Origin of the sequence: Hydrogenophaga sp. UC242_50 (genome assembly GCF_042697355.1) — a bacterium.
GTDB lineage: Bacteria > Pseudomonadota > Gammaproteobacteria > Burkholderiales > Burkholderiaceae_C > Hydrogenophaga.
In genome coordinates this window covers 2,989,126-3,099,000 of record NZ_CP170553.1, presented here as the reverse complement: position 1 = coordinate 3,099,000, position 109,875 = coordinate 2,989,126, and the positions used below count along the sequence as shown (strand labels likewise).

The following is a 109,875-nucleotide window of genomic DNA, read 5'->3' as shown; positions in this document are numbered from 1 at the left end:
GGCACCAGCCGCGCCCGTGCCCACCGACGGCCTGTGGCGGCACACCTGCCTGGAGGCCTTCGTGGCCGCCGACGGCGAGGCCGCCTACCGCGAGTTCAATTTCTCGCCGTCGAGCGAGTGGGCCGCCTACCGGTTTTCATCCGAACGCCAGCGCGATGAGGCGGCCGAAGCCCGCGACCGCGCGTTGCTGCGCCCCCCCTGGCCCACACCACGCCGCGCGCCCTCACGCTCACCGCGCGCCTGCCGGCCGCCGCCCTGCCCCGCAGCCCTTCCGCGCTGTGCCTGGGCCTGTGCGCCGTGATCGAGGAGCGCAATCGCGATCTGAGCTACTGGGCGCTGCACCACCCGAACGAACGCCCCGACTTCCACCACCCCGACGGCCGCGCCCTGCGGCTGGCCGCACCCCTGCCCTGAACCAAGACCCCATGCAATTCGGCATCGAACGTTTCCTGCAAGACCCTGCCCTGCGCGCCCCCTTGAAAGACCGGCGCGTGGCCCTGCTCGCGCACCCGGCCTCGGTCACGCGCGACCTGACGCATTCGCTGGACGCCCTGGCCGCCCTGCCCGACGTCCGGCTCAGCGCCGCCTTCGGCCCGCAACACGGCCTGCGCGGCGACAAGCAGGACAACATGGTCGAGTCGCCCGACTTCAACGACCCCCGGCTGGGCATCCCGGTGTTCAGCCTCTACGGCACGGTGCGGCGGCCAACCGACGCCATGATGGACAACTTCGACGTGCTGCTGGTCGACCTGCAGGACCTCGGCTGCCGCATCTACACCTTCATCACCACGCTGCGCTATGTGCTGGAGGCCGCCGCGCGGCACGGCAAGGCGGTGTGGGTGCTCGACCGCCCCAACCCGGCGGGCCGCCCCATCGAAGGCCTCACGCTGCGCGAAGGCTGGGAAAGCTTCGTGGGCGCCGGTCCCATGCCCATGCGCCATGGCATGACCATGGGCGAGCTGGGCCACTGGTTCATCGCCACGCTCGGCCTGCAGCTGGAGTACCGCGTGATCACCATGGCCGGCTGGCAGCCCGAGGCGGCACCGGAGTTCGGCTGGCCCGAAGGCCGCACCTGGGTCAACCCCAGCCCGAACGCGGCCAACCTGTCGATGGCGCGCGCCTACGCCGGCACCGTGATGCTCGAGGGCACCACGCTCAGCGAGGGCCGGGGCACCACGCGGCCCCTGGAGCTCTTCGGTGCGCCCGGCATCGACACCCGCCGCCTGGTCTCCGACATGCAGGGCCTGGCTCCGCAGTGGATCAGGGGCTGCGTCTTGCGCGAGTGTTTCTTCGAGCCCACCTTCCACAAGCACGTGGGCCAGCTGTGCGCGGGCGTGCAGATCCATGTGGAGGACCCGACGCACTACGACCACGCGGCCTTCAAGCCCTGGCGCCTGCAGGCGCTGGCGTTCCGGGCTTTGCGGCTGCAGGCGCCGGACTACCCGCTGTGGCGGGATTTCGCCTACGAGTACGAGCACGACCGGCTGGCGATCGACCTCATCAACGGCGGGCCGCTGTTGCGCGAGTGGGTGGACGATGTGTCGGCAGCGCCCGATGTGCTGGACGCCACGGCGGCGGCCGACGAAGCCGCCTGGGCCGACGCGCGCCGGCCCCACCTGCTCTACTGAGCGCTCAGAGCCATTTCTGCAGGAACTGGGCGCTGCCCATGGCCGGGTCGAGCTGGTAACCGGCAAAACCGATGCGCTCGTAGAGGCGCATGGCGGGCTGGTTGCCGGACAGCACCTCCAGCGTGAGCTTCACCGCGCCGCGCTCGCGCGCGATCAACTCGGCCTGGGCCAGCATCTGCTCGGCAATGCCGCGACCCCGGTGGCTGGCCAGCACGGCCACGTCGTGCACGTTCACCAGCGGCTTGCAGGCGAAGGTGGAAAAGCCTTCGATGCAATTCACCAGGCCCACCGCTTGCCCGCCGTCAAAGGCCAGCACGCTGTAGGCCTGCGGCCGCGCCGCCAGGCTGGCCACCAGGTTCGCTTTGGCAAAGGCCGACAACCCCTGCCCACCACCCGCAGGATCGCTGGCGTAGGCATCGAGCAGCAGGACCAGCGCCGCCGCGTGCGCGGGGTTGGCGTAGTCGGCGCGCAGCGTGGTGATGTCGGCCGTGGTCACGCCGGCACCTGTGCCTGCACCGCGGCGGCCAGACGCTCCGCGCAGGCCTGGGCCTGCTTGGCGTCGCGCGCTTCCACCATCACGCGCAGCAGGGGCTCGGTGCCACTGGCGCGGATCAGCACGCGGCCGCTGTCGGCCAGTTCGGCCTCCACCGCGCGCGTCTCCTCGTCCAGGAAGGTGTTGGTCTTCCAGTCCTGACCGGGCTTGAGCCGCACGTTGATCAGGGTCTGCGGGAACAGCGTCACGTCGGCCAGCAACTGGGCCATGGTCTTGCCGCTGTCGACGCAGGCGTGCAGCACCTGCAGGGCCGACACCAGGCCGTCGCCGGTGGTGTGGCGGTCCAGCACCAGCAGGTGGCCGGATCCTTCGCCGCCCAGGATCCAGCCATGGCGCTCGAGTTCTTCCAGCACGTACCGGTCGCCCACCTTGGCGCGCACGAACTTCACGCCGCGCGACTTGAGCGCGACCTCCACCGCCATGTTGGTCATGAGCGTGCCCACCACACCCGGCACGTCTTGGTCGCGCGCGATGCGGTCCGCCACGATCAGGTACAGCAGCTCGTCGCCGTTGTAGAGGCGGCCCTGGGCATCGACCATCTGGATGCGGTCGGCATCGCCATCGAGCGCGATGCCGTAGTCGGCGCCGTGGGCCTTCACGGCCTCCAGCAAGGCCTGCGGGTGGGTGGCACCCACGTGGTGGTTGATGTTCAGGCCATCGGGAGAACAACCGATCTTGATGACCTCGGCACCCAGCTCGTGGAACACGGCGGGCGCGATCTGGTAAGCCGCCCCATTGGCGCCATCCACCACGATCTTTAGGCCCTTGAGCGTGAGGTGGTAGGCGCAGGTGCTCTTGCAGAATTCGATGTAGCGGCCGGCCGCGTCGTCCAGCCGGCGCGCCTTGCCCAGCAAGGCCGATTCCACCCACACAGGTGGCTCTTCCAGCGCGGCCTCGACCGCCAGCTCCCAGTCGTCCGGCAGCTTGGCGCCCTGGGCGCTGAAGAACTTGATGCCGTTGTCGGCAAACGGGTTGTGGCTGGCCGAAATGACCACCCCCAGGCTGGCGCGCTGCGCCCGCGTGAGGTAAGCCACCGCGGGCGTGGGCACCGGGCCGAGCAGCACCACGTCCACCCCCGCCGAGTTGAAACCCGATTCGAGCGCCGACTCCAGCATGTAGCCGGAAATGCGCGTGTCCTTGCCGATCAGCACGGTGGGGTGTGCCTCGGTGCGCCGCAACACGCGTCCCACGGCATGCGCCAGGCGCAACACAAAATCGGGGGTGATGGGGGCCTGCCCGACGGTGCCTCGGATGCCGTCGGTGCCAAAGTATTTGCGGGCCATGTTGCTCCTGTCCTCTCTCTTGTTGTGGGATTCGGGTCCCCGCATTATCGCGGGCGGCCCTGACGGTCAGCTGATTTGCAATGCCTGCCAGACCTTGAGCGCGTCCACCGTGTCACGCACGTCGTGCACACGCACCACGCGCGCACCGCGCTCCACCGCCAGCAAGGCCGCAGCCACACTGGCTGCCGCGCGGTCGGCGGGCCGCTCGTGGCCGGTGACCGCACCCAGTGTGGACTTGCGCGACCAGCCGGCCAGCAGGGCATAACCCAGGGGCAGCAACTCCGCCTGGCGGGCCAGCAGGCTCAGGTTCTGGGCCACGGTCTTGCCAAAACCGATGCCGGGGTCGAGCACGATGCGCTCGCGCGCCACGCCGTTCGCTATCAGCGCGCCGGCTCGTTCGGCCAGGAAGGCGAGCACGTCGGGCAACACGTCGCCGTCCATGGGGGCCACCTGCATGGTCTGGGGATCGCGGTGCATGTGCATCAGGCAAACGCCGCAGCGCGGGTGCGCCGCCACCGCCTGCAGCGCATCACCGCGCCGCAGGGCCCAGATGTCGTTGACGATGTCAGCCCCCGCGTCGAGCACCGCCCGCATCACCTCGGGCTTGTAGGTGTCCACCGAGACCGGCACGTCCAGGCGCACCGCCTCCCGGACCACGGGCAGCACGCGCGCCAGTTCCTCCTCCAGCGGCACCGCCGGGCTGCCCGGGCGCGTCGATTCACCGCCGATGTCCAGGATGTGGGCGCCCTCCTTCAGCAACTGCTCGCAATGCCGCAGCGCAGCGGCTGTGCCGGCATGCAGCCCGCCATCGGAAAACGAATCGGGCGTGACGTTGACGATGCCCATGACGCGCGGGCTCGTGAGGTCGATATCGAAACGGGTGGTTTGCCAGCGCATGGGAAAACAAAAGAACGGTAGAAACGACAACGGGGCCGAAGCCCCGTATGTGCATGAAGAATCCGCGCCGCTCAGGCGGCCGAGGGTGTGGGGTCGGTGGTCACCGCCGGGGTGCCTCCGCTGCCACCACCACCACCCACCGAGGGGTTGCGCGGCGTCCAGTCCTTCGGCGGGCGCGGTGGCTTGCCGGCCATGATGTCGTCGATCTGGTCGGCGTCGATGGTTTCCCATTCCAGCAGCGCGGTGGCGATGGCGTGCATCTTGTCGCTGTGCTGCTCGATCAGGTCGCGCGCCAGCTTGTACTGGGCGTCGATGATGCGGCGCACCTCGGCGTCCACCTTCTGCATGGTGGACTCGCTCATGTTGGTGGTCTTGGTCACCGAACGGCCCAGGAACACTTCGCCTTCGTTCTCGGCGTAGACCATCGGGCCCAGCGCGTCGGTCATGCCGTAGCGCATCACCATGTCGCGGGCGATGGTGGTCGCGCGCTCGAAGTCGTTCGAAGCGCCGGTGGTCATCTGGTTCATGAACACTTCTTCGGCGATGCGGCCACCGAACAGCATGCTGATCTGGTTCAGCATGTAGTCCTTGTCGTAGCTGTAGCGGTCCTGCGCGGGCAGGCTCATGGTCACGCCCAGCGCGCGGCCGCGCGGGATGATGGTGACCTTGTGCACCGGGTCGCACTTGGGCAGCAGCTTGCCGATCAGCGCGTGGCCCGACTCGTGGTACGCCGTGTTGCGGCGCTCTTCCTCGGGCATGACCATGCTCTTGCGCTCGGGGCCCATGAAGATCTTGTCCTTGGCCTTCTCGAAGTCCTGCATCTCCACCACGCGCGCGTTGCGGCGCGCGGCCATCAGGGCGGCTTCGTTGCAGAGATTGGCCAGATCGGCACCGCTCATGCCCGGCGTGCCACGCGCGATCACGCTGGCGTTCACGTCGGTGCCCAGCGGCACCTTGCGCATGTGCACGTTCAGGATCTGCTCGCGGCCGCGGATGTCGGGCAGCGTCACATAGACCTGGCGGTCGAAGCGGCCCGGGCGCAGCAAGGCGGCGTCCAGAATGTCCGGGCGGTTGGTCGCGGCGACCACGATCACGCCCAGGTTGGTCTCGAAACCGTCCATCTCCACCAGCATCTGGTTGAGGGTCTGTTCGCGTTCGTCGTTGCCACCGCCCAGGCCCGCGCCACGCTGGCGGCCCACGGCGTCGATTTCATCGATGAAGATGATGCAGGGCGCGTTCTTCTTGGCGTTCTCGAACATGTCGCGCACGCGGGCCGCGCCCACGCCGACGAACATTTCCACGAAGTCGGAACCCGAGATGCTGAAGAACGGCACCTTGGCTTCACCGGCAATGCCCTTGGCCAGCAGCGTCTTGCCGGTGCCCGGCGGGCCGACCAGCAACAGACCACGCGGAATGCGCCCACCCAGCTTCTGGAACTTGGCCGGGTCTTTCAGGAAGTCCACGACTTCCTTGACTTCTTCCTTGGCCTCGTCGCAACCCGCCACGTCGGCGAAGGTCACGGTGTTGTTGTTCTCGTCGAGCATGCGGGCCTTGCTCTTGCCGAAGCTGAACGCCCCGCCCTTGCCGCCGCCCTGCATCTGTCGCATGAAGTAGATCCAGACGCCGATCAGCAGCAGCATCGGTCCCCAGCTGACCAGCAGGGTCATGAGCAGCGAACTCTCTTCGCGCGGACGCACGTCGAACTTGACGTTGTTGTTGATCAGGTCGCCCACCAGGCCGCGGTCGAGGTAGGTGGCGGTGGTGCGCACGCGACGGTCGTCCTGCGTGATGGCCACGATTTCGGTGCCGCCCTGGCCTTCCTGGATGGTGGCGCTCTTGATGCGCTGGGCTTTGACCTCGTCGAGGAACTCGGAATACCCCATGTAACCCGAACCCGCCGCGGAGCGCGTGTCGAACTGCTTGAAGACGGTGAAAAGCACCATGGCGATGACCATCCACACGGCGATTTTCGAAAACCACTGGTTGTTCAAGTGCAGCTCCTGGAGACGATAGTGACTGACAAGCTCATATGTTTCCCATTCTAGGACTTTCAAGCCCCCATGCCCCTGGGGCATGACGTGGCAATGTCAATCAAAGGGTTGGCATTTTTCAATGGCGCCAGGGCGTCAAGCCCCTCAACCGACCTTTTTGAGACCCAGTCCCACCAGGAAGGTTTCCGAGGATTTGTCCCGGGAGGCCTTGGGTTTGACCGCCTTGACCGTGCGAAAGGTCTCGCGAAACAGCGCCACCATGGGGTCATAGGCCCCGCCATGGAACAGTTTGACCACCAGCGCACCGTCGGGTTTGAGGTGATGAACGGCAAAATCCACCGCGAGTTCGACCAGATCGGAGATCCGGGCGGCGTCGGTCATGCCGATGCCCGAGAGGTTGGGCGCCATGTCCGACACCACCAGATCGACCTGCTGCACACCCCGGTCCACCAGGGACTGCTCCAGCTCAGCCAGCACCGCCGCCTCGCGAAAATCGCCCTGGATGAAGTGCACGCCTTCCACCGCGTCCATGGGCAGCATGTCCAGCGCGACGATGGTGCCGTGCAATTCGCCCACGGCCGCCCCGTTCGGGCTGAGCCGGCGGCGCAGGTATTGGCTCCAGGCCCCGGGCGTGGAGCCCAGATCGACAACCGCCTGTCCGGGCCGCACCAGCCCCAGCGTTTCATCGATTTCCTGCAGCTTGTAGGCCGCCCGCGCACGGTAGCCATCCTTCTGCGCCAGGCGCACGTACGGGTCGTTAACGTGCTGGTTGAGCCAGGCCTTGTTGACCTTCTTGCTCTGTGTTTTGACTTTCATGCCCATGAGGGACGCCTGGGGTCTGTGTAAACGATAATTGTCCCATGCCCCAGATCACACTCACCCCCGCCCAGCGCAAAGTCCACCGAGCCGAGGCCCACCACCTCGATCCCGTCGTCCACATCGGGGGTGACGGTCTGAGCGCCTCGGTGAAGAAAGAAGCCGATGCCGCGCTCAAGGCCCACGGCCTGATCAAGATCCGGGTGCTCAACGACGACCGCACCGCCCGCGAAGCCATGCTCCAGACCCTGGCCGACGAGCTGGACGCTGCGCCGATCCAGCACATCGGCAAGCTGCTGGTGCTCTGGCGCCCCATGCCGGAAAAGGAAAAAGTCGTCGACGAGGACCGCAAGCCGGGCCCGCGCGACGTCAAGGTGCTGAAATTCAGCAAGCGCGGCGGCCAGCGCCCCGAGGTCAAGGTGGTGCGCGTGCTGGGCAACCAGCGCCTCACGCCCGGTGGCCAGGTCAAGCGCGCCAAGGTCATGAAAAAGAGCGTGAAGAAGAGCGCGCAATCCCAATAGGCGCGATAGCCTCTGGCTCCCCGTTCGTGCAGGGCCGCGCCTTGAACTTCCCTCATACCGCCACATCTGAGAACGCATGAACGACCGAACCGCCCCAGCCACCCTCAATCCCCTGCTCGACTTCAGCGACCTGCCCTGCTTCGATGCGATCACGCCCGCGGCGGTGGGGCCCGCGATGGACCTGCTGCTGCAGGCGGCGAGCACCGCGCTGGAAGAGGTCACGGCACCCAGTTTTCCCAACGATTGGGCCCGGATTTCCCTCACGCTGGACGTGCCTGCGGAGCGCCTGTCGCGCGCCTGGGGCGCGGTGAGCCACCTCAACAGCGTGGCCGACACCCCCGAGTTGCGAGCCGCCTACAACGAGGCGCTGCCCAAGGTCACCGAGTTCTGGACGCGGTTGGGTGCCGACGAGCGCCTGTACGCCAAGTACAAGGCCATGGACCCCGCCACCCTCAATGCCGAACAGGCCCAGGCCCACCACAACGCCATGCGCGGCTTCGTGCTGGGTGGCGCGGCCCTGGAAGGTGAGGCCAAGGCCCGCTTTGCCTGGCTGCAGGAACGCCAGGCCGAACTGGCCCAGAAGTTCAGCGAAAACGCATTGGACGCCACCGACGCCTTTTCGCTGATCGCCACGGCCGACGAGATGGCCGGCGTGCCCGACGACGTGCTCCAGGCCACCGCCGCGGCGGCCCAGGCCGACGGCAAGACCGGCCACAAGCTCACGCTGAAGATGCCCTGCTACCTGCCGGTGATGCAGTTCGCCCACAGCAGCCCGCTGCGCGAGAAGCTCTACCGCGCCTACGCCACCCGCGCCAGCGATCAGGCCGCTGGCGAGGCGACCAAGTTCGACAACACCGCGATCATGGGCGAGCTGCTCGCCTTGCGCCACGAAGAGGCCCGCCTGCTGGGCTACCGCCATTACGCCGACGTGTCGCTGGTGCCCAAGATGGCCGAATCGCCCGAGCAGGTGATCGCCTTCCTGCGCGACCTCGCCGCTAAGGCCCGGCCCCACGCCGAGAAAGACCTGGCCGACCTGCGCGAATTCGCGGCCACCGAACTCGGCCTGAACGATCCCCAGGCCTGGGACTGGCCCTACATCGGCGAGAAGCTCAAGGAAGCGCGCTACGCCTTCAGCGAGCAGGAAGTCAAACCCTATTTCACCGCCCCCAAGGTGCTGGCCGGTCTGTTCCAGATCGTCGAGACCCTGTTCGAGGTGGCGATCCGCCCCGACCAGGCACCCGTGTGGAACCCGGGCGTGGCGTTCTACCGCATCGAGCGCTCGGGGCCTCAGGGCACCGAGCTGGTCGGGCAGTTCTACCTGGACCCGGCCGCCCGCACCGGCAAGCGGGGCGGCGCCTGGATGGACGATGTGCGCGCGCGCTGGCTGCGACCCGACACGGGCGTGCTGCAAACGCCGGTGGCGCACCTGGTCTGCAACTTCGCCGAGGGGGTGAACGGCAAGCCCGCGCTGCTCACGCACGACGACGTCATCACCCTGTTCCACGAGTTCGGCCACGGCCTGCACCACATGCTCACGAAAGTGAACGAGCGCGATGTCTCCGGCATCAGCGGCGTTGAGTGGGACGCGGTCGAGCTGCCCAGCCAGTTCATGGAGAACTTCTGCTGGGAGTGGGATGTGCTCAAGCACATGACGGCCCACGTGGACACCGGCGAGCCGCTGCCGCGCGCGCTGTTCGACAAGATGCTGGCCGCCAAGAACTACCAGAGCGGCCTGCAGACGCTGCGCCAGGTGGAGTTCTCGCTGTTCGACATGCTGCTGCACAGCCTGCCCGAGCCCGCCGCCAGTGGTGCGGCCATTCTGGCGCTGCAGCAACAGGTGCGCGACGAAGTGGCCGTGCTGCAACCGCCGGCCTACAGCCGCACGCCGCACACCTTCAGCCACATCTTCGCCGGCGGTTACTCCGCAGGCTACTACAGCTACAAATGGGCCGAAGTGCTGTCGGCCGATGCCTACGCCGCCTTCGAGGAAGCGGCGCTGCAAAATGCGCCACAGCACGCTGGACGTCGCCACGGGGCGCCGCTATCGTCAGGCGATCCTGGAAGCCGGCGGCAGCCGCCCGGCCATGGAATCGTTCAAGGCCTTCCGAGGCCGCGAGCCGAGCATCGACGCCCTGCTGCGCCACCAGGGCATGGCTTGATTTGTCCCGTGGCCTGCCGATAGGAACCGCCATGAACGCCCGTTGCCCCGCGCCCCGACTGCTTGCCCTGGCCGTGCTGTACGGCCTGCTCGCCGCACCCGTGCTCGCGCAAGGCGTCTACCGGATCGTGGGGCCGGATGGCAAGGTCACCTACTCCGACCAACCACCGCCGGCGACCACCCCGGCACGGCCCGTGGGCGGCACGGCGGCGGGCGTCTCCGCCGGCGCAAGCGCCCAATTGCCCTTTGAACTGCGCCAGACCAGCAGCCGCTACCCGGTCACGCTCTACACCGGTCGCGACTGCGCACCGTGCAACAGCGGGCGCAACCTGCTCAATGCGCGTGGCATTCCCTACAGCGAGAAGACGGTCGAGACGCCACAGGATGCTGAAGCGCTCAAGCGGCTCAGCGGCGAGGCCTCTCTGCCGTTCCTGACCATCGGCAGCCAGCAGATCAAGGGCTATTCGGACACCGAGTGGTCGCAGTTCCTGGACGCCGCCGGTTACCCCAAGCAATCCGCCCTGCCCTCCAGCTACCGCCGCCCGGCCGCCACGCCTCTGGTGGCAACGGCGCGGCCTGCTGAAGCGGCAGGTGCGTCTTCTGCCACGCGCGAGCAACCCGCAGCGCCCTCCGCACCGGCCGAAGTGCCCGTGACGCCGCCCCCGCAGAACCCCGCCGGCATCCGTTTCTGATCACCGGGCCGCCTTCGGCGGCGGCCCACTCTCTCAGAACGTCAGCGTCTTCACGCCATCCGGCGTGCCCAGCAGGCACACGCCTGCCTTCTGGTGGGCGAACACCCCCACCGTCACCACGCCCGGCCATTGGTTGACCTGGCTCTCGAACGCCAGCGGGTCGGTGATCTGCAGGCCGGTCACATCCAGGATGTGCTGGCCGTTGTCGGTGACCAGGGGAGCGCCATCCTTCATCCGCACCTGGGCGGTACCGCTCATCTGCGCGAACTGGCGCACCACCCGGGCCGTCGCCATGGGAATCACCTCCACCGGCAAGGGGAAGCGGCCCAGCACCTTCACCAGCTTGGAGTCGTCGGCGATGCAGACGAAGCGGCGCGATTGCGCGGCCACGATCTTCTCCCGCGTGAGCGCGGCGCCGCCGCCTTTGACCATGTGGCCCTGGCCGTCGATCTCGTCCGCGCCGTCGATGTAGACCGAGAGTTCGCCCACGGCATTGGCCTCGAAGACCGGGATGCCCAGCGCCTTCAGGCGCGCGGTGGACGCCTCCGAGCTCGACACGGCGCCCGGGATCTGGTCCTTCATGCCGGCCAGCGCGTCGATGAACTTGTTGACGGTCGAGCCGGTGCCGACCCCCACGATGTCGCCCGGGGTCACGTATTGCAGGGCGGCCTGGCCCACCAGGGCTTTGAGTTCGTCTTGGGTCATTTGAGACAATCGGTTGGAACAACAAGTCGGATTATCCAATGTCGCTTCTTCCCTACGCTGTCGCACGCCCCTTTCTGTTCGGTCTGGACCCCGAAGCCGCCCACGAACTCACCCTGGGCTCCATCGCCCGGCTGCAGCATTCGCCGCTGACCTGCCTGTATGGCGAACCTCGGGTGCACGACCCGTACACGCTGGCAGGTCTGCAGTTCCCCAACCGCGTGGGACTGGCCGCCGGGCTGGACAAGAACGCGCGCTGCATCGACGGCCTGGCCGCCATGGGTTTCGGCTTCGTGGAGGTGGGCACCGTCACGCCCAAGGCCCAGGCCGGCAACCCCAAGCCCCGCATGTTCCGCCTGCCCAAGGCCCAGGCGCTGATCAACCGCCTGGGTTTCAACAACGAAGGCTTGGACGCGTTCATCGCCAACGTGAAACAGGCGCGCTTTCGCCAACAGAAGGGCGTGAGCCCCATGCTGCTGGGCCTGAACATCGGCAAGAACGCCAGCACGCCGATCGAGCGCGCGATCGACGACTACCTGATCTGCCTCGATGGGGTCTACCCCCACGCCGACTACGTCACCGTCAACATCTCCAGCCCCAACACGCAGAACCTGCGCAGCCTGCAGAGCGATGAGGCCCTGGACGCCCTGCTCGGCGCCGTCGCGGAGCGGCGCGAGCTGCTGGCACAGCGCCATGGACGCCGCATCCCGGTGTTCGTGAAGATCGCGCCGGACCTGGACGAAACGCAGGTCGAGATCATCGCCACCACGCTGATGCGCTACGGCGCCGACAGCGATGGCGTGGCCACCAGCGCCTTCGGCGTGATCGCGACCAACACCACATTGAGCCGCGAAGCGGTCGCGGGCCTGCCGCACGCCCAGGAAACCGGGGGCCTGTCGGGCGCCCCCGTGCTGCAGGCCAGCAACCGCGTGATCCGCCAGCTGCGCGCCTGCCTGGGCAAGAGCTTTCCCATCGTGGGCGTGGGCGGCGTGATGAGCGCGGACGATGCGGTGAGCAAGATCCAGTCGGGTGCCAACATCGTGCAGATCTACACCGGCCTGATCTACCAGGGCCCCTCCCTGGTCTGGGAATCGGCGCGGGCAATCCAGGCCCTGGCCGACAGCTGATCAGGCCAACGCAACCACCTGGTCCGCGATCGCCAGGCAACTGGTCAGGCCCGGGGACTCGATGCCGAACAGGTTGACCAGCCCCGGCACCCCATGCACCGCCGGCCCCTGGATCACGAAGTCGGCCGCCGGCTCATGCGGCCCGCTGATCTTGGGCCGCATGCCCGCATAGCCCGGCTGCAAGGCACCTTCGGGCAGGCCGGGCCAGTAGCGGCGGACCTCCGCATAGAACGCCTCACCCCGGGCCGGGTCCACCTGCAGGTCGTCGGCCCGATCGACCCACTGCACGTCCGGCCCGAACTTGGCCTGTCCACCCAGATCCAGCGTGAGGTGCACGCCCAGACCGGCCAGGTGCTTGTCCGGCTCGGGCGCGGGGTAGATCAGATGCTCAAAAGGGGATCGGCCCGACAAGGTGAAGTAGTTTCCCTTGGCGAACCAGGCCCTGGGCACGTGGTCGGCCGCCAGTCCGCGGACGCGCAGGGCCAGATCGCAGGCGCCGAGCCCGGCGGCATTGATCACCGTGCGCGCCCGCAGGCGCGTGCCGTCGCGGGTCTGCACGTCGATGCCGACATCGGTCGCGGCAAGGAGATCCACCTGCGCGTGGCACACCACCATGCCGCCCGCGTGCTCCAGATCGCCTTGCAGCGAGAGCATGAGGCCATGGCTGTCCACGATGCCCGTGGAAGGTGAATGCACCGCGCCCAGGCACTCCAGTTCTGGTTCGAGTTCACGCGCCTGCTCGCGGTTGAGCAGCCGCAGGTCGTGCACCCCGTTCGCGCGGGCCTTCTCGATGATCGATGGCAACGCCGCCAGCTGCGAAGCCGTGTTGGCGCACGATCAGCTTTCCGCAACGCTGATGGGCAATGCCCCGCTCCGCGCAATAGGCGTACAGGGCCTGCTTGCCCTGAACGCAGAGTTGCGCCTTGAGCGAGCCCGCCGGGTAGTAGATACCGGCGTGAATGACCTCGCTGTTGCGCGAACTCGTGCCCGTGCCGATGTCGGCCTCGCTCTCGAGCACCATCACCTCGCGCCCCGCCAGCGCCAGGGCACGCGCCACGGCGAGCCCCACCACACCGGCGCCCACCACCAGGGCATCGACCTGTTCGATCGCAGCGCTCATGGGAAGGCCTCAGCGGTGGCGATCCACCAGTTCCTGCACATAACGCGCGGGAATGGCATACGAGATGCCGGAGGGCTGGCTCAGCGCCGACTCGCGCGTGTTCTTGATGAGCACCATGTTCATCACCCCCATCACCTCGCCCGTGTCCGGATCGAACAAAGGCCCGCCGCTGTTGCCCGGGTAGGCCGTGGCGTCGAGCTGGAAGATGTCGAAAGTGCCATTGCGCAGGCTGCGGATGGCTTGCTCGCGCAGCCGCTCTGCCGACGGGCTGGGCAACGCCGCCGAGGTGATGGTGGACACGGTCGCGCGGTGCGTGACGTGCGAGAACCCCAATGAGCCTCCAATCGGAAAACCCATGAAGGCCAGGTCATCGCCCTCTCTCACGCGCCGGGAATCGCCGATCTTGAGCGCGGGCCCGGGCGCGCCCGACACGCGCAGCAGCGTCAGGTCGCGCGCCACATCGGTCTCCAGCACCGTGGCCGTGCGCATCTGCCAATCGCCTTGCCCCACGCGCACCTGGACCACCAGCGACGCCTCGTCGGCCTCCGACGGCAGCACATGGGCATTGGTCACCACCAGATCACCGCGCGCGACCAGAAAGCCCGCGCCCCGCAGTTGAAACCGCGGGTTGTCCGTGGTCCTGAACGTGCCGACCAGCACCACCGACGGCTTCACGCGCACCACCGTGTCGGCCAACCCCGCCCAGGCGCCGGCCCCGCCCAGGAGAGCGATCATCCCGAGGCCCAAAGCATGGAAAAGGCGTCGTTTCATTTCGCGTCCACGGGCTCGGCCCGCATCGATTTGACCAGCTTGCGCAACAGATGCCATATCAACATGACCGGCGGCATGCGCAGCCAATGACCGCGCAGGTACAGGACGAACCGGGCGGTGGGCGTCCATGCATCCGATGCCGACGCATGGGCGGGGCGCAAGGCGCGCAGGAAGAGCGCATCCATCATGCGCTGGCGCCAGGGCGCCATGCGCACACCGGGGCTGGCGCGCAGCGCCTCGGTCACCGCCGGGGGGATGGGCGCATCGAGCAGCAGGCCGACATAGCGCAAGGCCTGGTGCAGCGGCCATTCCAGTTGCAAGGCGCGAGCCCGCGCAAGCAATTCGGGCCAGAAGTCCGGATTCGCGGCGAACTCACGCAGCAACGCCTCCAGATCGACCAGACCCCGAAGACCCAGCTCCAGATCGCCCTCGTGGAACAGGTGCGCCGCGCTGTGCAGCACCATGTCGGCCGGGCACAGCACCTGGATCCGCGGATCGTCACCCACCGGCCGGGCACTGGCCAGCAGAAGGCCGGAGTCGGGCTTGAGCCGAGCCGTCAGCGGCATGATGGCGTGGTGGACATCGAGCACCGTGCCACGCTTCATGTGCTTGAGCGGCGGCAGCTCGTGCATCCAGGTGCGGTAGTAGCGCTGGTCGTAGGCGTCTCGGTTCATGGACACCCATCCACCCATCATCAGCGCCGACTCCACCTCCGCCAGGCGCTGCCTGGGCACCAGGATGTCCACGTCCGACACCATGCGGCCCCGCGAGGCATCCAGCCCGGCCATGGTGTAGGCCGCGCCCTTGAGCAGCACCGCCGGCAAACCCATGGGCTCCAGCGCGCGCGCAATCTCGACCACCTCGTAGCGCAGCTCGGTGTGCTGTCGGGCCGCCAGCGCCATGGCCGAGCCAAGATGCCGTCGGGGCGCCGCCGGCAAATCATCCCAGTCGCCCGAGGCCTGGGCACCGCTGCCGATGCGGGCGAGCACGTCGGCCTGACGGGCCTGACGAATGAGCAGATCCCAGGCGCCTGGGCCCAAGGCGCCCAGGCTGTCCGGCCGTTTCAGGGCCGCCACGAGGGTATCGATGCGGGGCAGCGTCATGCGGGTGTGGCGGCGAGGGCCTCGAACCAGGCGATGGCCTCGTCGAGGTGGCCGTATTGCAAGTCATGGCAGCCGCACTCGTCCACCAGCGCCGCCAAGGCTTGAAAGCCAGCACGCCCATGCACGTGGTGGTTGAAACTGTTGGACGCGAGCTCCACCAGCGCGCTGGGCTTGGGACGCGCTTCCACGGTCAGCGGGGCCTCTCGCTTGAACTGGGGGAAGATCACCCAGGCCGGCCGGGCCGGCTGGTCTGCGCGCGCGAGGCTGTCCGGTGAAATGCGCATGTGGGCCACCGTGCCCTTCATCGTGTCCCGGGCCACGGGGCCGAAGTTCGCATTGGGCGCCCGTTGCCGGATGACCTCGATCGACTCGTTCTTCAGGCTCACCGGGCGCGGCGACGGAGTCACCAGGCCCGACGCCGGATCGAGCAAGGCCATTTCGTCGGACAACAGACGCCAGCCACTCAGCATGAGGGCCGCGCACAGCGTGCTCTTGCCCGAGCCCGGTGGCGCTGGCAGGACGAGCACCCGCCCGCCCCGCTCCAGCACCGCCGAATGGATCGTGATCCAGGTGTGGCAATAACTGGTCACGCACCAGTTCATGCCCCACTCCAGAAACGCGAACGCCTCGCCGTACGCCAGGGGCGTGAACGGCTGGAAGCCGTCCATCTCGAACACACAGACCGTCTTGAGCAGGTGGCGCTTGGGCTTCACCTTCACGTGGAAGTCGGCAAAAACGTCTTCCCCCGTCAACACCTCATGGTCGGGATAGAGCGCCTGCAAGCCCTGCGCGACCACCGGAATGGGGCTGCGGATGTGCATGACAAAGGGGGGGACGCGCAGAAAGAGACCGTCGGAACACAGGCGGTGCGCCAGTTCCGCTGGAGGGAGTGCGGCCAGCGCCTGCGTGGACCTTACCCCTGCGTGCACTCGACCAGACCCATGGACTCGAATTGCACAAGCAAGGACTGCAGCATGTCCAGTTCCTCGGCCGCGGGCTCGACAAGGCCCATGGCTTGGGCGAGGCTTTGGGCATCGCGGGCCTGCCCAGCCTGGATCAGGCCAAACGCCTCGCCAGCGATGGGCGTCAGCGCGTGGAGACTGCCGCTGGCGTCGTCGTACACGACCACACCATCCGGCCAATGCTGAATCGCGAAATGATCGGCCCGGGCACAACCGAAGTTGACCTGAGCCTGAGCCAGGGTCACAGGAAGGCTGGACCGTAGATCATGTCAAAGTAGGCCATCGTCTGCGACAGCGTCCAGGTCGTCCCCGCAAAGGGCGACCACACACCTTGACCATTCCAGATCGCGCGGCACTGGCTCTTGGTCAAGAGCACGCGCGTCGAGTCGTTGTTGAATGCGGTGGCCGTCAGGAAAGCGGCCGCCACATGGCGCGCCAATGCCGCGTTGTTGCGGTTGCCGCCCTGGTCGAGCACTTCCTGGATCGTCATCTTGCCGTAGACGTTGCCGGGATCGCGCGTGAAGCCCGTGGTCGTGGACAGGAACTTCGTTTCCTTGAACTTCGTGGCCAGGCCCGCTTCGCTGTTCTTCCAGTAGCCATGCGACTTGCATTCGTAGTCGGTCTTGATCGCGCGCCCCTGGCTGACCTTCATGTGCGCAGCGGCCAGCGACGAGAACGACGACGGGCGGATGCAGGTATGGTCACCAGCCAGCACGCTGTTGCTCTTCAAGGCGGCCATCACAGGAGCAGCCGACAGGCCTGCGCGCACCAGACGGCGACGCGACACGCCAGAAGCGGGTTGCTGAGACGGAGTGGAAGAATCGATCATCTTGTTTACCTCTCTTGCAAGACAGGCCCAGGTGCGGATGGAAGCCCAATGGGTGCTTGAGCCTTTGGTAGCGTAAGTATAGACCACGCGCAACAAAAAGTAAGCAAATACGGGTCAAAAGCGGACATATTGCCGGTTTGGCGCTCCCTCAAAATGGGGAGAATTCTGTCAGACCCGTGTGACGATTTGACAGCACTTTCTCAACAAGCGCGCAAAGCGTTTTGATTTTCTTGGGATTCGGTTTTTCCGCAGGGACAAAAAACAGAAAAGCCCGGAATCTTTCGATTCCGGGCTTTCGTAAAAATGGTCGGCGTGGCGGGATTCGAACTCGCGACCCCTTGCACCCCATGCAAGTGCGCTACCAGGCTGCGCTACACGCCGACAAGCCTCAAATTATAGCGTCCAAATGAGGGCAAATCAGGCAGAGGGCCTCAGAAGCTCACGAATTTCAAGCAGTTCACGCCGAACGTCGTGCAGGAGGCCGCCTGAACCGGTGTGCACGGGGTACTCGGCTTCGATCAAGGGGATCACCACGTCACCATGAACGACTTCATCGAGGTCGATCACATCGATGGCTTCATCTTCCTCGTTGCGGCGCTTGTCGCGCTCGGCCTGAACGATTTCCTGCAGCTTGTTGCGTGCACCGCTGATGGTGAACCCCTGGTCGTACAGAAGCTCGCGGATGCGGCGGATCATCAACACCTCATGGTGCTGGTAATAACGGCGATTGCCGCGCCGCTTCATGGGTCTGAGCTGCGTGAACTCCTGCTCCCAGTACCGCAGCACGTGCGGCTTGACGCCACACAGCTCGCCCACTTCACCAATGGTGAAGTAGCGTTTGGCGGGAATGGGTGGAAGCGTTTTTTCCATGAAAATCAAGGCGGTACGGACCGAACCTTGAAATCTACTCTAACTGGTGCGTGTGTGCACGGCATGGTGAACATTTCCGTGTGAAATGTTGCAACGGCCCCGCCCGCCAACAAAAACGCCCCAAATCGGGGCGTTTTGTGTTGTGAAGACCGCAGTGGCGGCCGCTCGGCCGTTGCCGTCCCAGGGTGCGCTCAACCCCCAATGATGGCGGTCTGCACCTGTTCCTTGAGCTTGGGACTGGCGTGAAAGGTCACCACGCGGCGCGCTTCGATCGCCACGGGCTCACCCGTTCTCGGGTTGCGCCCGGGCCTGGGCGCCTTGGTGCGGATCTGGAAATTGCCGAAACCCGAAATCTTCACATCGGTGCCGTTCACCAGGCTGTCGGTGATCAGATCGAAGAAGGCATCGATCATATCCTTGGATTCGCGCTTGTTCAGGCCAATCTGGTCGAACAGCAGCTCCGCGAGCTGTGCCTTGGTCAGGGCGGGCGTTTCCAGGCTTTCCACAGCGAGTTCCATGCGGGCATTCTCCATTTTGTTCGTATCAAGCGCGCAACCGGCCAGCCACTCGCTTCGCCACCGCCTCAACAGCGGCGTTGACGGTCGCGTCGATGTCCTCTTCGGTCAGTGTAGCGTCGTCGCGGTTGAGCACCAGCCGCACCGCCAGGCTTTTTTCATCCGCGGCAAGCGACCCCGCGGGCGTGCTCTCGGTCGACGTTTGCTTCTTGGGCCGGTACACGTCGAACAGCACGACGTCGCGCAACCAGGGGCTCGCCGGCGCGCGGATCGCCTCCAGCACGGCGGCGTGGGTCACCGACTCCTTGACCACGATGGCCAGATCGCGCTCCACCGCCTGGTGGCGGCTCACCGCCTGGTAGGCCGGCACGGGGCGGTCCAGCACGGCATCGAGCTCCAGCTCGAACAGCACCGGAGCCTGCGCCACCTCGTAGCCCTGGCGCCAGCGGGGGTGCAGTTCACCGACATGGCCGATGCAGCGGTCGTCCAGCCAGACGCTGGCGCAGCGCCCCGGGTGCATCGCCGGGTGTTCGGCCACCTTGAACTCAGGCCGGCGCGGGGCCAGCAAGGCCTGCACATCGCCCTTCACGTCGAAGAAGTCCACGGCGCGTTCGGCGGTGCCCCATTGAAGCGTGTCGGTGGCACCGTAGGCCAGGCCAGCCACGCGCATGGGCTGGCGGAAGCCGGCCACGGTCGTGTCGCTCTCGACGATGGAGGCGTCCTTGAAGAACACACGCCCAACTTCGAACAGGCGCACGCGATCGGTCCGCCGATCCAGGTTGAATTTGAGGACCGACAGCAAGCTGCCGAGCAAAGACGAGCGCATCACGCTCATCTGGCTGGCGATCGGGTTCAGCAGGCGGATCGGATCGGCATTGCCGGCCAGTTCGCGCTCCCAACGCTCTTCCACGAAGCTGAAATTGATGGTTTCCTGATAGCCCAGCTGCGCCAGGCTGCGGCGAACCGCAAACGGACCGCGGCGCGCCTCGGTGCGGATCTTGGCCGTGATGGGCGCCAGCGGCGGCGTGTCGGGCAACTTCTCGTAGCCGACGATGCGGGCGACCTCTTCGATCAGGTCTTCTTCGATCTGCAGGTCGAAACGGTAGGCGGGCGGCATGACCGTGAGCACGCCATCGCCCTCTTCCACTGGCAAGCCCAGGCGGCGCAGGGCACCCGCGCACTGGGCCTGGTCGACCGGCATGCCGATGACCTTGGCCGCGCGCGCCACCCGCAGGCTCACGGGTTGCGGCGTGGGCAGTTGCACCACGTGGTCGTCCAGCACGGCGGCCTGACCACCGCAGATGTCCAGCACCAGCTGCGTGATGCGCTCCACGTGCTCGCGCGTGGTGGACGGGTCCACACCCCGCTCGAACCGGTGACCGGCGTCGGTGGAGAAGTTGTAGCGGCGTGACCGGCCCGCAATGGACTTGGGCCACCAGAAGGCGGCTTCGATGTAGATGTTCTGCGTGTCGTCCGACACCGCCGTGGAGTCGCCGCCCATGATGCCGGCCAGCGATTCAACGCTTTGATCGTCCGCGATCACACCAACCTGCGCGTCCACCGCGACCGTGTTGCCATTGAGCAGCTTGAGCGATTCGCCTTCCCGACCCCAACGCACCTGCAGCCCACCATGGATCTTGTCGAGATCGAAGATGTGGGACGGGCGGCCCAGTTCGAACATCACGTAGTTGGAGATGTCCACCAGCGGCGAGACGCTGCGCTGGCCGCAACGCGCCAGCCGCTCGACCATCCAGGCCGGCGTGGTGGCTCGGGTGTTCACGCCACGCACGATGCGCCCGGTGAAACGGCCACACAGGTCGGGGGCTTCCACGCGCACCGGCAGGCGATCCTGCAGCGGTGCCGCCACCGCCGGAAACGCCGGCTCGATCAGAGGCGAGCCGGTGAGCGCCGACACCTCGCGGGCAATGCCGTACACGCTCAGGCAATGCGCGAGGTTGGGCGTGAGCTTGAGCGTGAACAGCATGTCGTCCAGCGAGAGCTGTTCGCGGATGTCACGCCCCACGGGCGCGTCGGCCGGCAGCTCCAGCAGACCGCCATGGTCTTCGGACAGCTTGAGCTCGCGCGCCGAGCACAGCATGCCCTGGCTCTCCACGCCGCGCAGCTTGCCCAGCTTGATCTGGAACGGCTTGCCGTCTTCACCGGGTGGCAGCTCGGCCCCCACCAGCGCGCAGGGCACCTTGATGCCCACGCGGGCATTGGGTGCACCACAGACGATGTTGAGCAGACTGCCCTGCCCCACGTCCACCTGGCACACGCGCAGGCGATCGGCATTGGGGTGTTGCACGGCGTCCTTGATCTCGCCCACCACCACCTTGGTGAACGGTGGCGCCACCGGCTCCAGCTCTTCGACCTCCAGACCCGCCATGGTCAGGGTGTCGGCCAGTTGCTGGCTGGTCAGGGGTGGATTGCAGAAGGCACGCAGCCAGGATTCGGGAAATTGCATGTCGTGGTCTCAGCGGAACTGGGCGAGAAAACGGACGTCACCGTCGAAGAACAGACGCAGGTCGTTGACCCCGTAGCGCAGCATGGTCAGGCGGTCCGGCCCCATGCCGAAAGCGAAACCGATGTAGCGCTCAGGATCCAGGCCCATGTTGCGCACCACGTTCGGGTGCACCTGGCCCGAGCCCGCCACCTCCAGCCAGCGCCCCGCCAGGGGGCCGTGCTGGAATTGGATGTCGATCTCGGCGCTGGGCTCGGTGAACGGAAAGAAGCTGGGGCGGAAGCGCAGCACCAGATCATCGGACTCGAAGAAGGTGCGGCAGAAATCCGTGAAGACGTACTTCAGGTCCTTGAAGCTGACGTTCTCGCCCACCCACAGGCCTTCGCACTGGTGGAACATCGGCGAGTGCGTCGCGTCGCTGTCCACCCGGTAGGTGCGACCGGGCGCGATCACGCGGATCTCGGGCATCGGGCGCCCGGCATCCAGGTCGGCGCGGTGGCGCTTGACGTGCTGCACCGCGTGGCGGATCTGCATCGGGCTGGTGTGCGTGCGCAGGAGGTTGGGCGCCTTCTCGCTGCCCCCCTCCACGTAGAACGTGTCGTGCATCGAGCGCGCGGGATGGTCTTCCGGCGTGTTCAGGGCGGTGAAGTTGAACCAGTCGGATTCGATCTCGGGGCCATCGGCCACCTCGAAGCCCATGGAGCCGAAGATCGCTTCGATGCGCTCCAGCGTCAGGCTCACCGGGTGGAGGCCACCCTGGCCGCGCTGGCGACCGGGCAAGGTCACGTCCAGCGCCTCGGCCTTGAGTTGCGCCTGCAACTCGGCATCGGCCAAAGCCTGGCGCCGCTCGGTCAGCGCGCCTTCGATCGCCTGCTTGGCCTGGTTGATGGCCGCGCCACGGGTCTTCTTCTCTTCCACGGAGAGGGCGCCCAGGCCCTTCATCAGCTCGGTGATGCGGCCCGACTTGCCCAGGTACTGCGCCTTGGCGTTTTCCAGATCGGCCGGCGTGGCGGCTTGAACAAACCCGGCACGGGCGCTCTCGACCAATGCGTCCAACTCGTTCATGTGTGTGCTTGAATCGTTGGGAAATAAAAAAGGGGTTGAAGCCAGCGAGGGAATCCCTCAAGCCTCAACCCCTTTGAGCGACGGGGCGCGCCGCCGTGAGGCGGCGTGCTCCTGCCGTGAATCAAGCGGCCAGCTTGGCTTTGACTTGCTCCACGATGCTGCCAAAGGCAGCCGGATCGTTCACCGCCAGATCGGCCAGCACCTTGCGGTCGATTTCGATCTGGGCCTTCTTCAGGCCGTTGGCGAATTGGCTGTACGTCAGGCCGCAAGCACGGGCGCCAGCGTTGATACGGGCGATCCACAGTTGACGGAAGACGCGCTTTTTCGTGCGGCGATCGCGGTAGGCATATTGCCCAGCCTTCATCACCGCCTGTTTGGCGATGCGGAAGACGTTGCCGCGGCGGCCGCGGAAACCTTTGGCCAGAGCCAGAACCTTTTTGTGTCGGGCGCGAGCCGTTACACCACGTTTGACGCGAGGCATGTGTGTTCTCCTTGTTCGTCGTTGATCAAATGCCCGTGCCGGGCAGCATCTGTGCCATGTGACCCATGTTGGTCTCATGCACGGTGACTGCTCCACGCAGGTGGCGCTTGTTCTTGGTGGTCTTCTTGGTCAGGATGTGACGCTTGAAGGCTTGACCGCGCTTGACGGTGCCACCGGGACGAACGCGAAAACGCTTTTTCGCGCTGCTCTTGGTCTTCATTTTGGGCATCTTCATGCTCCTTTTCATTTGTGCTCGTGAGGCGCCGCGAACCTTCCGCGGACTTGTTGGCCCCGAGCCACTTTTATGGGCAGCCTTTCGGCTCCCCGATTCGGCGTCAGGCTTTTCAGCCAGCGCCTCGGACCGGCAGGAGACTACCCTGCCCGTCCAATGCTGTTCTTGGCCGCCAACCGCCCTCAGGCGGCCGACTGGCTTGCCGCAGGAGCCGCTGCAGCGGCCTCAGCGGGTTTGGCCGCTCCACCGGCCTTCTTGCGGCCGGGCGCAATCATCATGATCATCTGGCGCCCTTCGAGCTTGGGAAACTGTTCCACCACGATCGAATCGGCCAACTCATCGCGGATGCGGTTCAACAGGGCCAGCCCCAGATCCTGGTGGGTGATCTCACGGCCGCGGAACCGCAGCGTGATCTTGCACTTGTCACCATCGTCCAGAAAGCGCCGGATGTTGCGCATCTTGATGTTGTAGTCGCCGTCGTCGGTACCGGGCCGGAACTTGATTTCCTTGATCTCGATGACCGTCTGCTTGGCCTTGGCTTCCGCCGCCTTCTTCTGCTCCTGGTACTTGAACTTGCCGTAGTCCATCAGGCGACACACCGGAGGGACGGCAGTGGCCGCGATTTCGACCAGGTCCACATCCAGCTCACCGGCCATGCGCAGCGCTTCCTGCAAACTGACGATGCCCAAGGGCTCGTTCTCGGGGCCGTTGAGGCGAACCTCAGGGGCCATGATTTCCCGGTTCAGTCTGTGTGCGCGCTCTTCACGTTGGCGGCGGTCGCGAAAGTTGGTAGCTATGGTGAGTTCCTTTGTGTGGGCCGGTTCAGGCAAATTGGCGGCCACCCGGCCGCCTCACGCACACGAAGTGCGCCATGGCAGCAGGGGCATCCAGCCAGATGTTTGAAATCAAACTTTGGATGAAACGTCAGCCGCGATCAATTTGGAAAAGGCTTCCAGCGGCATGACACCGAGGTCTTTGTTCCCTCGCGCCCGCACAGCCACGGCACCAGCTTCTTTCTCTTTGTCGCCCACGACAAGGATAAAAGGCAGCTTTTGCAACGCGTGCTCCCGTATTTTATACGTAATTTTCTCGTTGCGCAGGTCCGTCGTCACCCTAAGCCCTTGATTCTGCAGAGTTTTCGCGATTTCCAGACAGTATTCGGCCTGGGAATCGGTGATGTTGAGCACCGCCACCTGCACCGGCGAGAGCCAGGTGGGCAAGGCCCCGGCGTGCTGCTCGATCAGAATGCCGATGAAACGCTCCAGGCTGCCCACGATGGCGCGGTGCAGCACGATGGGCGTGTGGCGCGAGCCATCTTCCCCCACGTATTCCGCGCCCAGGCGCTCCGGCAGGTTCGGATCGACCTGGATCGTTCCGCACTGCCAGGGGCGGCCCAGCGCGTCCTTGAGGGTGTATTCGATCTTCGGGCCGTAGAAGGCGCCTTCGCCCGGCAGGTACTCAAAATCGCAGCCCGAGGCGCGCAGGCCCTCGGCCAGCGCGTTCTCTGCCCGGTCCCAGCTCTCTTCCGTGCCAATGCGCTTTTCCGGGCGGGTGGAGAGCTTGTAGATGATGTCGTTGAAGCCGAAGTCCTTGTAGACCTTCTGCAGCAGCGTGGTGAAGGCCACCACCTCCGCCTGGATCTGGTCTTCCGTGCAGAAGATGTGGCCATCGTCCTGCGTGAAGGCGCGCACCCGCATGATGCCGTGCAGCCCGCCCGAAGGCTCGTTGCGGTGGCACTGGCCGAACTCACCAAAGCGCAGCGGCAGGTCGCGGTAGCTCTTGATGCCTTGCTTGAAGATCAGGATGTGCCCGGGACAGTTCATCGGCTTGAGCGCGTAGTCCCGCTTCTCCGACTCCGTCACGAACATGTTTTCGCGGTACTTGTCCCAGTGGCCGGTTTTCTCCCACAGGCCCTGGTCCAGGATCTGCGGGCCCTTCACCTCCTGGTAGCCGTTGTCGCGGTACACGCGGCGCATGTACTGCTCCACCTCCTGCCACACCGTCCAGCCCTTGGGGTGCCAGAACACGGTGCCGGGCGAGTGCTCGTCGATGTGGAACAGGTCCAGCTCGCGGCCCAGCTTGCGGTGGTCGCGCTTCTCGGCCTCTTCCAGCATCGTCAGGTACTGCTGCAGCTCTTCCTTGGTGGCCCAGGCCGTGCCGTAGATGCGCTGCAGCATCTCGTTGCGGTGGTCGCCGCGCCAGTAGGCGCCGGCCACCTTCATCAGCTTGAAATGCTTGAGCTTGCCGGTGCTGGGCACGTGCGGGCCTCGGCACAAGTCTTCAAAAGCGCCTTCGCGGTACAGCGACACGTCTTCATTGCTGGGGATGCTGGCGATGATTTCCGCCTTGTAGTGCTCGCCCAGGCCCTTGAAGTAGGCCACGGCCTCGTCGCGCGGCAGCACGCGGCGCACCACCGGCTCGTCCTTGGCGGCCAGCTGGGCCATGCGCTTTTCAATCGCCACCAGGTCTTCGGGCGTGAAGGGGCGCTTGTACGAAAAGTCGTAGAAGAAACCGTGCTCGATCACCGGGCCAATGGTCACCTGCGCATCGGGAAACAGCTCCTTGACGGCGTAGGCCAGCAAGTGCGCCGTGGAGTGGCGGATCACCTCCAGGCCGTCGGCGTCCTTGGCCGTGACGATGGACAACGGGCTGTCCTGCGTGATGAGGTAGCTGGTGTCCACCACCTTGTCGCCGATCTTGCCGGCCAGGGCGGCCTTGGCCAGGCCGGTGCCGATGGAGGCCGCCACGTCGGCGACCGTGACCGGGCCGGGGTATTCGCGTTGGGAGCCGTCGGGGAGCGTGATGTGCAACATGGGGAGGTCCAGAAAACAAAAAAGCGCGGCAGGGGCCGCGCTGGTGTGGGGAGAAAAGGCAATCAATCGGGCAGGCGCGAACTGCAGGCCTCAGAGGGCCGTGGAGGTGGTCTCCATAGTTCGCGGTGTCATAACCAGATTGCCTTTCTCGCTCTTGCTGATTCAGAAGAAGAACAGGCATTTTCCCACAAAACGCCGGCTAGGGTCTGCCCTCGCCCGCCAGAGCAGGCTTGCGGCGCAAGGCTCAGCGCTTGCAGTGCTGGTTCGCCACGGCTTGCAGCTCGCCGAGCGTCTCGCAAAGCGCCTCGAACCGCTGCTCCACCTCGTCGCGGAGCGCCTTCGGGCTCTCCGACCTGAACGCGAGCCCTTTCTCTTGATCCGTTTGGCGCTCCACCGAGACGGCAAACTGATTGAGCCGGTCGAGCGCCCGAGAGGCGAGGACGGACATGCGAACAGGAAAGTCTTTGCGGTTGCGCTGGCGCGTGAATGCGTTGCGGAGGAAAAGTTTGATGGCGATTCTGGAGGTCCCTTGCACTTTGGAAAAAACAAAGCCATAAAAATGTCACGTTTTTCGTGACGACAGAATATTACCAAGTTACGAGACTCGTGACATGGTTTCAGAGTCTGGTCACACCACAAATCTCGTCGGGCAGCGCATCCGCTCTCGACGAGAAGAATTGGGGTGGTCTCAAGAGAAGTTAGGTGTGCTGATAGGCATCGACGAGTCGTCGAGCCGGGCGCGGATCAGCCGCTATGAGCTGGGAAACCATGAGCCCCCGTTGGACACTGCACGCAATATCGCGAAGGCGCTCGGTGTGCCGCTGGCGTATCTCTACTGCGAGGAGAACGATGTAGCGAGCTTGCTGATGGCGCTCAAGAAAGTGCCCGTAAAGCAACGTGGGACACTGATCTCGACTTGGATGAATGAGCTCGCCTAGCCTGAGCCTCACAGCGCGAGCAGCCGAGTGGAACAAGATCAGGCATTCGGGCAGGCATTGCGCAGCCTGCGAACACGTCGTAAGTGGAGCCAGACCGAGCTCGCACTTCGCTCCGACGTGGACCGACGTCACATCTCGGAAATCGAGCTGGGGCGGAATAGTCCGAGCCTGCGTCTCATATTCAAGCTGTGTGACGCGCTCGACGTAGCGCCCTCGGACCTCGTGAAGGACATCGAGAGGCGCATGCGGGTGCAGGGCCCGCGCTAAGCACGACGTTGCAGGTCCTCCGGCCATCTCAAGTATGGCTACGACACTCTGTACGACCGCCTGGCCGGTAAGTTCACCAAGCGGATGGGCAGTTCTATACCCCGCCTTTTGCTTCGACGACCTCACGAAGAACACGGTGGGCATCGTTGCCGTCAAACGGGTACCACGACTCCAACGCTACGACTACAACCTGCGCTTGTAATGAGACGCTGAAGACACCCAGTGGCACGACGTCCCGGCAAAGGGCATAAGAAGCTCAACGTCAAGAACATCCAGAAAAGCTCGGCGACTACACCTGCGAAAACGGTGTCGTTTTCTTGCACACACGCCGGAAAGTGACTGCGTAGTTCTTGGGTTGCCCACGGCAAAGCAATCACTTTCCGGCGAGGTGCATAAGTCGTGACGGGACAATTGGGCGCATGAACTGGAGAAAGCACATGCCTAAGTTCGATTGGTCCAAGGAACCGCCGAAGTGGAAGCTCGCCGCTTGGGCAATCATGTTCTTGCCGACCACCCTACTCGCCGCAGCGGTGGTGCTGAAGGCTTTGAAGTAATGGACGCCGGAGGCGGTAGGGGAGGATTGCGCATGTGGGTCAGGGCGCAACGGGCCACTGGCGGGTGGCGGCCCCGGCGATGGCACGCGGTGCCCCAAGTTGGTCCGTGGTGACGCCGTTGGTACTCGGGGATAACCACCCCCATGGCTCGCGGCTGCGCGGCACCTGTGGCCAGTTCTTGGGCGTGGGATCTTGGTCTACGATCGAGAGACGCAAGCACCCTGCACGCCTACATGCTCTTCAAAGCCCGCCCCTGCCCGTCCTGCAGCGCCGACCATGGACACAGCCGCTGGGCCGTAGCCAACAGCTCATACATGAAGGGTCTACGGTGCGCGCGATGCCGGGAAATCTTCTACCAGGCCGGCATGGGCGTCTGGTTCTGGTCGTTCGTACTGCTGCCGATCACACCCTTCTTTCTGATCCATTGGGGTGTGGGCCTACTGGCCATGGCGGTGGAGGTCGGGCTGGTGATGCTCTACATCAACCGCCGAAAGCCGTTGGTGGCCGCGCATCGTCGATATCCGTAGCCCAGATCTACGCAGAGGAAGACAACGACCGCAGTCCGCTCGAATCAATCAAGTACCCAGATGAGCTTCCGTCAGGGTTGCGCGCAAGTACAAACTGGAGCAGCCCGGCAGGCTCTGTAGACATGCCGGATACGAATGGCACTGATCGAAATTTCCCAGCCGCGTAGCGCACAGGGGACGTAGTTCGCACGACCTTCAGGCCGACGAGAAGCTCAAGAATCTCTCCCGATCGCGCACCATCGTCAATCTTCCACAAGCCGTTGGCATCGGTGTAGCTGAGGTGGCAACTGCGCTCCTCGCCGCCCTTCACGTGCGCGCGGACCGTATCTTGTACTAGGTCTGTATTCAGCAGGCGACGCACGAAAGCGTCCATAGACATTGGGCCAAGGCGGGTGGGAACAATGTCCGTCGCAGGAATAGGCAGTTGCTCCTTTGTGCCGCACGAAAACTGACACACAGCAGCGACGTCAAAGTTCATCGTTACTACATCGAACACTCCCGACCCTTCTAGAGCAGCGATCATGGGCCAGTCGGCGCCGCAAGCCTCTTCAACCGTAAGGGTTTCGATGCCAAGGAACTCGGCCTTTCGGAGAGCCGGCTTTGAGAAGCCACTTTCAGACACAAGGATCAGCTTGTCTGTTGCGAGGTTCTGGTGCTTCGCATACATCTTCTCGATCCAAGGTGTGTCCGCAGGCCGGCTCCAAGCAACCACTTCCAAGCTCAAGTGAACTTGATAGCTCGCGGTGTTGGAAATGATAATGACATCGACCTCACGCGACTCGCCCGTCACACGATCAAGCAACATGGCGGATTCAGCAACCTTCGCTTGTCCGGCCAGTGTTGCTGTGAGAAGTACGACCAAGCGCTGGAATGCATTTGTGCGAGCAGGCATTGGGCGTAGACGGAGAGTGAATAGGGATGCGGTCAGCAGCCGCGATACGAAGTCACTATTACGGCAGGTTCACCTACTGACCTTCGTTTGAACGGATGTACTGAAGCCACCTCTTGGCAACGCTGCGCACAAAAGACTCTGCCTCTCCTTTGGACATAGGGTTGCCCAACTTGGCTGCCTCTCCATGCGCATGCCTCGCCCAGTCACCAGACACTGAATCAAGATGCACCGCCTCCGCAAATCGATGGTACTGATTGTCAGAAATGCCGAACTGCTGACCGAAGGCCTTGGCGTTTGAGTTCGGCCCGCGCATCAGCTCATAAATTTTGAACAGCGTTACGCCTGTCTGCGCCTCGATGGCAAGCAACTCCAAGACCTTCGCAGCCTTGGGGTTGAAGTAGGCGGGTACGAGTTGAGACAGTTGCGAATCCAATTTCGCTTGGTACTCGGCCTCGGCCCTCTCCTCATGCCACGCCCTCAGTTCATCTTCTGACAACCCGGTCCGAGGGCTTACCGTCAGCGTGGCGTCGAAAAAGGTTGTGTGGGTATGAAGTACATCCTGAACTTCCAGGAACGCGTGGCGGGTTGCGGGATTTCTGGAGTAGTCGATGACGGAACCCAGTGCGAAGGAGGCGTCGATCCCGCCGACAAAGGAACTGCGCACCTTTTTGCCGATGTCGTAGACCTCAGTTGCTGTGGAACAGTCATTGATCCCAGGCGATGAGAAAGCAACATGTGGTGCCTCGTCTACGAGTTCGAAGCCAAGCTCATTGAGCAGATCCGCGAGATTCCTGCGTTCAAGCTGTGTGCCCTGCACTTCTATCGCCCACTTCAGTCGAAGTGCACCACCAGTGGCGGTAGAGAGTACTGACGTCACGAGCTTTTCCTTGACCATGCAAGCGCCACCGCCGCAGCCGCGCACACAAACAGCCCCACTACGAACAGGGCGGATCCGGTGGGATGCTTGTCCATCGTGGCGATGAGTGCCGCCAAGTTTTGAAAATCAATGCTCATGGTTGTTCTCTGTCCTGGCCTTAACAGCGACCAGATGAAGAAATGCTAGCCGGCAGACCAACGTACTCAATCACCCGCCGACCGGCACACCCATTTAGGCGACATGTGGTGTCGATGAAACATGCAAAAAAAACATTTAGACACATTTTGCAATGTGCAAGAGCGACCACCCCCTAGCCACAACCGCACACACCCGCGCTCGCTTCCTCCTGGTGCGACACGAAGGTGTAGCCCTTGGCTACGGGCCGAGCCTCAGACTCAAAACCGCATCAGCCGCAATTTGTTGACTGAAGCCCCCGCAGCCACCCAATGAGAGGGAAACACCTGCTCAGTATCTGAGCGACGCCCCTCACGCCGTCCGTCGCTTTCCCAAATATTTGGGATGGCTGCAATTGCCCGGGAGGATCATTGTCATGAAGGTAACAAGCCGTGTCGTCATTGTCTGGCGGCCGTGCATCTCTTTGCGCCTCAAGGAGCACCCATGAAGAACTGGTGTTTGGTTTTTGTAGCCGTGGCGCTAACCGGATGTCAGAGCATGACGAACCTGCCGTACGGTAAGCCTCTCTTAAACGGCGGCCGCCCGGGAGAGACAGGCATCGGCTACGGCTACTACCCACTCGACCCGCTTCCTTTGCAGGTTGATTCCAGCATGGACAAAGCCAAAATTCTGAAAGCCTTACCTGATGAGACCATCAGAATGGCAATAGGCGAGGTGAAGTCCGATGGTGGTATCTCGTTTGGTGCGACACGAGTTGGCGCGGCATCGAGAAGTTACGTGGTGATCGTCGACTACATGAAGTACACGACACAGATACTTCCAGCAAAAATTTCTGCACCTGACAAGGATGGTGCGAGAACGGCTTCAGTCGTTCAGGATGGCACCGCCGCCAACGCGATTATTCCGCTCTACGTTGGCATCGGCCTGCGAATGACAGCAAGCATTTATGTGGTGAGCGGCGAGGTCGATCTCGGCAGTCTGTTTGGTCTCGGAGCCGCAGCGAAGGCCAATCAAATTACCGGCACGTTGATAGTGCAAAACATGGGAATTGGCTCGAAAGAGGCGACAGACTTGCTTCCGATGCCCAACGCCATCAGCGATGCGTCTATCCAACAAGCCATCATTTCACTCGCATCCATCAAGACCAAAGTCTATGACGCGGCTGAACCAACACCACGCGTTTTGGGAATCTACAACACACTCGGGGGCAATCAAGAAACCATCAACGGGGTGATTGGGGGCATCTTGTCACATCCCATCGATTTCCCTCCAAAGGCACCTGTTGCGAAGACGAGTAGTGCAACTGTCGGTAGAGCAGGCGGGGCGGGGCAAGTCAACGCGGATAAGTAGCCCCATACCTGCCTCGCGTATTCGTGATTGGGCTGAGATCTTCCTGCCCTCTTCCACCACACCAACAAAAAAGCCGCCCCGAAGGGCGGCCTGTCTCCTCGGATCCGGGGAGTCAGCTCAGTGGAACTGCTCTTCCTCGGTGGACCCCGTCAGCGCCTTCACGCTAGAAGAACCACCCTGAATAACCGTGGTCACGTCGTCGAAGTAACCCGCGCCCACTTCCTGCTGGTGCGACACGAAGGTGTAGCCCTTGTCGCGTGCGGCGAATTCGGGTTCCTGCACCATTTCCGTGTAGTGCTTCATGCCTTCGCCGCGGGCGTACGCATGGGCGAACTGGAAGGTGTTGAACCAGTTGATGTGGATGCCGGCCAGCGTGATGAACTGGTACTTGTAGCCCAGCGCGGCCAGGTCTTCCTGGAACGAGGCGATCTGCTTGTCGTTGAGGTTCTTCTTCCAGTTGAACGAGGGCGAGCAGTTGTACGACAGCAGCTTGCCGGGGCAGGCGGCTTGCACGGCTTGCGCGAATTCGCGGGCGAAGCCGATGTCGGGCACGCCGGTTTCGCACCACACGAGGTCGGCGTACGGGGCGTAGGCCACGCCACGGCTGATGGCTTGCTCCAGGCCGTTCTTCACGCGGTAGAAGCCTTCCTGCGTGCGCTCGCCGGTGAGGAAGGGCTTGTCGTTGGCGTCGTGGTCGCTGGTGATCAGGTTGGCGGCTTCGGCATCGGTTCGGGCCAGCACGATGGTGGACACACCCATCACGTCGGCGGCGAAGCGCGCGGCGATCAGCTTCTCGCAAGCCTCTTGCGTGGGCACGAGCACTTTGCCGCCCATGTGGCCGCATTTCTTCACGGCGGCCAGCTGGTCTTCGAAGTGCACGCCCGCAGCACCGGCGGCGATCATGTTCTTCATGAGTTCGAAGGCGTTGAGCACGCCGCCGAAGCCGGCTTCCGCATCGGCCACGATGGGCAGGAAGTAGTCGATGAACTCAGGGCTGCCCGGCTCGATGCCACGGCCCCACTGGATTTCGTCGGCGCGCTTGAAGGTGTTGTTGATGCGGCGGACCATGGTGGGCACCGAGTCGTAGGCGTAGAGCGACTGGTCGGGGTACATGGTTTCCGAGGTGTTGCCGTCGGCGGCGACTTGCCAGCCCGAGAGGTACACGGCTTCCAGGCCGGCCTTGGCCTGTTGCATGGCCTGGCCGGCGGAGATGGCGCCGAAGGCGTTCACGTAGCCCTTCTTGGCGCCACCGTTGACCTTGTCCCAAAGTTTCTCGGCGCCGCGCTTGGCCAGCGTGTGCTCGATCTGCATGCTGCCGCGCAGGCGCACGACGTCGGCGGCGCTGTAGCCGCGCTTCACACCCTTCCAGCGCGGGTTGGTCGCCCAGTCTTTCTCCAGGGCTTCGATCTGTTGGGCGCGGCTCAGTTGCTCGGTCAGGGATTGCGGCATTTGAATACTCCGTGAGGTTGATGGATCGGGGCGGCTGGCTTGCATGCAAACGCGGTGCCGTTGAGAAGACTTTAAGTCTTATAGAAGAGTTTTGGAAGCTCTTATGTCTTATATAAGATAAAAAATTTCTTGTTGTTTTTCAAAGAACTATTTCTCAAATTTCTCGATGTAGAAATCCGTTTCTTGCATTGAGAAATTTTCTTGCGCCGCAACATTTTATGTTTTCATATTGCAAAACAAACATCTCTCATCCCGGAATACCCTGAAACGCTTCAGGCATGATGCGACCCACTTTCGTGCACACCCGTCAAAAACCGTGACTTCCCCGAACCGTTGGTGGGCCTATGCGTGCCTGGCCTTGAGCATGTCGCTGGTGGGCAGCTATGTGGCCCTCTCCAAGCCCCTGGTGCTGGTGTTCCCTGTGTTCCTGCTGGCCTGGCTGCGCTTTGGCATCGGCGGCCTGGCGATGTGGAACTGGTTGAAGAGGCCGGCCGACGAACCGCCGATGTCGCCACGCACGCGCGGCCTGCTGTTCCTCGAATCGTTCCTGGGCAACTTCCTGTTCTCCATCTGCATGCTGTTCGGCGTGAGCCTGACCACCGCTGTGGCCGCGGGCGTGGTGATGTCGTCCATCCCGGCCGTGGTGGCCTTGCTGAGCTGGCTGTTCCTGCGCGAGCGCATCGGCTGGCGCAGCGCGGCCGGCATTGCCTGCGCGGCGCTGGGCATCGGCCTGTTCTCGCTGCAGAAGGTGGACGCCGGCGCGGTGGTGGCCGACACCAGCGGCCCGTTCGGCATCAGCAAGGCGCTGCTGGGCAACCTGCTGGTGTTCGCCGCCGTGGTGTGCGAGGCCTCTTATGTGGTGATCGGCAAGCACCTCACCGAGGGCCTGGGGCCCAAGCGCATCTCGGCCATCATCAACCTCTGGGGTTTCGCGCTGGTCACGCCGTTCGGCCTGTGGGCGGCGTGGACGTTCGACTTCTCCACCGTCGCCCTGCCCGTCTGGGGCCTGCTGGTGTTCTACGCGCTGGCCGCGAGCGTGTGGACGGTGTGGCTGTGGATGACCGGGCTCAAGACGGTGCCCGCTTCGCAGGCTGGTGTGTTCACCGTGATGCTGCCGATCAGCGCGGCGGCCATCGGCGTGTTGTTCATGGGCGAGCGGTTGTCGCTCCTGCAGGGCGTGGCGTTCGGCATCGCCCTGCTCGGCCTGGTGCTGGCGCACCCCTGCCCGGCCGCGCCGCGCCCAAGGCCTGAGCGTTTTTCAGAGACACCAGAGGCCGGTGGGCTGGGTGATGCCCATCCACAGCGCCCAGCCCGAAGTGACGGCCAGGGCCAGCCCGGCCAGGCGGATGCCCCAGCCACCCGAACGCGCGCCGCGCAGGCGCAGCAGCAGCCACGGCCCGGCGGTGAGCGAGACCGAGGTTCCGATGGAGAACAGGGCCATGATGGCCGCGCCTTCCAGCGCGTTGGCCGAGAGCGAGGCCACCAGCAGCGCCGAGTACAGCAGGCCACAAGGCATGAGCGCCCAGGCCACGCCCAGCACCACCGGCGCGCGCGGCCCCAGTTTCACCATGGCGGGCCGGGCGCGGCGCCACACCTGCTGCCCGAGGTTCTCGATCCAGGCCGGTTGGCGCGCGCGCCAGAGCAGCGCCGCGCCCAGGAGCAGCGCGGCCACATGGAACATGGTCCACACCGGCCGCAGCACCGCGGTGTTCGTGCCCAGCCAGGCCAGGCCTTGCACCGAGCCGGCCGCGAAGGCGCCGAACAGCGCGTAACCCAGCATACGGCTCGCCTGAAAACCCAGCAGGGCCTGCGTGCTGCGCGCGCCGGCCGCGCGACCGATGCCGGCGCAGGCCGCGCCGCACATCGCCACGCAGTGCGGGCCGCCCACCAGGCCCATGAAGAGCGCCGTGATCGCCATGGAGGTTTGCATGGTGGGCGCCCGCGCCGGCCTCAGATGATGCGCGAGAAGCGCGCTCGGTCGAGGTCGACCTGCAGGTTCTTGTCGAACACCATGGCGATGGCGCGCACCAGGAACCAGCCGGCCTCGGTGACCTGGATGCCGGTCGGGCTCAGGCACACCAGGCCCTCTGCGGCCAGGCCTTCGAGCACCTCGAGTTCGCGCGCGAAGTGGCTCTTGAAGCTGATCAGGTGGCCGAGTTCGATCGACTCGAACTGCACCTCGCCCTGGCACATGAGCGCCATGATCACCGCGCGGCGCAAGAGGTCGTCGCGCGTGAGCGCGAGCCCGCGCACGATGGGCAGGCGGCCCTGGTCGAGCAGGTCGCGGTATTCCTCCAGCGTCTTGGCGTTCTGGCTGTAGGTGGCACCGATGCGCCCGATGGCGGACACGCCGAGCGCGATCAGGTCGCAGTCGGGCTGCGTGCTGTAGCCCTGGAAGTTGCGGTGCAGGCGCCCCTGGCGCTTGGCGACCGCGAGCGCGTCGTTGGGCAGCGCGAAGTGGTCCATGCCCACGTAGACATAGCCGGCGTCGATCAGCGCATCGAGCGACATCGACAACATGCCGAGCTTGTCGCCCGCGCTGGGCAGCTCGGCCGCCGAGATGCGCCGCTGCGGTTTGAAGCGCGACGGCAGGTGGGCGTAGGCGTAGAGCGCGATGCGGTCGGGCCGCAGCTCGTTCACCTGCGCCAGCGTGCGCGCGAAGGACGCGGGGGTCTGCAGCGGCAGGCCGTAGATCAGGTCCACGTTGACCGACTCGAAGCCGATGCGGCGCGCCGCGGCCACCAGCGCGAACACCTGCTCGGCGGGCTGCACGCGGTGCACGGCCTTCTGCACCGCGGGGTCGAAGTCCTGCACGCCGAAGCTCAGGCGGTTGAAGCCCAGGCGGGCCAGGGTCCTCAGGCGGTCCTCGGTCACGGTGCGCGGGTCCACCTCCACCGAGTACTCGCCGCCGGGCGCGAGCGTGAAGTGGCGCCGCAGCATGGCGATAAGTTCTTCGAGCTCGGCATCGGAGAGGAAGGTGGGCGTGCCGCCGCCCAGGTGCAGTTGCGACACGCTGTGGCCCTGGCCCAGGTGCGCCACCTGCAGCTCCACCTCGCGCGCCAGGTAGCGCAGGTACTCGGCCGCGCGCGAATGGTGTTTGGTGATGACCTTGTTGCAGGCGCAGTAGTAGCAGACCGATTCGCAGAACGGGATGTGCACGTACAGGGACAGCGGCAGGGCCATCGAGCCCGCGCGGCGCTGTTGCAGCGCCTGGATGTAGTCGTTTTCGGTGAACGCCTCCACGAACCGGTCGGCGGTGGGGTAAGAGGTGTAGCGCGGCCCCGGCACGTCAAAACGCTTCAGCAGCTCCTCGGAAATGGCGTGGCTCAAGATCGAATCTCCATCAAGGCCCTCACTGTGCGACAGAGTGTCTGGAATTCCCTTGATCCTGGTCAAAAGGTGGTGAACTGATCCGATGCCGGGGCGTGAAGTCGACACCGTGGGGGGTATGCTGTAACCTTTTGCGAATCCGGACTTTTCTAATGGACGCTCAAAGCATCAAAGTCGCCTGCTCGAGCTGCAACCTGCGCGAGCTGTGCTTGCCCATGGGCTTGAACCCCGACGAGATGGACAAGCTGGACAAGGTGATCTCCAAGCGCCGCCGCATCAAGCGCGGCACGGCGTTGTTCAGCGTGGGGGGACAAGTTCACGTCGCTGTACGCCGTGCGCTCGGGCTTCTTCAAGACCTGCGTGACCACGGCGGACGGCCGCGATCAGGTGACCGGCTTCCAGATGACGGGCGAGATCATCGGCCTGGACGGCATCGTGAGCGACCACCATTCCTGCAACGCGGTGGCGCTGGAAGATGCCGAGGTCTGCGTGATGCCGTTCGACCAGGTCGAAGAGCTGTCGCGCGAATTCACCACCCTGCAGCACCACGTGCACAAGATCATGAGCCGCGAGATCGTGCGCGACCACGGCGTGATGCTGCTGCTGGGCAGCATGCGCGCCGAAGAGCGCCTGGCGGCCTTCCTGCTCAACCTGGTGCAGCGCCTGCATGCGCGCGGCTTCTCGCAGTCCGAGCTGGTGCTGCGCATGACGCGCGAAGAGATCGGCAGCTACCTCGGCATGAAGCTCGAGACGGTGAGCCGCACCTTCTCCAAGTTCGTGGAGGACGGCATCATCGATGTGAAGCAGCGCTACGTGCACATCAAGAACACCGACGGCCTGCGCCGCATCGTCAATCCTCAGACTTGCGGATGACGAGCAGCGCGGTCAGCGCGCTCGACACCGCCGTCACCCCCCAGAAGACGAAGAAGGCCACGGTGTAGACCGCCTGGCGCGACCAGTCCAGCGGCTGGCCGAACCAGTGCAGGTCGCCCGGGTCCACCATCGCGAAGACCAGCATTTCCAGCACCGCCGCGAGCAGGAAAGCCGGCCAGGCGATGCCCATCCAGTGGCGCGCCTGCACCTCAGCGCTCCGGTTGAGGCACCACCGGCGAAGCCGCGTGGTTGCGCGCCTGGTGCGCGGGCTGCAGCTTGATCAGCGCCTCGGCCTTCGCCTGCCCTTCCAGCGCCAGCGCGGCTTCGCGGTCGCGCTCGAACACGGCCTTGTCGAGCACCGGGTCGGCGTTGTGGACGGCGATGAAGGCGGTGATGAGGCTGCGCCACCACCACCACCAGCGGGCCACCCACCACCAGCCACATGTGTGGGACGCGCCACCAGGACACCGGCGGCACGGAGGCCGCCACGGCGGGAGAGCTGGATGGGTTCATGAGAGAGCTCCTTCGGGAAGATGGATCGGATCAGCGCGGCACGAGGAAGGCCGCCTTTTCGGAGACGTGGATCGATTCGTCGCCGATGGCGCGGATGTCGAAACGGATCGGGTGCGAGCCGGGGCTCGCGGCATCGGGCGGGATCTGCACCCGCACCGCCACCGCACGCACCTCGGTGGAGAGCACCTCCACCTCGGCGCTGGAATCCAGTGCGATGCCGGGCAGGCCGGAGACACCGATGGCGTAGCGCTGCGGCGACTCGGTGGCGTTCATGATCTGCAGGCGGAACACGTTCTCGATGCGGCCCTGCTCCACCATGCGGGCCAGGGCGCCGCGGTCGCGGATCACGTCCACCTTGAGTGGCGTGCGCATGTAAAGGCTCAGGCCCACGGCCAGGGTGATGGCGCCGAGGATCGCGGTGTAGATCAGCACGCGCGGGCGCAAGGCGCGCCGCAGCATCTGCCGCGTGGTCCAGCCGTTGTCCAGGCCGTTCTCGGTGGAGAAGCGGATCAGCCCGCGTGGGTAGCCCACCTTGTCCATCACGTCGTCGCACACGTCGATGCAGGCCGCGCAGCCGATGCAGTCGGACTGCAGGCCGTTGCGGATGTCGATGCCGGTGGGGCACACCTGCACGCACAGCGTGCAGTCCACGCACGAGCCCAGCCCCAGGGCCTTGGGGTCGGCCTTCTTCGAGCGCGGGCCGCGCGGTTCACCGCGCCGCGTGTCGTAGGTGACGATCATGGTGTCCCGGTCGAACATCGCGCTCTGGAAGCGCGCGTAGGGGCACATGTACTTGCAGACCTGCTCGCGCAGGAAGCCGGCGTTGCCGTAGGTGGCGAAGCCGTAGAAGAAGATCCAGAACAGTTGCCAGGGCCCGAGCGCGGCGGCCACCGAGAGCGCGCCCAGTTCGCGGATGGGCGTGAAGTAGCCGACGAAGGTGAAGCCGGTCCAGAGCGAGAAAGCGATCCACAGCGCGTGCTTGAGCGAGCGCTTGCCCAGCTTGCTGGCGGACAGGGCGGACTGGTCCAGCCGCAGGCGGGCCGAGCGTTCGCCCTCCACCTTCTTCTCGATCCACAGGAAGATTTCGGTGTAGACCGTCTGCGGGCAGGCGAAGCCGCACCACAGGCGGCCGGCCACGGCGGTGAACAGGAACAGCGCGAAGGCGCAGATGACCAGCAGGCCGGTGAGGTAGATGAAGTCCTGCGGGTAGAGCACCAGCCCGAAGATGTAGAAGCGGCGCGCCTCCAGGTCGAACAGCACGGCCTGGCGCGCGTTCCACTCCAGCCAGGGCAGCCCGTAGAAAACGAGCTGCGTGATCCAGACCATGACCCAGCGCCAGTTGGCAAACAGGCCCTGGACCGATCTCGGCTGGATCTTCTCGCGCGCGGCGTACAGGGACACCATCGTCTCGTCATCGACGGGGACGATGGGAATGGGGGCTCTGGGCTTGCTGGACGGACTGGTCACGTGGTGCAAATCGATCAGTTGCCGGCCGCTGCCGCCGCGCCGCCCTTGTTGGACAGGCCCCAGACGTAGGCGCTCAGCACATGGATCTGGTCCGCGTTGAGCTTGCCGGCCTGTGCCGGCATCTGGTTGTTGAAGCCCTTGGTGATGGCGCGCACCACGGCGTCTTCGCCCCAGCCGTGCAGCCAGGTGTTGTCGCTCAGGTTGGGCGCGCCCATGGCGGTGTTGCCTTTGCCGTCCGCACCGTGGCAGGCGGCACAGGCCGCAAAGCCGGCGCGGCCCAGCGCGGCGCGCACCGAGTCGTGCGGGCTGCCCGAGAGGCTGAGCACGAAGTGGGCGACGTTGCGCACGTCGTCCGGCGTGCCGACGGCGGCGGCCATGGGCGGCATGACGCCGTTGCGGCCCTGGGTGATGGTGGCCTTGATCGCCTCCGGCTCACCGCCCCAGAGCCAGTCGCGGTCGGTCAGGTTGGGGAAGCTGCGCGCGCCGCGCGCGTCCGAGCCGTGGCACTGGGCGCAGTTGTTCATGAACAGGCGCTCGCCGATGGCCATGGCCGAGGCATCGCCCGCGAGCTGTTGCGGCGTCATGCCATTGAACTGCGCGTAGATCGGCGCGATGGCCTTCTCGACCTTGGCCGCCTCGGCCTTGTGCTGGCCGTCGGACGACCAGCCCAGCAGGCCCTGGTACTTGCCGAAGGTCGGGTACAGCAGGCCGTAGGCGATCGAGAACACGCAGGTGATGATGAAGAGGTAGACCCACCACTTGGGCAGCGGGTTGTTCATCTCGCGCAGGTCGCCGTCCCACACGTGGCCGGTGGTGTTGTCGGCCGTGGCCTTGACCTTGGTGGTGCCGCTGATCCAGAGCAGGACCAGGCAGGCGATGATGCTGACCACGGTCAGCACGGCCACGTACCAGTTCCAGAATTCGCTGGTGAAGTCGCTCATGACGGTTCTTTCGTGCTGTCGGTGGTGGCTTCGTCCTGGAACGGCAGCATCGCTGCCTCGTCGAAGCGGGACTGGTTGCGCCGGGCCCAGGCCCAGGCCACGATGCCCAGGAAGGTCATCAGGCTGATCACGGTGACGGCGCTGCGCAGGTCATTGATGTCCATGTGATGTTCTCCTTGGCACTCACTTGATGGCGGTGCCCAGCACCTGCAGGTAGGCGATGAGGGCTTCCATCTCGGTCTTGCCCTTCACGTCGGCCTGGGATGCGGCGATCTCTTCGTCGGTGTAGGGCGCGCCCAGGGTGCGCAGCACTTCCATGCGCTTGGGCAGGCCGGCCTCGTTCACGGTCTTCTTCTCCAGCCAGGGGTAAGCCGGCATGTTGGACTCGGGCACGAGGTCACGCGGGTTGTTCAGGTGGATGCGGTGCCATTCGTCGCTGTAGCGCCCGCCCACGCGCGCCAGGTCGGGGCCGGTGCGCTTGCTGCCCCACTGGAAGGGCCGGTCGTAGACGAATTCGCCGGCCACCGAGTAGTGGCCGTAGCGCAGCGTCTCGGCCTGGAAGGGGCGGATCATCTGCGAGTGGCAGTTGTAGCAACCCTCGCGCACATACACGTCGCGCCCGGCGATCTGCAGCGCGCTGTAGGGCTTGAGGCCCTCCACCGGCTGCGTGGTGGACTTCTGGAAGAACAGCGGAACGATCTCGACCAGACCACCGACCGCGATCACCAGCACGATGAGCACGATCATCAGGAAGTTGTTGGTCTCGATCCGCTCGTGGGTGAAACCCTGGGGCTTGTTGTTGTCGGCCATGGTTGTGGCTCCTCAGGCGTGGGCGGGGTTGAGAGCGGGAATGCGGACGTCTTCCACGCGGCCGTTGCGCGCGGTCATCACCGTGTTCCACAGCATCACGCCCATGCCGGCCAGGTAGAGCACGCCACCGAGCAGGCGGATGACGTAGAACGGGAAGGTGGCCTTGACCGATTCGACGAAGGTGTAGGTCAGGCTGCCGTCGGGGTTGATGGCGCGCCACATCAGGCCCTGCATCACACCGGCGATCCACATCGCGGCGATGTAGAGCACGATGCCCAGGGTGGCGATCCAGAAGTGCAGCTCGATGGCGGGCACCGAGTACATCTTCTTCTGGCCGTACAGGCGCGGAATCAGGTAGTACATGGAACCCATGGTCACCAGGCCCACCCAGCCGAGCGCGCCGGAGTGCACGTGGCCCACGGTCCAGTCGGTGTAGTGCGAGAGCGCGTTGACCGTCTTGATCGACATCATCGGACCCTCGAAGGTCGACATGCCGTAGAACGAGAGCGAGACGATCAGGAAACGCAGGATGGGGTCGTCGCGCAGTTTGTGCCAGGCGCCCGAGAGCGTCATGATGCCGTTGATCATGCCGCCCCAGCTGGGCGCGAGCAGGATGAGCGAAAACACCATGCCCACCGATTGCGTCCAGTCCGGCAGCGCGGTGTAGTGCAGGTGGTGCGGGCCGGCCCACATGTAGGTGAAGATCAGCGCCCAGAAGTGCACGATGGACAGGCGGTACGAGTACACCGGGCGCTCGGCCTGCTTCGGAATGAAGTAATACATCATCCCGAGGAAGCCGGCGGTGAGGAAGAAGCCCACGGCGTTGTGGCCGTACCACCACTGCACCATCGCGTCCTGCACGCCGGCGTAGGCCGAGTAGCTCTTGAAGAGGTCCACCGGCAGCGCGGCGCTGTTGACGATGTGCAGCACGGCCACGGCCAGGATGAAGGCGCCGAAGAACCAGTTCGCCACGTAGATGTGGCGCACCTTGCGCAGGCCGATGGTGCCGAAGAACACGATGGCGTAGGCCACCCACACGAGGGTGATGAGCACGTCGATCGGCCACTCCAGTTCGGCGTATTCCTTGCCGGAGGTCATGCCCATGGGCAGCGAGACCACGGCCAGCAGGATCACGGCCTGCCAGCCCCAGAAGGTGAAGGCGGCGAGCTGCCCGCCGAACAGCCGCACCTGGCAGGTGCGCTGCACCACGTAGTAGCTGGCGGCGAACAAGCCGCAACCGCCGAAGGCGAAGATCACCGCGTTGGTGTGCAGCGGCCGCAGGCGGCCGTAGGACAGCCACTCGACGCCCAGGTTGAGCGCCGGCCAGGTCAGCTGCGCGGCGATGATCACGCCCACCAGCATCCCCACCACGCCCCAGACCACCGTCATGATGGCGAACTGCCGAACGACTTTGTCGTTGTAGACCGCCGACTGGCTGGCCCTGTTGGTCACGGACATACACATACTCCTTGCCAATGTCACTGCCGACAGTGTGCGCAGGGAGTTCCTGTTTGGCCTTGACCTAGGTCAAGCGCGCCCTCAATCGCCCTTGAGGATGCGCTCGCCTTCGCGTTCGATGTTGTCGAACTGCCCCGCCTGGAGCGCCCACCAGAACACGCCGATGATGCCGAACACGAGCAGCACGGACAGCGGGATCAGGAGGTAGAGGATGTCCATCGAAAGCCTTCAGTGCCGCGCCAGGCGCAGGGCGTTGCCGATCACCAGCAGCGAACTCGCCGCCATGCCCAGGCCGGCCAGCCAGGGCGGCATGTAGCCGGCCAGCGCGAGCGGCACGCTGACCACGTTGTAGGCCGCGGCCCAGGCCAGGTTCTGCCGCACGGTGCGCAGCGTGGCGCGCGCCTGGGTGAGGGTGTTGACCACGTCCATGACCTGGCCCCCCTGCACGATGAAGTCCGACTGCGACTGCGCCAGCGGTGCCGCGTGGCCGAGCGCGAAGGAGGTGTCGGCGCGCGCGAGCACGGGCCCGTCGTTGAGGCCGTCGCCCACCATCGCCACTTTCAGGCCACGCGCCTGCAGCGCCGCGATCTCGGCCAGTTTCTGCTCGGGCGAGGCGCCCGCGATCACGTGGTCCACGCCCACCACCTGGGCCACCTGCCGCGCGGCGGTCTCGCGGTCGCCCGACAGCAGCCAGGTGCGCACACCGAGCGCGCGCAGCGCGGCCACGGCGGCCACTGCGTCGTCGCGCAAACTTTCCTGCAGAACAAAGCTCGCGATCCAGCCGCGGGCGTCGCTCAGGTGAACGGCAGGCAGGTGCTCACCGGCCACCGAGGGCGGGAGGCCGCAGTACCCGGCCGAGCCCAGGCGCACCCAGCTTCCGTCGGGCCGCAAGGCCTGCATGCCCTGCCCTGCCCGCTCGGTATGCCCTGCCAGTGGAGCCAGGTCGGGCTGGCACGCCATGGCCTCGCGCGCGATCATCCGGGACACGGGGTGCAGCGAGCCTTCGGCGAGGGCGCCCGCCAGCGCCCACGCGTCCGAGAGGCTTGCACCTTCCCGGAGGGTGACCTTCTGCAGCGCCAGGCGGTCGTGCGTGAGCGTGCCGGTCTTGTCGAACACCACCGCGTCGATGCCCGCCAGCGCCTCGAAGGCCTGCAGCCGACGCACCAGCACGCCGCGCCGCGCCAGCGCGCCGGCCGAGGCCAGCATGGCCGTCGGCGTGGCCAGCGACAGCGCGCAGGGGCAGGTGACGATGAGCACGGCCACCGCCACCGCGAGGGCCTGCGTGTGGTCGATCTGCCACCAGTAGAAGCCGGCCACGGTGGCCGCGAGCAGCACGAAGACGAGGAAAGGCGCCGCGACGCGGTCGGCCAGCACGGCCAGGCGGGGCTTCTCGGTCGAGGCCCGTTCCATCAGCTGGACGATCTGCGCGAAGCGCGTGTCGGCGCCGAGGCGGTCGATGCGCACCCGCACCGGGCCGCCGAGGTTGAAGCTGCCGGCCACCACGCCCTGCCCTGCCTGGAGCGACAACGGGTGCGACTCGCCGGTCAGCAGGGCTTCGTCCACCATCGGCCAGGCCATCGAGCAATTCACCGTCGGCCGGGAAGGCCTGGCCGGCCTGCACGCGCACGGTGTCGCCCACGCGCAGGCGGCGCAGCGAGACGGACTCATAGCCGCCGTCGGGCTTCTGCCGCTCGCAGACCTCGGGCAGCCGGTTCATGAGGCCGTCGAGCGCGCCGGCCGTGCGGTCGCGCGCCTTGTGCTCCAGGTAGCGCCCGCCCAGCAGGAAGAACACGAACATGGTCAGCGAGTCGAACCAGACCTCGGCGCCCCAGGGGCCGGTGGGGTCGAAGGTGGCGGCCGAGCTGACGAGGAAGGTCACGAGGATGCCGATGGACACCGGCGTGTCCATTCCCACGCGGCCGTGCTTCAGGTCGCGCCAGGCGCTGGCGAAGAAGGGGCCGCTGGCGAAGAACACCACGGGCAGGCTGATCACCCAGCTGGCCCAGCGCAGCAGCTGGTTGATGTCGGGCGGGATCTCGCCGGGCGCGGTCACGTACGCGGGCCACGCGTACATCATCACCTGCATCATGCAGAAGCCGGCCACGAAGAGGCGCCACAGCGCCTGGCGGGTTTCGCGCAGGCGTTCGCTGACCGAGAGCGCGTGCTGCATGGGCAGCAGGCGGTAGCCGGTGTCGCCCAGCGCGCGGGCCAGGCTGGAGAGGCGCGTGCGCGTCGGGTCCCAGCGCAGCGTGAGGCGCCGCGTGGCGGCGTGCACCTGGGCGCGTTGCACGCCGGGCAGGTGCTGCAGCACCGACTCGACCGTGTCGGCGCAGGCGGCGCAGTACATGCCCTGCACCACCAGCACGGATTCGGCACCGGCGCCCTCGCCATCGGGCGCGAGGGCGCGCGTGAAGGTCTCCTGTTCGACGGGGTCGTCCAGGACGGCGAAGTCGTCGGTGACCGTGAGGGAGCCGCGGTGGGTGCCCAGCCAGTCGGCGCGCGGTGGCGATGGCGTGGCCTCGCCTGCCGCAGGGGGCGGGACGGCGGGCGCGGGGAGGGGCAGGCACGTGGCTTGCCACGAGCGCGGAGGCGGCCGGGTTCATGGTGGGAGCGTATTCCACGCCGTGCTTCGGGCCATTGACATAGGTCAACACCTGAGGCCCCTGCTTTGTTACCCTGAGGGTTCCGAGTTCAACCACACAAGGAGATCAACAATGTACAAGCGAATTCTCGTGGCGACCGATGGTTCGAAGCTGTCGCAGAAGGCGGTGGAGCATGGTCTGAATCTGGCCGATCTGACGGGTGCCGAGGTGGTGGCGCTCAAGGTGATTCCGCGTTACCCGCAAACCTATTTCGAGGGTGGTGTGGCGTTGGCGGCGGCCGAGGTGGCCCGCATCGAGAAACAATGGCAGGAAGAGGCGCTGGTGGCGGTGAATGCGGTGAAGTCGGCCGGGCAGTTGCGTGAGGTGAAGGTGAAGCCGGTGACGGTGAAGTCCGATCTGGTGGCCGAGGCGATCATCGCGGCGGCCAAGCGCAACAAGTGCGATCTGATCGTGATGGCTTCGCATGGGCGTCGGGGCATCAAGCGTCTTTTGCTGGGCAGTGAGACGCAGCAGGTGCTGACGCATTCGCACATTCCTGTGCTTGTTCTGCGCTGACGTTTTTTTGGGGTGATACCTCGCGGGAGTCAGGGGCAGCGGGCTCTGCTCCGCGGGTGTCCCCCGGCGGCTGGTGCCGCCGCCTCCTTTACCCCGCTGCGCAGAGCCCACTGCCCCTGACTCCGCAAAAGCATCGGCGGCCAACGTTCCGAACCACCCGCAGGTCCTCGGTGATCGGGGTGGCCGGCGCAGCGAAGTAAAGGAGGAGAACCGGCGAAGCCGGTTCGGGGGACATGAGCGGAGCCGGCCACCCCGATCACCGAGGACCGCTGTGGCCGGAGAAAACAGTCAGGCGAACAAGCCCTTGTACTGATCCCGAAGCAGGTTTTTCTGCACCTTCCCCATGGTGTTGCGCGGCAACTCCGCCACCACCACACAGCGCTTGGGAATCTTGAAGTTGGCCAGCCGCGCCTTGAGCGCGGACACCACCTCATCGGGCTTCACCGAAGCCCCGGGCTTGGTGATCACCACCGCCACCCCCACCTCGCCGAAGTCCGGGTGCGGCACACCCACCACCGCGCTCTCGGCCACGCCCGGCATCTCGTTGATGTAGCCCTCGATCTCGGCCGGGTAGACGTTGTACCCCCCGGAAATGATCAGGTCCTTGCTGCGCCCGACGATGCTCACATAGCCCCGCTCGTCGATGCGCCCCACATCGCCCGTCTTGAAGAACCCATCGGCGGTGAACTCCTCGGCCGTCTTCTCCGGCATGCGCCAATAACCCTTGAACACATTGGGCCCGCGCACCTGGATCGCACCGATCTCGCCCACCGGCACCGCCTTCGTGTCCTCGTCCACCACCCGCAACTCGTTGCCCGGCAGGGGAAAGCCCACGGTGCCGCCGCGCCGCTCGCTCTCGCCACCGAAGCGCGCGTCCGCCGCATAGGGGTTGGAGGTGATCATCACCGTCTCGCTCATGCCGTAGCGCTCCAGGATGGTGTGACCCGTGCGGGTCTTCCACTCCTCGAAGGTCTCGATCAGCAAGGGCGCGGAGCCCGAGATGAACAGGCGCATGTGGGCCACCTGCTGTTTCGTGAGGCCCGGTTCGGCGAGCAGGCGCACGTACAGCGTGGGCACACCCATGAACACCGTGGCGCGCGGGAACAGCTCCAGCACCGCGCGCGGCTCGAACTTGTTGAGCCACAACATCGGGCTGCCATTGATCAGCGCGCCGTGGATGCGCCACGAACAGGCCGTGCACGTGGAAGATCGGCAGCGCGTGGATCAGCACGTCGCCCGGTTTCCAGCCCCAGTATTCGCGCAGCACTTGCGCGTTGCTCAGCATGTTGCCGTGCGACAGCATCGCCCCTTTGCTGCGGCCGGTGGTGCCGCTGGTGTAGATGATCACGCCCAGGTCTTCGGCGCGGCTGTGCGCCGGGGTGTGCTCGGCGCTGTGGTGCGCGGCACGCTCCAGCAGGCTGCCGGTGCGGTCGTCGCCCAGCGTGAAGACGTGGCGCGTGCCGGCCTTGAAGGCGATCTTGGAGACCCAGCCGAAGTTGGCCGGGCTGCAGACCACCACGGCGGGTTCGGCGTTGCCGATGAAGTACTCGATCTCACCGGCCTGGTAGGCCGTGTTGAGCGGCAGGAACACGTGGCCCGCGCGCAAGGTGGCGAGGTACAGCACCAGGGCCTCGACCGACTTCTCCACCTGCACCGCGATGCGCGAGCCTTCGGGCAGCTTCATCGAATCGAGCAGGTTGGCCATCATGGCGCTGGCGCGGTCCAGGTCGCGCCAGGAGTAGCGCAGGCCGGCATGGGCGCCGCCCACCGTCTCCACGGCGGTGCTGTCCAGATCGGCGGGAAAGGCCGCGCGCAACGCGGCGTACAGGTTGTGGTTCATGGTGTGGGAACGCAACGGAGGAAAAGGGATTCAGAAAACGGGTTGGCGCTTGGCCAGGAAGGCGGCGATGCCTTCGCGGTGTTCGGCCTGGGCGGCGTAATGGTAGGCCTGCTCGACCACGGCCTGCACCGGCTGGCCCGCGCCGAGCGCGCGCAGGGTCTGCTTGTTCTGCCGCGCGGCCTGCGGCGCCAGGCGCGCGATGCGCTGCGCGCGGGCCTGCACTTCGGCGCTCAGCTCGGCATCGGGCCGCACCGCCTGCAGGAAACCGCGCGCCTTCATCTCGTGCGCATCGAGCACGGCGGCTTCCAGCAGCATCTCGCGCGCGGTCGCCAGGCCGGCCTCGCGCGCCACCAACTGGGCTTCGCGCGGGGCCATGGGAAAACCCAGGCGGGCGATGGGCGCGCCGAAGCGCGCGCCCTCGCCGGCCACGCGGATGTCGCAGCAGCTGGCGATCTCCACGCCCGCGCCCATGCAGTTGCCCTCGATCTGCGCCAGCAGCGGCAGGTCGCAGGCCAGCATGGCGCCCAGGCCGCCCCACACGTCGTTCTCGTGGAAGTCGCGCAGCGCGTCGGCATCGAAGCGAAAGCCCGGGTACTCGGCGATGTCGCCACCGGCGCAGAAGTGCCCGCCCTCGCCCGCCACGATCACGCCGCGCAACTCGGTGCGCGCCTGCAGCTCGGTGAAGACCGACTTCAGCTCGCGCCACATCGCGCGCGACATGGCGTTGAACTTGCCCGGGTGGGACAGCGTCACGCGCGCCAGCGCGTGATCGATGGCCAGGTGAACCCGGCCGCTCATTCGAGCGTGGCGCCCGAGGCCTTGACCACCTGCGCCCACTTCTGGATTTCGCCCTTGACGAAGGCATCGAACTGCGGGCCACTCACGTTGGCGAATTCCGCACCCTGGTTGGCCCAGACCGCTTTCGCTTCATCCGTGCTCACGGCCTTGCGGATTTCATCGATCGCGCCTTTCTGCGCGTCCGCCGGCGTGCCCTTGGGCGCCCACACGCCGTACCAGGTGGTCACGTTGTAGTCCGGCAGGCCCATCTCGGCCGCGCAGGGCACGTCCGGCAAGGCCGGGCTGCGCTGCTTGCCCGACACCATCAGTGCCTTGATGCGCCCGCCCTTGATGTGCGCGGCCGACGAGCCCAGGCCGTCGAACATCACGTCCACCTGGCCGGCGATCAGGTCGTTGAGCGCCGGGCCCGCGCCGCGGTAGGGAATGTGGGTGATGAAGGTCTTGGTCTGCTGCTTGAAGAGTTCGCCCGCGAGGTGGTGCGAGGTGCCGCTGCCGGCCGAGGCGTAGTTGAGCTTGCCCGGGTTGGCCTTGGCCATGGCGAGGAACTCCTTGAAGTTGGCGGAGGTCACGCGCTTGGGGTTGACCACCACCACCTGCGGCACGCTGGCCACCAGGATCAGCGGCACCAGGTCCTTGTCGATGTCGTAGTCGAGCTTGGGGTACATGCTGGGCGCGATGGCGTGGTGCACCGCGCCCATGAAGAGGGTGTAGCCGTCGGGCGCGGCCTTGGCCGCGATGCTGGCGCCCAGCGTGCCACCCGCACCGCCCCGGTTGTCGATCACCAGGCTCTTGCCCGAGAGCCGCGCGAACTGCGCGGCCATGGGCCGGGCAAACGCATCGGTGCCACCCCCTGCCGGGAACGGCACGATCAGGGTCACCGGCTTGGTGGGCCAGGTCGACTGGGCATGGCCCGCCGTGGCATAGAGGGTGGCGCCGGCCACGGCCGCGCGCAGGATGTCTCGTCGATTCAGGCTCTCGGTCATGCTGTTGTCTCCTTGTGGTTGAAATGGCGGCTTCAAAGATAGAGGTCCTTGATGGCCGCGGCTATCGGGATCTTTCCCTGCGCGAGCGAGGCGCGGTGCTTGTCCAGTCGCTTGAGATCGTAGAGGTAGTTCACCATCAGGCCGTAGGACTGTTTCAGCCCCTTGGCCGACGGATCGGCGGCCCAGTTCAGGCGCTCGACCCGCGCGCCGTTGCCCAGGTGGAAGCGCGCCACCGGGTCCAGCGGCTTGCCCTCGTTCAACTCGTCGCCCAGGTAACGCGCGGCCCAGCCCATGAGCGCGCGGCGCTCGGGCGCGTTTTCGGCCAGCTCGTCCACACGCTCCCAGGCCTTGAGCATCTCGGCCGGGGCGTTCTTCGTGAGCCAGCCGCGCAGGGCCGGAATGGGCGAGAGGGTGGCAAAGGTCTTGAGGCGGGGGAACTCCTGCTTGAGCGTCTCGACCACGCGCTTGATGAGCGAGTCCCCGAAGCTCACGCCCTTGAGGCCGGTCTGCGTGTTGCTGATCGAATAGAAGATGGCGGTGGTGGCCTTGCCCAGGTCGGCCGGCGCGGCCGCCTCGTCGAGCAGCGGCGTGATGCTGGCGGCGATCTCGTTCATCAGCGCCACCTCGACGAAGATCAGCGGCTCCTCGGGCAGGCGCGGGTGGAAGAAGCCGTAGCAGCGGCGGTCGCTGTCGAGCCGGTTCTTCACGTCGGCCCAGCTGCGGATGTCGTGCACCGCCTCGTACTTGATGAGCTTTTCCACCAGCGAGGCCGGCGAGTCCCAGGTGATGCGGCGCAGGTCGAGAAAGCCCACGTCGAACCAGGTGGAGAACATGTACTCCATCTCCACGTCCAGCGCGAACAGGCGCTTGTCGCTGCGCAGCTGCGGCTGCAGCTCGGCGCGCATGTCCACCAGGAAGCGCACGCCCTCGGGGTTGGCGCTGAAGCGCTGCAGCAGGCGGCGCCGGGGCGAGACGGTGGCGCGCCGGTAGAGCACCTCGGCCGCGGCCTCGTCGGGCGTGCCCACGGCGGCGGCGAACTGGGCCTGCGCCTTCTTGACGCGCTGGGGGTCGGCCACGAAGCGCTCGCTCATGAGCAGCCAGAGGTCGCGCCGGTGCGGCGGCGAAGCGCTGGCGTACCAGTCCATCATGGCCTGCGCGCGGCGCCCGCCCTCGACCTCGCTCACCAACGGGTCCACGATGGCCTGCAGGTCCCGGAGGGACTGGCGCAGCATGCGCGGCGACATGGCCTCTTCGTCCTGCCGCAAGGTGGCATCGAGCCGCTCCTGGGTCGAGCGTGGGCCAGCGGCTTTCGCCGTCGGGCGCAGAAGGGAGACGCCTTGCGCCAACCAGTCGGGTGGGGTCATGCCGAAAGCCTCGATGTCTGATTGCGGGCCAGTTCCCGCAAGGCCACGCGCTGTCGCGTGAGGTGGGTGCGCATGGCGGCTTCGGCGCCCTCGGCGTCGCGCGCCTTGAGCGCGGCGAACACCGCCATGTGCTCGGACAGGCTCTGGTCCAGCCGCCCCGGCGCGTGCAGCTGCTGCAGGCGCGCGAGCTTGACGATCTTGCGCAGGTCGCCGATCACCTGGGCCAGCCAGCGGTTGTTCGCCAGCGTGATGATGGCCTCGTGGATCTTGAAGTTGGCGTCGTAGTACTCGTTGATGAGCCGGGCCCGGGCGCTGCGGTTGAGCCGGTCGTGCAGTTGCTCCAGGGCCGCGAGGTCGGCATCGCTCGCGTTGTTCGCGGCCTCGAAGGCGCAACGCCCTTCGAGCAGCGCGATGACGGGAAAGATCTCGTCGAGATCGCGCTCGGTGACCTCGCTCACGAAACAGCCGCGGCGGGGTTCGTGCCGCACCAGGCCTTCGGCGGTCAGCACCTTCAGGGCTTCGCGCAGCGGCGTGCGCGAGATCGCCAGTTCCGCGCACAGCGCAGGTTCGTCGACGAAGCTGCCCGGGGCGAGCACCCCCGCGAAGATGCGCTCGCGCAGCTTCGTTGCCACTTCGTCATGCAGGGAGTTGAGCATCGGTCGTTTGCAAAATTATCTGTAATTACGCGTAATTCTAAGACCACCCATCCCGCCCCCGACACCCCGGACTTACCCGAAGTACCGCCGAGGCCGGGCATGGGCGGCTGCGGATCGGCATCCCGGGTTGCCAGCCATTTCGCCCATCGATGCAATCGAATGCCCGTCCCCATGCAAATCTTTGCATGCCGCCCTACTTCCTGTTTAAAAACAAGACCATTTGGTCAAAATACAAGACCCAATTACTTTGCATTGCCTGCGAAATACCTCACGGCAATTGCATCAAACCGAATTAATAGGCGGTGCAAACCCCTAACTTCCCTTCATTATCCAATCGCCCCGTCGATACGATTGCCAGATCGAAGCGAATCCGTCTGGAAATCACCTCAACGGGCTGAACACCGCGGAAACGCAGTACCACAGCGCGCTCTCGGGCCAACAACCCAAAGCGTGTAGGGAATGTTGGATTGCCTTTCCGGTGTCGCATCGGATTGGCTTTCATGCAAGGAGGTTGAATTATCGAAACCACCCATCTGCCCTCACCGATTAACCGCTCGGTGATGAAAACCAAGGGCCTCATTTCCAGCCGATCGGCAAGACCGATCAATTGATAGTCGATCCAAAGTTCTCAATCCAGTTTTCCCTACAGGAGTTCATCATGAAAGCAGCTATCACCCGTTTCCTGCGCGACGAAGAAGGCGCCACCGCAATCGAATACGGCATCATCGCCGGCCTGATGGCGGTCATCCTGCTCGCCGTTTTCAACAGCGACGCCGGCGTCAAGGGCACGCTGAACGCCATCTTTGCGCACGTGAAAACGGTGCGCCACCACCGGCGCGGCCACCCCCTGACCTCACCCCCTGGCCGAGGTTGCCCGCCATGAAACTGGTCCTGCTGCTCTGGCTGCTGATCGCCATCGTTCACGATGGCCTCGAGCGCCGGGTGCGCAACGGGCTGGTGCTGGCGGGCATCGCACTGGCGCTGGCCGCCCTGGCCCTGGACCTGCAGCCCTTCGGCCTGACTTGGCCGCAGGCCCTGCTGGGCGGTGCCACCGCGTTCGGCGGCCTGCTCTGTTTCTATGCCTTCGGACTCATGGGTGCGGGCGACGTCAAGTTCGCGGGCGCCCTGGGCCTGTGGGTGGGTCTGCAGCCGCTGCTGCCCATCTGGGTCGCCGCCAGCCTGCTGGCCGGGCTGCACGGCCTGCTCTGGCTCGCGCTGCAGCGCTGGCCCCTGGCGCCGCGCCTGGCGCTGGCGCTCTCGGGCCGGCCGCGTGGCACCGGGTCGCGCACACGCCCGATCCCCCTGGCGGCCTATCTCGCCGTCTCGACCATCGCCTTCATGGCCTGGCGCGCTGGCGGCTGAAGCGCCGCGGACACCGACCCATCCCTTCAAAGGCCCGACACCATGATCCGATTCACCCAAATCATCGCTGGCGTCCTGGTGTTGCTGGCGCTCCTGCTGATCGGCTATGCGTGGATGCTCAGCCGCAAACCACCCCCGCCGGTGGCCGCCCCGCAGCCGGTTGCGCAGCTCGCGCCGGCCGAGGCCACTTTCCCGGTGGTGGTGGCGCACCAAACCGCTGCCAGCGGGCCAGGCCATCGAAGCCGGCGCGCTGCGCGTGGCGCAACTTCCCATCAACCCGGCTGGCGCCTTCATGACGGTGGCCGAGGCGGTCGGCCGCGTGCCGGTGTTCGACCTGGGCACCGGCGCCCCGCTGCTCGAGAACCAGCTGGTGTCCGGCCTGGCCCTGCGCCTGGAGCCCGGCGAACGCGCCGTGGCCGTGAAGGCCGACGAGGTCATGGGCGTCGCGAACAGCGTGCGCCCGGGCGATTTCGTCGATGTGTTTTTCGCCCTCAAGGCCGACGGCCGGGACGTGGACCGCAGCCAGTCGCGCCTGCTGCTGGCGCGCAAGCGCGTGCTGGCCTTCGGCACGGCCTCGGTGGACGGCATGCCCACCAGCGGCGAGGGCCGCGGCAACCAGAAACCCCAGGCAGGCAACCAGCAACCCGCGCGCACCGCCGTGCTCGCCGTGCCGGTGGAAGACGTCAACCGGCTCGCATTGGGCGAGGCCAACGGCCGCCTGCTGCTGGCGCTGCGCCACCCGAACGACACCGCCGAACCCGATCCCACCCTGTTCGCCGAGCTGCAGACCGCCTTGCAGCCGGCCCGCCGCAGCGGCGGCGCGCTCACCGGCATGGACCGCGCGCTCGCCGGCCTGACCACCCAGGACCTCGCGGCCGGTGGCGGCGCGGCGGGCACCCGCCGGCCGGCACAGCCGGGCGCCGCGCCCCGCGCGGTGCTGGCGACCGCGGCCCCCACGGGCCACGAGGTCGAGATCATCCGCGGCGACCGCCGCGACACCGTGCGCTATTGAGACCACGCGCGTCAACCCACCAGGTGCTCCGCATGATGTTCAAGCCCACACCCCGCTCCCTTCCCCGGCCGTCGCGCTGGCCCCGCCTGGCGCTGCTGGCCGGCCTGTTGATCACCGCCACCTCGGGTGGCCTGTTCGCGCAACCGGCGAGCGACGCATCGGCCAGCGCGAGCACCGACCGGCTCCTGCGGCTGACCGCGGGCACGCAGCAGGAACTGGTGATCGACAAGGGTGTGGACCGCATCGCCATCGCCAACGAGCAGGTCGCCTCGGTCATGGTCACGCGCAAGGCGCGCGCGGCATCGGGTGCACCGGGCGCCCGCCTCATCATCACCGGCAAGGCCCCGGGCAGCACCTCGCTGCTGGTGTGGGAGCGGGGCAGCGACGCCGCCACCACCTACACCCTGCACGTGCAGCGCGACGGCGCGGTGCTGCAAGGCGCCTTCCCGACGGCCGCCGAGCACCAGCAGGCGCGCGAGGCGGCCCTGGCGCAGCAGCCCGACAAGGCACCGCTGGCCGACCGCTCCACCCTGAGCGTGAAAAGCCAGACCGTGCAGGTCGAAGTCAAGATCGTGGAATTCAACAAGCGCGTGCTCAAACAGGCCGGGCTGAACATCTTCAGCACCGCACCGAACAAGCACGGCTTCAGCTTCGGCGTGTTCTCGCCCAGCTCGCTCCAGTCCTTCGGGTTCGAGCGCGACGGTGTGATCAAAGGCGAGATAACCTCGCCTCTCGCGCAGGCCTTCGGCCTGCTGCTGAGCTTCGGCAAGGCCAACATCGGCGTGAACCTGGGCCTGCTCGAAGGCAACGGCCTGGCCCGCGTGCTGGCCGAACCCACGCTGGTCGCGCTCTCGGGCCAGAGCGCGAACTTCCTCGCCGGGGGCGAGATTCCGGTGCCCGTGGCGCAAGGCCTGGGCACCACCAGCATCGAATACAAGCCCTTCGGCATCGGACTGACCGTCTCGCCCACCGTGCTGTCCAACCAGCGCATCGTGCTCAAGGTGGCGCCCGAGGCCAGCGACCTCGACTACACCAACGCCGTCACGCTCAGCGGTGTCGCCGTGCCCGCGATCACCACGCGCCGCGCCGACACCACGGTCGAACTCGGCGACGGCGAAAGCTTCGTGATCGGCGGCCTGGTCAGCCGCACCACCACCTCCAGCGTGGACAAGGTGCCCATGCTCGGCGACCTGCCGGTGCTGGGCACGATGTTCAAGCGCCAGGACTACCAGCAGAACGAACGCGAGCTGGTGATCGTGGTCACGCCCCACCTCGTCAAGCCGCTCGCACAGGGCACCCAGGTGGATGCGGCCCTGCCCGGTCGCACCGAGCAGCGCGACCCCGCCTTCTGGCGCGGTTTCCTCGTGGGCAACGGCGCCGACGACGCCCTGCCCGGTTTTTCCCGGTGACGCCCGGCCACCCGCCATGAGCACCATGCCCACCCCCCTGCACACCACGGTCCAGAGCCGCAACGTCTACCTGTACGCGTCGGACAACGGCGAACACACAGGCTGGCTGAACGCGGCCTTGGGGCACCTCGGCCAGGTCACGGTGGTCACGCTCGACGAAGCCGCGCTGGGCGAACGCATCGCCACGGCCCAGCCCCGCACCCTGTTCCTGGACTTCTCGGGCGCCCAGGCCCTGCGCAGCACGCGCCTGGCCACCGCCCTGCGGCGCGACTGGCCGGAGCTGCTGCTGATCGGCACCGGCCACGCGAACGAAACCAACACCACGCTCGCCGCCCTGCGCGCGGGCGTGGACGACTTCCTCGACCTCGACGGCCCGACCACCGAGGTGCTGGCGGTGCTGCAGGACCTGATGGCGCGGCGCCAGGGCCAGCGCTCACCGCAGGCCAAGGGCCGCAGCATCGCCCTGCTCGGCGCGCGCGTCGGCCTGGGCGTCAGCACGCTGGCCTGCAACCTCGCCGCGATGCTGCAGGAGCAGCGCGCGGCCGCCCTGGCCCGCGTGCCCGGGCGCGTGGTCCACCGCCAGGGCGTGGCCCTGCTCGACCTGGGGCTGCCCGCGCGCGACGCCCTGCTCTACCTCGGGCTCAAGAGCGAGTTCAGCTTCGTGGACGGCGTGCACAACCTGCACCGCCTGGACCCGACCCTGCTGCAGACCGCGCTGGTGCAGCACGCCAGCGGCGCGGCGGTGCTGCCCCTGCCGGCCAGCCTGGCGCAGATCCGCGAGATCTCGCACGCCGAGTCGGTCTCGCTGGTCCAGCGCCTGACCGATTTCTTCGACGTGCAGATCGCCGACCTCGGCGGCTTCTCGTCGATCGACTTCGTGGCCCAGGTCGCGCGCAACGCCGACCAGGTCTGGGTGGTCTGCGACCAGAGCATCGGCGGCATCGTCTCCACCGCCTCGCTGCTGCGCGAACTGCGCGAGCACGACGTCAACATGCAGCGGCTCTCGCTGGTGGTCAACAAGTTCGAGCCGTTCGTGAACCTGCCCGCGCTGGACATCGCCCACCAGCTCGGCCTGCCCTTGAGCCACGTGCTGCCGGCGCGCGCCAGCGCCCTGCTGGCGGCCTCGTGCCAGGGCCAGCTGCTGGCGCGATCCGCGCGCAACGACCCCTACGTGCAGGCGGTCGGCCAGATGGTGCGCGGCCTGCTGCCGTGGATCGATGGCAGCGCGCCGCCCGACGGCGGCGAGCCCCCACCGTGGACGCCGCGCGTGGCGCAGATGCTCAACAAGTGGATCCACCGGAGGTAACAGGCCATGACGAACCACGTCGAGTTTTCCGACAACCAGCAGGCCTTCCTGAACTCCAACGAGTTCCAGACCGTCAAGACCTTCATCCACGAACACCTGCTCAACCGCATCGAGGAACTCGGAGCCGAGTTCGGGCGCTGGTCGCGCAGCTCGGTGCAGCAATTCGTCAACCTCGAATGCGAGAGCCAGGTGCGCCTGCACCGCGTGCCGATCAACGCGCGCGAAACCCAACTGCTCGCCGATGCCCTCACCAAGGAATTCGCCGGCTTCGGCCCGCTGGAAGACCTGTTGAACGACCCGAGCGTGGAGGACATCCTCATCAACGGCAGCAAGCTGGTCTACGTATCGCGCCGCGGCATGCTGCAGAAGGAGCACGTGGCCTTCACCGACAACGAGCACCTGATGCGCATCATCCGCCGCATCCTCGCGCCCATCGGCCGCCGGCTCGACGAGTCCAACCCCATGGTCGACGCGCGCCTGAGCGACGGCGGCCGCATCAACGTGGTGATCGAGCCCCTGGTGATCAACGGCCCGGCGGTGTCAATCCGCAAGTTCCGCAAGGACCCGCTGAGCCCCGAGGAGCTGTTCGAGCTCGGCACCTTCGACCAGGCCATGGGCCACCTGCTGGAGATGGCGGTGCGCTCGCGCTGCAACATCCTGGTCAGCGGCGGCACCAGCTCGGGCAAGACCTCGCTGCTCAACGCGCTGGCCAACTTCGCGCCCGACACCGAGCGCGTGGTCACCATCGAGGACACCGCCGAACTCGCCCTCAACCACCCGCACGTGGTGCGGCTGGAGAGCCGCCCCGGCGGCTACGACGGCTCGGGCAGCGTGGCGCATCCGCGACCTGCTGCGCAACAGCCTGCGCATGCGGCCCGACCGCATCATCGTGGGCGAGGTGCGTGGCGGCGAGGTGATCGAAATGCTGCAGGCCATGAACACCGGGCACGACGGCTCCATGGGCACCATCCACGCCAGTTCGCCGCGCGAATGCCTGTACCGCCTGGAGATGCTCGCGGGCTTCGGGGGTTACCAGGGCAGCGAACTCAGCCTGCGCCGCCAGATCGCCAACGCGATCGACTTCATCGTGCAGATCGGCCGCCTGCCCAACGGCACGCGCCGCATCCTCTCCATCAGCGAGATCACCGGCCTGAACGACAGCGTGGTCGCGATGCAGGAGCTGTTCCGCCACGAACCGGTGACGCAGCCCGATGGCCAGGAGGGCGATCGCTGGATCGCCATGGGCGTGGTGCCGCACTCCCCCAAGATCGCGCGCCTGCGCCAGAGCCTGCAGGCCCAGCTCACGGAGCACGGCCATGCCTGAACGCAGCGCCGTCGCCCTCGCCGTGGCCCTGCTGCTGGCCGCCGTCGGCGTGCTGCTGTGGGCCGCTTCGGTGCGGCGCCAGCGCCGCCAGCTGGCCCAGCGCCACCTGGCCGACCGCATCGACCCGGTGGCCGCCAACCCGCTGCCCTCGGGTTCGCTTCGGTTTGGCGCGCCCCCACCGGTGGTGCCGCTGCCCTCCTCGACCACCGCCCGCAAGCCCGCCGTGCGCCTGCCGGGCTGGCTGCTGGGCGCGGTGCCGCCCGGCGCGCTGCTGGGCGGGCTGGCCGCCACCACCGTCTCGGTCGGCGTCACCGCGCTGAGCTCGGGCGCCGTGAGCGCGCTGGGCCTGCTCGCGGTGCTGCTCATCGGTGGCGCCTTCTTCATCTGGCTTCGGGTGCAGCGCATGCGGCGCCAGATCATCCGGCAACTGCCCGGCTTTCTCGACGTGATCGTGCGCCTGATCGTGATGGGCCACTCCACCCAGGCCGCGTTCCAGACCGCCGTGCGCCACCACCAAGCAGCCGCTGCGCGGCCACATGGACAACGCCATGGGCCTGATCAAGGCCGGCGTGAACATCGACCAGGCGCTGCTGCAGATCGCGCGCAAGGTGCACATCGAAGAGATCTTCCTGCTGGCCTCCATCCTCGGCCTGGGCATGCGCTACGGCGGCCGATCCGATGTGCTGCTCGAACGCGTCGCCCACTTCATGCGCGACCACGAGGAGGCCGAACAGGAGCTGGTGGCGATGTCGGCCGAAACGCGCTTCTCGGCCTGGATCCTGGGTCTGCTGCCGGTGGTGGTCGGGGGGGCGATCGTCACCACCAACGGCGACTACTTCGCGCGCATGTGGAGCGATCCCACGGGGCAGGCCATGGTGTTCGGCGCCATCGGCCTGCAGGCATTCGGCGCGCTGCTGCTCTACCGGCTGGCGCGGCTGTCCTGATCCGAGGCAACCCACCATGAGCGCCCTGCCCCTGTCCATCCTGGCCGTGCTGCTGCTGGCCCTGGCCCTGGCGATGGCCGCCGGCCTGCTGCTGCACCAGCACGCGCAGCGCCAGACCACGGCGCAGGTCATCCAGCGGGCCCTGGGCGAGAACGCCACACCGGCCCATGCCCTGCCCGACGAACTGGCCTTCCTGCAAGGCAGCCACTGGCCCGCGCGCTGGCTGGAAAGCCGCCTGGGCCGGCTGCTCGTGGCCGATGAAGACCGCCGCCTCATCCAGCAATGCGGCCTGCCGCCGGTGCGCGCCCAGCTCACCCTGCTGATCTCGCGCGCCGTGCTGGCGCTGGGCCTGCCCGTGCTGGTCCACCTGGCCTGGGGCCATTCGGGCAACGCCTTGTTGTGGTCCGCGGCGGCCTTCGCCGTCGGCTTCATGGGCCCCAAGTGGCTGCTCAAGCACCGCGCCGGCCAGCGCCGCGAGCGCGTGGCGCACGAACTGCCCCTGTTCGTGGACATGCTGGGCCTGCTGCAGAGCGTGGGCCTGAGCCTGGACCAGAGCCTGCAGGTGATCGCCAGCGACTTCCAGCACGTGCTGCCGGTGCTCGGCGCGGAAGTGGCGCAGGCCAACCGCCAGTACAGCCAGGGCCGCACGCGCGAGCAGGCCTACCAGCGCATGGCCGGACTGCACGACAACCAGCACCTGATGGACTTCGTCGCCCTGATCAACCAGGTCGACAAACACGGCGGTGCCATCCAGGAACCGATCCGCCAGTTCAGCGAGCGCCTGCGCGTGCACCGCAAGGCCGGCATGAAGGCGCTTATCGGAAAGATCACCGTGAAGATGACCGTCGTGATGGTCACCACCCTCCTGCCCGCGCTGGTGATCATCACCGCGGGTCCCGGTTTCCTCGCCATCATCCGCTCCGTCGGGAGCATGACCGGATCATGAACACCACCGCCTCCACCCGCCTCTCTTCGCTCGGCCGCGCCTGCGGCAGCCTGCTGCTCGGTGCCGGCGCCCTGGCGCTGGGCGCCTGCGCCTCGCTGCCCGACGCGGCGCAGCTCGAAGCCGCGCAGGCCGCCGCCCGCGAACCCACGCTGGACAACCGGCCCACCTACCTGTCGCTGGTGCGCCAGATGCAGGGCAACGGCATGTGGTTCGCCTCGCTCGCCCACATCGACGCGCTGGAGCAGCGCTGGGGGGTCAGTTCCGAAACCCGCCTGCTGCGCGCCGACGCCCTGCGCCAGACCGGCCAGCCCGCGCCCAGCGCGGCGCTGTACGACAAGCTGCTCGACACCCCCGAGCGCGCCGCCGCCTACCGGGGCCTGGGCCTGCTCGCCGGCGCCAGCGACGACTACACGCGCGCGGCCGAGATGTTCGAGCGCGCGCGCCAGGTGCTGCCGGCCGACGGCCTGCTGCTCAGCGACCTGGGTTACGCCCTGCTGCGCGCGCAGCGCTTCGACGCCGCGCGCCTGCCGGTGCAACAGGCCGCGCAGCTGCTGCCCACCCACCCCAGGGTGCGCAGCAACCTCGCGCTGTACCTGCTCACGCAGGGCCAGACCGAGCAGGCCCGCCAGGTGATGGACGAAGCCCGCTTCAGCGGCGCCACGCGCCAGGCGATCGAACAACTGGCCCAGGAACTCGCGCCGCAACGCCCGCAGGCGGGCACCCTGGCGGTGCAGACCGGCCTGCGGTTGAGCCCGATGCTCGCCACGCCCCCGGCCCTGCGCAACGCCCTGATCTCTCACGCTGTCACACCCTCAGGAGGTTCCATGAAAACAAGAACGCACCACCCACACCCGCTGCGATGCCTGGCCCTGTGGGCCGCGCTCGCGGTGGCGCCGCCGCTGTGGGCGCAATCGGCCCCGGCGCCAGCCACCCCGGCCGCGCCTTCCGCGCGCGTGGGGGACGCCACCCACGAGCTGCTGCAGCGCCAGCGCGAGGGGCGCGAGACCTCGGCCACGCCACGGCCCATCGACGGTGCGGTGGCCGAGGCCAGCCACCAGCGCTACATGAAGAGCTTCGAGCAGCCACTGCCGGTCTGGTTCGGTTCGCGGCTGCAGACCAAGTAAGGCCAGCGGTTCACGGCCATGCGCCCGGCCCAGGCCCTCCTTCGCCGACACCGGCGCCAGCGCGGTGTGTACGCCATCGAGTACGCCATGGCCTTCCTGCTCTTCTTCGGCGTGGTCTATTCGATCGTCTGCTACAGCATCCTGTTCACCTTCCGCTTCGGGCTGCAGAACGCGGCCGAAGACGGCGCGCGCGCGGCCCTGCGGCACCAGAACAGCCTGGCCGCGCGGCAGCTCAAGGCACAGCAGGTGGCCGAAGACCGCTCCCTGGGCTGGAAGCCCACGGCCGCGGTGCTCACCATCCCGCTGCCCGAGGTCTGCCAGACCGCCACCGGCACCTGCCTGCAGCCCGCCGGCACACTGCCCTGCGGCACCTCGTGGGCGCTGCGCTGCCAGGTGAGCGTCACCGTGCGGCTGGGCGACCTGCACCAGGTGCTGCCACCCTTCCCGTCCTTTGCCCTGCCCAACGAACTGGTGGGCCGGGCCAGCGTGCTGCTCGACGGGAGCGCGCTGTGAACCGCCGGCAGCGCGGCGTGGCGGCGATCGAATTCGCCTTCGTGCTGCTGGGCCTGCTGCTGGCGTTCTACGGCATCGCCACCTTCGGCGTCGTGCTCTACACACAGCAGGCCTTGTCGCGCGCGGCGGCGGACGGTGCGCGCGCGGCGCAGATGTTTCCCCAGTTGCGCACCGCCACCGGCCCCGAGCTCGCCACGGCCAAGTCGCACATCGAGAGCGTGGTCTGGGACTCGCTGAGCGGCTCGGTGATCGTGCCGCTGGCGCACAGCAACACGCCGGCCACGCGCCGCGCCTGGCTCACGCAGACCGCGAGCGTGAACGTCGCCACCCCCAACACCACGCTCACCGTGACGGTGTCCTTCCCCTACACCGCCGGCCGCCTGCTGCCCTGGGTGCCGCTGCTCGACACCAGCCAGTGGCTGCCCGGCACGCTCACCAGCCGCGCCATCGCCGCGCTCTGACCATGTCACGCCGCCAGTCCGGTTCGATCGTCATCAACACGGCCATCGCGCTCAGCCTGATCGTGATCGCGCTCGTGGGCACCGAACTGGGCTACCTGTTTTTCATGAAGCGCGAGCTGCAGAAGACGGCCGACCTGGCGGCCATCGCCGGCGCCTCGGCCGTGCTGCCGGCCGATTGCACCGCGGCCCGCGCGGCGGCTCTCACCAACGCCGGCCAGAACCTCGCCGGCTTCACGCCCGTGGTGGCCTGCGGCCGCTGGGACCCGGCGCAGGGCACGGAACGCCACTTCACCGCTGGTCAGACCGCCTTCAACGCCATGCACGTGGTGATCGAAGGCACGCCACCGCCCCTGCTCGCCTTCTTTCCGGGCGAGCGCAGCCTGCGGGCCGAAGCGATCGCCGCCGCCACCGACCCGCTGGCTTCGTTCTCGGTGGGCAGCACCCTGCTGCGCACCGGAGACTCGGTGCTGGGCGACCTGCTCAAGGGCATCGGGCTCGACCTCACCGGCACCTCGCTGGTGGGTTACGACGGCCTGGCGCAGGTGCAGATCACCCCCGCCGGGCTGCTGCAAGCCCTGGGCATCCCGGTCGCCACCGACATCGGCGTGGGCGAACTCAACACCCTGCTCGCGGCCGAGACCGTGCAGCTGGGGCCGTTGCTCAACGCCATCGTCACGGCCGGTGGGCAGGACACGCTGCTGGCGAGCAACGCCGCGCTGCTCAACGCCGTGCGCAGCCCGCCTGGGCGTGCCCAACCTGGAAGTGCAGCTCGGCAGCCTGGCCAGCGGGCCCTCGGGCCTGTTCGCCGAGATCATCGCCCCCGGCGCCAACGCCGCCTCGGCGCTCAACGTGGGCGTGAACGCGCTGGACCTGCTGTACTCGGCCATCGGTGTGCGCACGCAGAAGCACGCGGTGGCCGTCAACGGCCTGAGCCTGGCCGGCCTGGTGAGCGCGAAGACCGTGCTGATCGAGCCGCCCTCCGTGGCCATCGGCGGCGTGGGCGCCACGGCCTACACCGCCCAGTTGCGCACCTGGATCGAGATCAGCACCAGCAACCTGCCGGTGATCAACCAGTTCGCGCAGATCAAGCTGCCCATCATGGTCGACCTGGTCAACGGCCGGGGCACGCTCACCGAGATGTGCACACCCGCGCTGCGCAAACCCGACGGCACGGAGCGCGCATCCATCGCGGTGAACGCCTCCATCGTCAAGGTCTGCGTGGGCCGGCCGGGCGCCAACCCGGCCAATGAAAATGAAATCTTCTCCACCAGCGCGAGCTGCGACCAGAACCTGGCCGACGAAGACCTGCTGCGCCTGGGCCTGGGGCCCGTGAACCTGGTGAGCCTGCGCACGCACCTCAAGATGGACGCGCTGCCGCTGCAGGCGAGCGTGACCCTGGCGGCTGGCGAAACCGGCACGGTGGGCAACGACCTGCTGCTGGGCAGCACCGTCAAGAACATCACCGACGCGCTGCTGCGCAGCCCTGCTGGTGGAAACGCTCGATCGGGGGCCGGCCCTGACCCTGGCGCAGCGCCAGGCCTCAGCGCAGAACCTGTGGAACGCGCAAGGCGCGGCCTGCGGCAGCCGGGCCTGCCGCGTGACCCGCCTGACCAACGTCAAGGCCGGCATCGAGAACACCACCAACGGCCTCGGTGGATTCCTGGGCGGACTGAGCAGCGACGTGCTGGCCCTGCTGAGCCACACCCTGACACTCAACCTGCAAGGCCTGCTGACCGGGGTGGGCAACCTGGTCGGCGGGCTGCTGACCAGCGTGGGCGACATCCTGGGGGCCGTGCTCGGCGGCGTGATCGGAGGTTGCAGCGCGCTCATCGGCTCCAACGACGCGGCCTGCGTCAACGAGATCGCCAACAGCCTGAACGGCAACTCGTCCGGCGGCGGCGATAGCGTGCCCAACGCCATCACCGCGCTCACGGGCTACCTGCTGCAGGTGCTGCGGCCCTTGCTCGACGGCATCGGGAGCAGCGTGCTCACCCCCATCCTGCACGACGTGCTGGGCCTGCACCTGGGCCAGATCGACGTGCACCTGCGGACCCTCAACTGCCAGGCGCGCGCGCACCTCGTGTATTGACCGACCGTTCAGGTCTTGCGCTGACCGAACCACCACCACATGAACGCGCCGGCCAGAATCATGGGCACGCACAGCCACTGGCCCATGCTCATGCCCAGCGAGAGCAGGCCCAGGTGGGCGTCGGGCTCACGGAAGAACTCGGCGATGAAACGGAACACGCCGTAGCCGAACAGGAACACGGCCGACACCTGGCGGCGCGCATGCTCCTTGCGCGCGTAGAACCACAGCAGCACGAACAGCAGCAGGCCTTCGAGCAGGAACTGGTACACCTGCGAGGGGTGGCGCGGCAGATCGCCCGCGCCGCGGAACACCATGCCCCAGGGCAGCGAGGGGTCGGCCACGCGGCCCCAGAGCTCGCCATTGATGAAGTTGCCCAGGCGCCCCGCGGCCAGGCCCGTGGGCACGCAGGGCGCCACGAAGTCCATCACCTGCATGAAGGGCCGCCGGCGGCTGCGCGCGTACCAGACCATGGCCAGCATCACGCCCAGCAGGCCGCCGTGGAAGCTCATGCCGCCCTGCCACACCGCGAAGATCTCCAATGGGTTGGCGAGGTAGTACGCGGGTTTGTAGAACAGGCAGTAGCCGATGCGCCCGCCGGCCACCACGCCCAGCACGCCGAGGAACAGGATGTCCTCCACGTCGCGGCGCGTCCAGGGCGGCTGGGTCACGCTGGCGAACGGGGGATGGCGCAGGCGCGCGTTGGCCAGCAGCAGGAACAGGCCGAAGGCCAGCAGGTAGGTCAGGCCATACCAGTGGATCGGCCAGCGGGCCGATCTGGAGGGCGACGGGGTCGATCTGGGGATGTTGAAGCATGGTTCTATTGTGGTCCAGCTTGTGTGCGGGCGAATTCGATGAAGTGGGCCAGCGCCGGCGTGACCGCGTCGGCGCGCCAGACCAGGCTGGTCTCGCACGCCGGCGCGGCCCGCCCCCGCGAGGGCCTGGGGCTGCGGTAGACCACGCCAGGGCGCTGGAACTGCCGCACGCTCTGCGGCACCCAGGCCAGCCCCAGCCCGGCCGACACCAGGTTGACGATGGTCTGCATCTGGATCGCCTCCTGCGCCACCTGCGGCGCGCGCCCCGCCGCGTGGTACAGCGCGAAGATGGCGTCGTGCAAGGTCGGCAGGATGCGCCGCGGAAAGATCACCAGCGGCTCGGCCAGCAGCGCCGCCAACCCCGGGTGGTCCCGCGCGGCCAGCGGGTGCGACTCGGGCAGCGCGACCACGAAGGGCTCGCTGGCGATGCGCGCGTGCGCCAGGCCCGGCGCCTGGAACCCCGGGGAATGCAGCACCATGCCCGCGTCCACCTCGCCCCGCGCGAGCAGCTCCAGCTGCACGTCGCCCGTGGCCTCGATCAGCTCCAGCGCCACCTGCGGCCAGCGCTGGCGAAAGGCGCGCACCCAGCGCGGCAGCAATTCGAATCCCACGGTGGATACGAAGGCCAGCCGCAACCGGCCCAGTTCACCCGCGGCGGCCGCGCGCGCCAGCTCGGGCAGCGCCTGCGCCCGGCCCAGCAGGTCGCGCACCTCGGGCAGCAAGGCCCGGCCCGCGGGCGTGAGCGCCACGCTGCGCTTGGTGCGGTCGAACAGGCGCACGCCCAGCGCCTGCTCCAGCCCCGCAATGGCCTGGGTGAGCGGCGGCTGCGTCATGTGCAGGCGCGCGGCGGCCCGGCCGAAGTGCAGCTCTTCGGCCAGCGCCGCGAATTGGCGCCACTGGCGCAATTCAATGCGCAGCGTTTTCATGGCATCACTCATATGTCCAGCATATTAATGGAAGCCGCCAAAGCAATTGGAAACGGCCGCCGGCCTGACGCATACTTCCCGCACCCTCCCCACGAAGAGACCTCCATGGCCGACAACAAAACCATCTCCATCAAGCCCATCAACAGCCGCAGCGCCAACATCACGCAAGGCAAGTCGCGCGCGCCCAACCGCTCCATGTACTACGCCATGGGCTACGAGGAAAGCGACTTCAAGAAGCCCATGGTGGGCGTCGCAGACGGCCACAGCACCATCACCCCCTGCAACAGCGGCCTGCAGAAGCTGGCCGACGCGGCGGTGGCCGGCATCGAGGAAGCCGGCGGCAACGCCCAGATCTTCGGCACGCCCACCATCTCCGACGGCATCGGCCATGGGCACCGAAGGCATGAAGTACTCGCTGGTCAGCCGCGAGGTGATCTCCGACTGCATCGAGACCTGCGTGCAGGGCCAGTGGATGGACGGCGTGGTCGTGGTCGGCGGCTGCGACAAGAACATGCCCGGCGGCATGATGGGCATGCTGCGCGCCAACGTGCCGGCCATCTACGTGTACGGCGGCACCATCCTGCCCGGCCGCTACAAGGGCCAGGACCTCAACATCGTCAGCGTGTTCGAGGCCGTGGGCCAGAACGCCGCCGGCAACCTGAGCGACGAAGACCTGCGCGAGATCGAGATGCGCGCCATCCCCGGCTCCGGCTCGTGCGGCGGCATGTACACCGCCAACACCATGTCCTCGTCCTTCGAGGCCCTGGGCCTGTCGCTGGCGTACTCCAGCACCATGGCCAACCCGCACGACGAGAAGCAGAACTCGGCCAAGGAATCGGCCAAGGTGCTGATCGAGGCGATCAAGAAGGACATCAAGCCGCGCGACATCGTGACCAAGAAGTCGCTGGAAAACGCCGTGGCCGTGATCATGCGCAGCCGGCGGCTCCACCAACGCGGTGCTGCACTTCCTGGCCATCGCGCACGCGGCCGGCGTGGAATGGTCCATCGACGATTTCGAGCGCATCCGCAAGAAGACCCCCGTGCTGTGCGACCTCAAGCCCTCGGGCAAGTACCTCGCGGTCGACCTGCACCAGGCCGGCGGCATCCCGCAGGTCATGAAGGTGCTGCTCAAGGCCGGCCTGCTGCACGGCGACTGCCTCACCATCACCGGCCAGACCGTGGCCGAGGTGCTCAAGGACGTGCCCGATGCGCCGCGCGCCGACCAGGACGTGATCCGCCCCATCGACAACCCCATGTACGCGGAAGGCCACCTGGCCATCCTCAAGGGCAACCTGTCGCCCGAAGGCGCGGTGGCCAAGATCACCGGTCTGAAGAACCCCGTCATCACCGGCCCGGCGCGCGTGTTCGACGACGAACAGTCCGCGCTCCAGGCGATCCTGGACGGCAAGATCGTCGCGGGCGACGTGATGGTGCTGCGCTACCTGGGCCCCAAGGGCGGCCCCGGCATGCCCGAGATGCTCGCCCCCACCGGTGCGCTGATCGGCGCGGGCCTGGGCGAGAGCGTGGGCCTGATCACCGACGGCCGCTTCTCCGGCGGCACCTGGGGCATGGTGGTGGGCCACGTGGCGCCCGAAGCCGCCGCAGGTGGCACGATCGCCTTCGTGAAGGAAGGCGACTCCATCACCATCGATGCCCACCAACTGGTGCTGGAACTCAACGTGCCCGAAGCGGAGATCGCCAAGCGCCGTGAAGGCTGGACGCCCCCGGCACCGCGCTACACGCGCGGCGTGCAGGCCAAGTTCGCGTTCAACGCGGCCAGCGCCAGCAAGGGCGCCGTGCTCGACAACTACTGATCCGCCCGCGCGGATCGGTCAGCGCGAGCGGCGCTTGGGCTTGATGCCCAGCGCCTCGCGCTGCTTGTCGATGCGGTCCTTCTTCTTCTGATCCATCTTCTCCATCGCCTTGCGCTTGGTGTAGCCGGTGGCGTCGGCCCAGGCCCACCAGGCCACGGCCAGGGCGAACGGCGACAGCACCCACCACCAGGACCATTCGGCCACCACGCCGAACTCCAGGTACTTCAACAACGACAGCACGACGCCTGCGATCAGCAAATACATCACAAACTCCGGTAAAGGCCCCGTGAAGCGGGCAAGAAACTGTAAGCGTTCGTTTCTGGGCGGGTGCGGCTCGGTAGAATCGATCGCGTGACACTCTCCCGCATTCATCGACAAGGACACCCCATGAAACGCGCTCTCCTGATTATGGCCGCCATGACGACGCTGGCCGCTCCGGCCATCGCCGACGAAGCCCTCGCCAAGAGCAAGAACTGCATGGCCTGCCATGCCGTGGACAAGAAGCTGGTGGGCCCCTCCTACAAGGACGTGCGCAAGAAGTATGCGGGCGACGCCAAGGCCGTGGACGCGCTGGCCGCCAAGATCGTCAAGGGCTCCGAAGTGGGCAAGGGCAACTGGGGCGCTGTGCCCATGCCGCCCAACCCGCAGGTCAGCGAAGCCGAGGCCAAGAAGCTGGCGGCCTGGGTGCTGAGCATCAAGTAAGCCACCTGCCTGCTCGCCCACAAAAAAACCCCGCTGGAGTCCAGCGGGTTTTTTGTTGCCGGTAGCGGTGGACTCAGTCCACGATGCCCACGTGCAGGAAGCCGGCCTGCGCCGAGCTGCGCGCGCCAATCAGCAGTTCGATGCGCGTCGAACGCATCGTGAAGAAAGTGTTGGGCGCTTGGGTGGCCGAGTAGATGCCGATCGATCTCTGGGGAACCCAGCCACCCAGGGTCAAGTCCAGCAGTTGGAGCCCCGCATCGGTCATGGACATTTTGTACTCGGTCGAGGTCGCGTTGGTCACATCGAGCGTGCCGTTGGTGGACCACCCGGTGCTGGTGAACGTCGTGGCGCCAGCGACCGTGGGAACACCGATGGTGAGCACCTGGGATCCATCCCCCGGCGAGGTGCCGGCGCTCAGATAAATCTTCTCGCCATCCACTTCGGCCACGCTGAAGCGGCCCTGAGACGTGCCCGTGACGGGATCCTTCATCTGCCACATCCCAGCCTGGGCGTCGGCCTCGACGTCGAAGGTGAGCAGACTGGCCGGAGGACAGTGGGCGACCTGGTAGATCGTGGCATCGGTGCAAAAACTGATCACGGTGCCGCTGCCCGATATCGCGAACTGCGAAATGGCCGATTGGCGACCGCCGCCCACCAAGTGTTGAATGTAGGCGCGGTCGTAGACGCCATCCAGGCTGCCTTGCGTGAGCACGAAGGCGCGGGTGCGCACGAAGGGGTAGACCGCATACGTCGCAGGTGCGGCGAACGGCACCGCGAATGGGAAGCCGCCCACAATGCTGTCCCCGACGCTGCGCAGGGAGGACGTGTTGGTGCCGACGATGCGGCTGCTCTGCACCGTCCAGTTCTTGGCGGGCGCCACGGGCGCGGTCAGCGTGCCCGAGGTTGTGGTGCCGACCGCATCTGTCATCGTGTAGGCGGCCTCGTCGTAGTCGATGCTGAGCTTCTGGCGCGAGCCGTTGGCGGCGAACACGGTGTAGTCGCCGCTGCGGGAGTCACGGGGCTGCACCAGGAAATCCACCGTTTTCGTGCGGCCACCCGAGGCGCTGGCCGTGAGCTTGTAGGCGCCGGACAGCACCGCGCTGGGGTTCTTGAACCGCGAAACCCACCGCGAGGTGCCCGTCTCCACGTCGGTGCGGGTCACGCCGCTCCCGCTGTCGCTGCCGGCCCAGGAGGCGGCGTCATTGGACTTGACCACCACCGATTGTCCCGGCCGCACGGTGTACTTGCCGGCGAGATCGGGGGTTGCTGCAGTGCCCGCAACTTCGACGGTGAGCGCGAACTCGGGGGGCGGTGCTGTCGGTGCGGGACTGTCGCCCCCTCCCCCTTCCGCAACCCAGCAACCCCATGACCAATGCCGCGGCAAACGCGGACTTCACGCTTCTGAGCATGTCCATCCCTTGATGCAAATTGATTCGTTGATCCCTCCGACGGCGCCAGAGAGTGAATCAAAATGTAACTAAATGCCGTGTATTTGTAACATGAGGAGAAACCCTCATGGGTGCTCACAAAAAGCGGAGCGGCCCTTCAAGGGCCGCTCTGAAGGCCGCGGCGAGCGGCCTGAAAACACCCTGGCCGGGTCAGTTGGTCTCGGCCAGCTGCTCGAGAATGGCCGGGTTCTCCAGCGTCGAGGTGTCCTGCGTGATGGCCTCGCCCTTGGCGATGGAGCGCAGCAGGCGGCGCATGATCTTGCCGCTGCGGGTCTTGGGCAGGTTGTCGCCGAAGCGGATGTCCTTGGGCTTGGCGATCGGGCCGATTTCCTTGCCCACCCAGTCGCGCAACTGCTTGGCGATGGCCTTGGCCTCCTCGCCCGTGGGGCGGCTGCGCTTGAGCACCACGAAGGCCACGATGGCCTCGCCCGTGAGGTCGTCCGGGCGGCCCACCACGGCGGCTTCGGCCACCAGGTCCGTCTTGCCCACCAGCGCGGACTCGATCTCCATCGTGCCCATGCGGTGGCCCGAGACGTTGAGCACGTCGTCGATGCGGCCGGTGATGCGGAAGTAGCCCCGGTCGGCGCTGCGCACCGCGCCGTCGCCCGCCAGGTAGTAGCCCTTGAGCTCTTCGGGGAAGTAGCTCTTCTTGAAACGCTCCGGGTCGCCCCAGATGGTGCGAATCATGGACGGCCAGGGCTTCTTTACCACCAGGATGCCGCCGGCGCCGTTGGGCACGTCGTTGCCGGCCTCATCGACGATGGCCGCGGCAATGCCCGGCAGGGGCAGCGTGCACGAGCCCGGCACCAGCGGCGTGGCGCCCGGCAGCGGGGTAATCATGTGGCCGCCGGTCTCGGTCTGCCAGAAGGTGTCCACGATGGGGCAGCGCTCGCCGCCCACGTGCTTGTAGTACCACATCCAGGCCTCGGGGTTGATGGGCTCGCCCACCGAGCCGAGCAGGCGCAGGCTGGACAGATCGGAGCGCGCGGGGTGCACCTTTTCGTCGCCCTCGGCGGCCTTGATCAGCGAGCGGATGGCCGTGGGCGCGGTGTAGAAGATCGTGACCTTGTGCTTCTCGATCATCTGCCAGAAGCGCCCGGCGTTCGGGTAGGTGGGCACGCCCTCGAACACGACCTGCGTGGCGCCCGCGGCCAGCGGGCCGTAGGTGACGTAGGTGTGGCCGGTGATCCAGCCGATGTCGGCCGTGCACCAGAAGATGTCTTCGGGCCGCAGGTCGAAGGTCCAGTTCATGGTGAGCTGCGCCCACAGCAGGTAGCCGCCGGTGCTGTGCTGCACGCCCTTGGGCTTGCCGGTGGAACCCGAGGTATAGAGCACGAACAGAGGGTGCTCGGCGCTCACCATTTCCGCCGGGCAGCTGGTGGACTGCTCGGCCATGGCGTCGTGCATGAAGGTGTCGCGGCCCGCGACCATGTTGCAGGCCGTGGGGGTGCGCTGGAACACGATCACGTTCTTGATCGAGTCGCAGCCGCCCATGCCGATGCCTTCGTCCACGATGGCCTTGAGCGGCAGCTCCTTGCCGCCGCGCAGCTGGTAGTTGGCGGTGATCACGGCCACGGCGCCCGCGTCCTGGATGCGCTCCTGCAAGGCCTTGGCCGAGAAGCCGCCGAACACCACGCTGTGCGTGGCGCCGATGCGCGCGCAGGCCTGCATGACCACCACACCCTCCACCGTCATGGGCATGTAGATGACGACGCGGTCACCCTTCTTCACACCGCGCGCCTTGAGCGCGTTGGCGAACTGCGAGACCTTGGCCAGCAGTTCCTTGTAAGTGACCTTGGTCACGTCGCCGTTGTCGGCCTCGAAGATGATGGCGGTCTTGTTTTCCACCGGCGTGCCCATGTGGCGGTCCAGGCAGTTGTACGAGGCGTTGAGCTCGCCGTCCTCGAACCATTTGTAGAACGGCGCCTTGCTGCTGTCGAGCGTCTTGGTGAAGGGCTTGTGCCAGCTCAGGGTTTCGCGCGCCAGCCGGGCCCAGAAGCCTTCGAAGTCCTTGTCGGCCTCGGCGCACAGCGCCTGGTAGGCCTCCATGCCCGAGACCCGCGCGGCCTTCACGGTGGCGGCCGAGGGCTCGAAGACGCGGTTTTCGACCAGGGTGGATTCGATCGTCGACGAAGGCGCGGACATGAAAGTCTCCTAAATGTTGTGGGCAGATGACAGGCCGGGACTGTGCTGAAGGGCTCTTACGAGTCTCTTACAGAAAAGGGCGCAGACCTACAATACCGCCTGCCGTCTGGCCGCCCATCCCGGGGGCTCGGTACATTGTGTCACCATCCATGAGCGACCCCGTCAAAGTCCAAGCCCCGATCCGCGCGCTGCCCAACCTGATCTTCGCCAGCCGCTGGCTGCAGTTGCCGCTCTACATCGGCCTGATCGCGGCACAGGCCATCTATGTCTTCCATTTCTGGGTCGAACTGGTCCACCTGATCGAGGCCGCGTTCGGCAACGACGTGGCGCTGGCCAAGCTGGTCACCAGCATCGGCTACAAGAGCGACGTGCAGCTCACCGGCCTGAACGAGACCATCATCATGCTGGTGGTGCTCGCGCTGATCGACGTGGTGATGATCTCCAACCTGCTGATCATGGTGATCGTGGGCGGCTACGAGACCTTCGTGAGCCGCATGCACCTGGAAAACCACCCCGACCAGCCCGAGTGGCTCAGCCACGTGAACGCCTCGGTGCTCAAGGTGAAGCTGGCCACGGCCATCATCGGCATCAGCTCGATCCACCTGCTCAAGACCTTCATCAACGCCGCCAACTACGACGTGAAGGTCCTGATGTGGCAGACCATCATCCATGTGGTCTTCCTGCTCAGCGCCATGGCCATCGCCATGACCGACCGGCTGATGGCCCACCCGGCGGACAACGGCCACTGACCGCGCGCCTTCGGGCGCCTTGTGGGGTTTTCTGCGCCCCGGCATGGGCCATCCATGCACAAAAGTTATAATTGACGCCTCAGCCATCCGGCCCCTGGCCGGGTGGCGCTCATGTGCTACTCGCGGATCGCCCTGCATCCCGTCGCGGCACAGAGATTTCAATGGCCGGTCTTCCGGCCTCGACGCCGCGTCACTCCCGCACCGTGCCAGCCCCCCAGACAGGGCCCGCTGACCGGGCTTGCGTGATGGCAGGCGCTGGGTTTGCCGATTCGTCGCTGTCAGTGTCTGTCTGCGGTCTTGAATGACCCGGTCGGGCACGCGCGTGCCCCCTGCTTCAAGACCGTTCGCGGTGCCTTGTCCAACTTGCACAGGAGGCAGCACCACCCATGGCCCAACCCATTTCCATCGAACACGTCTTCAAGGTGTTCGGCGACCAGCCCGAGGCCGCCCTCGATCTCGTCCGCGAAGGCCGCAGCAAGCAGGAGATCCTCGCCGAAACCGGGCAATCCATCGGGGTCTTCGACGCCCATTTCGAGATCGAGGCCGGCGAGATCTTCGTCATCATGGGCCTGTCGGGCTCGGGCAAATCGACGCTGGTGCGCCTGCTCAACCGGCTGATCGAACCCACGGCCGGCCGCATCCTGGTCAACGGCCAGAACATCAACGACCTCTCGGACGCCGGCCTGCGCGCCCTGCGGCGCAAGGACATCAGCATGGTGTTCCAGTCGTTCGCGCTGATGCCGCACATGACCGTGCGCGACAACACCGCCTTCGGCCTGGAACTCGCGGGCGTCAAGCCCGCGCAGCGCCTGGCGCTGGCCGACCAGGCCCTCGAACAGGTGGGCCTGGCTGGCTGGGGCGACAGCTACCCCGATGAACTCTCCGGCGGCATGCAGCAGCGCGTGGGCCTGGCGCGCGCGCTGGCTTCGGACCCGTCCATCCTGCTGATGGACGAGGCCTTCTCGGCGCTGGACCCGATCATTCGCACCGAGATGCAGAGCGAGCTGCTGCGCCTGCAGCAGGTGCGCCGCCGCACCATCGTCTTCATCTCGCACGACCTCGACGAGGCCATGCGCATCGGCGACCGCATCGCCATCATGAAGGACGGCCAGGTGGTGCAGGTCGGCACGCCGGAAGACATCCTGCGCCAGCCGGCCGACGACTACGTGCGCAACTTCGTGCGCGGCGTCGACGCGGCGGCGGTGTTCAAGGCCGGCGACATCGCCCGGCAGACGCAGGTCGTGGTGGCCGAGCACCCGAACAAGGGCGCGCGCGCCGCGCTCAAGCTGCTCGAAGACAAGGACCGCGACTGGGCCTACGTCGTCAGCCCCGACCAGCGCTACCTCGGCCTGGTGTCGGCGGACTCCCTGCGCCACGCGCTGCAGGACCACGACGGCCCGCTGGGCCTCTCGCGCGCCTACCTGCCCGACGTGCAAGTGGTCAACGCCGCCCACCCGGTGGCTGAGCTTTTCGGCCAGGCCGCGAACGCGCCCTACCCGCTGCCCGTCGTGGACGCCCACGGCCGCTACCGCGGCGCCATCAGCAAGAACACGCTGCTGAAGTTCCTGGACCGCGCGGCGGCCTGAGGCCGCCCCCCACTGGAGAGAACATGAACGACACCGACATCGAGATCACCGCAAGCCCCGCCACCACCGACGCGTGGGCGCGTCCACCGCGGCCGCCAGCGACAACTGGCTCGACACCACCGCGCTCAGCGACACCACCACCCCGATGGCCGACGAAGGCTTTCGCCTCAGCCAGCTGTGGGACGGCTCGCTGCCCGTCGAGAACTGGATCAACGACGCTCTGAGCTGGACGGTGGACCACTTCCGCCCGTTCTTCCAGACCGTGCGCGCGCCCATCGACACCACGCTCACCAGCGTGGAACAGCTGCTGTTGAGCGTCCCGATGCTGGCCATGGTCACGCTGATGGGCCTGCTGGCCTGGCAGTTCGCCGGCCGCGCCATCGCCATCGGCACCGTGGTTTCGCTGCTGCTGGTGGGCATGCTGGGCATCTGGCCCGAGGCCATGGTCACGCTCTCGCTGGTGCTGACCTCGCTGGTGTTCTGCATCGCCATCGGCCTGCCGCTGGGCATCCTGCTGGCGAGCAGCGACCGCACGCAGCGCCTGCTTCGCCCAGTGCTCGACGCGATGCAGACCACGCCGGCCTTCGTCTACCTCGTGCCGGTGGTGATGCTGTTCGGCATCGGCAACGTGCCCGGCGTCATCGTCACCATCGTCTTCGCCCTGCCCCCGCTGGTGCGCCTGACCGACCTGGGCATCCGCCAGGTGCGGCCCGACCTGATCGAAGCGGCGCGCGCCTACGGCGCCTCGCGCTGGCAGATGCTGGCCAAGGTGCAGTTGCCGCTGGCGCTGCCCTCCATCATGGCGGGCATCAACCAGGCGCTGATGCTCTCGCTGTCCATGGTGGTCATCGCTTCGATGATCGCCGTCGGTGGCCTGGGGCAGATGGTGCTGCGCGGCATTGGCCGCCTGGACATGGGCATCGCCACCGTCGGCGGCCTGGGCATCGTGCTGCTGGCGATCGCGCTGGACCGCATCACCCAGGCCCTGGGCCGGCCCGGCCGGGGCGCGCGCCACTGGTGGCAGCAAGGCCCCGCGGGCCTGGTCGTGCGGCTGCTGCGCCCCGCGCCCGCCCGCCAGGCGGCGGCCCCGGCCGCCCTGCCCGCCACCGCCCCCCTTTCCACCTCCTGAGCCTTCGCGCCCAGGCCCTCCCACCCACCATCGAAAGGAAACCGATGACCTTCCCCACGCCCACCCCTCTGTGGCGCACCCTGCTCGGCGGCGGCCTCATGGCCCTCGCCCTCACGGGCCCGGCCCAGGCGCAGAACCTGCCCGGCCAAGGCATTGCCGTGCAGCCGCTGCAAAGCTCCATCGCCGAAGAGACCTTCCAGACCCTGCTGGTGTCGCGCGCGCTGGCCAAACTGGGTTACGACGTGAAGCCGATCAAGGAAGTGGAGTACCCGACCGCCCACGTGGCCATCGCCAACGGCGACGCCACCTTCATGGCCGACCACTGGGATCCGCTGCACGCGGACTTCTACAAGAACGCCGGCGGCGACGCCAAGCTCTACCGCCAGGGCGCCTACTCGCCCGGCGCGGCCCAGGGCTACCTGATCGACCGCAAGACCGCCGAGGCTCACAAGATCACGCGCGTGGACCAGCTCAAGGACCCGGCGATCGCCAAGCTGTTCGACCACAACGGCGACGGCAAGGCCGACCTGACCGGCTGCAACCCCGGCTGGGGCTGCGAGGCGGTGATCGAACACCACCTCGACGCCTACAAGCTGCGCGACACGGTGACGCACCAGCAGGGCAGCTACGCCGCGCTGATCGCCGACACCATCACGCGCCTCAAGCAGGGCCAGCCGGTGCTGTACTACACCTGGACGCCCTACTGGGTCAGCGGCGTGCTGCGCCCCGGCCAGGAAGTGGTGTGGCTGCAGGTGCCGTTCTCCTCACTGCCGGGGGAGCAAAGCAAGCTCGACACCCAGCTGCCCAACGGCCAGAACTACGGCTTCGTGCTCAACACGCAGCGCATCGTGGCCAACCGGCAGTTCACCGAGCAGAACCCGGCGGCCGCGCGGCTGTTCGAGGTGATGGCGCTGCCGGTGGCCGACATCAACGCCCAGAACCTGCGCATGCGCGAAGGCCAGAACAAGCCGCAGGACGTGGAGCGCCACACCGACGCCTGGATCAAGGCCCACCAGAAGACCTTCGACGGCTGGATCTCGCAAGCCCTGGCGGCCGCGAAACGCTAAGGCGCCGACACCCCCTGAAAAAGCCCGGCCTGCCGGGCTTTTTCATGCGCTCAACGCGCGAGCAAGCCGATCACCAGCGCGTTGGCGAGGTCGATGAAGAACCCGCACACCAGCGGCACCACGATGAAGGCCCGGGGCGCCGCGCCGTAGGCCCGCACCACCGCGCTCATGTTGGCGATGGCGGTGGCGGTCGAGCCCAGCGCGATGCCGCCGAAGCCCGAGCAGATGACGGCCGCTTCGTAGTCGCGCCCCATGAAGCGGAACACGACGAAAGCCGTGAACGCCACCGCGAGCAGCACCTGCAGCGTCATGGTCACGGCCATGAAGCCCAGCACCGGCTCCAGCTCCCACAGGCGCAGGCCCATGAGCGCCATGGTGAGGAACAGGCCGAGGCTCAGGTCGGAGATCAGCGCCACCCCCAGCCGCATGCTCGGCCAGTTCCACAGGCGACCGCCTTCGGGGGCCAGCCACTGCCCGGCGCTGCGCAGGCCGATGCCCGCCATCAGGCAGCCCACGAAGGCCGGCAGGTGCAGCCCGGTGAGCGCGACCAGCTCGTTGACGCCCTGCCCCAGCATCAGGGCCAGGTTGAGCCAGAGCAAGGCCATCAGCACGCCGTGGTAGTCGAGCCGCAGGTGGGCTTCGTCCTGGTAGCGCGTGCCGACCTCCACGTCGGCCGCGCCCGAGGGCACGATGCGGTGGCGGCGCATCAACCACGCCGCCAGCGGCCCGCCCACCAGGCAGGCCGCGATCATGCCCACCATGTTGGCCGCCAGGCCCAGCTCGCCCGCGTTGGCGATGCCCAGGCGGTCAACGAAGTGCGGCGTCCAGGCCAGCGTGGTGCCGACCCCACCGGTGAGCGAGATCGAGCCGGCCATGAGGCCCGCGCGCGCATCCATGCCGAACGCGCTGGCCGCCGCCATGCCGACCCCGTTCTGCAACAGCATGAAGCCGATGGCCAGCACCAGCAGCACCACCAGCGAGCGCCCGCCCTGGCGCAGCGTGCGCACATCCGTGCCTAGGCCGATGGCGGCGAAAAAGTACAGCAGCAGCATGTCCCGCGCGCCGAGCTCGAACACCACCCGCACATCCAGCGTGTAGTACAGGGTGCAGACGACCAGCGCGCACACCACCCCGCCCACCACGGCCTCCGGGATGTTGTAGCGCTGCAGCCAGGCGTGGCGCTGCGTGAGCCACTTGCCCACGAAGAGCAGCAGGATGGCGAGCGTGAAGCTGGCGAAAGGATCGACGAGGAAGCTGGTGCGCCAGGGGAACGGGATCATGGCGCCATGGTAGCGGTCAACGCCCCGTCATCTTCTCCGGCACCACCCACTGGTCGAACTGCTCGGCCGTCACGTGGCCCAGCGCCAGCGCGGCCTCGCGCAGCGTGGTGCCCTCCTTGTGCGCCTTCTTGGCGATCTGCGCGGCCTTGTCGTAGCCGATGTGCGTGTTCAGCGCCGTCACCAGCATGAGCGAGCGGTCCACCAGCTCGGTGATGCGCGCGCGGTTGGGCTCGATGCCCACGGCGCAGTGGTCGTTGAAGCTCTTCATGCCGTCGGCCAGCAGGCGCACGCTCTGCAGGAAGTTGTGCGCCACCATCGGGCGGAACACGTTGAGTTCGAAGTTGCCCGAGGCGCCGCCGAAGTTGATCGCCACGTCGTTGCCGAACACCTGGGCCGCCAGCATGGTGACGGCCTCGCTCTGCGTGGGATTGACCTTGCCCGGCATGATGGACGAGCCGGGCTCGTTCTCGGGAATGCTGAGTTCGCCGATGCCGCTGCGCGGGCCGCTGGCGAGCCAGCGCACGTCGTTGGCGATCTTCATGAGGCTGGCCGCGAGCGTCTTGAGCGCGCCGTGCGCGTGCACCAGGGCATCGACGCTGGCCATGGCCTCGAACTTGTTGGGCGCGGTGACAAAGGGCAAGCCGGTGAGCCGGGCCAGTTCGGCCGCCACCTGCTCAGCATAGCCCTTGGGCGCGTTCAGGCCGGTGCCCACCGCCGTGCCGCCCAGCGCCAGTTCGCACAGGTGCGGCAAGGCCGCGCGCACATGCGCCTCGCCGTGCGCGAGCTGCGCCACCCAGCCCGAGAACTCCTGCCCTAGCGTGAGCGGCGTGGCGTCCTGCAGGTGGGTGCGGCCGATCTTGACGATGCCGTCGAAGTCGCGCGCCTTCTTCTCCAGCGTGCCGCGCAGCAGCGCCAGCGCCGGCAGCAGGCGGTGCGTGAGGGCCTCTACCGCCGCCACGTGCATGGCGGTCGGGAACACGTCGTTGCTCGACTGGCTGCGGTTCACGTCGTCGTTCGGGTGCACCAGGCGCCCTTCGCCGCGCTCGCCGCCCAGCAGCTCGCTGGCGCGGTTCGCCAGCACCTCGTTCACGTTCATGTTGGTCTGCGTGCCCGAGCCGGTCTGCCAGACCACCAGCGGGAACTCCACCTCGTGGCCGCCGGCGATCACCTCGTCGGCCGCTTTCGCGATGGCCTGGGTCTTTTTCTCGTCCTGCAGGCCCAGCGCGTGGTTGACCACGGCCGAGGCGCGCTTGACCTGCGCCAGGGCGCGGATCATCTCGCGCGGCTGGCGCTCGCCCGAGATGTCGAAGTTCTGCAGCGAGCGCTGCGTCTGGGCGCCCCAGAGGCGGTCGGCCGGGACGTCGATGGGACCGAAGGTGTCGCGTTCGGAGCGGGTGGCCGGGCGGGTGTTCATGGTGTGGCGTGACCTGTCAAAATAGAGGGCTGGAGAAGCCAAGCCCCAAGGCCCTCCAGCATAGCTCCAAATAAAAGCAATTCTCATCTGATCGCACTTGACGCCTTGCCCCGGCCGCCGACGCGATTTGCCCCCTACGCCCACGACACCATGACGACCACCATCCGCCAGGCCGACCTCATCGAATCCATCGCGGCCGCGCTGCAGTACATCAGCTACTACCACCCCGCCGACTACATCGCCCACCTGGCCCGCGCCTACCAGCGCGAGCAGAGCCCGGCGGCCAAGGACGCGATCGCGCAGATCCTGACCAACAGCAAGATGAGCGCCACCGGCCAGCGCCCGATCTGCCAGGACACCGGCATCGTCAACGTGTTCCTCAAGGTCGGCATGAACGTGCGCTGGGAAGGCTTCACCGGCGGCCTGGAAGACGCCATCAACGAAGGCGTGCGCCGCGGCTACAACCACCCCGACAACACGCTGCGCGCCTCCGTCGTGGCCGACCCGCAGTTCGCCCGCAAGAACACCAAGGACAACACGCCCGCCGTGATCTTCACCGAGCTGGTGCCCGGCGACACCGTGGAAGTGACCGTGGCCGCCAAGGGCGGCGGCAGCGAGAACAAGAGCAAGATGATCATGCTCAACCCCGGCGACTCGGTGGTCGACTGGGTGCTCAAGACCGTGCCCACCATGGGCGCGGGCTGGTGCCCGCCGGGCATGCTGGGCATCGGCATCGGCGGCACGGCCGAGAAGGCGGTGCTGATGGCCAAGGAAAGCCTGATGGACGACATCGACATGTACGAGCTGCAGGCCAAGGCCTCGAAGGGAGAGAAGCTCGACCAGGTCGAGGAACTGCGCCTGGAGCTGTACGAGAAGGTCAACGCCCTGGGCATCGGCGCGCAAGGCCTGGGCGGCCTGACCACCGTGCTCGACGTCAAGATCAAGATGTACCCCACGCACGCGGCCAGCAAGCCCGTCGGCAATGATCCCCAACTGCGCGGCCACGCGCCACGCGCACTTCGTGATGGACGGCAGCGGCCCGGTCTACCTGGACGCGCCGAGCCTGGACCTCTGGCCCAACGTGAACTGGGTGCCCGACACGCAGAAGAGCAAGCGCGTCGACCTCAACACGCTGACCAAGGAAGAAGTCGCCAGCTGGAAGCCCGGCGACACCCTGCTGCTCAACGGCAAGATGCTCACGGGCCGCGACGCGGCGCACAAGCGCATCAAGGACATGCTGGCCAATGGCGAGAAACTGCCGGTGGACTTCACCAACCGCGTGATCTATTACGTCGGCCCGGTCGACCCGGTGCGCGACGAGGCCGTGGGCCCGGCCGGCCCCACCACCGCCACCCGCATGGACGGCTTCACCGAAATGATGCTGGCCGAGACCGGCCTGATCGCGATGATCGGCAAGTCCGAGCGCGGCCCGGTCGCCATCGAGGCCATCAAGAAGCACAAGAGCGCCTACCTCATGGCCGTGGGCGGTGCGGCCTACCTGGTCTCCAAGGCCATCAAGACCGCGAAGGTGCTGGGTTTCGCCGACCTGGGCATGGAGGCCATCTACGAATTCGACGTGGTCGACATGCCCGTAACCGTGGCCGTGGACGCGGGCGGCACCAGCGCGCACATCACCGGCCCGGCCGAGTGGCAGAAGCGCATCGCCACCGGCGAGTTCAAGGGCATCGAGGTCGCCGCCGCTTGAAAACCGTCGGGGTGTTCGACAGCGGGGTCGGCGGCCTGAGCGTGCTGCGCGCCCTGCTCGCCGAGCTGCCGGGCACGCGCTTCGTCTACGCTGCCGACAGCGCGCACGCGCCCTACGGCGAGCGCACGGCGCAGGACGTGTCGGCGCGCACGCACCGCATCACCGCCCAGCTGCGTGAGCAGCACGGCATCGACGCCCTGGTGGTCGCCTGCAACACCGCCACGGCCCACGCCATCGACGACCTGCGCAAGGCCTACCCCGACATGCCCATCGTGGGCGTGGAACCCGCCCTCAAGCCCGCCGCCGCCCTGAGCCGCAGCGGCGGCATCGGCGTGCTGGCCACGCGCGGCACGCTCGAGAGCGCGCGTTTCGCCCAGCTGCGCGACCGGCTGGTCGCCGCCGCGCCCCGTCCCCTGCGGTTCATCAGTCAGCCCTGCGATGGCCTGGCGGCGGCCATCGAGCGACACGAGCTGCCCACCATCGAGGCCTTGAGCACGCGCTATGTGCAAGAACTGCTGCAAGGCCCCCAAGGCGACCACCCCATCGACACCCTGGTGCTCGGTTGCACGCACTACCCGTTCGCGGCCGAGCTGCTGGGCCGCCTGTGCGGCCCCGATGTGACGCTGGTGGACACGGGCGCCCCCGTCGCGCGCCGCACCCGCGATGTGCTGGGCCTGCCCCTGCTCCCGGACGCGCCCACCGTGCCGCCCTTGCTGCTGTCCAGCGGCAACCCCTCGGCCCTGGCCCAGGCCGCCCAGCGCTGGTTGGGCCTGGGTGTGGAAGCGCGAAGCCTCTAGGCCTGCAGCGCGGCAGCGCGCCCGCGCTGCATGTTCACCGGCACCAGCAAGGCCAGGCCGATCACGAACAGCACCGCCGTGAAGCCGATGGCCAGGCGCTGGTTGCCCCCGGTCATCCAGGTGATGGCGCCATAGCTCAGCGGGCCGATGATGCTGGCGCACCCGCGTGGCGAAGGTCCACAGGCCGAAGAACTCGGCCAGTTGCGCCGGTGGCGCCAGCATGCCGGCCATGGCACGGCCCGAAGACTGGCTCGCGCCCATGCACACGCCCGCGATGGCCGCGGCGTACCAGAAGCCGCCCTTGGTGGTGGTGAGCGCCGCGATGATGCAGGTCGCCACCCAGCCCACCAGCGTGATGCCCAGCGCCAGCTTGTGGCCCAGGCGGTCCTGCCAGTAGCCGAAGGCCAGAGCCCCGAGCGCGGCCGCGATGTTGAGCACGAAGATCAGCACCATGGTCTCCTGCTGCACGAAGCCGATCACCTGCTCCGCGTAGATCGCCGCCAGGGTGATCGCCACCGCCACGCCGCCCTGGTAGGCCGCCACGCAGGCCAGCAGCCACATGAAATCGCGGTAACGGCGCGCCTGCTGGAAGGTGCGGTGCAGCTGGCGCAGCGATTCGCGCCAGCCCGCCGCGCCCGCGGGCCCGGTCTGGGGCTGGGCGCGCTCGCGCAGCAAACCCAGCGTGAACAGCGCCGCCACCGCGAACACCGCCGCCGTGATCCCCATCGTCACCGGCACGAACTGCTCGGCTTTCTGGCCCTGCGCCTGGGCCCAGAGCACATAGCCCAGGCTCAGCCCCAGCGCCAGCATGCCACCCACATAGCCCAGGCTCCAGCCCCAGCCGCTCACCCGCCCCATGGCCTCGGGTTTCGCCAGCTCGGGCAGGAACGCGGCAATGAGCGACTCGCCCCAGGCAAAGAACACGTTGGACACGACGATGAGCACCATGCCCAGCACCACCGCCCCCGGCCCCACCAGGCCCAGCGCGGCCGTGCGCCAGCACGCAGCCCAGCGTGGTCATCATGAGCAGCCGCTTCTTGGCCGCGTGGCGGTCCGCCCACGCGCCCATGGCGGGGATGGTGAACATCACGATCAGGTGCGAAATGCTGAGCGCCAGCGTCCAGGCGAAGGTCGCCCATTCGGCGCCACCGGCCACCGCCCCCACGAAATAGGCCGCGAACACCGCGGTGATCACCACCGTGGTGTAGCCGGAGTTCGCGAAGTCGAACATCGCCCAGCCGAACACCTCGCGCTTGCGCACGCCGGGGTTCAGGGCATCGGTGGAGAAAAAGGCCATGGGGACTCCGGAGGGCGAGGCCAGGTGCTCGCGCTCTGAAGTCTATTACGCGGCCGTGACCGGTCCGTCAGTGCAGGTGGCGCGGCTTGCGCGGGCCACCGTGCGAGGGGCCGCCATGGCCGCGCGGCGGCTTGCCCAGCTGCATCGAATTCACCAGCGACTCGAAGCGCTGGTTGAAGAGCTTGTCGATCGCGCCCACGACGTCGCCCAGTTCGGCCTGGTCGAAGTGGCGCTCCATGACGTGCAGCACGTCCTGCACCAGCAGGTCGCGTTGCACCTGCATGATGGCGGCCGGCGTGGGGCCCACGAAGCACATCAGGAAGTCGTCGCGCGCTTCCTCGTCGGGCGCACCCTCTTCTTCGTCGTACTCGGCGTCGTAGAACGACACTTCCAGCGGTGCCCCGGCCGACGCGATGTCGTTCAGGCCCATGCAGGCCTCCTCGATCACCTGGCGGAAATCCTCGTCGCCCGGCACCGTCCAGCAGATCTGCAGCACGTGGGCCTCGGCGTCGAAACGGATGCCCGGCTCGTCTTCGTAGCTGCTCTCGGCCGCCGCCGCCAGCGAGCGGGCGCCCGCGTACTGCCACAAGGGTTTGAGCGCATCCTGGATCTGGCCGTAGGCCACATCCTCGCGCAACGGCACGTCGCCGTGCACGTGGATCTCGAAGGGCGCGTTGTATCGGGTCATGGAAAACTCACTGTAGCGGCGAAACCGCAAAAAACCTAGAGGTGGTGCCTCGAAGCGGACTCGAACCGCTAAGTCTCGCGACGGGGGATTTTAAGTCCCCTGTGTTTACCAATTTCACCATCGAGGCCCAATCGCGAATTGTGGCAGGTTGAAAAACGCCGGCCCCGCCAACGCGGGGTTGGCGGGGCCGGCGCTCCCGCGAGGATTTCTTAAAAGTCGTTATCCATCAACCACTTAGCGGGTCTCAGACCTTGAACACCGCGACGATCTCCGCCAGCCGGCTGGCCTGGCTCTTGAGGCTGTCGGCCGCGGCGGCGCTTTCTTCCACCAGGGCGGCGTTCTGCTGCGTGACCTGATCGAGCTGGTTCACCGCGTCGCTGACCTGGCTGATGCCCTGCGACTGCTCCACGCCGGCCGCGCTGATCTCGGTGATCATGTCCGTCACGCGCTTGACCTGCGAGACGATGTTCTCCATGTTGCGGCCCGCGTCGTCGGCCAGCCGCGAGCCGGCTTCCACCTTCTCCACGCTCTCGTTGATCAGGAGCTTGATTTCCTTGGCCGCGCCCGCGCTGCGCTGCGCCAGGTTGCGCACCTCGCCAGCCACCACCGCGAAACCCCGGCCCTGCTCACCGGCGCGCGCCGCTTCCACCGCGGCGTTCAGCGCCAGGATGTTGGTCTGGAACGCGATGCCGTCGATCACGCCGATGATGTCGGCGATCTTCCTGGAACTCTCGGTGATGTCCTGCATGGTGCCCACCACCTGCCCCACCACGTCGCCGCCCTGCACGGCCGCCTCGCTGGCGGTCGTGGCCAGCTGGTTGGCCTGGCGCGCGGTCTCCGAGTTCTGGCGCACCGTGGAGGTGAGTTCTTCCATCGAGGCTGCGGTCTGTTCGAGGTTGCTCGCCTGTTCTTCGGTGCGCTGGCTCAGGTCGTTGTTGCCGATCGCGATCTGCGAGCTGCCGGTGGCGATCGACTCGGAGCTGGAGCGCACGTTGCTCACGATGTTGAGCAGGCTGGTGTTCATGGCCTTGAGCGCGTTCAGCAGTTGCCCGGTTTCGTCGGTGCTGGTGACTTCGATGCGCGAGGTCAGGTCGCCGGCGGCCACGGTCTCGGCCACGCGGACGGCCTCGTTCAGCGGCCGCGTGATGGAGCGGCTGATCACCAGGCCCAGCACCATGCCGATGCCCACGGCGGCGGCGATAAGGGCCAGCATCATCGTCAGGCTCGTTGCGTAAAGCTGGTCCGTCAGGTCGTTGGCCTTGCTGGCCGCGCCTTCCTTCATGCGGGAGAGTTCGGTGAACAGGTTGTCCACCTTGGTGGACTCGATGCGGGCGTCGTCCAGCGCCTTGGTCAACGCCTCGCTGCGGGTGGACAGCAGGGCGTCCTGCGCGGCCAGGCTGAGCGCGGTGTTCAGGTGCTGGCGGTAGGCGGCCAGCGAGGCTTCGGCCTCGGCAAACATGTCCTTGGCCTTGGGCGAATAGAACAGGGGCGCGGCCTTGTCCAGCAACTCGTCGGCGGCGGTCAGGCTCTTTTCCAGGGTCGCCTTGTGGGCCGCGCGCTCTTCCTCGGTGGTGGCGCAGCATGAAGTTGGAGCGGGCGCGCCCGGCATAGATCAGGTTGATGTTGGCTTCCTTGATGTGGGAGAGGCCCATCAGCTCAAGGGTGTACATCTTGGTGGCCTCGTCGTTGATCTTCGACATGTTGAGGATGCCGATGCCGCCCACCAGGGCGCAGATGGTGCAGATGACGAGAAAGGCGGCGATCAGGCGAGGGCCGACCTTCAAAGACTGGATGAAATTCACGTTTTTCTCGGGGTTGATGGCCAGAGTCGGCCGGTGGATGCAGCGCCGTCAGCGCCGATATTCAGAAGTTGATCCGCCAACTATCGGCGCCGCTTCGGGCGTCTTGAGGAAAGAAAGCGCCTTCATCCGCCGTGCGGTCGCGGTGCATACCTTTCGCCTCATTCCCCGCGGAAAACGCGCCGTCGCTGGCGCCGCAGGAGGCTTCAACGCCGGGTTTTCAGCCTGTTGACCTGGGTCGGCCGCGCCCTCGCCCCTCGATACTTTCTTCACCCCAAGCCCTTATGCCACCGCGCCCATGAACAGCTCCATGCTTTTGAACATCCAGAGCAGCCTTGCGCAGATCAAGGCCAGCGAGTCGCACATCGCCGAGGCGTTGCCGCTCGGCGGGGGCCAGGGCGCCCGCTCGTTCACCGACCACATCGGCGGCCTGATCCGCTCGGTGGACGACAAGGGCCACGAGGCCCAGGCCATGGTGAGCGCGGTCGAGACGGGCCAGAGCGACAACCTGGTGGGCGCCATGCTCAAGAGCCAGGAAGCCTCGCTCAACTTTCAAATGATGATGCAGGTGCGCAACAAGGTCGTTTCGGGCCTGGACGACCTCATCAAGCTGCCGATCTGAGCCGCATGCCCGCGACCACGAAGATCATCGGGCCCGCCCGCGGGGCGCTCATGACGGTGATCGACACCTGCGAGCTGGGCCGCCCCGTTCACGTGCTGGACCGTTTTTGCCAGGTCCTCCACGCCGACATGGCGGCCGCCGTGGAAAGCCTCTTCGCCACCCGCACCGCACCGGGCTTCCAGCTGGGGCGCATCGAGCATTCGCGCCGGGTCCATCCGCACAGGCCCCTGCGCTGGTTCCTGTTCGACACGGCCGCCGGCCGCCTGGGTTTCTCCATCGATCGCCAGGCCGCGCTCGCGCTGCTGGCCCGCCGCCTGGGCATGAGCAACTGGAGCCAGCTGGATCAGGAAACGCTGCAGCGCTCGGAGACCGCCACCGAACAGCGGCTCGCCGCGCAGGTGGGCAAGCGCCTCGTGCAGTGCCTCTCGGCGCGCCTGCTCAGCGGCTTGCAGGAGCGCGCCGCCACGGACACCGCACCGGCCGTGCTCGACACCGAGCGCCATGGCTTCGGCGGCCCCACCGATGCCCAGGCCCTGTTCCTGGGCTGCGACCTGCTCGACGCGCAGGGCCGCCCCATGGGCCGGCTGAACTGGGTGCTGGAAGACAGCGCCCTGGACGCCCTGCTGCGCGCCCTGGCGCCACCCCGGCGCAAGCCCGTGAAAAAACCCATCGACCCGACCACCCTGCGCCGGCAGCTACCCATGCTGCTCGACGTGCGGCTGCTGGAGAAGCCGCTGTCGCTGGGCGACGTGATGGCGCTGCGGCCTGGCAGCGTGCTGCCGGTCGACCTCGGCCTGGCACCGTGCGCATCCAGGACAGCCCGGTGCTCAAGGCCAGCGTGGTCGAGCACGGCGGCAAGCTCTGTCTCACCTCCCTCCAAGAAGTCTGAACCGCCATGGAAAACCTCACCGCGCCCCTCCCAGCCGACGCCGCCGGCGGCATCGACGAACTGCTGTCCTACATGGACGGCCCGGCCGAGAAACCCGCGGCGGAACCGGTGGCTTTCGAGGCCCCGGCGCCCCGGCTGGGCATGGGCAGCCTCATGCGCAAGATCCCGGTCACGCTCACGCTGGAGCTGGGCTCGACCCGGGTGTCGCTGGAAGACCTGGCGCACCTGAGCACCGACAGCGTGGTCGAACTCGATGCGCTGGCCGGCGAGCCGCTGACCATCAAGGTCAATGGCGTGTCCATCGGCAAGGCCGTGGTGGTGATCTCCGGCGAAAACTACGGCCTGAAAGTGGTCGAGATCTCCGACCTGAACCTGGACAGCCTGGCCGCATGACGCCACGCGCCCTTCGACCCGGCGCCCTGCTCCTGGGCGCCGTCACGCTGGCCGCGCTCACGGGGCTGGCGCCCACCGATGCGCTGGCGCAGGCGGGGAGTCAAGGGCTGCAGATCTTCAGCAGCAACACCAGCGGCGGCACCACCGACTACACGGTTCGCACGCAGATCCTGATCATCATGACGCTGCTGGGTCTGCTCCCGGCCATGATGCTCATGATGACCAGCTTCACCCGCTTCGTCATCGTGCTCTCGCTGCTGCGCCAGGCGCTGGGCCTGCAGCAGGGCCTGCCCAACCGCATCATCACCGGCATCGCGCTCATCCTCACCCTGCTGGTGATGCGACCGGTGGGCGAGCGCATCTGGACCGATGCCCTGCAGCCCTACGACGAGGGCAGGATCACCCTGGCCCAGGCGCTGAAGAACGCCGAGGCGCCGCTCTCGCGCTTCATGCTCGCGCAGACCAGCAAGCCCGCGCTCGAACAGATCGCCACCCTGGCCGGTGCGCCGGCCGTCACCGACCCCGCGCTGCACCCCTTCACCGTCAAGCTCGCCGCCTTCGTGCTCAGCGAGCTCAAGACGGCTTTCATGATCGGCTGCATGCTGTTCATCCCCTTCCTGGTCATCGACCTGGTGGTCTCGTCCGTGCTGATGGCCATGGGCATGATGATGCTGTCCCCGCTGGTGATCTCCCTGCCGCTCAAGCTGCTGCTGTTCGTGCTGGTGGACGGCTGGACGCTGACGGTCAACACGCTGGTGACCAGCGTGCGCGCCATCTGAAGGGACTTCGTCGTGACCCCCGAAATCGCCGTCGAACTGGTCGCCGAGTGCCTCAAGCTGGTGGTGGTGCTGGTCACGCTGCTCATCGGCCCCAGCCTGGTCGTGGGCGTGGTGGTGAGCCTGTTCCAGGCCGCCACGCAGATCAACGAGCAGACGCTGAGCTTCCTGCCCCGCCTCATCGTGACGCTGCTGGCCATCATCTTCATGGGGCAGTGGCTGGCGGGCAAGCTCATGGACTACTGCATCGCCATCTTCGAACGCGCCGCGCAGCTGGCGATCTGACGTGAGCCCCATGGAGCCGGTCTTCGGTCAACTGCTGGCCACGCTGCTGGCGATGTGGTGGCCTTTCGTGCGGCTGCTGGCCATGCTGTCCTTCATGCCGGTGGTGGGCGAGAACATGGTGCCGATCACCGTGCGCGTGCTGCTGGCGCTGGCGCTGGCCGTGGTGCTGCTGCCGGTGGCGCAGCCCCCGGCGCCGATCACCCCCTTCTCCCTGCTCGGCATCGTCACCACCATCGAGCAGGTGGTGATCGGTCTGATCATCGGCCTGTGTTTCCAGCTCATCATGGCGGTCTTCACCCTGCTGGGCTTCATGGCCTCGTCGCAGATGGGCCTGTCCATGGCGGTCATGAACGACCCCATGAGCGGCGTGTCCTCCGATGTGGTGTCCACCCTGCTCTACGTCATGAGCATCCTGGTGTTCTTCGCCGTCGAAGGCCACCTGGTCTTCAATGGCGTGATGGGGTCGAGCTTCAAGTCCTGGCCGGTGGGCGGCGGCATCCCGCAGGTGGCGCTGGAGATGCTGCCGCTGCAGGTGGCCTGGGTCTTCTCGGCCGCCCTGCTGCTGGCCCTGCCGGTGATCTTCTCGGCGCTGGTGGTGCAGATCGGCTTCGGCCTGCTCAACCGCATCGCGCCAGCCTTCAACCTGTTCTCGCTCGGTTTCTCGCTGATCATCGTGTTCGGCCTGTTCATGCTCTCCGGCCTGGTGCGCTACATCCCCGAGCAGTACGTTCGCCTGACCTCGCGCGTGCTGGGCATGCTCGAACAGATGATGGTGGCGAGGTAAGCCATGGCCGAGCAGGACACCGGGGAAAAGACCGAAGACGCCAGCGCGCAGAAGCTGCGCAAGGCGCGCGAGAAGGGCCAGGTCGCCCGCTCCAAGGACGTTGCGCACCGCCGTGGGCCTGGTCTGCAGCCTGCAGCTCATCGTCATCATGGCGCCCTCGTACCTGGCGGATTTCAAGCACCTGTTCGGCCTGGGCTTCGTGATGCTCGACGGCGAGGCCGCGCTGGACAACATGTGGTCCAACGCCTTCAAGCCGGCGATCCTGCTGGTGGGCAAGATGGTGCTGCCCCTGGCGCTCATCCCCATCATCGTGGCCGCGTTCACGCTGTTCCCCAGCGGCTGGGTGCTCAGCACCGACCAGTTCATGCCCAAGCTGGAACGGCTGAACCCGCTGAGCTACTTCAGCCGCATCACCAAGCCCAAGCACCTGATCGACTGGGCCACCACCGCCGCCAAGGCGGCCTGCCTGGGTGGCGTGCTCTGGCACACCGCGAGTTCCACGCGCCCGGCCTTCCTGCGGCTGCAGGGCCTGCCGCTGCACGAGGCGCTGGCGCAGGCCATGGGCCTGGCGATCACCGGCATCTTCACCCTGTGCAGCGTGTTCGTGGTGTTCGCACTGATCGACCTGCCGCTGCAGCGCTTCGTCTTCCTGCGCGAACAGCGCATGAGCAAGCGCGACCTGAAGGAAGAGCACAAGACCAGCGAAGGCCGGCCCGAGGTGCGCCAGCGCATCCGCCAGCTGCAGCAGCAGATCGCCAAGCGCAGCGTGCGCAAGATCGTGCCCACCGCCGACGTGGTGATCGTCAACCCCACGCACTACGCGGTGGCCCTGAAGTACGACACGCAGAAGGCCGAAGCGCCCTATGTGATCGCCAAGGGCGTGGACGAGCTCGCGCTCTACATCCGCGCCCTGGCCACCGAGCACAAGGTGGAGGTGCTGGAACTGCCGCCGCTGGCGCGCGCCATCTACAACACCAGCCAGGTCAAGCAGCAGATCCCGGCCGCGCTGTACCAGGCCGTGGCGCTCGTGCTGCGCTATGTGCTCCAGCTGCGCGCCTACCGCGAAGGCGGCCGCAAGGCGCAGCCCGCGCTGCCCGCCGACCTCCACGTCCCCGCCCACCTGACCTGACACCAAGCCCGCCATGAACGTCCTCAAGTCACTCTGGTCCGATCTGCAGCGCATGCGCTACGCCGCGCCGCTCTTCCTGCTGGCGATGCTGACGATGGTGATCCTGCCGTTGCCACCGCTGCTGCTGGACGTGCTGTTCACGTTCAACATCGTGCTCTCGCTGATCGTGATCCTGGTCGCGGTCAACAGCCGCCGGCCGCTGGACTTCTCCATCTTCCCCACCGTCATCCTGGGCGCCACGCTGTTGCGCCTGATGCTCAACGTGGCCTCGACGCGGGTGGTGCTGCTCAACGGCCACCAGGGCACGGACGCGGCCGGCAAGGTGGTCGAGGCCTTCGGCCACGTGGTGATCGGCGGCAACTTCGTGGTCGGCCTGGTGGTGTTCGTGATCCTGATGATCATCAACTTCCTGGTGGTCACCAAGGGCGCCGAGCGCATCTCGGAGGTGTCGGCGCGCTTCACGCTGGACGCCCTGCCCGGCAAGCAGATGGCGATCGACGCCGACCTCAACGCCGGCCTCATCAACCAGGAAGGCGCGCAGGCGCGCCGCAAGGAAGTGGCCGGCGAGGCCGACTTCTACGGCGCCATGGACGGCGCCTCCAAGTTCGTCAAGGGCGACGCCATCGCCGGCATCCTGATCCTGCTGATCAACCTCATCGGCGGCGTGCTCATCGGCAGCTTCATGCACGGCCTCTCGCTGGGCGAGTCGTTCAAGCTGTTCGCGCTGCTGACCATCGGCGACGGCCTGGTCGCGCAGATCCCGGCGCTGCTGCTCTCCGCCGCGGCCGCCATCATCGTCACCCGCGCCAGCGAGTCGGGCGACATCGAAAAGCAGATCACCGGCCAGCTGCTGGCCTCGCCCGGCGTGCTGTACGGCGCGGCCGGTCTGATGGCCCTGCTGGGCGCCATCCCGGGCATGCCCACCTTCATCTTCTTCGCCTTCGCCGGCGTGCTCGGCTACGTGGCGTGGCGCATGGGGTCGCGCGTGGTGGTGGCCCCGCCGGACCCCACCGCCCAGGTGCAGGTGGCCCTGCTGACCGAGAGCCAGCCCGAGATCGACTGGAAGAGCCTGCCGGTGGTGGAGCCGGTGGCCGTGTCGGTGGGCTACAAGCTGGTGGGCCTGATCGACCCCGGGCAAGGCGCCGTGCTCGCCAAGCGCCTCAAGGGCGTGCGACAGACCCTGAGCGAAGGCATGGGCGTGGTGCTGCCGCCCATCGGCGCGCGCGACGACCTCGGCCTCAAGCCCAACTTCTACTCGGTGCTCATGCACGGCACGGTGCTGGCGCAGGCCGAGGTGTTCGCCGACCGGCTCATGCGCGTCCCGGGGCCCCAGGTGTACGGCGACATCGACGGCATCCCCGGCGCCGATCCCTCCTTTCGCATGCCGGTGATCTGGATCGAGCCGGCGCAGAAGGCGCACGCCCTGGGCATGGGCTACCAGGTGGTGGACGTGCCCACGGTGATCGCCACGCACGTGACCAAGCTGATGCGCGAGAACCTCGGCGAGCTGTTCCAGCACGACGACGTCAACGCGCTGATGGAGCGCCTGGCCTCGCTCGCGCCCAAGCTGTCGGCCGCGCTGGACAAGGCCTTCACCCACAGCATGCTGCTCAAGGTGTTCCGCACGCTGCTGGCCGAGAACGTCTCGCTCAAGGACATCGTGCCCGTGCGCCACCACCCTGCTGGAGAACGCGGAGCAGACCAAGGACCCGCTGCTGCTGGCCGCCGAGGTGCGCTGCACGCTGCGCCGCCAGATCGTCGGCGCGCTGTGCGGCCAGACCGGCGAGATCAAGGCCTTCAACATGGGCGGCGAGCTGGAGAACCTGCTGCTGGGGGCGCTCAACCAGGCGCGCAGCGCCGGCAAGGTCGCGCTGGACAACTTCCCGATCGACCCCAACCTGCTTAACCAGCTGCAGTCCCACATGCCCATCGCGCGCGAGCAGATGAAGCAGATGGCGGCCACGCCGCTGCTGCTGGTGATGCCCCAGGTGCGCCCCCTGCTGGCGCGCTACGCGCGGCTGTTCGCACCGGGCCTGCACGTGCTGTCCTACAACGAGGTGCCCGAGCAGCGGGAAGTGGCATCGTCGGCTCGCTCGGCTGAGCGGCCCTCAGGCCTGCGCGTCCGGCGGCACCGGCCAGTGCCGCGCCACACCACTCACCACCTCGGCCAGTGCGTGCAGCAACAGCGACGATGCGGGGTCGGGCCGGTAACTCAAGCCACCCGGTGGCAAGGGCGCGAGCGGCGTGCCCAGTTGCACCTTGACCAGCGGCGCGCCCAGGCGGCCCAGGGCCGCGGCCAGCTCCGGCATCAGCTCGCGCAGCAAGGGCAGCACCTGCGCTTGTCGCGGAATCAGGGCCATGGCCAGGCCACCGCCCAGCCACAACAGCTGAACCGTGATCGGGCCAGCCTGCGGCAGGGTCAGGGCCACCTCCAGGCCGGCGGGCCCCTCCTCGCGCGGCCGGGGCTTGCGGCGCTCCCACAGCGGCGCGGCGGCCACGCGCAGCGCCACGCTCAGGCCGCCCCAGGCGTACAGGTGAAAACTCCAGTGGCCGGGTTCGCCGCGCTCCGACGGCGGCGCACCGGGCGCCGTGTGCGGGCCGGGCAGCGCCAGCGGCGGCCGCTCCAGCAGCGCCAGCCCTTGCAGGCCCAGGTCCATGTGGCGCGAGGTGAGGATGACGCGCCATGCGGCGGCCAGTTCGGTGGGCGACGGCAGCTTCCACTGGTAGGCCCGCAGGGCCGCCTGGTCCAGGCGCATCGCGGGCAGTTCGTCGGGTGATGCGGGGGCGCCCGGCACGCCGGGCCGGGGCGCGACGAACTCGAGTTCGAGCGAAGGCTCGGTCGCCAGAACCCGCATCCACACCATGTCGCCCACCGAAAGACCCTGGGCCCAGGCGCCTTGCGGAGGCAGGCGCAGCGTGGCGCCGCGATCGCGCCGCAGCGTCACGCCATGCTCGTCCCGCCCCTCGTAGCGCAGGGCGATGTGCTCGCCCACGGCCGGCCGCGGCGCACCATCCCGGGCGGGCTGGCGCTGCGGCGCGAGGCTCGCGGCGGTGACACGATCGATGTTCATGGAGGCCTCCGTCCACCCACCCAGGTTCAGGCGCCTTGCGCGTGAAATGAAAAAAAGCCAGCCGAGTCACCGGCTGGCTTTGTCGTCTCGAGCCGCCGTGGAGGGCGGCCGAAGTCGCCGGTTTACTGCATCAGCGACATGACCAGCTGGGACATGCTCGACGACTGCTTGAGCATCGAGGTGCTGGCTTGCATCAGCATCTGGTTCTTGGTCATGTTGGCCGTTTCAGCGGCGTAGTCCACGTCCATGATGCGGCCCTTGGAGGCGTCGGTCTGGGTGCGCTGGTTGCCCAGGTTGTTGTAGACGCTTTCCAGGCGGTTGGACGAAGCACCCAGCTGGGCGCGCACGGCACCGATGGAGTCCAGCACGTCGGCCAGGTCGTCGATCGCGGTGTTGGCGGCGGCGGCGGTGGCGATTTCGGTGCCAGGGGTGCCGGCGGTCACGCCCGCGGTGTAGGAAGCCACCACGGCGTCGAGGTCGGTGCCCAGGTCGCCCAGGGCATCGGTCACGTCCACTTCCATGGTTTCGGCGGTCGTCGCGCCGATCTGGAAGGTCACGGCGGCGGCGCCGAGCTTGCCACCGTCGCCGGCCTTGTTGAACAGGGCTTCACCGGCGAACGAGCTGTTCGTCATGATGTTGCCGAGCTCTTCGCCGAGCTGGTCGAATTCGGACTGCAGGGCGTCGCGGTCTTCCTGGGTGGCCGAACCGTTGGCGGCTTCGGTCGCGCAGGTCCTTCATGCGGGTGACGATGTTCGTCATTTCCTTGAACGCGCCTTCGGCCGTCTGCATCATCGAGATGCCGTTCTGCGTGTTGCGCATCGCCACGGCCATGCCGCGCGACTGGGCGTTCATGCGGGTGGCGATCTGCAAGCCGGCGGCATCGTCCATGGCGGAGTTGATGCGGAAACCCGTGCCCAGGCGGGACATGGAGGTCGTCAGGGTCTTCTGCGTGGCGCCGAGGGCGTTCTGGGTGCTCAGCGAAGCGTAGTTGGTGTGCAGGCTCAACATGGTGGGTACTCCTTGATCGGTTGGGGCGCCGGGTATCGACGACCTCACCTTCACAGAGCGACCTGCTCGAGCGGGTCCTTAAATGCGGAGGCTGATTTTTTTCTGAATCAGGACAGCGAGGTGCCCGGCTAGCATGTCGCCCATCGGCCCAAAGCACGCATCGAGATGACCTCTCCAGACATCCACCCTCCACAACGCCCAGTGACCTACCTGCTGCTCCCTCCTGGGGAGAGGCATCCTGAGATCGCGCATCTCGCGCCGTTTCAAGCCGTTGTGATCGTGGATGCGGAGGTGGACAGCCATTGGCAGAACGCCACGAGCGCATGGCTCGTCCGATCAGGCTGCCTCTACATGATGGCGTGGGGTCGTGAATGCAGCAGTTGGGACGATTCGGTCGACTGGGCGTATATCGACGACTGCCCCGGTGAAGCGACACCGGATCACCGATTGGTCGTCACCACTTGGCATGAGAAAGAGTCTCTGAAGGAAACGTTCTGGTTCAGCAAGCGCTGCGCCATTCACCCCACCGTGGACCTGAAGAACACGCTGCTTCTGCACATTGCCGTTGAGTCGCAGGAAACCAAGCTGCTGAAAATCTATGCCAACGCCTAGCGCCTGCGCCCGCTTCACCCCAGCAACGCCATGACCCGCGCGCGGTTCACGCCCGCCAAAGCCGGCGCCACATCGGCATAGGTCTCGAAGCGCATCGATTGCGTGCGCGCCAGGAAGGCCTGGGCCGCGCGCTCCACCGACTCGGCCGGGATCTCCGCCGAGGCGGCGCTGGCCTCGGCCGAGGCCAGCGCCAGCGCGCCAGCCACCTGGGCTTGCGTGAAGCCCACGCGGTCCAGCGCGTGGATCACGCGCTGCAGCGCACCGCGAATTTCGTGCGGCTCCACCGGTGCCTGTTCGTACAGCGCCGCCGGCAGGGCCGGTGCTTCGGTGTGGGTGCGCACGCGCTGGGGGACGCCGTCGGCGAAGCGGTGTCCCTCGCCCTTGATGGTGATGCGGTCCTGCACCTTGTCCCAGGTGGCTTCCGGCGCGCTGAACACGGGTTCGCCCCGGTCGTCGATGTGCACGCGCACATCGGCCGTGCGCAGGGCGTGGTCGAGCCGGCGCAGGTTGCTGTTCACCCCTTGTTCGGGGTCGATGGTCACGGTCAGCGGGCCGGCCAGGTTGGACGGCAGGCCGATGCTGAGCACCTCGCGCGCGCCTTGCGACAGCGCGGCCGCGTCGATGCCCCGGATGCGAAACGCCTGGCGCGCCGCGCCATGGCCCTGGTACTGCAGTTGCGGGTCGATGGCGGCGCTGGTGGCCGCGGCGCGCTGGCGCCAGAGTGTCTGCAGGCCTTGTCGCGCCGAGGCGAGTTCGCCCTCGCGCTGGTGGGCCGTGGCCGGGTCGGCCAGGTTCTCGCTGTAGCCGGACTTGAGGGTGTGCAGGCCGGCCGACAACTGGCCGAGGTAGGCCTTGGCCATCTGGGCCGCGGCCACCTGCCCATGCCGTTCGCCGTCCCAGGGGCTGAAGGCGGACGCTGATTTCGCCGCCTCGCCGGTCGTGGCGCGCAGGGGACGGGCGCTGGCCGCTCCGGGCACCGCTGCGGCCGGGGCCGTGGCACCCGCCGCCGGCCGGCCGATGGCGAGCGCGGTGCCGGAGGCGCGTTCGTTGCCACCCGTGGATCGAAGGGCCGGGAGCGTGTTGACCTGCATGGGTGAGCGGTCGATCAGAGCACGTTGAACAGCGAAAGCGCCGACACCTTGGCGTAGGCCTTCTGCGTGGCCTGCAGCGCGGTGGTGTAGCCGGCAAGGTGCACGGCGGCCTCGGCGTAGTCGAGCTTGCCCAGCGCGAGCACGGCGTGGTCGTTGGACAGGCTCACGTTCGGCCAGCGAGGTGTCCTGCGAGTCCAGCGTGGTGAGCGCGCCGCCGATGCGCGCGATGCGCGAGCTCACGCTGTTGAAGGTGGTGTCGAGCAGGTCCGTGGTGGCCTTGAGGCGGGCCCGCACGGCCGGGTCGTTGACGGTGACGCCTGGCGTCTGGAAGTCCTGGATGGTGAGGTCGAGCTGGTTCAGGAAGGCGGCCATCTCGTCCAGCGGCACATTGGCCGCCTGCGTGATGCCGTTGCCCACCACCACCTGTTGCAGGTCGGTGTTGCCGGTGAAGCTGTAGCGCGCGCCGGGCGCGGCGGCCGGGTCGTGCGTGATGGAGGCGGTGTTCGAGGCGGTGCCCGAAAACAGGTAGCGGCCTTCCTGGTCGCGGGTGTTGGCGGTGGCGAAGATGCTGTCGCGCAGCGAGATGAGCTGCGTGGCGATGGCGCGCACGTCTTCGGAGGTGTTGGTGCCGTCGGCGGCCCAGATCTGCAGGTCGCGCATCTGCAGCATGTCGCGGCTCATGCTGTCGAGCAGCACCTCGCTGTGCCTCAGGCGCCCGCCCAGGGCGCCGATGTTGTCGCGGTACTGGTCCAGCGCGGCCTGCTCGCGCGCCAGCCGGCCCAGCCGCACGCTGGCGATGGGGTCGTCCGAGGGCACCAGCAGGCGCTCGCCCGTGGCAATCTGCTGCATGAGTTGCTCGACCTTGAACGACGCCATCTGCAGCGAGGTGTTCATGGTGGTGTGGTACTGGGTGCTGGCGATGCGCATGGTCTCTTCTCCTTCAGCCGAACATGGCCAGCGTGGTGTCGAACAGCTCGTTGGAGACGGCCAGCACCTTCATGTTGGCCTGGTACATCTGCTGGTACTGCACGATGTTGATCGCCTCCTCGTCGGTGTTCACACCGCTGGTGGACTTCCAGCTTTCCTCGGCCTGGTTGCGCACCGTCTTGGCGGTGTCGTGGGCCGCGCGCGCCTGCTGGTTCTGCGTGCCCAGGCGCCCGACGATCTGGGTGTAGATGTCGCCCAGGCGCACCGTGCCCAGCGAAGGCACCGTCAGCGGCTGGTCGCGCAGGCCGATGAGGGCCTGCAGGTTGTCGCTGTTGCCGGGTTTGGTCGGGTCCGAGGAGAACGCCAGGTCTTCGCCCAGCAGGCCGTCGACCACCTTGAGCAGGCCGGTGGAGGCGGCGTCGAACTGGAACAGGTCGGTGCCCGGCGTGCCGTCCATGGCGAAGCCGGCGGCCATCTGGGTGTTCACCCGCGTGGCAATGGCTTCGGCCAGCGCGGCCACGTCATCGATCACCGGCTTGAGCACCGTGCGCTCGAATTCGTCCAGCCCACCGAGCTGGCCGCCGAGGTTGCCGCTGGTGACGGTGAAGGACTCGCTGGCGAAGGCCAGTTTCAGGGTCTGCGAGCCGTCGGGGTTGTTGACGGTGGAGAGCGTGGCGGCCAGGGAGCCGGCCACCAGCGGCACGCCGCTGCGCAGGGACACGCTGGCGCTGCCGTCGGCCTGCTCGACCACCTGCAGGCCCACCAGGTTGGACAGCGCGTCGATCTTGAGGTCGCGCGCGTCCATCAGGCTGGAGGGGTTGATGCCGGTGGCGCGCGTGGCCGCGATCTTCTCGTTGAGGTCGGCGATCTCCGCGCTCAGCGAATTCACCTGCGCCACCGAGGCGGTGCGCTGCTGCGCGACCGAGGCGCGCTGGTTGTTGAGCACCTGGTTGAGGTTGTTGAAGCGCTGGGCCAGCGCCTCGGCCGAGGTGATCACCTGCTGGCGCAGGGGCGCGGAGGTGGGGTCGACGCTGGCGGCGTTGAGGGCGTTGAAGAACAGGTCCAGCCCGCTGTTGAGGCTGGAGCCGTCGTCGCCCATCACCTGCTCGAGCTGGCGCATGTAGGGCTGCGAGGTGTTGTAGCGGCCCAGTTCGGAATTGGCCTGCCACATCTGCATGCTTTTGTAGCCGTCGCTGAAGCGCAGCAGCGCGGGCACCGAGACGCCGCCACCGGTGGCGGCCACGCCGCCCTTGAACGGGCCGACCGCCGCGAACAGCGCGCCCTGCCGGGTGAAGCCCGGCGTCATCACGTTGGCGATGTTGTGGCTGGCCGCGGCCAGCGCGGTCTGGGCGGCCAGTGCGCCGGTCAGCGCGGTGTAGTGGATGGTCATGGGTCAGGGCTCCGGCGGTGTGGCGGCCCCGCGCACGGTCGGGGCCTTCTCGTGGATAGCGACCGAAGCGGGCGGCGCCTTAAGCGCGGCCTGCATCGGCGCCACGGCGGGCGCGGGCAGCAGCTGGCGCAGGATCACGTCGGCGATGCCGAAGGCGCGCTGGCGGGCCATGGTGTCGGCCACCACGTTGTCGGCCAGGTCCAGCATGTCCTGGTTGATCTTGTTGTTGAACGGGCTGTCTTCGCTCGCCAGGGCCTGCGTGGAGCGGCGCATGGCCTTGAGGTTCTGCGCGATGAAGAAGGCCTCGAATTTTTCCGCGGCATCGACCGCCTTGGCGCGCAGCACCGGGTCGATGTCGGCCGGCTGCCCGGCGCCGGGGGCCGAAGGTCCAATGGCTTGCATGGTGGGCTCGCCTCAGATGACGACGAGTTCGCCGTCGATGGCACCGGCCTGGTCCAGCGCCTGCAGGATGGCCATGATGTCGTCGGGCGAAGCGCCGGTGCTGTTGATGGTGTCGATGATGCCTTTGAGGCTGGTGCCCGGCGGCCAGCTGAACATGCGGCCGCTGCCCTGCTCCACCGCCACGCTCGATTGCGGCACCACCTTGGTCTCGCCACGGCCGAAAGGCGCGGGCTGGCTCACCAGGGGTTGTTCGCCGATCACCACCTTGAGCGAGCCGTGCGACACCGCCGCCGGCCGCACGCGCACGCCGTCGGCGATCACCACGGTGCCGGTGCGCGAGTTGAAGACCACCTTGGGCGTTTCCGTGCCCACGGCCACCGGCAGCGCCTGCAGCATCGCCACGAAGGCCACGCGCTGGGTCGGGTTCGCGGGGGCGACCACGTCCACGCTGGTGGCGTTGCGCGTGGTGGCGAGCGTGCCGAACTTGCGGTTGATGGCCTCGACGATGTTGGTGGCGGTCTGGAAGTGCGGGCGCTTGAGGCTCAGCGTGACGGTCTCTCGGGTGTCGAAGTCGCTTTCGATCTCGCGCTCCACCGTGGCGCCGTTGGGCACGCGGCCGGCGGTGGGCGTGTTCACGGTGACGCTGGACCCGCTGGCGCCCTGCGCCGAGAGGCCGCCCACCACCACATTGCCCTGGGCCAGCGCGTAGACCTCGCCATCCGCACCGCGCAGGGGCGAGAACAGCAGCACGCCGCCGCGCAGGCTCTTGGCATCGCCCATCGAGGACACGGTCACGTCGATGCTCTGGCCCTTGCGGTAACCCGGCGGGAACACCGCGCTGACCATCACGGTCGCCACGTTGCGCGCCTTGGTGTTGCTGCGTTCGGGCAGCTTGACGCCGAACTGCTTGAGCATGTTCTCCACCGTCTGGCCCGAGAAGCGGATCTGGCTGCTGTCGCCCGACCCCTGCAGGCCTACCACCAGGCCGTAGCCGATCAGCTGGTTCTCGCGCATGCCTTCGACGTCGACCAGGCTGTGCAGCGGCCGGGCCGGCGCGCCCGGCGCCTGCGCCTGCGCCGGCAGCGCGAGGGCCAGCAGGGCGGCGCCCAGGGCCAGGGCGGCGCAGCAGCGCGCGCGGATCGGGGCAAGGTTCATGGCAGGCATCTCAGAAAGGCATCCAGGGGCTGGTGAAGAAGCGGGTGAGCCAGCCCGGGCTGTTGGCATCGGCCAGCGTGCCGGTGCCGGAATAGGCGATGCGCGCGTTCGCGATGCGCTGGGACGACACGCGGTTGGTAGCGTCGATGTCCTCGGCGCGCACGAAGCCGCTGAGACGGATGAACTCCTCGCCCTGGTTGAGCCACAGGCTCTTCTCGCCCGAGACGCGCAGCAGGCCGTTGGCCATCACCTCGTGCACCACCACGGTGATCGCGCCTTCCAGCGCGTTCTGCTGCGTGCTGCTGGAGCCGCCGGAGAACTCGCGGTCGGCCGAGAGGCCCACGCTGGTGTCGAGCACCTTGCCGGCGATGGTCAGGGGCTGCACGCTCGCGCTGCTGCGCTTGTCCAGACTGGTGCCCGAGCGCTTGCTGGCCTGCGTGGTCTCGGCCAGGATCACCGTGAGCACGTCGCCGGAGCGGAAGGCGCGGCTGTCGTTGGTCAGCACCCAGGCGGACTGGGGGTTGAACAAGCCACCCGACTGGCCCTTGCGCGCCATGGGCTGCACCGGGGGCATGGGCGCGTCGGCCAGCGGCGGCGCCACCGGCGGCACGATGGCCGCGCAGCCACCGAGCCCGGTGGCCGCCGCCAGGGTGAGGACGGCCAGCGCGCGCATCAGCGCACCGCCTGGGCCAGGTTCTGCAGCATGCCGTCGGCGGCGGACAGCACCTTGGTGTTCATCTCGTAGGTGCGCTGGGCCGAGATCATTTCCACCATTTCCTCGACCACCTGCACGTTGGAGCCTTCCAGCGCGCCCTGCTTGAGCTTGCCGAAGGCCTCTTCGCCGGGCACGCCTTCGGTGGGCACGCCGCTGGCGGTGGTTTCCTGGAACAGGTTGTCGCCCAGCGCCACCAGGCCGGCCGGGTTCACGAAGCCCGCGAGCGTGATCTGGCCCAGTTCGGTGAGTTCGGTCTCGCCCGCGATCTTGGCGCTGACCACGCCGTTTTCGCCGATGACGATGGACTGCGCGTTGGCCGGGATGGTGATGTCCGGCACGATGGGGTAGCCCTGCGCGGTCACGAGCCGGCCTTCGGGGCTGGGCTGCAATTGGCCGGCGCGCGTGTAGGCGGTGTCGCCGTTCGCCAGCTCCACCTGCAGGAAACCCTGGCCGACGATGGCGACGTCCAGCTGCTGGCCGGTGGTCTGCAGGCTGCCGGTGGTGAAGACCTTCTGCGTGCCGACCACGCGCGTGCCATTGCCCAGCTGCACGCCGGTGGGCGCGTTGGTGTTCTCGTCGCGCGCGGCGCCGGGCTGGCGCTCCACCTGGTAGAACAGGTCTTCGAACATCACGCGGTCGCGCTTGAAGCCCACGGTGTTGACGTTGGCGAGGTTGTTGGCGATGGCCTGCAGCTTGGCGTCCTGCGCCTGCACGCCGGTCTTGCTGACCCACATGGCGGGATTCATGGTGTGTTTCCTGGTTGGTTGAACGGGGGGGCGCGGCAGGCTCAGCCGCGCAGCAGGCGGTTGCCCGCCTCGGACAGGCGTTCGGCCGAGCCGAACAGCTTCATCTGCACCTCGAAATCGCGGCTCAGCGTCATGGTGCGCCACCATCTCCTCGACGGCGGACACGTTGCTGCCCTCCAGGTGGCCCGAGCGCATGGTCACGGTGTCATCGGCCGGCAATGGCTGGCCGTCGCGCGCCACGATCAGGCCGGCTTCGTTCTTCGTGACCTCGCCGCCCAGCGGCCGCACGGTCTTGATGCGGTCCACCGGCTGCAAGTCCTCCTGGCCCGGCGGCTGGATCGAGACCGTGCCGTCGCCCGCGATGTCCACGCGCGTGAAGGCCGGCAACACGATAGGGCCGCCATCGCCGACGACGGGGCGCCCGTTCACCGTCAGCGTGCCGTCGGCATCCACGGTGAACTGGCCCGAACGGGTGTAGGCCTCCTGCGCGCCACGGTGCTGCACCGCGAAGTAGCCCTCGCCCGTGACGGCCACGTCCAGCTCGCGGCCGGTGGACTTGAGCACACCGTGGCGCGCGCTCACGCCGTCGGCGTTGAGCTGGCTCATGTGGCGGTCGTCGTAGCCGTAGCCGGGGGTCGCGAGCGCGGTGCTGAAGGCCACGTCGGCCCGGAAGCCGGGCGTGTCCGCGTTGGCCAGGTTGTTGGCGCGCACCTGCTGCTCGCGCAGCGTGCGCTCCGCGCCGCTCATGGCCGTGTAGATCAGGGCATCCATGGCAAGGGGCTCAGACGGCCTGCATCAGGGCCTGGGTCATGGCCTGCTGGGTGGAGAACACCTTGGTGTTGGCCTGGTAGTTGCGCTGCGCGGTCATCAGGCCCACCAGCTCACCGGTCATGTCGACGTTGGACTGCTCCAGCGAGCCGGGGCTGATGGTGCCGGCCTGGCCCGCGCCGGGCACGTCGTACAGCGGCTCGCCGCTGGCGTTGGAGACGGCCCAGCTGGTGTCGCTCACCGGCACCAGGCCGTCTTCGTTGGGGAAGTTGGCCAGGGCGATGGTGCCCACGCGCTGCTTCAGGCCGTTGCTGTACTGGGCCAGCACCGAGCCGTCCTTGTCCAGCGCCACGCCCACGAAGGAGCCCGAGGCGTAGCCGTTGCTGGCGTTGACGGTGGTGGTGGCCTGGCCCGCGAACTGCGTCGTGCCGTTGTAGTTCACGGCCAGCGCGATCGGCGCCACCGTGGCCGGCACCGGCAGGTTCTTGGTCACCGGCGTGGCCGGGGTCAGCAGCTGGCCGGCGGTGCTGAACTGCAGCACGGTCTGCGAGCCCGCGGGCAAGGCCGCGCCGTTGAAGGTGTAGTGCACCGTGACTTCGTTCGGGTTGGTCTTCACGAAGTACTGCGTCACCGTGTGCTTGGTGCCTTGCGAGTCGTAGACCACCGAGACCATGGAACCGTTGTACGACTGCGGGTCGGTCGGCGAGAACGGCGCCACGGCCGGGTTGGGCCAGTCGGCCGAGAGGTTGCCCACGTAGTCGAGCGTGCTGCTGGCCTGCGCCGGCAGCTGCCCCTTTTCGATCTGCATGTCGCCCAGGGCGCCGAGCGCGGTGCTGCCGGGCACGGCGGCATAGCCCTGCACGCGGCGGCCGAAGCTGTCGGTGACGTAGCCGTCCTTGTCGGCGCCGAAGATGCCCACGCGGGTGAACAGGGTCTCGCCGTTGGTGTCCTTGGTGACGAAGAAGCCCTTGCCCTGGATCGCGGCGTCCATGCTGCGGCCGGTGTTGAGCGCGCCGCCGCTGGTGCCTATGGTCTGCGACATGGAGCCGACCTCCACACCGATGGCCTGGCCATCGGCGTACATCGAGGCGAAGTTGGCGCGGCTGGACTTGAAGCCGTAGGTGCCGGCGTTGGCGATGTTGTTGCTGATCGCTTCCAGCTGGGTGTTGATGGCGTTGACGCCGCCGAGGGCAATGTTGAAGCTCATGGAAGGAGGTCCTTAAATCAACTGTTGGAGGTCTTCGGGCGGCCGAAAAAGCCGGTGATGGCATGGGAAGGCACGTCCCCCAGGTGCGCCACCTGAAGCAGCACACCGCCGGTGGGCGAGAGCTTCACGCTGGTGAGTTCGCTCTGGATCTCCACATCGGGGGACACGCCTTCGCCGCCATCGATGGCGATGTCGTAGCTGCCACCCGGCAGGCCCAGCGCCTGGGGGTCCACTGAAAAATACACGGTGCCGGCGCTCTGGGCACCCAGCTCTACGCGGTGTTTCTGACCATCTGGCGCCGTGAGCACCACCGCCAGGTTGGAATTCGCGGCGTCGAGCTCGAAACTGCCCGAGACCTTCTCGGTGCCGAGGATCACCGACTCGGTGACCACGGACACCTGGCTGCCCACCTGGGCGCCGAGCGAGAGCACCTGCAGGCTCTCCAGCATGGAGGCGCTGTTGCGCGTCTGCGCCACCACGTTCTGCATGGCTTCGGTCTGGCTGAGCTGCGTGAGCTGGTTGACGAACTCGGCCGGGTCGCTGGGCTCCAGCGGGTTCTGGTTGCGCACCTGCGCCACCAGCAGCTTGAGGAACATGTCCTTGGTGCCGGCGTCCGCGTTCGCGGCCACCGGCGCTTCGGCGGCGGTCTGCGCCGACTTCTGGGTCAGATCGGTGATGGCTTCCATAGTCAGGACTCTCCCAGCCGCAGCACGGCCATCTGCATCTGGCGGGTGCGGGTCAGCACCTCGACGCTGGTTTCAAAGGCGCGCGAGGCCGACATCATGTCGGTCATCTCGGCCACGGGGTTCACGTTGGGCAGGTAGATGTCGCCGGCCTCGTTGGCCAGCGGGTGGTCGGGCTGGTGCATGCGGCGCAGCGGCTCGTCGCTCTGGATCACGTCGAGCACCTGCACGCTGGCGCCGGGCGTGGCGCCGTTGCCGCCGTTGTCGTAAATCGTGGCGAAGACCGGCTTGCGCGCGCGGTAGGTGTCGCCCTCCACGCCCGAGGCGGCCTCGGCGTTGGCGAGGTTGCTGGCGATGGTGTTGAGGCGCACAGTCTGGGCCGACATGGCCGAGCCCGCGATGCGGCTGATGCTTTCGAACGACATGTTTACTGCCCCGCGATGGCCTGCGCCAGGCCCTTGAATTTCATCTGGACGAAGGTCAGGCTGGTCTGGAAACCGACCGCGTTCTGCGCGAAAGCCGCCTGCTCGACGCCCAATTCCACGGTGTTACCATCCGCCGAAGGGTGGTGCGGCACGCGGTACATCAGCTCGCCGCCATCGCCCGTTTCAAGCCCCTCCCCGCCTTCGCTCATCACCCGTTCCAGGCTGGCGGCGAAGTCGATGTCGCGGGCCTGGTAGCCCGGGGTGTTCACGTTGGCGAGGTTGGAGGCCAGCACCTTGGTCCGCTCCGCCCGCAACTGCAGTGCGTCGGCATGCACCGCGATCACTTGCCCGATATCGATACCCATGCGCAGTCCTTTCTGTTTGAAGTTGCTTGTCTGGTTCGGCGCCCTGCCCGCGCTCGCGGTGGCGGCGCCCGTGCTGCCGCAGGTCGAGCAGGCGGTGCGCGCGCACTGGCTTGCCCACGCCGAAGACCTGGGCTGGAAAGCCCCTGAAGTGAGCGTGAAGCTGGGCAGCCGCGCGCCCGCGAATCTGCAGTGCGCCAGCCCGGTCGCGGTGGACCTGGGCGACGCCCGCCACCCGACCCGCATGCCGCTCAAGGTGAGCTGCCCGGACACACCGGGCTGGACGCACGAGTTCGTGGCGCGCGTGGCGCTCGAGGCCGAGGTGCTGGTCAGCGCCGGGGCGATCGCCGCCGGCAAGGCACTCACCGCCGCGGACGTGCGGCCCGAGCGGCGCGATGTGACGCAGATGGCCGATGCCCTGGGCATCGTCGAGAACGCGGTGGGGCAGTCGAGCCGGCGCGCGCTGCGCGAAGGCCAGGTGCTGCAGGCGCGCCTGCTGAACAAGGCCGTGCTGGTCAAGCGCGGGGCGGCCGTGCGCATCGTCGCGCGCCAGGGCGGCGTGTCGGTGGAGAACGCGGGCGAGAGCCTGCAGGCCGGCTCGCTCGGCGAGCTGGTGCGGGTGCGCAACACCGCGTCGGGCAAGACGCTGAGCGCGCGCGTCGTCGACGAGGGCGTGGTCGAACCCGCCGAATAGCGCTGGCGCCTCATCGGTTGGCTCCCTGGATCTGACGGGCCACCTGCTCCAGCTTGCCGGCGTAGGCCGGGTCGGTGGCATAGCCGCCCGCCGCCAGGCCCTGGGCGAAGGCCCGCGCGTCCTGGCCCGCGTTGACCGCGCCCCGGTAGCGCGGGTTGTCGCGCAGCAGGCGCGTGTAGTCCTGGAAGGCCTCGCCCGGATCGGCGTAGGCGCGGAAGCGCTCGGTGGTCTTGTGGGCCTCGCCCTCGCTGAACTCGGTGGTGAGCGCGTCGGTGGTGCCGCCCTTCCAGCCGCCCGTGGCCTTGAGGCCGAACAGGTTGTGCGTGTCGCTGCCGTCGGCCGCGCGCAGCGGTTGCCGGCCCCAGCCCGATTCGAGCGCCGCGTGGGCCGCGACCAGTTCGGGCGCCACGCCCAGCGCACGGCCAGCGCTTTCGGCCCAGGGCGCGATGCGGTTGAGAAAGGCGGCGCGTTCGGCCTCGGGCACCCCCTCGCCCGAAGCAGGGCGGACGCCCGGCGCCTCGACGGTGGCCATCCGCAGGCGCAGCGACGCGGCCTCGGGCGTGAGCCCGCCCGGCAGGCTGGCGCCCGAGCCCTGGGCGATGAAGCGGCGCACCTCGCCGTCCACCGAGCGCATGAGCGCGCTGAAGCCACCCGCGCCCGCGCGCGGCAGCGGCGCCATGCCGTCCATCGCCATGGCGGGCGACACCGCCGCGAAGCGCGCGTCAGGCAGGCGCATAGGTGTGCACCTCGTCGTTGAGCACGCGCTGCATGATCTCGTACTGGCCCATCAGCAGGTCGCAGTTGCGCGCGTTGAGGCGCTGGCACTCGGTCACCATCGCCTGCAGGTCGGTGTACCACTGCTTCACGGTGGCGCGCACGCCGTGCGGCAAGGCCTGCTGCACCATCTCGTAGGCCGCGTGGCCGTCGGCGCCGCTGATGCGCCGCGCCAGCGCGAGCCGTTCGTGGCCGCGTTGGGTGATGCGCTCGGTCAGTGCCGAAATGGATTCGCAGACGGCCGCCACGCGCACGGGGTCGTGGCGCAGCGCGGCGTCGAACTGCGCCTGCAGCAGGTCGCGCATGGCCTGGAAGTCGGTCTGGTCGTCGCGCACCAGCTCCAGGAAGGCCACGCACTCGCGCCGCACGCTCACGGCCGGCTCCCGTGGTAGCGCGTGATGAGGCTGGCGAGCTTGCCGGCGTCGAAGCGGATCTCGCCGCGCGCCAGGGCTTCGCGGATCTCGGCGACGCGGGCCGTGTCCACGTCCGACATGCCGCGCAGCGCGTCCATGGCGGGCTGCATGACGCCCGAGGCCAGCGCGGCCGGCGCGGTGCGCACCGAGGGCGCGCCGGCGCTGGCCGCCTCGGTGCGGGGCGCGTCGGCGGCGCGCGCCGCGGCGGCAGGCTCGGTGCCGGGGTTGCCGGAAATTCTCATGCGATCTCCTCGCGTTCGTCGGGTTTGCATTCGCCTGCGGCCTGAAGGGCGTTCATGGGGTGACGGGGGGGTGGTTGGCGCCGCGGTCCATCACCTGCTGCAGGCCGGGGATGCCCTGGCTGGCCTTGAGCAGGGACGCGCGCAGCGCCGCGAGCACGTCCAGGCTGGGCATCTCGGTCTGCACGCCGGGCACCAGTGGGTGCTGGTCCGTGGGCGCGCCGAACATGGCGGCGATGGCCCCGCTCTGGCCTTCGGTGAGCACGAGCAATTCGATGCGCCGGTTCACGCTGGCGTGAGCGTCCCCGGTTTCGAAGGGCGCGCGATCGGCCATGCCGACCACCTGCAACACGTTGCGCGCGGGCATGCCGCCATCCATCAGGTGCGCGCGCGCGCGGCGGCGGCGCGGTCGCTCGAGAGCGTCCAGTTCGATGCGGTGTGCGGGCCCGCGCCGGCATAGGGCCTGGCATCGGTGTGGCCGACGATGAGCATGCTGTTTTCGATCTTCGCGAACAGCGGGCCCATGCGCCGCAGCATGTCCTTGAATTTCGCGCCGGGCGTCGCGCTGCCGAGCTGGAACATGCCTTCGCGGTCGGTGTCGTGCAGCATGATGCGCAGCCCGTAGGGCGTGACGATGGTCTGCAGGTTGGCCTGCAGGCCCGCTTGCTCGCTCATCAGCTTGAGCAGCTCGGCCAGGTCCTGCAGCTGCGCGGGCGTTTCGTAGCGCACGCGCTGGCCCGGTTCGCGCGGCTGCACCTCGCCCACCTGCTCGCCCGCCATCGGGCCACCGCCCGACCCCCTGGCCGGCATGGGAAAACGCTCGATCAGGCTGCCGCGCGGCCCACCCACGGTTTCGACGCGGGGGCCGCGACCTTCGTTGACCACGTGCCCGCCGCTGGCGGTCATCAGGCCGCTGAGCTCTTCCTTGTCGCGCGCGGCGAGCACCCACAGCACCATGAACAGGCACATGAGCGCGAGCACGAAATCGGCGAAGGCCACCTTCCAGGCCCCGCCGTGCGCCTCTTCGTCGTGGCGCCGCGAGGCGCGCTTGACGATGGTGGCGTGGTCAAGCTTGGACACGGCGATCCCCCGCGCGTCGATTGAACTCTTGCTTGGGCTCCTCTTCGCGGCCCTCCAGCGCGTTGATCCAGGACTCCAGCTTGGAGAAGCTGGGCTTGATGTTGAGCTGCACCAGGCGGCGCCCGGCGTCGATCGCCAGCAGCGCGACCTTGCCCGACACATGGGTGACCAGCACCACCTTGACGGCTTCCATGTGCGACATCTCCTCCTTCACCAGCTGCTTCATCATGTTGCTGATGGGGTCGAGCACGGCGTAGCACAGGAAGATGCCGATGAAGGTGCCGACCATGGCCGCGGCCACCTTGGCCGCGATCTCGCCCGCGCCGGCACCGGCGCCCACCGAGTTCATCGCCATCACGATGCCCAGCACGGCGGCCAGGATGCCGAAGCCGGGCATGGCCTCGGCGATCTTGTGCAGCGACTTCGCCGGCTGGTTCAGTTCCTCGTGGATGGTCTCGAGCTCCTGCTCCAGCACGCCCTCCAGCTCGTGGGCGTTGATCTTGCCGATGGCCATCAGGCGGAAGTTGTCGACGATGAAGTGCAGCAGCTTGGGTTCGTCGAGCACCAGCGGGTACTTCATGAAGATCGCGCTCTTGTGCGGCTCTTCCACGTGGGCGTCCAGGGCCTTGATGCCGCCGGCGGCCGTCTGCAGCAGCTCGTACATCAGCAGCAGCAGCTGGCGCTGGAACTCCTCGCCCTGCTTGCGCGAGCCGACCAGCTTGCGCAGCTGGATGCCCATCTCGCTGAGCACGTGCCGTGGGTTGCCGACGATGATGGCGCCCAGGCCGGCGCCGCCGATGATCAGCAGTTCCACCGGTTCCCAGACCACCGCGAGGTCTCCGCCGCCCAGCAGGAAGCCGCCGAAGACGGTGAGGAGGATGACAAGGGCGCCGACGAAGAGTTGCATGGCTGGGCTTTGAAAAATCGGTCAGTCGGTCTGCAGGACGGTTTTCATCTTCTGCAGGGCGGCCTTGTTGATCTGGCAGATGCGGGCTTCGGTCAAGCCCAGCACCGCCGCGATCTCCTTGAGGCTCAGTTCGTATTCGTAGTAGAGCTGAATGACGCGCTGTTCACGCTCGCTCAACGTGCCCAAAGCCTGCTGTAGGCTTCGTTTGAGCACCAGTTCGGCTTCTGGCGAGCGCTGGGCGGACGCCTCGTTGGACAGCGCGTCGAACATGTCGTCGAAGCTGGCCAGGGTCTCGGCGTTGCTGTCCTGCTGGTAGGCCAGGTAGGCCTCGGGGCTGATGTCCAGCCCGGCCAGCACCTCGGCCTCGGTGGGTTCGCGCCCCATGCGCTTCGTGAGTTCGCGCACCTCGGTCTTGAGGCGAAAGCTCTCCTGGCGCACCGAGCGCGGCCGCCAGTCCTGGCGGCGCAGCTCGTCCAGGATGGCGCCGCGCACCCGCAGGCTGGCGAAGGCGGGGAAACGGTCGTCGGGCTCGCCGTAGCGGCGCAGGGCCTCGAGCAGGCCCATGAGGCCGATCTGCATCATGTCGTCGCGGTCCATGGTGCCACCGACCTGCGAGCTGAGCTGGCGCACGGTGCGCCGCACCAGCGGCGTGAACGCCAGCAGGTGCTTCTGCTCGTCCGCCGCGCCGAGCTCGGCCGCGGCCACGCTGGCCATTTCGGTGTAACCGCCGTACATGCCGTCGCTCACTCGATGATGAGCTTGCCGATCATCACTTCACCGAAAGGCATGGTCCGCGCCTCGGCCTTGAAGCTCTCCACATAGGCCTTCTGCACATGGTCGGAGAGCGCGGGGATGGTGAGCATGCCGGCCTGTTCGAGCGTGAACTCGGAGAGCGAGCGGACCGCGATCGAGCGCAGCTTGGGCAGTTGCTGCTTGGTCTGCGCCTCGTCGGCCACGGGGGTCTTGAACACCAGGTCCACCGCGAGGTAGTTGGTCAGCGGGCCGCCTTCGCGCCCGCGCAGCATCACGATGACCTTGTCCAGCGTGACGTAGCGGTACTCGCGCTTGTCGGGCGCCGGAGCGCCGGCCACGGCCGGCTTGGCCGGGCGCAGCAGCCAGTAGGCCGCCGCGCCGCCGCCCGCGGCGGTGAGCAGCGCGACGCCGACGACGAGGGAGATCAGTTGGACTTTTTTCATGCGGGCAGGCTCGGTGGCGGTCGGTCGGTGGCGCTTCAGGCCAGGGTGAAGGCGCGCCGGTCGGCCTTCGATTCACTCAGCAGGCCCTGGCCGGGCCGGTCTTCCTGCTGCGGTGGGTGTTGGCGTTCGCGGTGCGGGGAGCGGCCGTCGGCGAGCGCGCGGTCTTCGAACACCTGCACCGTGACGGGGCTGCCCTGCTTGTGCGTGAGTTCCTGCCGCAGGCCTTCGCCCATGGCCTGCAGCTGGCGCACCACGTCGTGGTGGGACGCGCTGAGCTGCACCTGCAGCTGGCCGGCCTCCTGGCGCAGCACGATTTCGATGCGGCCCAGGGCCGGCGGCTCCAGCCGGATGCGCGCCTGCTCGATGCCTTGCGAGGCCTGCACCTGCAGCCGATCGCCCAGCGCCTGCGCGAGCGGGCGCTGCCACAGGTCGGGCTCGGCGGCGGACAGGCGCACGCTGTCGCCTTCGAGCACGAAGGCGTTGCCCGTGGCCGGCGCGGTCGCGGCGGCGGGGC

103 protein-coding genes, 2 tRNA genes and 17 pseudogenes (2 of these 122 cut by a window edge) are annotated in these 109,875 nt (G+C 67.4%); 44 read left to right on the top strand and 78 right to left on the bottom strand.

Annotation, left to right across the window (positions count from 1 at the left end; genetic code table 11):
- Together ACFJGX_RS15960 and ACFJGX_RS15955 are read left to right on the top strand one after the other, a co-directional pair.
- Positions 1-301, top strand: partial view of a hypothetical protein gene (locus ACFJGX_RS15960; protein ID WP_382326551.1) — the 3' portion only. The gene continues 158 nt to the left of window position 1, outside the view; only the last 301 of its 459 coding nucleotides appear in the window; its start codon lies beyond the left edge, outside the window; the stop codon is at positions 299-301.
- A 124-nt stretch (positions 302-425) separates the two neighbouring features.
- Entirely contained in the window at positions 426-1,628 is a 1,203-nt protein-coding gene (locus ACFJGX_RS15955) for an exo-beta-N-acetylmuramidase NamZ domain-containing protein (RefSeq protein WP_382325193.1), read from the top strand.
- Between the two features lie 4 nt (positions 1,629-1,632).
- On the opposite strand, the gene ACFJGX_RS15950 is transcribed toward ACFJGX_RS15955, so the two are convergent.
- The 5 genes from ACFJGX_RS15950 to ACFJGX_RS15930 form a co-directional block, all read right to left on the bottom strand.
- The gene (locus tag ACFJGX_RS15950; RefSeq protein ID WP_382325195.1) at positions 1,633-2,124 is read right to left on the bottom strand and encodes a GNAT family N-acetyltransferase; all 492 of its coding nucleotides are present in this window, start codon (positions 2,122-2,124) and stop codon (positions 1,633-1,635) included.
- Positions 2,121-3,464, bottom strand: a complete 1,344-nt coding sequence (glmM, locus tag ACFJGX_RS15945; protein ID WP_382325197.1) for a phosphoglucosamine mutase — start codon at positions 3,462-3,464, stop codon at positions 2,121-2,123. The genes ACFJGX_RS15950 and glmM overlap by 4 nt, the downstream gene beginning before the upstream one ends.
- Before the next feature lie 66 nt (positions 3,465-3,530).
- Positions 3,531-4,361: a dihydropteroate synthase gene (gene folP, locus ACFJGX_RS15940; RefSeq protein ID WP_382325199.1), complete on the bottom strand. Its 831-nt coding sequence runs from the start codon at positions 4,359-4,361 to the stop codon at positions 3,531-3,533.
- A gap of 71 nt (positions 4,362-4,432) precedes the next feature.
- Entirely contained in the window at positions 4,433-6,352 is a 1,920-nt protein-coding gene (gene ftsH / locus ACFJGX_RS15935) for an ATP-dependent zinc metalloprotease FtsH (RefSeq protein WP_382325201.1), read from the bottom strand.
- A 144-nt stretch (positions 6,353-6,496) separates the two neighbouring features.
- Positions 6,497-7,168 (bottom strand): RlmE family RNA methyltransferase, encoded by a 672-nt coding sequence (locus tag ACFJGX_RS15930; RefSeq protein WP_382325203.1) that lies wholly within the window; start codon positions 7,166-7,168, stop codon positions 6,497-6,499.
- Between the two features lie 44 nt (positions 7,169-7,212).
- Between ACFJGX_RS15930 and ACFJGX_RS15925 the strand changes: the two genes are divergently transcribed.
- From ACFJGX_RS15925 to ACFJGX_RS15915, 3 genes and pseudogenes are all read left to right on the top strand, one after another.
- Entirely contained in the window at positions 7,213-7,689 is a 477-nt protein-coding gene (locus tag ACFJGX_RS15925) for a YhbY family RNA-binding protein (protein WP_291112915.1), read from the top strand.
- A 76-nt stretch (positions 7,690-7,765) separates the two neighbouring features.
- A pseudogene (locus ACFJGX_RS15920) lies at positions 7,766-9,848 on the top strand (M3 family metallopeptidase).
- 31 nt (positions 9,849-9,879) lie between these two features.
- Positions 9,880-10,539: a DUF4124 domain-containing protein gene (locus tag ACFJGX_RS15915; protein WP_382325205.1), complete on the top strand. Its 660-nt coding sequence runs from the start codon at positions 9,880-9,882 to the stop codon at positions 10,537-10,539.
- A gap of 33 nt (positions 10,540-10,572) precedes the next feature.
- Here ACFJGX_RS15915 and rpiA read toward each other — a convergent pair whose 3' ends face one another.
- Positions 10,573-11,244: a ribose-5-phosphate isomerase RpiA gene (gene rpiA, locus ACFJGX_RS15910; RefSeq protein WP_382325207.1), complete on the bottom strand. Its 672-nt coding sequence runs from the start codon at positions 11,242-11,244 to the stop codon at positions 10,573-10,575.
- 38 nt (positions 11,245-11,282) lie between these two features.
- On the opposite strand from rpiA, the gene ACFJGX_RS15905 reads away from it, so the two are divergent.
- Positions 11,283-12,368 carry a quinone-dependent dihydroorotate dehydrogenase gene (locus ACFJGX_RS15905; RefSeq protein ID WP_382326549.1) on the top strand — a complete coding sequence of 362 codons (1,086 nt, stop codon included), beginning with the start codon at positions 11,283-11,285 and terminating at the stop codon, positions 12,366-12,368.
- Here ACFJGX_RS15905 and ACFJGX_RS15900 read toward each other — a convergent pair.
- The 16 genes and pseudogenes from ACFJGX_RS15900 to ACFJGX_RS15825 all read right to left on the bottom strand — a co-directional run bounded on the left by ACFJGX_RS15900 (position 12,369) and on the right by ACFJGX_RS15825 (position 26,038).
- A pseudogene (locus ACFJGX_RS15900) lies at positions 12,369-13,488 on the bottom strand (NAD(P)/FAD-dependent oxidoreductase).
- A gap of 9 nt (positions 13,489-13,497) precedes the next feature.
- Positions 13,498-14,223, bottom strand: coding sequence for a S1C family serine protease (locus ACFJGX_RS15895; protein ID WP_382157355.1), 726 nt, complete (start codon positions 14,221-14,223; stop codon positions 13,498-13,500).
- A gap of 32 nt (positions 14,224-14,255) precedes the next feature.
- Positions 14,256-15,362, bottom strand: coding sequence for a nucleotidyltransferase family protein (locus tag ACFJGX_RS15890; RefSeq protein WP_382325213.1), 1,107 nt, complete (start codon positions 15,360-15,362; stop codon positions 14,256-14,258).
- Positions 15,359-16,183, bottom strand: a complete 825-nt coding sequence (locus tag ACFJGX_RS15885) for an HprK-related kinase A (protein ID WP_382326547.1) — start codon at positions 16,181-16,183, stop codon at positions 15,359-15,361. The genes ACFJGX_RS15890 and ACFJGX_RS15885 overlap by 4 nt, the downstream gene beginning before the upstream one ends.
- Positions 16,184-16,275: 92 nt before the next feature.
- Entirely contained in the window at positions 16,276-16,569 is a 294-nt protein-coding gene (locus ACFJGX_RS15880) for an HPr-rel-A system PqqD family peptide chaperone (protein WP_291112898.1), read from the bottom strand.
- Positions 16,566-17,153, bottom strand: a complete 588-nt coding sequence (locus tag ACFJGX_RS15875; protein ID WP_291112896.1) for a hypothetical protein — start codon at positions 17,151-17,153, stop codon at positions 16,566-16,568. The genes ACFJGX_RS15880 and ACFJGX_RS15875 overlap by 4 nt, the downstream gene beginning before the upstream one ends.
- 304 nt (positions 17,154-17,457) lie before the next feature.
- Positions 17,458-17,534 (bottom strand) — tRNA-Pro (locus tag ACFJGX_RS15870).
- A 36-nt stretch (positions 17,535-17,570) separates the two neighbouring features.
- Positions 17,571-18,023, bottom strand: a complete 453-nt coding sequence (locus tag ACFJGX_RS15865; RefSeq protein ID WP_382325218.1) for a MerR family transcriptional regulator — start codon at positions 18,021-18,023, stop codon at positions 17,571-17,573.
- Positions 18,024-18,214: 191 nt separating this feature from the next.
- Entirely contained in the window at positions 18,215-18,541 is a 327-nt protein-coding gene (locus ACFJGX_RS15860; protein ID WP_297402608.1) for an integration host factor subunit alpha, read from the bottom strand.
- Positions 18,542-18,566: 25 nt separating this feature from the next.
- Positions 18,567-21,002, bottom strand: coding sequence for a phenylalanine--tRNA ligase subunit beta (gene pheT, locus ACFJGX_RS15855; RefSeq protein ID WP_382326545.1), 2,436 nt, complete (start codon positions 21,000-21,002; stop codon positions 18,567-18,569).
- Positions 21,003-21,011: 9 nt separating this feature from the next.
- Positions 21,012-22,064 (bottom strand): phenylalanine--tRNA ligase subunit alpha, encoded by a 1,053-nt coding sequence (gene pheS, locus ACFJGX_RS15850; RefSeq protein WP_291112888.1) that lies wholly within the window; start codon positions 22,062-22,064, stop codon positions 21,012-21,014.
- 121 nt (positions 22,065-22,185) lie between these two features.
- Positions 22,186-22,545 (bottom strand): 50S ribosomal protein L20, encoded by a 360-nt coding sequence (rplT, locus tag ACFJGX_RS15845; RefSeq protein WP_086120609.1) that lies wholly within the window; start codon positions 22,543-22,545, stop codon positions 22,186-22,188.
- A 25-nt stretch (positions 22,546-22,570) separates the two neighbouring features.
- Complete coding sequence (gene rpmI, locus ACFJGX_RS15840; RefSeq protein ID WP_159596967.1) at positions 22,571-22,774, bottom strand: 50S ribosomal protein L35; 204 nt, start codon at positions 22,772-22,774, stop codon at positions 22,571-22,573.
- Between the two features lie 185 nt (positions 22,775-22,959).
- Positions 22,960-23,574 carry a translation initiation factor IF-3 gene (gene infC / locus ACFJGX_RS15835; RefSeq protein WP_291112966.1) on the bottom strand — a complete coding sequence of 205 codons (615 nt, stop codon included), beginning with the start codon at positions 23,572-23,574 and terminating at the stop codon, positions 22,960-22,962.
- A 108-nt stretch (positions 23,575-23,682) separates the two neighbouring features.
- Complete coding sequence (thrS, locus tag ACFJGX_RS15830; RefSeq protein WP_382325221.1) at positions 23,683-25,590, bottom strand: threonine--tRNA ligase; 1,908 nt, start codon at positions 25,588-25,590, stop codon at positions 23,683-23,685.
- 244 nt (positions 25,591-25,834) lie between these two features.
- The gene (locus ACFJGX_RS15825) at positions 25,835-26,038 is read right to left on the bottom strand and encodes a hypothetical protein (RefSeq protein WP_382326543.1); all 204 of its coding nucleotides are present in this window, start codon (positions 26,036-26,038) and stop codon (positions 25,835-25,837) included.
- A gap of 163 nt (positions 26,039-26,201) precedes the next feature.
- Between ACFJGX_RS15825 and ACFJGX_RS15820 the strand changes: the two genes are divergently transcribed.
- The 3 genes from ACFJGX_RS15820 to ACFJGX_RS15810 all read left to right on the top strand — a co-directional run bounded on the left by ACFJGX_RS15820 (position 26,202) and on the right by ACFJGX_RS15810 (position 27,876).
- Complete coding sequence (locus tag ACFJGX_RS15820; protein WP_382325224.1) at positions 26,202-26,528, top strand: helix-turn-helix domain-containing protein; 327 nt, start codon at positions 26,202-26,204, stop codon at positions 26,526-26,528.
- 27 nt (positions 26,529-26,555) lie between these two features.
- Positions 26,556-26,795, top strand: coding sequence for a helix-turn-helix domain-containing protein (locus ACFJGX_RS15815; protein WP_382325226.1), 240 nt, complete (start codon positions 26,556-26,558; stop codon positions 26,793-26,795).
- Between the two features lie 787 nt (positions 26,796-27,582).
- Complete coding sequence (locus ACFJGX_RS15810; protein ID WP_382325228.1) at positions 27,583-27,876, top strand: hypothetical protein; 294 nt, start codon at positions 27,583-27,585, stop codon at positions 27,874-27,876.
- Between the two features lie 7 nt (positions 27,877-27,883).
- Here the strand turns inward: ACFJGX_RS15810 and ACFJGX_RS15805 are convergent, their stop codons facing one another.
- The 3 genes from ACFJGX_RS15805 to ACFJGX_RS15795 form a co-directional block, all read right to left on the bottom strand.
- Positions 27,884-28,738, bottom strand: coding sequence for a hypothetical protein (locus tag ACFJGX_RS15805; RefSeq protein ID WP_382326541.1), 855 nt, complete (start codon positions 28,736-28,738; stop codon positions 27,884-27,886).
- A gap of 103 nt (positions 28,739-28,841) precedes the next feature.
- The gene (locus ACFJGX_RS15800; RefSeq protein ID WP_382325232.1) at positions 28,842-29,663 is read right to left on the bottom strand and encodes a hypothetical protein; all 822 of its coding nucleotides are present in this window, start codon (positions 29,661-29,663) and stop codon (positions 28,842-28,844) included.
- The gene (locus ACFJGX_RS15795) at positions 29,642-29,782 is read right to left on the bottom strand and encodes a hypothetical protein (RefSeq protein ID WP_382325234.1); all 141 of its coding nucleotides are present in this window, start codon (positions 29,780-29,782) and stop codon (positions 29,642-29,644) included. The genes ACFJGX_RS15800 and ACFJGX_RS15795 overlap by 22 nt, the downstream gene beginning before the upstream one ends.
- A gap of 481 nt (positions 29,783-30,263) precedes the next feature.
- Here ACFJGX_RS15795 and ACFJGX_RS15790 point away from each other — a divergent pair, with 481 nt between their 5' ends.
- Positions 30,264-31,130 (top strand): hypothetical protein, encoded by an 867-nt coding sequence (locus ACFJGX_RS15790; protein WP_382326539.1) that lies wholly within the window; start codon positions 30,264-30,266, stop codon positions 31,128-31,130.
- A gap of 117 nt (positions 31,131-31,247) precedes the next feature.
- On the opposite strand, the gene aceA is transcribed toward ACFJGX_RS15790, so the two are convergent.
- Complete coding sequence (gene aceA, locus ACFJGX_RS15785) at positions 31,248-32,579, bottom strand: isocitrate lyase (RefSeq protein ID WP_382325238.1); 1,332 nt, start codon at positions 32,577-32,579, stop codon at positions 31,248-31,250.
- A 364-nt stretch (positions 32,580-32,943) separates the two neighbouring features.
- Here aceA and ACFJGX_RS15780 point away from each other — a divergent pair.
- A pseudogene (locus ACFJGX_RS15780) lies at positions 32,944-33,795 on the top strand (DMT family transporter); the annotation flags it as partial.
- Positions 33,796-33,837: 42 nt separating this feature from the next.
- On the opposite strand, the gene ACFJGX_RS15775 reads toward ACFJGX_RS15780, so the two are convergent.
- Positions 33,838-34,509, bottom strand: coding sequence for a sulfite exporter TauE/SafE family protein (locus tag ACFJGX_RS15775; RefSeq protein ID WP_382326537.1), 672 nt, complete (start codon positions 34,507-34,509; stop codon positions 33,838-33,840).
- A 20-nt stretch (positions 34,510-34,529) separates the two neighbouring features.
- A complete protein-coding gene (gene hemN, locus ACFJGX_RS15770) occupies positions 34,530-35,909 on the bottom strand; it encodes an oxygen-independent coproporphyrinogen III oxidase (protein WP_382326535.1) in 1,380 nt (459 codons plus the stop codon).
- A 152-nt stretch (positions 35,910-36,061) separates the two neighbouring features.
- On the opposite strand from hemN, the pseudogene fnr reads away from it, so the two are divergent.
- Positions 36,062-36,782, top strand: a pseudogene (gene fnr, locus ACFJGX_RS15765) (fumarate/nitrate reduction transcriptional regulator Fnr).
- Here the strand turns inward: fnr and ACFJGX_RS15760 are convergent.
- From ACFJGX_RS15760 to ACFJGX_RS15720, 9 genes are all read right to left on the bottom strand, one after another.
- Complete coding sequence (locus ACFJGX_RS15760; RefSeq protein WP_382325631.1) at positions 36,760-36,972, bottom strand: hypothetical protein; 213 nt, start codon at positions 36,970-36,972, stop codon at positions 36,760-36,762. The pseudogene fnr and the gene ACFJGX_RS15760 overlap by 23 nt on opposite strands.
- 19 nt (positions 36,973-36,991) lie before the next feature.
- Positions 36,992-37,210, bottom strand: a complete 219-nt coding sequence (locus ACFJGX_RS15755; RefSeq protein ID WP_382326533.1) for a hypothetical protein — start codon at positions 37,208-37,210, stop codon at positions 36,992-36,994.
- 115 nt (positions 37,211-37,325) lie between these two features.
- Positions 37,326-38,699, bottom strand: coding sequence for a cytochrome c oxidase accessory protein CcoG (gene ccoG / locus ACFJGX_RS15750; RefSeq protein WP_382325633.1), 1,374 nt, complete (start codon positions 38,697-38,699; stop codon positions 37,326-37,328).
- Between the two features lie 77 nt (positions 38,700-38,776).
- Entirely contained in the window at positions 38,777-39,703 is a 927-nt protein-coding gene (gene ccoP, locus ACFJGX_RS15745) for a cytochrome-c oxidase, cbb3-type subunit III (protein ID WP_382326531.1), read from the bottom strand.
- Positions 39,700-39,867 carry a cbb3-type cytochrome oxidase subunit 3 gene (locus ACFJGX_RS15740; RefSeq protein WP_382157313.1) on the bottom strand — a complete coding sequence of 56 codons (168 nt, stop codon included), beginning with the start codon at positions 39,865-39,867 and terminating at the stop codon, positions 39,700-39,702. Before ACFJGX_RS15740 ends, ccoP begins: the two co-directional genes overlap by 4 nt.
- Positions 39,868-39,886: 19 nt before the next feature.
- The gene (gene ccoO / locus ACFJGX_RS15735) at positions 39,887-40,513 is read right to left on the bottom strand and encodes a cytochrome-c oxidase, cbb3-type subunit II (protein ID WP_291118216.1); all 627 of its coding nucleotides are present in this window, start codon (positions 40,511-40,513) and stop codon (positions 39,887-39,889) included.
- 12 nt (positions 40,514-40,525) lie between these two features.
- Positions 40,526-41,971, bottom strand: coding sequence for a cytochrome-c oxidase, cbb3-type subunit I (gene ccoN, locus ACFJGX_RS15730; RefSeq protein WP_382325246.1), 1,446 nt, complete (start codon positions 41,969-41,971; stop codon positions 40,526-40,528).
- Between the two features lie 81 nt (positions 41,972-42,052).
- The gene (gene ccoS / locus ACFJGX_RS15725) at positions 42,053-42,190 is read right to left on the bottom strand and encodes a cbb3-type cytochrome oxidase assembly protein CcoS (RefSeq protein ID WP_204735344.1); all 138 of its coding nucleotides are present in this window, start codon (positions 42,188-42,190) and stop codon (positions 42,053-42,055) included.
- A gap of 9 nt (positions 42,191-42,199) precedes the next feature.
- A complete protein-coding gene (locus ACFJGX_RS15720) occupies positions 42,200-43,549 on the bottom strand; it encodes a heavy metal translocating P-type ATPase (RefSeq protein ID WP_382326529.1) in 1,350 nt (449 codons plus the stop codon).
- 218 nt (positions 43,550-43,767) lie between these two features.
- On the opposite strand from ACFJGX_RS15720, the gene ACFJGX_RS15715 reads away from it, so the two are divergent.
- Positions 43,768-44,157: a hypothetical protein gene (locus tag ACFJGX_RS15715; RefSeq protein WP_382326527.1), complete on the top strand. Its 390-nt coding sequence runs from the start codon at positions 43,768-43,770 to the stop codon at positions 44,155-44,157.
- Between the two features lie 56 nt (positions 44,158-44,213).
- On the opposite strand, the pseudogene ACFJGX_RS15710 reads toward ACFJGX_RS15715, so the two are convergent.
- Positions 44,214-44,318 (bottom strand): annotated as a pseudogene (locus tag ACFJGX_RS15710) (cation transporter); the annotation flags it as partial.
- A 367-nt stretch (positions 44,319-44,685) separates the two neighbouring features.
- Here ACFJGX_RS15710 and ACFJGX_RS15705 point away from each other — a divergent pair.
- Positions 44,686-45,129 (top strand): universal stress protein, encoded by a 444-nt coding sequence (locus ACFJGX_RS15705; protein WP_291118227.1) that lies wholly within the window; start codon positions 44,686-44,688, stop codon positions 45,127-45,129.
- 288 nt (positions 45,130-45,417) lie between these two features.
- Here the strand turns inward: ACFJGX_RS15705 and ACFJGX_RS15700 are convergent.
- The 5 genes and pseudogenes from ACFJGX_RS15700 to ACFJGX_RS15680 form a co-directional block, all read right to left on the bottom strand.
- Positions 45,418-46,969 (bottom strand): annotated as a pseudogene (locus tag ACFJGX_RS15700) (malonyl-CoA synthase).
- Positions 46,970-46,999: 30 nt separating this feature from the next.
- On the bottom strand, positions 47,000-47,767 hold the full coding sequence (locus ACFJGX_RS15695) for an enoyl-CoA hydratase/isomerase family protein (protein WP_382325250.1): 768 nt from the start codon (positions 47,765-47,767) through the stop codon (positions 47,000-47,002).
- Positions 47,764-48,750, bottom strand: coding sequence for a Bug family tripartite tricarboxylate transporter substrate binding protein (locus ACFJGX_RS15690; protein WP_382157304.1), 987 nt, complete (start codon positions 48,748-48,750; stop codon positions 47,764-47,766). The genes ACFJGX_RS15695 and ACFJGX_RS15690 overlap by 4 nt, the downstream gene beginning before the upstream one ends.
- A 32-nt stretch (positions 48,751-48,782) precedes the next feature.
- Positions 48,783-50,114: a malonyl-CoA decarboxylase domain-containing protein gene (locus tag ACFJGX_RS15685; protein ID WP_382157302.1), complete on the bottom strand. Its 1,332-nt coding sequence runs from the start codon at positions 50,112-50,114 to the stop codon at positions 48,783-48,785.
- A complete protein-coding gene (locus tag ACFJGX_RS15680) occupies positions 50,111-50,770 on the bottom strand; it encodes a GntR family transcriptional regulator (RefSeq protein ID WP_382157300.1) in 660 nt (219 codons plus the stop codon). Before ACFJGX_RS15680 ends, ACFJGX_RS15685 begins: the two co-directional genes overlap by 4 nt.
- A 658-nt stretch (positions 50,771-51,428) precedes the next feature.
- On the opposite strand from ACFJGX_RS15680, the gene ACFJGX_RS15675 reads away from it, so the two are divergent.
- The 6 genes and pseudogenes from ACFJGX_RS15675 to ACFJGX_RS15650 all read left to right on the top strand — a co-directional run bounded on the left by ACFJGX_RS15675 (position 51,429) and on the right by ACFJGX_RS15650 (position 57,183).
- Positions 51,429-51,653 (top strand): Flp family type IVb pilin, encoded by a 225-nt coding sequence (locus tag ACFJGX_RS15675; protein ID WP_382325257.1) that lies wholly within the window; start codon positions 51,429-51,431, stop codon positions 51,651-51,653.
- Complete coding sequence (locus ACFJGX_RS15670) at positions 51,650-52,132, top strand: prepilin peptidase (protein ID WP_382325259.1); 483 nt, start codon at positions 51,650-51,652, stop codon at positions 52,130-52,132. Before ACFJGX_RS15675 ends, ACFJGX_RS15670 begins: the two co-directional genes overlap by 4 nt.
- A gap of 106 nt (positions 52,133-52,238) precedes the next feature.
- A complete protein-coding gene (gene cpaB / locus ACFJGX_RS15665; RefSeq protein ID WP_382325260.1) occupies positions 52,239-53,144 on the top strand; it encodes a Flp pilus assembly protein CpaB in 906 nt (301 codons plus the stop codon).
- A 32-nt stretch (positions 53,145-53,176) separates the two neighbouring features.
- Positions 53,177-54,553 (top strand): type II and III secretion system protein family protein, encoded by a 1,377-nt coding sequence (locus tag ACFJGX_RS15660; RefSeq protein ID WP_382325262.1) that lies wholly within the window; start codon positions 53,177-53,179, stop codon positions 54,551-54,553.
- A gap of 16 nt (positions 54,554-54,569) precedes the next feature.
- Positions 54,570-55,859: a CpaE family protein gene (locus ACFJGX_RS15655; protein WP_382325264.1), complete on the top strand. Its 1,290-nt coding sequence runs from the start codon at positions 54,570-54,572 to the stop codon at positions 55,857-55,859.
- 6 nt (positions 55,860-55,865) lie between these two features.
- Positions 55,866-57,183 (top strand): annotated as a pseudogene (locus ACFJGX_RS15650) (CpaF family protein).
- On the opposite strand, the gene ACFJGX_RS15645 reads toward ACFJGX_RS15650, so the two are convergent.
- Entirely contained in the window at positions 57,161-57,733 is a 573-nt protein-coding gene (locus ACFJGX_RS15645) for a hypothetical protein (protein WP_382326525.1), read from the bottom strand. The pseudogene ACFJGX_RS15650 and the gene ACFJGX_RS15645 sit on opposite strands and share 23 nt — an antisense overlap.
- Between ACFJGX_RS15645 and ACFJGX_RS15640 the strand changes: the two genes are divergently transcribed.
- The 7 genes from ACFJGX_RS15640 to ACFJGX_RS15610 all read left to right on the top strand — a co-directional run bounded on the left by ACFJGX_RS15640 (position 57,732) and on the right by ACFJGX_RS15610 (position 63,260).
- A complete protein-coding gene (locus tag ACFJGX_RS15640) occupies positions 57,732-58,127 on the top strand; it encodes a type II secretion system F family protein (RefSeq protein ID WP_382325269.1) in 396 nt (131 codons plus the stop codon). The two genes, ACFJGX_RS15645 and ACFJGX_RS15640, sit on opposite strands and share 2 nt — an antisense overlap.
- A 16-nt stretch (positions 58,128-58,143) precedes the next feature.
- Positions 58,144-59,073: a type II secretion system F family protein gene (locus ACFJGX_RS15635; protein WP_382325271.1), complete on the top strand. Its 930-nt coding sequence runs from the start codon at positions 58,144-58,146 to the stop codon at positions 59,071-59,073.
- Positions 59,070-60,197, top strand: coding sequence for a DUF3613 domain-containing protein (locus tag ACFJGX_RS15630; RefSeq protein ID WP_382326523.1), 1,128 nt, complete (start codon positions 59,070-59,072; stop codon positions 60,195-60,197). Before ACFJGX_RS15635 ends, ACFJGX_RS15630 begins: the two co-directional genes overlap by 4 nt.
- Before the next feature lie 18 nt (positions 60,198-60,215).
- Positions 60,216-60,710, top strand: a complete 495-nt coding sequence (locus ACFJGX_RS15625) for a TadE/TadG family type IV pilus assembly protein (RefSeq protein ID WP_382325275.1) — start codon at positions 60,216-60,218, stop codon at positions 60,708-60,710.
- A complete protein-coding gene (locus tag ACFJGX_RS15620) occupies positions 60,707-61,171 on the top strand; it encodes a TadE/TadG family type IV pilus assembly protein (RefSeq protein ID WP_382325277.1) in 465 nt (154 codons plus the stop codon). Before ACFJGX_RS15625 ends, ACFJGX_RS15620 begins: the two co-directional genes overlap by 4 nt.
- A 2-nt stretch (positions 61,172-61,173) precedes the next feature.
- Complete coding sequence (locus ACFJGX_RS15615; RefSeq protein WP_382326520.1) at positions 61,174-62,421, top strand: TadG family pilus assembly protein; 1,248 nt, start codon at positions 61,174-61,176, stop codon at positions 62,419-62,421.
- Between the two features lie 239 nt (positions 62,422-62,660).
- Entirely contained in the window at positions 62,661-63,260 is a 600-nt protein-coding gene (locus ACFJGX_RS15610) for a hypothetical protein (RefSeq protein WP_382326518.1), read from the top strand.
- Between the two features lie 8 nt (positions 63,261-63,268).
- On the opposite strand, the pseudogene lgt reads toward ACFJGX_RS15610, so the two are convergent.
- Together lgt and ACFJGX_RS15600 are read right to left on the bottom strand one after the other, a co-directional pair.
- Positions 63,269-64,073: pseudogene (gene lgt / locus ACFJGX_RS15605) on the bottom strand (prolipoprotein diacylglyceryl transferase).
- A 4-nt stretch (positions 64,074-64,077) separates the two neighbouring features.
- Positions 64,078-64,998: a LysR family transcriptional regulator gene (locus tag ACFJGX_RS15600; protein WP_382325287.1), complete on the bottom strand. Its 921-nt coding sequence runs from the start codon at positions 64,996-64,998 to the stop codon at positions 64,078-64,080.
- Between the two features lie 105 nt (positions 64,999-65,103).
- On the opposite strand from ACFJGX_RS15600, the pseudogene ilvD reads away from it, so the two are divergent.
- Positions 65,104-66,812: pseudogene (gene ilvD, locus ACFJGX_RS15595) on the top strand (dihydroxy-acid dehydratase).
- An 18-nt stretch (positions 66,813-66,830) separates the two neighbouring features.
- On the opposite strand, the gene ACFJGX_RS15590 reads toward ilvD, so the two are convergent.
- The gene (locus ACFJGX_RS15590; protein WP_382325289.1) at positions 66,831-67,076 is read right to left on the bottom strand and encodes a TIGR04438 family Trp-rich protein; all 246 of its coding nucleotides are present in this window, start codon (positions 67,074-67,076) and stop codon (positions 66,831-66,833) included.
- 123 nt (positions 67,077-67,199) lie between these two features.
- On the opposite strand from ACFJGX_RS15590, the gene ACFJGX_RS15585 reads away from it, so the two are divergent.
- Positions 67,200-67,514, top strand: a complete 315-nt coding sequence (locus ACFJGX_RS15585; protein WP_382326516.1) for a c-type cytochrome — start codon at positions 67,200-67,202, stop codon at positions 67,512-67,514.
- A 73-nt stretch (positions 67,515-67,587) separates the two neighbouring features.
- Here ACFJGX_RS15585 and ACFJGX_RS15580 read toward each other — a convergent pair whose 3' ends face one another.
- Together ACFJGX_RS15580 and acs are read right to left on the bottom strand one after the other, a co-directional pair.
- Entirely contained in the window at positions 67,588-68,733 is a 1,146-nt protein-coding gene (locus tag ACFJGX_RS15580; RefSeq protein ID WP_382326514.1) for a hypothetical protein, read from the bottom strand.
- 379 nt (positions 68,734-69,112) lie between these two features.
- Positions 69,113-71,107, bottom strand: a complete 1,995-nt coding sequence (acs, locus tag ACFJGX_RS15575) for an acetate--CoA ligase (protein ID WP_382325293.1) — start codon at positions 71,105-71,107, stop codon at positions 69,113-69,115.
- A gap of 149 nt (positions 71,108-71,256) precedes the next feature.
- Here acs and ACFJGX_RS15570 point away from each other — a divergent pair, with 149 nt between their 5' ends.
- From ACFJGX_RS15570 to proX, 4 genes and pseudogenes are all read left to right on the top strand, one after another.
- On the top strand, positions 71,257-71,856 hold the full coding sequence (locus ACFJGX_RS15570) for a YqhA family protein (RefSeq protein WP_382157262.1): 600 nt from the start codon (positions 71,257-71,259) through the stop codon (positions 71,854-71,856).
- 386 nt (positions 71,857-72,242) lie between these two features.
- A complete protein-coding gene (proV, locus tag ACFJGX_RS15565; protein WP_382325295.1) occupies positions 72,243-73,442 on the top strand; it encodes a glycine betaine/L-proline ABC transporter ATP-binding protein ProV in 1,200 nt (399 codons plus the stop codon).
- A gap of 23 nt (positions 73,443-73,465) precedes the next feature.
- Positions 73,466-74,571, top strand: a pseudogene (gene proW / locus ACFJGX_RS15560) (glycine betaine/L-proline ABC transporter permease ProW).
- A 44-nt stretch (positions 74,572-74,615) separates the two neighbouring features.
- Entirely contained in the window at positions 74,616-75,638 is a 1,023-nt protein-coding gene (gene proX, locus ACFJGX_RS15555; protein ID WP_382325299.1) for a glycine betaine/L-proline ABC transporter substrate-binding protein ProX, read from the top strand.
- 50 nt (positions 75,639-75,688) lie between these two features.
- On the opposite strand, the gene gltS is transcribed toward proX, so the two are convergent.
- A complete protein-coding gene (gene gltS / locus ACFJGX_RS15550) occupies positions 75,689-76,918 on the bottom strand; it encodes a sodium/glutamate symporter (protein WP_382325301.1) in 1,230 nt (409 codons plus the stop codon).
- Between the two features lie 16 nt (positions 76,919-76,934).
- A complete protein-coding gene (fumC, locus tag ACFJGX_RS15545) occupies positions 76,935-78,332 on the bottom strand; it encodes a class II fumarate hydratase (protein WP_382325303.1) in 1,398 nt (465 codons plus the stop codon).
- 150 nt (positions 78,333-78,482) lie between these two features.
- Between fumC and ACFJGX_RS15540 the strand changes: the two are divergent.
- A pseudogene (locus ACFJGX_RS15540) lies at positions 78,483-80,037 on the top strand (fumarate hydratase).
- Complete coding sequence (gene murI / locus ACFJGX_RS15535) at positions 79,980-80,834, top strand: glutamate racemase (RefSeq protein WP_382326512.1); 855 nt, start codon at positions 79,980-79,982, stop codon at positions 80,832-80,834. The pseudogene ACFJGX_RS15540 and the gene murI overlap by 58 nt, the downstream one beginning before the upstream one ends.
- Here murI and ACFJGX_RS15530 read toward each other — a convergent pair.
- The 5 genes and pseudogenes from ACFJGX_RS15530 to ACFJGX_RS15510 form a co-directional block, all read right to left on the bottom strand.
- Positions 80,831-82,131, bottom strand: a pseudogene (locus ACFJGX_RS15530) (MFS transporter). The gene murI and the pseudogene ACFJGX_RS15530 overlap by 4 nt on opposite strands.
- A gap of 67 nt (positions 82,132-82,198) precedes the next feature.
- Positions 82,199-82,819, bottom strand: coding sequence for a DUF6806 family protein (locus tag ACFJGX_RS15525; protein ID WP_382157245.1), 621 nt, complete (start codon positions 82,817-82,819; stop codon positions 82,199-82,201).
- Between the two features lie 42 nt (positions 82,820-82,861).
- A tRNA-Leu gene (locus ACFJGX_RS15520) sits at positions 82,862-82,946 on the bottom strand.
- A gap of 117 nt (positions 82,947-83,063) precedes the next feature.
- Positions 83,064-84,428, bottom strand: coding sequence for a methyl-accepting chemotaxis protein (locus ACFJGX_RS15515; protein ID WP_382326510.1), 1,365 nt, complete (start codon positions 84,426-84,428; stop codon positions 83,064-83,066).
- 61 nt (positions 84,429-84,489) lie between these two features.
- Positions 84,490-84,543, bottom strand: a pseudogene (locus ACFJGX_RS15510) (hypothetical protein); the annotation flags it as partial.
- Between the two features lie 373 nt (positions 84,544-84,916).
- Between ACFJGX_RS15510 and ACFJGX_RS15505 the strand changes: the two are divergent.
- The 7 genes and pseudogenes from ACFJGX_RS15505 (at position 84,917) to ACFJGX_RS15475 (ending at position 91,597) form a co-directional block, all read left to right on the top strand.
- Positions 84,917-85,240 (top strand): flagellar hook-basal body complex protein FliE, encoded by a 324-nt coding sequence (locus ACFJGX_RS15505; protein WP_291112553.1) that lies wholly within the window; start codon positions 84,917-84,919, stop codon positions 85,238-85,240.
- Between the two features lie 961 nt (positions 85,241-86,201).
- On the top strand, positions 86,202-86,522 hold the full coding sequence (locus ACFJGX_RS15500) for a FliM/FliN family flagellar motor switch protein (protein WP_382326508.1): 321 nt from the start codon (positions 86,202-86,204) through the stop codon (positions 86,520-86,522).
- The gene (gene fliP / locus ACFJGX_RS15495) at positions 86,519-87,301 is read left to right on the top strand and encodes a flagellar type III secretion system pore protein FliP (RefSeq protein WP_382325316.1); all 783 of its coding nucleotides are present in this window, start codon (positions 86,519-86,521) and stop codon (positions 87,299-87,301) included. The genes ACFJGX_RS15500 and fliP overlap by 4 nt, the downstream gene beginning before the upstream one ends.
- Positions 87,302-87,313: 12 nt before the next feature.
- Positions 87,314-87,583: a flagellar biosynthesis protein FliQ gene (gene fliQ / locus ACFJGX_RS15490; protein ID WP_382325318.1), complete on the top strand. Its 270-nt coding sequence runs from the start codon at positions 87,314-87,316 to the stop codon at positions 87,581-87,583.
- Between the two features lie 10 nt (positions 87,584-87,593).
- Positions 87,594-88,367: a flagellar biosynthetic protein FliR gene (gene fliR, locus ACFJGX_RS15485; protein ID WP_382163950.1), complete on the top strand. Its 774-nt coding sequence runs from the start codon at positions 87,594-87,596 to the stop codon at positions 88,365-88,367.
- Positions 88,368-88,370: 3 nt separating this feature from the next.
- Positions 88,371-89,496: pseudogene (locus tag ACFJGX_RS15480) on the top strand (flagellar biosynthesis protein FlhB).
- Between the two features lie 13 nt (positions 89,497-89,509).
- Positions 89,510-91,597, top strand: a pseudogene (locus tag ACFJGX_RS15475) (flagellar biosynthesis protein FlhA).
- Positions 91,598-91,604: 7 nt separating this feature from the next.
- On the opposite strand, the gene ACFJGX_RS15470 reads toward ACFJGX_RS15475, so the two are convergent.
- Entirely contained in the window at positions 91,605-92,567 is a 963-nt protein-coding gene (locus tag ACFJGX_RS15470; RefSeq protein WP_382325322.1) for a hypothetical protein, read from the bottom strand.
- Between the two features lie 122 nt (positions 92,568-92,689).
- Positions 92,690-93,575 (bottom strand): annotated as a pseudogene (locus tag ACFJGX_RS15465) (flagellin).
- A 201-nt stretch (positions 93,576-93,776) separates the two neighbouring features.
- Here ACFJGX_RS15465 and ACFJGX_RS15460 point away from each other — a divergent pair.
- Positions 93,777-94,187, top strand: coding sequence for a hypothetical protein (locus ACFJGX_RS15460; protein WP_382325326.1), 411 nt, complete (start codon positions 93,777-93,779; stop codon positions 94,185-94,187).
- Positions 94,188-94,201: 14 nt separating this feature from the next.
- Here the strand turns inward: ACFJGX_RS15460 and flgL are convergent, their stop codons facing one another.
- The 11 genes and pseudogenes from flgL to flgB all read right to left on the bottom strand — a co-directional run bounded on the left by flgL (position 94,202) and on the right by flgB (position 104,061).
- Positions 94,202-96,205 (bottom strand): flagellar hook-associated protein FlgL, encoded by a 2,004-nt coding sequence (gene flgL / locus ACFJGX_RS15455; RefSeq protein ID WP_382326506.1) that lies wholly within the window; start codon positions 96,203-96,205, stop codon positions 94,202-94,204.
- A 13-nt stretch (positions 96,206-96,218) separates the two neighbouring features.
- Positions 96,219-97,595: a flagellar hook-associated protein FlgK gene (flgK, locus tag ACFJGX_RS15450; protein WP_382325330.1), complete on the bottom strand. Its 1,377-nt coding sequence runs from the start codon at positions 97,593-97,595 to the stop codon at positions 96,219-96,221.
- 3 nt (positions 97,596-97,598) lie between these two features.
- Entirely contained in the window at positions 97,599-97,997 is a 399-nt protein-coding gene (locus ACFJGX_RS15445) for a rod-binding protein (protein WP_382325332.1), read from the bottom strand.
- Positions 97,998-98,009: 12 nt separating this feature from the next.
- On the bottom strand, positions 98,010-99,152 hold the full coding sequence (locus ACFJGX_RS15440; protein ID WP_382326504.1) for a flagellar basal body P-ring protein FlgI: 1,143 nt from the start codon (positions 99,150-99,152) through the stop codon (positions 98,010-98,012).
- A gap of 10 nt (positions 99,153-99,162) precedes the next feature.
- On the bottom strand, positions 99,163-99,825 hold the full coding sequence (flgH, locus tag ACFJGX_RS15435) for a flagellar basal body L-ring protein FlgH (protein ID WP_382325334.1): 663 nt from the start codon (positions 99,823-99,825) through the stop codon (positions 99,163-99,165).
- The gene (flgG, locus tag ACFJGX_RS15430) at positions 99,825-100,613 is read right to left on the bottom strand and encodes a flagellar basal-body rod protein FlgG (RefSeq protein ID WP_382325336.1); all 789 of its coding nucleotides are present in this window, start codon (positions 100,611-100,613) and stop codon (positions 99,825-99,827) included. The genes flgH and flgG overlap by 1 nt, the downstream gene beginning before the upstream one ends.
- Before the next feature lie 41 nt (positions 100,614-100,654).
- Positions 100,655-101,384, bottom strand: a pseudogene (locus ACFJGX_RS15425) (flagellar basal body rod protein FlgF).
- Positions 101,385-101,394: 10 nt separating this feature from the next.
- The gene (locus ACFJGX_RS15420) at positions 101,395-102,588 is read right to left on the bottom strand and encodes a flagellar hook protein FlgE (protein ID WP_382157194.1); all 1,194 of its coding nucleotides are present in this window, start codon (positions 102,586-102,588) and stop codon (positions 101,395-101,397) included.
- Between the two features lie 17 nt (positions 102,589-102,605).
- Complete coding sequence (locus ACFJGX_RS15415) at positions 102,606-103,274, bottom strand: flagellar hook capping FlgD N-terminal domain-containing protein (protein WP_382325340.1); 669 nt, start codon at positions 103,272-103,274, stop codon at positions 102,606-102,608.
- A 2-nt stretch (positions 103,275-103,276) separates the two neighbouring features.
- Complete coding sequence (gene flgC, locus ACFJGX_RS15410; protein WP_382325342.1) at positions 103,277-103,696, bottom strand: flagellar basal body rod protein FlgC; 420 nt, start codon at positions 103,694-103,696, stop codon at positions 103,277-103,279.
- Positions 103,697-103,698: 2 nt separating this feature from the next.
- Entirely contained in the window at positions 103,699-104,061 is a 363-nt protein-coding gene (gene flgB, locus ACFJGX_RS15405) for a flagellar basal body rod protein FlgB (protein WP_382157188.1), read from the bottom strand.
- A gap of 16 nt (positions 104,062-104,077) precedes the next feature.
- Here flgB and flgA point away from each other — a divergent pair, with 16 nt between their 5' ends.
- A complete protein-coding gene (gene flgA, locus ACFJGX_RS15400; protein WP_382325344.1) occupies positions 104,078-104,752 on the top strand; it encodes a flagellar basal body P-ring formation chaperone FlgA in 675 nt (224 codons plus the stop codon).
- A 10-nt stretch (positions 104,753-104,762) separates the two neighbouring features.
- Here flgA and ACFJGX_RS15395 read toward each other — a convergent pair whose 3' ends face one another.
- The 9 genes in view from ACFJGX_RS15395 to ACFJGX_RS15355 are tightly spaced (at most 52 nt apart) and all read right to left on the bottom strand, a layout consistent with a single transcriptional unit that may run on beyond the window.
- Complete coding sequence (locus ACFJGX_RS15395) at positions 104,763-105,488, bottom strand: glycoside hydrolase family 73 protein (RefSeq protein ID WP_382326502.1); 726 nt, start codon at positions 105,486-105,488, stop codon at positions 104,763-104,765.
- Positions 105,475-105,900: a flagellar export chaperone FlgN gene (gene flgN / locus ACFJGX_RS15390; protein ID WP_382157183.1), complete on the bottom strand. Its 426-nt coding sequence runs from the start codon at positions 105,898-105,900 to the stop codon at positions 105,475-105,477. Before flgN ends, ACFJGX_RS15395 begins: the two co-directional genes overlap by 14 nt.
- The gene (gene flgM / locus ACFJGX_RS15385; protein ID WP_382325348.1) at positions 105,897-106,181 is read right to left on the bottom strand and encodes a flagellar biosynthesis anti-sigma factor FlgM; all 285 of its coding nucleotides are present in this window, start codon (positions 106,179-106,181) and stop codon (positions 105,897-105,899) included. Before flgM ends, flgN begins: the two co-directional genes overlap by 4 nt.
- Before the next feature lie 52 nt (positions 106,182-106,233).
- A complete protein-coding gene (locus tag ACFJGX_RS15380; protein ID WP_382326500.1) occupies positions 106,234-106,545 on the bottom strand; it encodes a hypothetical protein in 312 nt (103 codons plus the stop codon).
- A gap of 11 nt (positions 106,546-106,556) precedes the next feature.
- A complete protein-coding gene (locus ACFJGX_RS15375) occupies positions 106,557-107,258 on the bottom strand; it encodes a flagellar motor protein MotB (RefSeq protein ID WP_382326498.1) in 702 nt (233 codons plus the stop codon).
- Entirely contained in the window at positions 107,245-108,165 is a 921-nt protein-coding gene (motA, locus tag ACFJGX_RS15370; protein WP_382325352.1) for a flagellar motor stator protein MotA, read from the bottom strand. Before motA ends, ACFJGX_RS15375 begins: the two co-directional genes overlap by 14 nt.
- Before the next feature lie 21 nt (positions 108,166-108,186).
- Positions 108,187-108,900: an RNA polymerase sigma factor FliA gene (fliA, locus tag ACFJGX_RS15365; RefSeq protein ID WP_382163946.1), complete on the bottom strand. Its 714-nt coding sequence runs from the start codon at positions 108,898-108,900 to the stop codon at positions 108,187-108,189.
- Between the two features lie 8 nt (positions 108,901-108,908).
- A complete protein-coding gene (locus ACFJGX_RS15360; RefSeq protein ID WP_382325354.1) occupies positions 108,909-109,361 on the bottom strand; it encodes a flagellar basal body protein in 453 nt (150 codons plus the stop codon).
- A gap of 35 nt (positions 109,362-109,396) precedes the next feature.
- Positions 109,397-109,875: the final stretch of a flagellar hook-length control protein FliK gene (locus tag ACFJGX_RS15355; RefSeq protein WP_382326496.1), read on the bottom strand. 565 nt of this gene lie beyond the right edge of the window; only the last 479 of its 1,044 coding nucleotides appear in the window; its start codon lies beyond the right edge, outside the window; the stop codon is at positions 109,397-109,399.

What these genes read in the sequence shown, in the direction of transcription:
- ACFJGX_RS15955 (WP_382325193.1), top strand. Translation starts at nt 426, where the DNA reads ATGCAATTCGGCATCGAACGTTTCCTGCAAGACCCTGCCCTGCGCGCC.
- glmM (WP_382325197.1), bottom strand. Translation starts at nt 3,464, where the DNA reads ATGGCCCGCAAATACTTTGGCACCGACGGCATCCGAGGCACCGTCGGG.
- folP (WP_382325199.1), bottom strand. Translation starts at nt 4,361, where the DNA reads ATGCGCTGGCAAACCACCCGTTTCGATATCGACCTCACGAGCCCGCGC.
- ACFJGX_RS15930 (WP_382325203.1), bottom strand. Translation starts at nt 7,168, where the DNA reads ATGAAAGTCAAAACACAGAGCAAGAAGGTCAACAAGGCCTGGCTCAAC.
- ACFJGX_RS15925 (WP_291112915.1), top strand. Translation starts at nt 7,213, where the DNA reads ATGCCCCAGATCACACTCACCCCCGCCCAGCGCAAAGTCCACCGAGCC.
- ACFJGX_RS15915 (WP_382325205.1), top strand. Translation starts at nt 9,880, where the DNA reads ATGAACGCCCGTTGCCCCGCGCCCCGACTGCTTGCCCTGGCCGTGCTG.
- rpiA (WP_382325207.1), bottom strand. Translation starts at nt 11,244, where the DNA reads ATGACCCAAGACGAACTCAAAGCCCTGGTGGGCCAGGCCGCCCTGCAA.
- ACFJGX_RS15905 (WP_382326549.1), top strand. Translation starts at nt 11,283, where the DNA reads ATGTCGCTTCTTCCCTACGCTGTCGCACGCCCCTTTCTGTTCGGTCTG.
- ACFJGX_RS15895 (WP_382157355.1), bottom strand. Translation starts at nt 14,223, where the DNA reads ATGATCGCTCTCCTGGGCGGGGCCGGCGCCTGGGCGGGGTTGGCCGAC.
- ACFJGX_RS15890 (WP_382325213.1), bottom strand. Translation starts at nt 15,362, where the DNA reads ATGACGCTGCCCCGCATCGATACCCTCGTGGCGGCCCTGAAACGGCCG.
- ACFJGX_RS15885 (WP_382326547.1), bottom strand. Translation starts at nt 16,183, where the DNA reads ATGCACATCCGCAGCCCCATTCCGGTGGTCGCGCAGGGCTTGCAGGCG.
- ACFJGX_RS15875 (WP_291112896.1), bottom strand. Translation starts at nt 17,153, where the DNA reads ATGATCGATTCTTCCACTCCGTCTCAGCAACCCGCTTCTGGCGTGTCG.
- ACFJGX_RS15865 (WP_382325218.1), bottom strand. Translation starts at nt 18,023, where the DNA reads ATGGAAAAAACGCTTCCACCCATTCCCGCCAAACGCTACTTCACCATT.
- ACFJGX_RS15860 (WP_297402608.1), bottom strand. Translation starts at nt 18,541, where the DNA reads ATGGAACTCGCTGTGGAAAGCCTGGAAACGCCCGCCCTGACCAAGGCA.
- pheT (WP_382326545.1), bottom strand. Translation starts at nt 21,002, where the DNA reads ATGCAATTTCCCGAATCCTGGCTGCGTGCCTTCTGCAATCCACCCCTG.
- pheS (WP_291112888.1), bottom strand. Translation starts at nt 22,064, where the DNA reads ATGAACGAGTTGGACGCATTGGTCGAGAGCGCCCGTGCCGGGTTTGTT.
- rplT (WP_086120609.1), bottom strand. Translation starts at nt 22,545, where the DNA reads ATGCCTCGCGTCAAACGTGGTGTAACGGCTCGCGCCCGACACAAAAAG.
- rpmI (WP_159596967.1), bottom strand. Translation starts at nt 22,774, where the DNA reads ATGCCCAAAATGAAGACCAAGAGCAGCGCGAAAAAGCGTTTTCGCGTT.
- thrS (WP_382325221.1), bottom strand. Translation starts at nt 25,590, where the DNA reads ATGTTGCACATCACGCTCCCCGACGGCTCCCAACGCGAATACCCCGGC.
- ACFJGX_RS15825 (WP_382326543.1), bottom strand. Translation starts at nt 26,038, where the DNA reads ATGTCCGTCCTCGCCTCTCGGGCGCTCGACCGGCTCAATCAGTTTGCC.
- ACFJGX_RS15820 (WP_382325224.1), top strand. Translation starts at nt 26,202, where the DNA reads ATGGTTTCAGAGTCTGGTCACACCACAAATCTCGTCGGGCAGCGCATC.
- ACFJGX_RS15810 (WP_382325228.1), top strand. Translation starts at nt 27,583, where the DNA reads ATGCTCTTCAAAGCCCGCCCCTGCCCGTCCTGCAGCGCCGACCATGGA.
- ACFJGX_RS15800 (WP_382325232.1), bottom strand. Translation starts at nt 29,663, where the DNA reads ATGGTCAAGGAAAAGCTCGTGACGTCAGTACTCTCTACCGCCACTGGT.
- ACFJGX_RS15795 (WP_382325234.1), bottom strand. Translation starts at nt 29,782, where the DNA reads ATGAGCATTGATTTTCAAAACTTGGCGGCACTCATCGCCACGATGGAC.
- ACFJGX_RS15790 (WP_382326539.1), top strand. Translation starts at nt 30,264, where the DNA reads ATGAAGAACTGGTGTTTGGTTTTTGTAGCCGTGGCGCTAACCGGATGT.
- aceA (WP_382325238.1), bottom strand. Translation starts at nt 32,579, where the DNA reads ATGCCGCAATCCCTGACCGAGCAACTGAGCCGCGCCCAACAGATCGAA.
- ACFJGX_RS15775 (WP_382326537.1), bottom strand. Translation starts at nt 34,509, where the DNA reads ATGCAAACCTCCATGGCGATCACGGCGCTCTTCATGGGCCTGGTGGGC.
- ACFJGX_RS15760 (WP_382325631.1), bottom strand. Translation starts at nt 36,972, where the DNA reads ATGGGCATCGCCTGGCCGGCTTTCCTGCTCGCGGCGGTGCTGGAAATG.
- ccoG (WP_382325633.1), bottom strand. Translation starts at nt 38,699, where the DNA reads ATGGTGTCCCTGTACGCCGCGCGCGAGAAGATCCAGCCGAGATCGGTC.
- ccoP (WP_382326531.1), bottom strand. Translation starts at nt 39,703, where the DNA reads ATGAGCGACTTCACCAGCGAATTCTGGAACTGGTACGTGGCCGTGCTG.
- ACFJGX_RS15740 (WP_382157313.1), bottom strand. Translation starts at nt 39,867, where the DNA reads ATGGACATCAATGACCTGCGCAGCGCCGTCACCGTGATCAGCCTGATG.
- ccoO (WP_291118216.1), bottom strand. Translation starts at nt 40,513, where the DNA reads ATGGCCGACAACAACAAGCCCCAGGGTTTCACCCACGAGCGGATCGAG.
- ccoN (WP_382325246.1), bottom strand. Translation starts at nt 41,971, where the DNA reads ATGTCCGTGACCAACAGGGCCAGCCAGTCGGCGGTCTACAACGACAAA.
- ccoS (WP_204735344.1), bottom strand. Translation starts at nt 42,190, where the DNA reads ATGGACATCCTCTACCTCCTGATCCCGCTGTCCGTGCTGCTCGTGTTC.
- ACFJGX_RS15720 (WP_382326529.1), bottom strand. Translation starts at nt 43,549, where the DNA reads ATGGCCTGGCCGATGGTGGACGAAGCCCTGCTGACCGGCGAGTCGCAC.
- ACFJGX_RS15715 (WP_382326527.1), top strand. Translation starts at nt 43,768, where the DNA reads ATGGTCAGCGAGTCGAACCAGACCTCGGCGCCCCAGGGGCCGGTGGGG.
- ACFJGX_RS15705 (WP_291118227.1), top strand. Translation starts at nt 44,686, where the DNA reads ATGTACAAGCGAATTCTCGTGGCGACCGATGGTTCGAAGCTGTCGCAG.
- ACFJGX_RS15695 (WP_382325250.1), bottom strand. Translation starts at nt 47,767, where the DNA reads ATGAGCGGCCGGGTTCACCTGGCCATCGATCACGCGCTGGCGCGCGTG.
- ACFJGX_RS15690 (WP_382157304.1), bottom strand. Translation starts at nt 48,750, where the DNA reads ATGACCGAGAGCCTGAATCGACGAGACATCCTGCGCGCGGCCGTGGCC.
- ACFJGX_RS15685 (WP_382157302.1), bottom strand. Translation starts at nt 50,114, where the DNA reads ATGACCCCACCCGACTGGTTGGCGCAAGGCGTCTCCCTTCTGCGCCCG.
- ACFJGX_RS15680 (WP_382157300.1), bottom strand. Translation starts at nt 50,770, where the DNA reads ATGCTCAACTCCCTGCATGACGAAGTGGCAACGAAGCTGCGCGAGCGC.
- ACFJGX_RS15675 (WP_382325257.1), top strand. Translation starts at nt 51,429, where the DNA reads ATGAAAGCAGCTATCACCCGTTTCCTGCGCGACGAAGAAGGCGCCACC.
- ACFJGX_RS15670 (WP_382325259.1), top strand. Translation starts at nt 51,650, where the DNA reads ATGAAACTGGTCCTGCTGCTCTGGCTGCTGATCGCCATCGTTCACGAT.
- cpaB (WP_382325260.1), top strand. Translation starts at nt 52,239, where the DNA reads ATGCGTGGATGCTCAGCCGCAAACCACCCCCGCCGGTGGCCGCCCCGC.
- ACFJGX_RS15660 (WP_382325262.1), top strand. Translation starts at nt 53,177, where the DNA reads ATGATGTTCAAGCCCACACCCCGCTCCCTTCCCCGGCCGTCGCGCTGG.
- ACFJGX_RS15655 (WP_382325264.1), top strand. Translation starts at nt 54,570, where the DNA reads ATGAGCACCATGCCCACCCCCCTGCACACCACGGTCCAGAGCCGCAAC.
- ACFJGX_RS15640 (WP_382325269.1), top strand. Translation starts at nt 57,732, where the DNA reads ATGGGCCTGATCAAGGCCGGCGTGAACATCGACCAGGCGCTGCTGCAG.
- ACFJGX_RS15645 (WP_382326525.1), bottom strand. Translation starts at nt 57,733, where the DNA reads ATGGCGTTGTCCATGTGGCCGCGCAGCGGCTGCTTGGTGGTGGCGCAC.
- ACFJGX_RS15635 (WP_382325271.1), top strand. Translation starts at nt 58,144, where the DNA reads ATGAGCGCCCTGCCCCTGTCCATCCTGGCCGTGCTGCTGCTGGCCCTG.
- ACFJGX_RS15630 (WP_382326523.1), top strand. Translation starts at nt 59,070, where the DNA reads ATGAACACCACCGCCTCCACCCGCCTCTCTTCGCTCGGCCGCGCCTGC.
- ACFJGX_RS15625 (WP_382325275.1), top strand. Translation starts at nt 60,216, where the DNA reads ATGCGCCCGGCCCAGGCCCTCCTTCGCCGACACCGGCGCCAGCGCGGT.
- ACFJGX_RS15615 (WP_382326520.1), top strand. Translation starts at nt 61,174, where the DNA reads ATGTCACGCCGCCAGTCCGGTTCGATCGTCATCAACACGGCCATCGCG.
- ACFJGX_RS15600 (WP_382325287.1), bottom strand. Translation starts at nt 64,998, where the DNA reads ATGAAAACGCTGCGCATTGAATTGCGCCAGTGGCGCCAATTCGCGGCG.
- ACFJGX_RS15590 (WP_382325289.1), bottom strand. Translation starts at nt 67,076, where the DNA reads ATGTATTTGCTGATCGCAGGCGTCGTGCTGTCGTTGTTGAAGTACCTG.
- ACFJGX_RS15585 (WP_382326516.1), top strand. Translation starts at nt 67,200, where the DNA reads ATGAAACGCGCTCTCCTGATTATGGCCGCCATGACGACGCTGGCCGCT.
- acs (WP_382325293.1), bottom strand. Translation starts at nt 71,107, where the DNA reads ATGTCCGCGCCTTCGTCGACGATCGAATCCACCCTGGTCGAAAACCGC.
- ACFJGX_RS15570 (WP_382157262.1), top strand. Translation starts at nt 71,257, where the DNA reads ATGAGCGACCCCGTCAAAGTCCAAGCCCCGATCCGCGCGCTGCCCAAC.
- proV (WP_382325295.1), top strand. Translation starts at nt 72,243, where the DNA reads ATGGCCCAACCCATTTCCATCGAACACGTCTTCAAGGTGTTCGGCGAC.
- proX (WP_382325299.1), top strand. Translation starts at nt 74,616, where the DNA reads ATGACCTTCCCCACGCCCACCCCTCTGTGGCGCACCCTGCTCGGCGGC.
- gltS (WP_382325301.1), bottom strand. Translation starts at nt 76,918, where the DNA reads ATGATCCCGTTCCCCTGGCGCACCAGCTTCCTCGTCGATCCTTTCGCC.
- fumC (WP_382325303.1), bottom strand. Translation starts at nt 78,332, where the DNA reads ATGAACACCCGCCCGGCCACCCGCTCCGAACGCGACACCTTCGGTCCC.
- ACFJGX_RS15525 (WP_382157245.1), bottom strand. Translation starts at nt 82,819, where the DNA reads ATGACCCGATACAACGCGCCCTTCGAGATCCACGTGCACGGCGACGTG.
- ACFJGX_RS15515 (WP_382326510.1), bottom strand. Translation starts at nt 84,428, where the DNA reads ATGCCGGGCGCGCCCGCTCCAACTTCATGCTGCGCCACCACCGAGGAA.
- ACFJGX_RS15505 (WP_291112553.1), top strand. Translation starts at nt 84,917, where the DNA reads ATGAACAGCTCCATGCTTTTGAACATCCAGAGCAGCCTTGCGCAGATC.
- ACFJGX_RS15500 (WP_382326508.1), top strand. Translation starts at nt 86,202, where the DNA reads ATGGACGGCCCGGCCGAGAAACCCGCGGCGGAACCGGTGGCTTTCGAG.
- fliP (WP_382325316.1), top strand. Translation starts at nt 86,519, where the DNA reads ATGACGCCACGCGCCCTTCGACCCGGCGCCCTGCTCCTGGGCGCCGTC.
- fliR (WP_382163950.1), top strand. Translation starts at nt 87,594, where the DNA reads ATGGAGCCGGTCTTCGGTCAACTGCTGGCCACGCTGCTGGCGATGTGG.
- ACFJGX_RS15470 (WP_382325322.1), bottom strand. Translation starts at nt 92,567, where the DNA reads ATGAACATCGATCGTGTCACCGCCGCGAGCCTCGCGCCGCAGCGCCAG.
- flgL (WP_382326506.1), bottom strand. Translation starts at nt 96,205, where the DNA reads ATGCGCATCGCCAGCACCCAGTACCACACCACCATGAACACCTCGCTG.
- flgK (WP_382325330.1), bottom strand. Translation starts at nt 97,595, where the DNA reads ATGACCATCCACTACACCGCGCTGACCGGCGCACTGGCCGCCCAGACC.
- ACFJGX_RS15445 (WP_382325332.1), bottom strand. Translation starts at nt 97,997, where the DNA reads ATGCAAGCCATTGGACCTTCGGCCCCCGGCGCCGGGCAGCCGGCCGAC.
- ACFJGX_RS15440 (WP_382326504.1), bottom strand. Translation starts at nt 99,152, where the DNA reads ATGAACCTTGCCCCGATCCGCGCGCGCTGCTGCGCCGCCCTGGCCCTG.
- flgH (WP_382325334.1), bottom strand. Translation starts at nt 99,825, where the DNA reads ATGCGCGCGCTGGCCGTCCTCACCCTGGCGGCGGCCACCGGGCTCGGT.
- flgG (WP_382325336.1), bottom strand. Translation starts at nt 100,613, where the DNA reads ATGAATCCCGCCATGTGGGTCAGCAAGACCGGCGTGCAGGCGCAGGAC.
- ACFJGX_RS15420 (WP_382157194.1), bottom strand. Translation starts at nt 102,588, where the DNA reads ATGAGCTTCAACATTGCCCTCGGCGGCGTCAACGCCATCAACACCCAG.
- ACFJGX_RS15415 (WP_382325340.1), bottom strand. Translation starts at nt 103,274, where the DNA reads ATGGAAGCCATCACCGATCTGACCCAGAAGTCGGCGCAGACCGCCGCC.
- flgC (WP_382325342.1), bottom strand. Translation starts at nt 103,696, where the DNA reads ATGTCGTTCGAAAGCATCAGCCGCATCGCGGGCTCGGCCATGTCGGCC.
- flgB (WP_382157188.1), bottom strand. Translation starts at nt 104,061, where the DNA reads ATGGGTATCGATATCGGGCAAGTGATCGCGGTGCATGCCGACGCACTG.
- ACFJGX_RS15395 (WP_382326502.1), bottom strand. Translation starts at nt 105,488, where the DNA reads ATGCGCCTGCCTGACGCGCGCTTCGCGGCGGTGTCGCCCGCCATGGCG.
- flgM (WP_382325348.1), bottom strand. Translation starts at nt 106,181, where the DNA reads ATGAGAATTTCCGGCAACCCCGGCACCGAGCCTGCCGCCGCGGCGCGC.
- ACFJGX_RS15380 (WP_382326500.1), bottom strand. Translation starts at nt 106,545, where the DNA reads ATGCCCGCGCGCAACGTGTTGCAGGTGGTCGGCATGGCCGATCGCGCG.
- motA (WP_382325352.1), bottom strand. Translation starts at nt 108,165, where the DNA reads ATGCAACTCTTCGTCGGCGCCCTTGTCATCCTCCTCACCGTCTTCGGC.
- fliA (WP_382163946.1), bottom strand. Translation starts at nt 108,900, where the DNA reads ATGTACGGCGGTTACACCGAAATGGCCAGCGTGGCCGCGGCCGAGCTC.
- ACFJGX_RS15360 (WP_382325354.1), bottom strand. Translation starts at nt 109,361, where the DNA reads ATGAAAAAAGTCCAACTGATCTCCCTCGTCGTCGGCGTCGCGCTGCTC.